At 67.0% G+C, this 115343-nt stretch carries 89 protein-coding genes (2 of these 89 running past the window's edge); 44 read left to right on the top strand and 45 right to left on the bottom strand.

The annotated features are described in order from the left end of the window. The 8 genes from MF607_RS07985 to MF607_RS07950 form a co-directional block, all read right to left on the bottom strand. Positions 1-1764: the 5' portion of a TonB-dependent receptor domain-containing protein gene (locus tag MF607_RS07985; protein WP_242117185.1), read on the bottom strand. Its footprint begins 1149 nt before the window's first position; only the first 1764 of its 2913 coding nucleotides appear in the window; it begins with the start codon at positions 1762-1764; the stop codon falls past the left edge of the window. 418 nt (positions 1765-2182) lie between these two features. After that, on the bottom strand, positions 2183-5182 hold the full coding sequence (locus MF607_RS07980; RefSeq protein WP_242117183.1) for a TonB-dependent receptor domain-containing protein: 3000 nt from the start codon (positions 5180-5182) through the stop codon (positions 2183-2185). Between the two features lie 179 nt (positions 5183-5361). Then, positions 5362-5982 carry a MarC family protein gene (locus tag MF607_RS07975; protein WP_242117181.1) on the bottom strand — a complete coding sequence of 207 codons (621 nt, stop codon included), beginning with the start codon at positions 5980-5982 and terminating at the stop codon, positions 5362-5364. Continuing rightward, positions 5979-6854, bottom strand: coding sequence for a bifunctional methylenetetrahydrofolate dehydrogenase/methenyltetrahydrofolate cyclohydrolase FolD (folD, locus tag MF607_RS07970; protein WP_242117178.1), 876 nt, complete (start codon positions 6852-6854; stop codon positions 5979-5981). The genes MF607_RS07975 and folD overlap by 4 nt, the downstream gene beginning before the upstream one ends. A gap of 319 nt (positions 6855-7173) precedes the next feature. After that, positions 7174-8550, bottom strand: a complete 1377-nt coding sequence (locus tag MF607_RS07965) for an alpha,alpha-trehalose-phosphate synthase (UDP-forming) (protein ID WP_242117175.1) — start codon at positions 8548-8550, stop codon at positions 7174-7176. Then, positions 8547-10343 (bottom strand): glycoside hydrolase family 15 protein, encoded by a 1797-nt coding sequence (locus tag MF607_RS07960; protein ID WP_242117173.1) that lies wholly within the window; start codon positions 10341-10343, stop codon positions 8547-8549. Before MF607_RS07960 ends, MF607_RS07965 begins: the two co-directional genes overlap by 4 nt. Beyond that, positions 10340-11167 carry a trehalose-phosphatase gene (gene otsB / locus MF607_RS07955; RefSeq protein WP_242117172.1) on the bottom strand — a complete coding sequence of 276 codons (828 nt, stop codon included), beginning with the start codon at positions 11165-11167 and terminating at the stop codon, positions 10340-10342. Before otsB ends, MF607_RS07960 begins: the two co-directional genes overlap by 4 nt. 129 nt (positions 11168-11296) lie before the next feature. Beyond that, positions 11297-12817, bottom strand: a complete 1521-nt coding sequence (locus MF607_RS07950; RefSeq protein WP_242117268.1) for a fumarate hydratase — start codon at positions 12815-12817, stop codon at positions 11297-11299. Positions 12818-12934: 117 nt separating this feature from the next. On the opposite strand from MF607_RS07950, the gene MF607_RS07945 reads away from it, so the two are divergent. From MF607_RS07945 to trhO, 6 genes are all read left to right on the top strand, one after another. Next, positions 12935-14983 carry an EAL domain-containing protein gene (locus MF607_RS07945; protein ID WP_242117171.1) on the top strand — a complete coding sequence of 683 codons (2049 nt, stop codon included), beginning with the start codon at positions 12935-12937 and terminating at the stop codon, positions 14981-14983. 52 nt (positions 14984-15035) lie between these two features. Continuing rightward, positions 15036-17174: an NAD-dependent DNA ligase LigA gene (gene ligA / locus MF607_RS07940; RefSeq protein WP_242117170.1), complete on the top strand. Its 2139-nt coding sequence runs from the start codon at positions 15036-15038 to the stop codon at positions 17172-17174. 152 nt (positions 17175-17326) lie between these two features. Next, entirely contained in the window at positions 17327-19888 is a 2562-nt protein-coding gene (locus MF607_RS07935; RefSeq protein WP_242117168.1) for a TonB-dependent receptor, read from the top strand. A 148-nt stretch (positions 19889-20036) separates the two neighbouring features. After that, positions 20037-21137, top strand: a complete 1101-nt coding sequence (locus MF607_RS07930; protein WP_242117166.1) for a sensor histidine kinase — start codon at positions 20037-20039, stop codon at positions 21135-21137. Next, positions 21134-21946: a LytR/AlgR family response regulator transcription factor gene (locus tag MF607_RS07925; RefSeq protein WP_056506582.1), complete on the top strand. Its 813-nt coding sequence runs from the start codon at positions 21134-21136 to the stop codon at positions 21944-21946. Before MF607_RS07930 ends, MF607_RS07925 begins: the two co-directional genes overlap by 4 nt. After that, on the top strand, positions 21946-22881 hold the full coding sequence (gene trhO / locus MF607_RS07920) for an oxygen-dependent tRNA uridine(34) hydroxylase TrhO (RefSeq protein ID WP_242117164.1): 936 nt from the start codon (positions 21946-21948) through the stop codon (positions 22879-22881). Before MF607_RS07925 ends, trhO begins: the two co-directional genes overlap by 1 nt. Positions 22882-22974: 93 nt before the next feature. Here trhO and MF607_RS07915 read toward each other — a convergent pair whose 3' ends face one another. Continuing rightward, positions 22975-23262, bottom strand: a complete 288-nt coding sequence (locus tag MF607_RS07915) for a DUF3297 family protein (protein WP_242117161.1) — start codon at positions 23260-23262, stop codon at positions 22975-22977. Positions 23263-23432: 170 nt separating this feature from the next. Next, a complete protein-coding gene (locus MF607_RS07910) occupies positions 23433-23864 on the bottom strand; it encodes a hypothetical protein (protein WP_242117159.1) in 432 nt (143 codons plus the stop codon). 143 nt (positions 23865-24007) lie between these two features. Here MF607_RS07910 and MF607_RS07905 point away from each other — a divergent pair, with 143 nt between their 5' ends. After that, a complete protein-coding gene (locus tag MF607_RS07905; RefSeq protein ID WP_242117157.1) occupies positions 24008-24406 on the top strand; it encodes an EVE domain-containing protein in 399 nt (132 codons plus the stop codon). 52 nt (positions 24407-24458) lie between these two features. On the opposite strand, the gene MF607_RS07900 is transcribed toward MF607_RS07905, so the two are convergent. After that, entirely contained in the window at positions 24459-25739 is a 1281-nt protein-coding gene (locus MF607_RS07900; protein WP_242117155.1) for an MFS transporter, read from the bottom strand. A gap of 393 nt (positions 25740-26132) precedes the next feature. Continuing rightward, the gene (locus MF607_RS07895; RefSeq protein WP_242117154.1) at positions 26133-26918 is read right to left on the bottom strand and encodes a 2-keto-4-pentenoate hydratase; all 786 of its coding nucleotides are present in this window, start codon (positions 26916-26918) and stop codon (positions 26133-26135) included. Positions 26919-27036: 118 nt separating this feature from the next. On the opposite strand from MF607_RS07895, the gene MF607_RS07890 reads away from it, so the two are divergent. Both MF607_RS07890 and MF607_RS07885 read left to right on the top strand, forming a co-directional pair. After that, on the top strand, positions 27037-28065 hold the full coding sequence (locus MF607_RS07890) for a LacI family DNA-binding transcriptional regulator (protein WP_242117153.1): 1029 nt from the start codon (positions 27037-27039) through the stop codon (positions 28063-28065). A gap of 149 nt (positions 28066-28214) precedes the next feature. Next, positions 28215-29759 carry a carboxylesterase/lipase family protein gene (locus MF607_RS07885; protein ID WP_242117152.1) on the top strand — a complete coding sequence of 515 codons (1545 nt, stop codon included), beginning with the start codon at positions 28215-28217 and terminating at the stop codon, positions 29757-29759. On the opposite strand, the gene MF607_RS22905 is transcribed toward MF607_RS07885, so the two are convergent. Together MF607_RS22905 and MF607_RS07870 are read right to left on the bottom strand one after the other, a co-directional pair. Continuing rightward, positions 29756-30844, bottom strand: coding sequence for a ThuA domain-containing protein (locus tag MF607_RS22905; protein WP_347340868.1), 1089 nt, complete (start codon positions 30842-30844; stop codon positions 29756-29758). The genes MF607_RS07885 and MF607_RS22905 overlap by 4 nt on opposite strands. Beyond that, on the bottom strand, positions 30841-32220 hold the full coding sequence (locus tag MF607_RS07870) for a pectate lyase family protein (RefSeq protein WP_242117151.1): 1380 nt from the start codon (positions 32218-32220) through the stop codon (positions 30841-30843). Before MF607_RS07870 ends, MF607_RS22905 begins: the two co-directional genes overlap by 4 nt. Positions 32221-32451: 231 nt before the next feature. Here MF607_RS07870 and MF607_RS07865 point away from each other — a divergent pair, with 231 nt between their 5' ends. The 9 genes from MF607_RS07865 (at position 32452) to cobA (ending at position 46677) form a co-directional block, all read left to right on the top strand. Further along, positions 32452-35295 (top strand): TonB-dependent receptor, encoded by a 2844-nt coding sequence (locus MF607_RS07865; protein WP_242117150.1) that lies wholly within the window; start codon positions 32452-32454, stop codon positions 35293-35295. Positions 35296-35318: 23 nt separating this feature from the next. Next, on the top strand, positions 35319-36878 hold the full coding sequence (locus tag MF607_RS07860) for a family 43 glycosylhydrolase (RefSeq protein WP_242117263.1): 1560 nt from the start codon (positions 35319-35321) through the stop codon (positions 36876-36878). Positions 36879-36939: 61 nt separating this feature from the next. Continuing rightward, positions 36940-37518, top strand: a complete 579-nt coding sequence (locus MF607_RS07855; protein ID WP_242117148.1) for an ANTAR domain-containing response regulator — start codon at positions 36940-36942, stop codon at positions 37516-37518. Next, positions 37518-38729, top strand: coding sequence for a CmpA/NrtA family ABC transporter substrate-binding protein (locus tag MF607_RS07850; RefSeq protein ID WP_242117146.1), 1212 nt, complete (start codon positions 37518-37520; stop codon positions 38727-38729). The genes MF607_RS07855 and MF607_RS07850 overlap by 1 nt, the downstream gene beginning before the upstream one ends. 341 nt (positions 38730-39070) lie before the next feature. Next, complete coding sequence (locus MF607_RS07845) at positions 39071-40312, top strand: nitrate/nitrite transporter (RefSeq protein ID WP_242117143.1); 1242 nt, start codon at positions 39071-39073, stop codon at positions 40310-40312. A gap of 28 nt (positions 40313-40340) precedes the next feature. After that, on the top strand, positions 40341-42821 hold the full coding sequence (gene nirB / locus MF607_RS07840; RefSeq protein ID WP_242117141.1) for a nitrite reductase large subunit NirB: 2481 nt from the start codon (positions 40341-40343) through the stop codon (positions 42819-42821). Further along, positions 42818-43156, top strand: a complete 339-nt coding sequence (gene nirD, locus MF607_RS07835) for a nitrite reductase small subunit NirD (RefSeq protein ID WP_242117139.1) — start codon at positions 42818-42820, stop codon at positions 43154-43156. The genes nirB and nirD overlap by 4 nt, the downstream gene beginning before the upstream one ends. A 148-nt stretch (positions 43157-43304) precedes the next feature. Beyond that, positions 43305-45893: a nitrate reductase gene (locus MF607_RS07830; protein WP_242117138.1), complete on the top strand. Its 2589-nt coding sequence runs from the start codon at positions 43305-43307 to the stop codon at positions 45891-45893. Continuing rightward, complete coding sequence (cobA, locus tag MF607_RS07825; RefSeq protein WP_242117137.1) at positions 45883-46677, top strand: uroporphyrinogen-III C-methyltransferase; 795 nt, start codon at positions 45883-45885, stop codon at positions 46675-46677. Before MF607_RS07830 ends, cobA begins: the two co-directional genes overlap by 11 nt. 10 nt (positions 46678-46687) lie before the next feature. Here the strand turns inward: cobA and MF607_RS07820 are convergent, their stop codons facing one another. The 4 genes from MF607_RS07820 to MF607_RS07805 form a co-directional block, all read right to left on the bottom strand. After that, positions 46688-46870 carry a hypothetical protein gene (locus MF607_RS07820; protein ID WP_242117136.1) on the bottom strand — a complete coding sequence of 61 codons (183 nt, stop codon included), beginning with the start codon at positions 46868-46870 and terminating at the stop codon, positions 46688-46690. A 105-nt stretch (positions 46871-46975) separates the two neighbouring features. Beyond that, positions 46976-47740 (bottom strand): DUF1842 domain-containing protein, encoded by a 765-nt coding sequence (locus MF607_RS07815; protein WP_242117135.1) that lies wholly within the window; start codon positions 47738-47740, stop codon positions 46976-46978. A gap of 39 nt (positions 47741-47779) precedes the next feature. After that, positions 47780-49585: a DUF885 domain-containing protein gene (locus tag MF607_RS07810; RefSeq protein ID WP_242117133.1), complete on the bottom strand. Its 1806-nt coding sequence runs from the start codon at positions 49583-49585 to the stop codon at positions 47780-47782. A gap of 159 nt (positions 49586-49744) precedes the next feature. After that, on the bottom strand, positions 49745-50743 hold the full coding sequence (locus tag MF607_RS07805; RefSeq protein ID WP_242117131.1) for an MBL fold metallo-hydrolase: 999 nt from the start codon (positions 50741-50743) through the stop codon (positions 49745-49747). A gap of 128 nt (positions 50744-50871) precedes the next feature. Here MF607_RS07805 and MF607_RS07800 point away from each other — a divergent pair, with 128 nt between their 5' ends. Both MF607_RS07800 and MF607_RS07795 read left to right on the top strand, forming a co-directional pair. After that, entirely contained in the window at positions 50872-51183 is a 312-nt protein-coding gene (locus MF607_RS07800) for a 3-hydroxyacyl-CoA dehydrogenase family protein (protein WP_242117129.1), read from the top strand. Positions 51184-51551: 368 nt separating this feature from the next. After that, positions 51552-52823 carry an Hsp70 family protein gene (locus tag MF607_RS07795; protein WP_242117126.1) on the top strand — a complete coding sequence of 424 codons (1272 nt, stop codon included), beginning with the start codon at positions 51552-51554 and terminating at the stop codon, positions 52821-52823. Between the two features lie 232 nt (positions 52824-53055). Here the strand turns inward: MF607_RS07795 and treF are convergent, their stop codons facing one another. Then, positions 53056-54618 (bottom strand): alpha,alpha-trehalase TreF, encoded by a 1563-nt coding sequence (gene treF / locus MF607_RS07790; protein ID WP_242117124.1) that lies wholly within the window; start codon positions 54616-54618, stop codon positions 53056-53058. A gap of 1 nt (position 54619) precedes the next feature. Further along, a complete protein-coding gene (locus MF607_RS07785; RefSeq protein ID WP_242117121.1) occupies positions 54620-55621 on the bottom strand; it encodes a fumarylacetoacetate hydrolase family protein in 1002 nt (333 codons plus the stop codon). A 137-nt stretch (positions 55622-55758) separates the two neighbouring features. On the opposite strand from MF607_RS07785, the gene MF607_RS07780 reads away from it, so the two are divergent. After that, the gene (locus MF607_RS07780) at positions 55759-56205 is read left to right on the top strand and encodes a hemerythrin domain-containing protein (RefSeq protein ID WP_242117119.1); all 447 of its coding nucleotides are present in this window, start codon (positions 55759-55761) and stop codon (positions 56203-56205) included. A gap of 38 nt (positions 56206-56243) precedes the next feature. After that, the gene (locus tag MF607_RS07775) at positions 56244-57533 is read left to right on the top strand and encodes an adenylosuccinate synthase (RefSeq protein ID WP_242117117.1); all 1290 of its coding nucleotides are present in this window, start codon (positions 56244-56246) and stop codon (positions 57531-57533) included. Between the two features lie 236 nt (positions 57534-57769). Here MF607_RS07775 and MF607_RS07770 read toward each other — a convergent pair whose 3' ends face one another. From MF607_RS07770 to MF607_RS07745, 6 genes are all read right to left on the bottom strand, one after another. After that, positions 57770-58081 carry a hypothetical protein gene (locus MF607_RS07770; RefSeq protein ID WP_242117116.1) on the bottom strand — a complete coding sequence of 104 codons (312 nt, stop codon included), beginning with the start codon at positions 58079-58081 and terminating at the stop codon, positions 57770-57772. A 128-nt stretch (positions 58082-58209) separates the two neighbouring features. Further along, the gene (gene aroC / locus MF607_RS07765; protein ID WP_242117114.1) at positions 58210-59277 is read right to left on the bottom strand and encodes a chorismate synthase; all 1068 of its coding nucleotides are present in this window, start codon (positions 59275-59277) and stop codon (positions 58210-58212) included. Further along, positions 59274-59789 (bottom strand): GNAT family N-acetyltransferase, encoded by a 516-nt coding sequence (locus MF607_RS07760; protein ID WP_242117110.1) that lies wholly within the window; start codon positions 59787-59789, stop codon positions 59274-59276. The genes aroC and MF607_RS07760 overlap by 4 nt, the downstream gene beginning before the upstream one ends. Positions 59790-59792: 3 nt before the next feature. Then, complete coding sequence (fabI, locus tag MF607_RS07755) at positions 59793-60596, bottom strand: enoyl-ACP reductase FabI (protein ID WP_347340867.1); 804 nt, start codon at positions 60594-60596, stop codon at positions 59793-59795. Next, positions 60593-61534 carry a YihY/virulence factor BrkB family protein gene (locus MF607_RS07750; RefSeq protein ID WP_242117108.1) on the bottom strand — a complete coding sequence of 314 codons (942 nt, stop codon included), beginning with the start codon at positions 61532-61534 and terminating at the stop codon, positions 60593-60595. Before MF607_RS07750 ends, fabI begins: the two co-directional genes overlap by 4 nt. Positions 61535-61564: 30 nt before the next feature. Next, the gene (locus tag MF607_RS07745) at positions 61565-62518 is read right to left on the bottom strand and encodes a DnaJ C-terminal domain-containing protein (protein WP_242117106.1); all 954 of its coding nucleotides are present in this window, start codon (positions 62516-62518) and stop codon (positions 61565-61567) included. Positions 62519-62675: 157 nt separating this feature from the next. Between MF607_RS07745 and MF607_RS07740 the strand changes: the two genes are divergently transcribed. The 3 genes from MF607_RS07740 (at position 62676) to MF607_RS07730 (ending at position 65395) form a co-directional block, all read left to right on the top strand. Continuing rightward, positions 62676-63356: a DUF4197 domain-containing protein gene (locus tag MF607_RS07740; RefSeq protein ID WP_242117105.1), complete on the top strand. Its 681-nt coding sequence runs from the start codon at positions 62676-62678 to the stop codon at positions 63354-63356. 38 nt (positions 63357-63394) lie between these two features. After that, positions 63395-64894, top strand: a complete 1500-nt coding sequence (locus MF607_RS07735) for a flavin-containing monooxygenase (RefSeq protein ID WP_242117104.1) — start codon at positions 63395-63397, stop codon at positions 64892-64894. Between the two features lie 72 nt (positions 64895-64966). After that, positions 64967-65395, top strand: a complete 429-nt coding sequence (locus MF607_RS07730; protein WP_242117103.1) for a hypothetical protein — start codon at positions 64967-64969, stop codon at positions 65393-65395. On the opposite strand, the gene MF607_RS07725 is transcribed toward MF607_RS07730, so the two are convergent. Continuing rightward, positions 65392-68370: a ligand-binding sensor domain-containing protein gene (locus tag MF607_RS07725; protein WP_242117102.1), complete on the bottom strand. Its 2979-nt coding sequence runs from the start codon at positions 68368-68370 to the stop codon at positions 65392-65394. The two genes, MF607_RS07730 and MF607_RS07725, sit on opposite strands and share 4 nt — an antisense overlap. Positions 68371-68844: 474 nt before the next feature. After that, a complete protein-coding gene (locus MF607_RS07720; RefSeq protein ID WP_242117100.1) occupies positions 68845-71880 on the bottom strand; it encodes a TonB-dependent receptor plug domain-containing protein in 3036 nt (1011 codons plus the stop codon). 378 nt (positions 71881-72258) lie between these two features. Between MF607_RS07720 and MF607_RS07715 the strand changes: the two genes are divergently transcribed. From MF607_RS07715 to MF607_RS07690, 6 genes are all read left to right on the top strand, one after another. Next, complete coding sequence (locus tag MF607_RS07715; RefSeq protein WP_242117098.1) at positions 72259-74568, top strand: penicillin acylase family protein; 2310 nt, start codon at positions 72259-72261, stop codon at positions 74566-74568. Then, positions 74565-76151, top strand: coding sequence for an N-acyl-D-amino-acid deacylase family protein (locus MF607_RS07710; protein WP_242117096.1), 1587 nt, complete (start codon positions 74565-74567; stop codon positions 76149-76151). The genes MF607_RS07715 and MF607_RS07710 overlap by 4 nt, the downstream gene beginning before the upstream one ends. A gap of 306 nt (positions 76152-76457) precedes the next feature. After that, positions 76458-77495: an N-acetyltransferase DgcN gene (gene dgcN / locus MF607_RS07705; RefSeq protein ID WP_242117093.1), complete on the top strand. Its 1038-nt coding sequence runs from the start codon at positions 76458-76460 to the stop codon at positions 77493-77495. Next, the gene (gene dgcA / locus MF607_RS07700; RefSeq protein ID WP_242117091.1) at positions 77453-78439 is read left to right on the top strand and encodes an N-acetyl-D-Glu racemase DgcA; all 987 of its coding nucleotides are present in this window, start codon (positions 77453-77455) and stop codon (positions 78437-78439) included. Before dgcN ends, dgcA begins: the two co-directional genes overlap by 43 nt. Beyond that, a complete protein-coding gene (locus MF607_RS07695; RefSeq protein WP_242117088.1) occupies positions 78439-79677 on the top strand; it encodes a dicarboxylate/amino acid:cation symporter in 1239 nt (412 codons plus the stop codon). Before dgcA ends, MF607_RS07695 begins: the two co-directional genes overlap by 1 nt. Next, complete coding sequence (locus MF607_RS07690; RefSeq protein WP_242117087.1) at positions 79674-80558, top strand: LysR family transcriptional regulator; 885 nt, start codon at positions 79674-79676, stop codon at positions 80556-80558. The genes MF607_RS07695 and MF607_RS07690 overlap by 4 nt, the downstream gene beginning before the upstream one ends. Positions 80559-80963: 405 nt before the next feature. Here the strand turns inward: MF607_RS07690 and MF607_RS07685 are convergent, their stop codons facing one another. The 7 genes from MF607_RS07685 to MF607_RS07655 all read right to left on the bottom strand — a co-directional run bounded on the left by MF607_RS07685 (position 80964) and on the right by MF607_RS07655 (position 88514). Further along, positions 80964-81977 (bottom strand): serine hydrolase domain-containing protein, encoded by a 1014-nt coding sequence (locus tag MF607_RS07685; RefSeq protein ID WP_242117086.1) that lies wholly within the window; start codon positions 81975-81977, stop codon positions 80964-80966. Continuing rightward, a complete protein-coding gene (locus MF607_RS07680; protein ID WP_242117085.1) occupies positions 81974-83473 on the bottom strand; it encodes an MFS transporter in 1500 nt (499 codons plus the stop codon). The genes MF607_RS07685 and MF607_RS07680 overlap by 4 nt, the downstream gene beginning before the upstream one ends. 140 nt (positions 83474-83613) lie before the next feature. Beyond that, complete coding sequence (locus MF607_RS07675; RefSeq protein ID WP_242117084.1) at positions 83614-83829, bottom strand: hypothetical protein; 216 nt, start codon at positions 83827-83829, stop codon at positions 83614-83616. A gap of 110 nt (positions 83830-83939) precedes the next feature. Further along, on the bottom strand, positions 83940-84947 hold the full coding sequence (locus MF607_RS07670; protein ID WP_242117083.1) for a zinc-dependent alcohol dehydrogenase family protein: 1008 nt from the start codon (positions 84945-84947) through the stop codon (positions 83940-83942). Next, a complete protein-coding gene (gene gloA / locus MF607_RS07665; RefSeq protein WP_242117081.1) occupies positions 84944-85468 on the bottom strand; it encodes a lactoylglutathione lyase in 525 nt (174 codons plus the stop codon). The genes MF607_RS07670 and gloA overlap by 4 nt, the downstream gene beginning before the upstream one ends. A gap of 11 nt (positions 85469-85479) precedes the next feature. Then, entirely contained in the window at positions 85480-87579 is a 2100-nt protein-coding gene (locus tag MF607_RS07660) for a response regulator (RefSeq protein WP_242117079.1), read from the bottom strand. Then, positions 87576-88514 carry a glycoside hydrolase family 43 protein gene (locus MF607_RS07655; RefSeq protein WP_242117077.1) on the bottom strand — a complete coding sequence of 313 codons (939 nt, stop codon included), beginning with the start codon at positions 88512-88514 and terminating at the stop codon, positions 87576-87578. The genes MF607_RS07660 and MF607_RS07655 overlap by 4 nt, the downstream gene beginning before the upstream one ends. Positions 88515-88709: 195 nt before the next feature. Here MF607_RS07655 and MF607_RS07650 point away from each other — a divergent pair, with 195 nt between their 5' ends. Together MF607_RS07650 and MF607_RS07645 are read left to right on the top strand one after the other, a co-directional pair. Then, positions 88710-91100 (top strand): M1 family metallopeptidase, encoded by a 2391-nt coding sequence (locus MF607_RS07650; protein WP_242117076.1) that lies wholly within the window; start codon positions 88710-88712, stop codon positions 91098-91100. Beyond that, positions 91097-91573: a DUF6702 family protein gene (locus tag MF607_RS07645; protein ID WP_242117075.1), complete on the top strand. Its 477-nt coding sequence runs from the start codon at positions 91097-91099 to the stop codon at positions 91571-91573. Before MF607_RS07650 ends, MF607_RS07645 begins: the two co-directional genes overlap by 4 nt. Before the next feature lie 118 nt (positions 91574-91691). On the opposite strand, the gene MF607_RS07640 is transcribed toward MF607_RS07645, so the two are convergent. Further along, the gene (locus tag MF607_RS07640; protein WP_242117074.1) at positions 91692-92111 is read right to left on the bottom strand and encodes a thioredoxin domain-containing protein; all 420 of its coding nucleotides are present in this window, start codon (positions 92109-92111) and stop codon (positions 91692-91694) included. Positions 92112-92180: 69 nt separating this feature from the next. Here MF607_RS07640 and MF607_RS07635 point away from each other — a divergent pair, with 69 nt between their 5' ends. Beyond that, positions 92181-94127: an energy transducer TonB gene (locus tag MF607_RS07635; RefSeq protein WP_242117073.1), complete on the top strand. Its 1947-nt coding sequence runs from the start codon at positions 92181-92183 to the stop codon at positions 94125-94127. Here the strand turns inward: MF607_RS07635 and MF607_RS07630 are convergent. Further along, on the bottom strand, positions 94096-95442 hold the full coding sequence (locus MF607_RS07630) for a sensor histidine kinase (RefSeq protein WP_242117071.1): 1347 nt from the start codon (positions 95440-95442) through the stop codon (positions 94096-94098). The genes MF607_RS07635 and MF607_RS07630 overlap by 32 nt on opposite strands. Then, positions 95439-96104 carry a response regulator transcription factor gene (locus MF607_RS07625; RefSeq protein WP_242117069.1) on the bottom strand — a complete coding sequence of 222 codons (666 nt, stop codon included), beginning with the start codon at positions 96102-96104 and terminating at the stop codon, positions 95439-95441. Before MF607_RS07625 ends, MF607_RS07630 begins: the two co-directional genes overlap by 4 nt. Before the next feature lie 111 nt (positions 96105-96215). Here MF607_RS07625 and MF607_RS07620 point away from each other — a divergent pair, with 111 nt between their 5' ends. Continuing rightward, the gene (locus MF607_RS07620) at positions 96216-96830 is read left to right on the top strand and encodes a hypothetical protein (protein ID WP_242117067.1); all 615 of its coding nucleotides are present in this window, start codon (positions 96216-96218) and stop codon (positions 96828-96830) included. Positions 96831-96969: 139 nt separating this feature from the next. Here MF607_RS07620 and MF607_RS07615 read toward each other — a convergent pair whose 3' ends face one another. The 4 genes from MF607_RS07615 to MF607_RS07600 are packed head-to-tail and all read right to left on the bottom strand — an operon-like array spanning position 96970 to position 99677. Then, on the bottom strand, positions 96970-97593 hold the full coding sequence (locus tag MF607_RS07615) for a DUF1190 domain-containing protein (protein ID WP_242117066.1): 624 nt from the start codon (positions 97591-97593) through the stop codon (positions 96970-96972). A 13-nt stretch (positions 97594-97606) separates the two neighbouring features. Beyond that, entirely contained in the window at positions 97607-98020 is a 414-nt protein-coding gene (locus MF607_RS07610; protein ID WP_242117065.1) for a DUF350 domain-containing protein, read from the bottom strand. Positions 98021-98037: 17 nt separating this feature from the next. Beyond that, positions 98038-98676: a DUF2491 family protein gene (locus tag MF607_RS07605; protein ID WP_242117064.1), complete on the bottom strand. Its 639-nt coding sequence runs from the start codon at positions 98674-98676 to the stop codon at positions 98038-98040. Beyond that, entirely contained in the window at positions 98673-99677 is a 1005-nt protein-coding gene (locus tag MF607_RS07600) for an ion channel (protein ID WP_242117063.1), read from the bottom strand. Before MF607_RS07600 ends, MF607_RS07605 begins: the two co-directional genes overlap by 4 nt. 98 nt (positions 99678-99775) lie before the next feature. Here MF607_RS07600 and MF607_RS07595 point away from each other — a divergent pair, with 98 nt between their 5' ends. Genes MF607_RS07595 through MF607_RS07585 form a run of 3 tightly spaced genes read left to right on the top strand, consistent with a single transcriptional unit; the run spans position 99776 to position 102124 of the window. Continuing rightward, positions 99776-100207: a YjfI family protein gene (locus MF607_RS07595; RefSeq protein WP_242117062.1), complete on the top strand. Its 432-nt coding sequence runs from the start codon at positions 99776-99778 to the stop codon at positions 100205-100207. Positions 100208-100220: 13 nt separating this feature from the next. Further along, entirely contained in the window at positions 100221-100961 is a 741-nt protein-coding gene (locus MF607_RS07590) for a PspA/IM30 family protein (protein WP_242117060.1), read from the top strand. Continuing rightward, positions 100961-102124, top strand: coding sequence for a glutathionylspermidine synthase family protein (locus tag MF607_RS07585; RefSeq protein ID WP_242117057.1), 1164 nt, complete (start codon positions 100961-100963; stop codon positions 102122-102124). The genes MF607_RS07590 and MF607_RS07585 overlap by 1 nt, the downstream gene beginning before the upstream one ends. Positions 102125-102282: 158 nt before the next feature. On the opposite strand, the gene MF607_RS07580 is transcribed toward MF607_RS07585, so the two are convergent. Then, positions 102283-102594, bottom strand: coding sequence for a DUF167 domain-containing protein (locus tag MF607_RS07580; protein ID WP_242117056.1), 312 nt, complete (start codon positions 102592-102594; stop codon positions 102283-102285). A gap of 77 nt (positions 102595-102671) precedes the next feature. Between MF607_RS07580 and MF607_RS07575 the strand changes: the two genes are divergently transcribed. Next, positions 102672-104342, top strand: a complete 1671-nt coding sequence (locus MF607_RS07575) for an MFS transporter (protein ID WP_242117055.1) — start codon at positions 102672-102674, stop codon at positions 104340-104342. Between the two features lie 103 nt (positions 104343-104445). Further along, positions 104446-107841, top strand: a complete 3396-nt coding sequence (locus MF607_RS07570; protein WP_242117054.1) for an acyl-[ACP]--phospholipid O-acyltransferase — start codon at positions 104446-104448, stop codon at positions 107839-107841. A gap of 154 nt (positions 107842-107995) precedes the next feature. Here the strand turns inward: MF607_RS07570 and MF607_RS07565 are convergent, their stop codons facing one another. Then, positions 107996-108460 carry a low molecular weight protein-tyrosine-phosphatase gene (locus tag MF607_RS07565; RefSeq protein WP_242117053.1) on the bottom strand — a complete coding sequence of 155 codons (465 nt, stop codon included), beginning with the start codon at positions 108458-108460 and terminating at the stop codon, positions 107996-107998. A 286-nt stretch (positions 108461-108746) separates the two neighbouring features. Between MF607_RS07565 and MF607_RS07560 the strand changes: the two genes are divergently transcribed. Both MF607_RS07560 and MF607_RS07555 read left to right on the top strand, forming a co-directional pair. Continuing rightward, positions 108747-110837, top strand: coding sequence for a carbon starvation CstA family protein (locus tag MF607_RS07560; protein ID WP_242117037.1), 2091 nt, complete (start codon positions 108747-108749; stop codon positions 110835-110837). Beyond that, positions 110821-111009, top strand: coding sequence for a YbdD/YjiX family protein (locus MF607_RS07555; protein WP_242117036.1), 189 nt, complete (start codon positions 110821-110823; stop codon positions 111007-111009). The genes MF607_RS07560 and MF607_RS07555 overlap by 17 nt, the downstream gene beginning before the upstream one ends. 195 nt (positions 111010-111204) lie before the next feature. On the opposite strand, the gene MF607_RS07550 is transcribed toward MF607_RS07555, so the two are convergent. Continuing rightward, positions 111205-112866, bottom strand: coding sequence for an MFS transporter (locus tag MF607_RS07550; protein ID WP_242117035.1), 1662 nt, complete (start codon positions 112864-112866; stop codon positions 111205-111207). Between the two features lie 162 nt (positions 112867-113028). On the opposite strand from MF607_RS07550, the gene acs reads away from it, so the two are divergent. Beyond that, positions 113029-114963: an acetate--CoA ligase gene (gene acs / locus MF607_RS07545; RefSeq protein ID WP_242117034.1), complete on the top strand. Its 1935-nt coding sequence runs from the start codon at positions 113029-113031 to the stop codon at positions 114961-114963. A gap of 291 nt (positions 114964-115254) precedes the next feature. Continuing rightward, positions 115255-115343 carry the start of a response regulator gene (locus MF607_RS07540; protein ID WP_242117033.1) on the top strand. 529 nt of this gene lie beyond the right edge of the window, so 89 of the gene's 618 nt are visible here — the first part of the coding sequence; its start codon is at positions 115255-115257; the stop codon falls past the right edge of the window.

The following is a 115343-nucleotide window of genomic DNA, read 5'->3' as shown; positions in this document are numbered from 1 at the left end:
ACCACCCGCTTCCACCGTCAGGCTGTGAAAGAACGGACGCTCCGCGACAAGCGGGACGATCAGTTCCGCGAAGCCTTCCTTCACGTTATACTGGCCTGCCACATCAGGCGATGCCGCGCCGTTGCCGAGCACTTCGTTCGGGCGCTGCGTCAGTTCATCCGATACCACTGCCGCCGTGTACTTGCGATACTCGGCGCCGATCGCGAACGAGATCGCGTCCGTTGCGAACGGGCTGTTGAAGCCCAGATCGCCGCTTAGGACGCCGCGGGCCTGCGCCAAGGAGGTCTTGGTCGTCGTGCCGTTCGTGACGCCGAGCAGGAAGCCGAGCTGGTCAGGGGTGATCGTACCGGCCGCACCAAACAAATTGATCGGGACGCAACCGTTGCTGTTGTCGATGCAGGTCGCGGTGTTCGTTGCCAATGCCGCCTGACGCAACCGCGTGCGCGTACCGTTTCCGCTCTGGCGTTGTGCGTTCTCACTTTCGCCATATCCGCCCGAAATATCGAACTGGACGTTGCTGGTAATGTCGCCGCGCACGCCAAAGCGGTAATCGAACAGCGTGGTCGTGTAGGTCGACAGGCGCGGACCCGCTTCAATGAAGCGACGCGAGACGTTGCTCGTAAAGGTGCGGTAGTTCGGATCGGTCGTCGAGGTCGCGAGGGCGGCCGCATCACACTGCGCTGCGGTTAGACCGTTAGCAGCGCAAATCTGACCACGCGCCGCCGCTGGCAGATAGGGGTTCGAATACGGGATCGTCAGCGAGTTGCCGAACGTACCCGAAGAGGCAATAACGGTCTGCACCGTGTTCTTCGAGAACAATCCGCGACCATATACTTCGATATTGTCGGTAACTTCGTAATGTGCCGCGCCGAACATGTTGTAACGCTCGAACGGCGTCTGGAAGATGTTCTGCGGGTTGAAGTTAAAGAGCGCGTACGTCGGAACGAGACGACCGGTTTGCGGATCAATCTGTTGGTTGGTGCCGAGGCCAAGACCGGTAAAACGGCCCGGGACCGTCGTTCCGGAACCGCCCTGCGCACCGGTGTAGGAATCGATGTTGAATTCGGAAAAGTCGCGATCGCCCTGATAAACCGGGTCCGCCTTCTGATACCCCATGCTGAACACGGCGTTGCCGCGTCCGTCATCGAAGTTCGCGCCCAGGGTCAGATCGCCGCGGAACACGTTGCCGTCGCCACGTTCGGTTATCTGCTCGCTGACGGTCGCTTCCATCCCCGAGAAATCACGCCGGGTGATGAAGTTGATAACGCCGGACACCGCGTCTGCACCATAAGTGGTCGATGCGCCGCCGGTGAGGATGTCGGTCCGCTGCAGCAGTGCAAGCGGAATGTTGTTCAGGTCGGTGATACCGCCAAGACCAGCAGGTGCGATGCGCGATCCATCGAGCAGTACGAGGTTGCGATTGGCACCTAGACCACGCAAGTCGACGAACGAGGCGCCGCCATTGCCGTTGTTCACGGCCGAACCAATGCTGGGAACCACGCCCGGCAATTCGCGCAGGAACTGTTCGGCGACATTTGTCTGCCGGAGTTCGAGTTCCTCCGAACTAACCGAATTGACCGGCGACGATTGGACCAGATTGGGATTGCGGATGAGCGATCCGGTGACGACGATGTCCTCGGCAGGTGCTTCCTGTGGCGCAGGTTCAGAACCCACTCCAGTCGTGGCGTCCTGTGCTATGGCCGAGGTCGAGAAACCGACCATCAGCGTCGAGGCGAGCAACGCAGTCCGTACATTAAGCTTCATATTTGCCCCTATCCTATTGGCGCTCGTAAACGTTGCGCAACAATTGGAGCGTAATGGGTGCACGAGTTTCGACGCAATCAGGCGAAAGTTCGGCCAACGTTAAATCGTTCGAGCGTGGTTTTTCGGTAACAGTCGCAACAAAGCTTGCCACATCCACTGCATATCGACCTAAACATCTACAATAGGGTGTTTTTATTATAATACGTTTATACGCATTTAAAATTTTGCAAACCTAATTGCTGTTTTTCGATATATTCAGAACTGGAACTTTTAGTGGTTTGCTGTTGCACTCCAGTAAATCAGCTTCACTATTTAGCGTCGCTAGGTTGAACCAGAATCGACGTTTCAATGCGCTGTGGACAACGAAAAAGGGCGGCTCCTTCCGGAACCGCCCTTTGTTTTTCCGATAGCGAAACGACTAGAAGCCGAACTTCGCACCCGCACGGAAGCTGCGGCCGAAGATGCCGTTGCCGCCCTGCACCGGGTTGTACAGGTGAGCGCCGTAGGTGACCGGATCGATCGGCGGCAAGCGATCGAACAGGTTCAGGGCGTTCACGTAGAAGGTGACGTTGTCGTTGACGTTGAAGCTGACGTTCAGGTCGGCCGTCAGATAGCTCTTCACGCGGCAGTCGACATAGCCCGGGTTGAGCGAGCAGTCGCCGTAATCGCCGCCCTGATCCTCTGCCGACAGGTCATAGCCCGACACGTAGTTGACCGTCCCCGTCACGTCGACCTTGTCGAACGAGAAGGTGTTCGACCAGTTGCCACGCCAACGGAAGGTGCCGTTACCCGCCGTCAGATTGAAGTTGCCGAGCGTGTCGACATAGGTTTCCTTCGTGCCGTCCGGGAAGGTCGTGCTCAATTCGATCAGCCAGCTGACATTGGCAGCGGTCCGCCACTGGAAGCCACCGAAATCGACGCGGCCGGTCAGACCGAAGTCGATACCTTCGGAGAAGATCGTATCCGAATTGATAAGCTGCGATTCGACGAAGCCGATGCGCGGACGGCCGTTCTGCAGGTTGACGTCGGGTGCATCGGGAATGACGTTGAACCCGGCCGGGATCGGCTGACCCGCATAATAGGCCGCGATCGCTGCAGCGTTCGACGGCGAGGTGATCGCGCCGGTCTTCTTAATATTGAAGTAATCAGCGGTGAAGGTGAAGTTCGGCACCGGCGAGAACTGGATACCGGCGGTGTAGCTGCGCGACTTTTCCGGCTGCAGGTTCGGCGAGGCGAGCGTGGTCGAACCGATCGAATAGCTGGTCAGATAGGTCGGGCAGGCCGTTGCCGCCGTCGCGTCGTCGGCGCAGGCCGCGCCATATTGTGCACGGAAGCTGGCCGGCACGTTGGTGATCGACTGGCTGACATAGCCGGTCGTCGGCAGCGCGTTGGCTTCGGCAAAGCTTGGGATGCGGAAACCGCGCGACCAGGTACCGCGCACCGACAGCTGACGGATCGGGGTGAAGCGCGCACCGACCTTCGGCGAGAAGTTGCTCTGCCCGGTCGAATAATGGTCGTAGCGACCCGACACGTTGACATCGAGCTGGTCGAATACCGGCGCCTGTATCTCGGCGAATGCCGAGCTGACGGTGCGATTACCCTCGGTACCGAACGCGTTGATGGTGAAGTAACGCTGCGTCGGGCCGTTGTTGTCGGGGTTGGCGCTGGGCGCATTGACCGCTTCGTAGAAGATCGAGCCGCCGACACCGAGCTGGACCGGACCACCCGGCAGGTTGAACAGTTCCTTCGAGAAGGTGACCTGCGTCTGGTACAGATCCGACGAGGTATCGGTGATGTTCACCGGCGTCAGATAGTCGCGCACCGCCTGCGTGTTCTGGCCGGGGTTGACGAAGTTGTAAGAACCGTCAGCGATGACGTTCAGCAGGTTCTGGATGTAGACATAGCCATCCTGCAGACGACGCAAGTCGGTATGCATCGCGGTCGCGCTGAAATTATAGTCGATATCGTCGAAGATCGTGCCGTTCAGGCCGAACGCCGCACGATATACGCGGCTGCGCGTCTCGTTATAGGTGCGTTCCTGGTTGCGGCCGAGGATCTGCGCGGTCTGGCCCGACGCTGCGAACGGGTTGTTCGGGTTAAGCGTGCCGTTGGCCGCGGTGCAATTTACGCGTGCGGCGCAGACATAGACCGGCAACGTCAGGACCGCCGAACCGGGCGCAAAGGTCGCCGCCCCCGACGAAGTGGAGAATTGCGGGAACAGGATGCCGGTCGGGGCATTTCCGCGGATCACCCCGGTCAGGCCGTAATAGCTCGACCGCGTCTGCTGGAAGTTGACCGATAGATACGCTTCCGACGTATCGCCGACCTTCGCGGTGAAGCGAGCCGAACCGCCGAAGCGTTCGATGTCCGGGGTCACGTTACCGTAATTGTAGGTCAGGTCTTCCTGACAGACGTTCGAAACCGGCAGCGTTCCGTTGACAAGCTGTCCATTCGAGTTGGTCCGCGTCAGATCCGCCTGGGTCGGCGTGACCGAAGGACCGGCATAGCAGCCCGCCGTCGGGTTCAGGATCTGATAGCGGCCGGTCGTGCCCGGGCGCACGTAGAAGGTGCTGCCGACGTTGAAACCATTGATTTCACCGGCGGCATTCTGACCGTTCAAGATGCCGTTCGGGCCGCCGATGCTGCGCTGGTCGTCGGTCGTGAAGATGCCGCGCAGGTCCTTGTTGGCGACGCCTTCGCTGCGGAAATAGAAGCCGCTGATATAGGCGTTGTAACCCTGCTCATCGAGATCGCCGGTGCCGGCGGTCAGCGTCAGGCGCTGGTTGGCGGCAACGCCGTCTTCCGAAATACCGGCTTCGACCCGGCCGCCGATGCCCTTGAAAGAACGCTTGGTGATGATGTTGACCACGCCCGCGATCGCGTCGGCGCCGTAGCTCGACGAGGCGCCATCGCGCAGCACGTCAACGCGCTCAACGATGTCGTCGGGGATGGTGTTCAAATCGACGAAGTTGCGCGAACCGTCATCGGCAAGCGGATAATAGGCGGCACGCAGGCCGTCGAACAGGACCAGCGTCGAGCTGGTCGACAGGCCGCGCAGCGACACCGCCGACGCACCGCCGGCGAACGCGCCGTTGGCGGTAAACGAGTTAGTCAGCGCCGGACCGTTGTTGGACGACAACAACTGAATCGCGTCCTGCACCGTGTTGATGCCGCGCGCGTCGAGATTTTCGGCGGTCAGCGTGGTGACCGGCGAAATGCCGCTATCGGTGCCGCGCAGAATCGAGCCGGTGACGATGATGTCCTGCGACGTATCGTCGGTCGGGTTCGCCGGCGTCGGCACGGTCGTGCCCGCCGGAGCGACTTCCTGCGCGATGGCGGGAACTGCAACTGCGCTGGCGATCAGCGCGGTCAAAGCAGCCCCGTGGCGCAGCGATGCGCGCATTGATAGTGCAATCATGGAAATTTTATTCCCCTTTGGCCCGGTCAGGCATCCCAGTGGTCGCGGAACGTGCATCCCGCATAACCATGGCTAACTATCGGTGAAAGCAGGGATGGTTGCAAATACGTGTATATGTACGCATACACTTTCGTAACGAGTGTCACCAATCCGCAACAGTTTGAAGCGGATTGGAAGCGTTACAGAAAGCTCGCCCGCAACCCGTCGATCACGAATTGCGCCGCCAGCGCCGCCAGCAGGACCCCCAGCAGCCGGGTAATCACCGCCTCGATCCGCGCGCCAAGCAGCTTCATCAGCGGTCCCGCCGCGAGCAACGCGATCAGCGTCAGCAGCAGGATCGACGCCAGCGCGCCCAGGACCACCGCCCGCGCGCTCCAATCGCCGACCTGGCTCATCAGCAGCATCACCGATGCGATCGACCCCGGCCCGGCGATCATCGGCATCGCCATCGGGAAGGTCGACACGTCCTCGACCTCATGCGTCTCGATGATTTTCTGTGCGCGATCCTCGCGGCGCTGGGTGCGTTTCTCGAACACCATCTCCAGCGCGATCAGGAACAGCATGATGCCGCCGGCGATGCGGAAACTGTCGAGACTGATCCCCAGCGCCTTCAGCAGCGCCTGCCCGAACAGGGCGAAGACGAGGAGGATGGCGGTGGCGATGGTAACCGCGCGGATCGCCATCGCCCGGCGCTGCACGTCCGACGCCCCGGTGGTCAGCCCGGCATAGATCGGCGCGCAGCCCGGCGGATCGATCACCACGAAGAAGGTGATGAGCGACGAGACGAACAGCTCGATCACAGCGCGCTATCGTCGAACGGCAATCCTTCGCGCCGGTGCGCCGCGACCAGCGCGTTGCGCAGCAGGCAGGCGATGGTCATCGGCCCGACCCCGCCCGGCACCGGGGTGATCGCGCCGGCGACCGACATGGCGGAAGCGAAGTCGACATCGCCGACCAGCCCGTTATCGGTGCGGTTGATGCCGACATCGATCACGGTCGCGCCGGGCTTCAGCCACTCGCCCTTGACGAAGTTCGCTCGCCCGACCGCCGCGACGACGATGTCGGCGCGCGCGACATGGCCGGGCAGGTCGCGGGTCCGCGAATGGGCGATGGTGACGGTGCAGCTCTCGGCGGTCAGCAGCGCCGCCATCGGCTTGCCGACGATGTTCGACCGACCGACGACCACCGCGTCCTTGCCCGACAGGTCGCCGAGTTCGTCGCGCAGCAGCAACAGACAGCCATAGGGGGTACAGGGCACCATGCCCGGCAGGCCGGTCGCCAGCCGCCCGGCATTGACCGGGTGGAAACCGTCGACATCCTTGTCGGGATCGATGGTCAGCAGCACCGCGTCGCTGTCGAGATGCCGGGGCAGCGGCAATTGCACGAGGATGCCATCGACCGCGGGATCGGCGTTCAGCCGTTCGACCAGCGCGATCAGTTCCTCCTGCGACACATCGGCCGAAAGGCGATGTTCGAAGCTGGCCATGCCCGCCTCACGGGTCGCCTTCCCCTTCGACCGGACATAGACGGCCGAGGCTGCGTCCTCGCCCACCAGCACCACGGCGAGGCCGGCGGGACGGCCGGCGGCTTCTGCAAAGGTCGCGGCATGGGTGGCGAGGCGCGCGCGCAGATTCGCGGCGAAGGCTTTTCCGTCGATGATCCGGGCTGTCATGCCGCCGTGCATACTGGGTGGCGGCGGGGTTCGCCACCCCTTGGATCGGCATCTGCGTTCGTCGCGGCAGCGTTCGGCTTCGCGTCTTCGGATGACAGAGCGTCGGACCGGCCGCTACCCTTAGGCGGGATCGACATTCAGATAAGCCCTTCCCCCCTCGCCCCTCGTAGAGGGGAGTGGAGCGCTTGCGCAGGCGAGCGCGCGAGCCTTTGGGTTGCTCGCCCCCTCTCCCAAGCTGCGCTAGCCAGCAAGCTGGCAAGCTCCGCTATCCCTTTCCCCTGTTAGGGGAGAGGGAGGACTCCCTGCTTGTCGATCCGGCCTAATTCGTCTCCGCCGTCAGCGCGTCGATGAACCGCTTGCGCCACCAGATGACGTCCTCGTCGACGACATTGTCGATCATCGCCTGCCACCGCTCGATCCGTTCGGCACGCGGCATCCTGAGCGCCTTGTCGATCGCGTCGGCCATGTCCTCGGCGCTGTACGGGTTCACCATCAGCGCGCCGACCGACAATTGCTGTGCAGCGCCCGCGAAGCGCGACAGCACCAGCACGCCGGGATCGCGTGGGTCCTGTGCCGCGACATATTCCTTCGCGACCAGGTTCATGCCGTCGCGCAAGGGGGTCACCAGCCCGATCCGCGCCGCGCGATAGATGCCGGCCAGCACCTCGCGCGGATAGCCCTTGTTCACATAACGGATCGGCACCCAGTCGGTATCGGCATAGGCACCGTTGATCCGTCCCGATTGCTGTTCGAGCGTGTTGCGGATGTCGCGATAGGTCTGCACCGCGGTGCGCGACGGCGGTGCGATCTGGAGCAGATAAACCAAGGCCCGCCGGTCGGGATGATTCTGGAGGAAGCGTTCATACCCGGCAAAGCGTTCGGGCAGCCCCTTCGAATAATCGAGCCGGTCGACCCCGACGATCAGGCTGCGCCCGACTGCGCTTTCGAGCTGGTTGAGTTGCGCCGCGCGCGCGACCGGCCCGGCCGCGCCGGCGATGAAGTCCTTCGCCTCGATCCCGATCGGGCAGCTGATCGCGGTAATCGTGCGCCCGCCGACAGTGACGCGGTTGCCGTCGATCGTACCATCCATCTCCTCGCGGACATAGTTGAAGAAGCTGTCGAGCCATTCCTCATTCTGGAACCCGACCACGTCATAGGCGAACAGCGCTTCGACCATGCGGCGGTGATCGGGCAGCGCGGTCAGCAGCCGGCGTGGCGGCCACGGGATGTGCAGGAAAAAGCCGATGCGGTTGGTGATCCCCTGTTGCCGCAGCACCCAGCCGAGGGGGATCATGTGATAGTCATGGACCCAGATCAGGTCGTCGGGTTCGATATGCGGGCCGATGCGTTCGCCGAACACGCGATTGACGCGTTCATAGCCGCCCTGAAAGTCGCGTTCGAATTCGGTCAGGTCGAGGCGGTAGTGGAATAGCGGCCACAAGGTGCGGTTGGCGTAACCGTCATAATATTCCTCGACGTCCTGCTCGCTCAAATCCATCACCGCGCTGGTGACGCCGCCATAGGTCTGGAAGCGGAGTTCGCGATTGTCGCTGGCCTCCCCCGACCAGCCGAACCAGATACCGTCCTCTTCCGCCAGCGCGGCGTTGAGCGCAACGGCCAGCCCGCCCTGCGCCCCGCCGCCGGTGCCGGGCTGGGGAGCCTGCACCCGGTTCGAGATGACGATCAATCGACTCATCGTACGACATTCCATGACTTGCTCAGCAGGACGGCGCTGTTGATCATGCCGACCAGCGAGTAGGTTTGGGGATAATTGCCCCAGAGTTCCCCGGTTTCGGGGTCGATATCCTCCGACAACAGCCCGGCGGGCGTGCAGCGCGACAGCATTTCTTCCAGCAACTCGCGCGCATCCTCGTCGCGGCCGGTCGCGTGCAGCGCCTCGATCAGCCAGAAGGTGCAGACGTTGAACGCGGTGTGCGGCAGGCCAAAATCGTCCTCGATCGCATAGCGCAGCATGTGGCTGCCCCGGCGCAGCCCCTTTTCGACCGCCTCCAGCGTACCGATGAAGCGCGGATCGTCGGGGTCGAGAAAGCGCAGGTCGAGCAGCTGGATGATGCTGGCGTCGAGATCGTCGCCGCCGAAGGTCGCCGACATGCGGTTGGTCTCGGGCCGCCACGCCTCGCGTTCGATCTTGGTCCGCATCGCGGTCGCCCGGTCGCGCCAGAAGGTCTCGCGCTCGGTAAGGCCGAGCGTGCCGGCGACATTGGCGAGCCGGTCGCACGCCGCCCAGCACATCGCGGCGCTGTAGGTGTGGACATGGCTCTTGGTGCGCAGCTCCCACAAACCGGCATCGGGCTTGTCATAGGCGGCCCAGGCGCGTTCGCCGATCGGCTCCAGCGCCTCGAAATCGGCCTGCTTGCCGACGCGGAACAGCCGCTGGTCGAAAAAGCCCTGCGCGTTCGACAGGATGATCTGGCCATAGGCGTCGTGCTGGACCTGTTCATAGGCCTGGTTGCCGACGCGGACCGGTCCCATGCCGCGATAGCCGTCCAGCCCCTCCGCCTCGCGCTCGACCAGCGTCGCCTCGCCGCCGACGCCGTAGAGCGGCTGGATCTGCCCGTCGGCGGCATTGTCGACGATGTTGCGCAGATATTCGAGATACCCCTCCAGCACGTCGAGCGCCCCGAGCCGGTTCAGCGCCTGCACCGTATAATAGGCATCGCGGATCCAGCAGTAGCGATAGTCCCAGTTGCGCCCGCTATCCGCATGTTCGGGGATCGAGGTGGTCAGCGCGGCGACGATCGCGCCGGTCTCCTCATGCTGGCACAGCTTCAGCGTGATCGCGCTGCGGATCACCGCCTGCTGCCATTCGACCGGGGTGGCGAGGCCCCGGACCCAGTGGCGCCATTCGTCGATGGTGTTCTTCAGCATCCGCTCGACCGACGCTGGCAGTTCGTCCGAGAAACTCTCGTCCGGCCCGAGGAAGAAATGCAGCGTGCGTTCGACGCGGAACAGCCGCTCGTCCTCGATCCATCCGACCGGTGCGCTGGTCGACAGGCGGATCGTCTCGCCGTCGAGCAGGTAGCGGATATGGTTCGACCCGCGCGTCCGCTCCGCCTGCGCGCTGCCCCAGTCGACCGAGGGGCGCAGGCGCACGCGGATGCGGGGGCTGCCGGCCAGCGGGCGTACGATCCGGCAAAAGGCGACGGGACGGTACATGCGGTCGTGTCGTTTGAAACGGGGGCAGAAATCGACGACCTCGATCGCATTGCCCTGCGCATCGACATGGCGCGTCACCAGCACCGGCGTGTTGCGGATATAGGTCTGCTGCGTATCGACACAGCCGTCGAGATCGATCTCCCAGAAGCCGAACGCCCCGTCCGATCCGCGCCGCCGGTCGTCGAGCAGCGACGAGAACGCCGGATCGCCATCGACCCGCGGCAGGCACCCCCATACGAAGCGTCCGTTGCGGTCGACCAGCGCCGACACCTGACAATTGCCGATCGGCCAAAGGTCCATCGTCGCGGTCATGCGTTCGTCTCCAGCCAGCCCAGAAAGGATGCGACATCGTCGAGGCGATAGGTCGCAGCGGTATCGCGCATCGGTCCGATCAATATACCGGCGCCGCCATGATGCGCCGCAACGAGCATGCCCGGTTCGTCGGTCAGGTCGTCGCCGACGAAGATCGGCGCGTGCCCGGCAAAGGGCGCACTCTCGCACAGCGTGGCGATCGCCGTACCCTTGTCATGACCGTCCATGCGCAATTCGATCATCATCTTGCCGGCCTGCATCGTCAGCCCGTCGCGCTGGGCAAAGGCATCGACGAGTGCGTGCGCCTCCTGTTCGACCTCGGGGGCGCCGCGATAATGGATCGCGACCCCCAATGTCTTGATCTCGATCACGATGCGCGGATCGTCGCCGAACCGGTCCTTGAACGCGCGCTCGGCGGCGGTCAGGCTCGCTGGGCGATCGGGCAAAAGGGTGGTGCCGCCGGCCGGCCGGATTTCGGCGCCGTGGCTCCCGACCACCGCGTAATCGGCGATCGTCTGCCCCAGGAAACCGTCAATCTGCTCGACCGACCGACCGCTGACGATCGCGACCCGTCCGCCCATACGCTGCGCCAGCCGGTGCAGCAGCACGCGCAGATCGTCGCCGACGACCACGCCATCGGGACGGTCGGCCAGTTCGACCAGCGTGCCGTCGAAATCGAGGAACAGGCCGGCATCGTCGAGCAGGCCGGCGGGCGGAGGGGGAAGGTCTTGGTACGCCATCGTGCCGATGAACGCCGCGTGCCCGTGAATCGTTTCGCAGGTGCAGTGTATTTCGACATGGAGGCACATTGTTGGCGCCGCCATGTCCCCCCGGCTCGAGCCGGGGTCGCTCCTATTCTCTGCCGAAGAGTGGCAAGCGCAGTCCCGGATCAGGTCCGGCGCGGCGGGGGTGGGAGCGAATGTAGCGCGCCGCCCCCGCCCCTCCCCTCGCGATCACGCCCCCTCGAGCAACCGTTCCTTCGCGATCTTCTCGCGCCACACAAGCGGCGCGAGGTGGTGGACATTCTGCCCCTCGCTATCCACCGCGACGGTTACGGGGAAGTCCTGCACTTCGAATTCGTAGATCGCTTCCATGCCGAGGTCCTCGAAGCCGACGACCTTCGACCCCTTGATCGCGCGCGCGACGAGATATGCCGCGCCGCCGACCGCCATCAGATAGGCCGACTTGGCCTCGGCGATCGCCTTGGTCGCATCGCCCCCACGCTCCGCCTTGCCGACCATCGCGAGCAGCCCCTGGTCGAGCATCATGCGGGTGAACTTGTCCATGCGGGTGGCGGTGGTGGGACCGGCGGGGCCGACCACTTCCTCGCCGACCGGATCGACCGGCCCGACATAATAGATCACGCGCCCGCGGAAATCGACGGGCAGTTCCTCGCCCCTGGCCAGCATGTCGGCGATCCGCTTGTGCGCGGCGTCGCGGCCGGTCAGCATCTTGCCGTTGAGCAGCAGTCGGTCGCCATGCTTCCACGTCGCGACAACCTCGGGAGTCAGCGTGTCGAGATCGACGCGAATCGCCGCCTTGTCCGGGGTCCAGTTGACGTCGGGCCAGTCGGCGAGGTTCGGCTGCTCCAGATAGGCCGGACCGCTGCCGTCCAGCGTGAAATGCGCGTGGCGGGTCGCGGCGCAATTCGGGATCATCGCCACCGGCTTCGACGCGGCATGGGTCGGCCAGTCAAGAATCTTGACGTCCAATACGGTCGACAGGCCACCCAGCCCCTGCGCACCGATGCCGAGCGCATTGACCTTGTCCATCAGTTCGATGCGCAGCGCCTCGACATCGGTCTGGGGTCCGCGGGCCTTCAACTGGCCCATGTCGATCGGCGCCATCAGCGATTCCTTGGCGAGCAGCATCGCCTTCTCGGCGGTGCCGCCGATGCCGATGCCGATCATGCCCGGCGGGCACCAGCCGGCACCCATTTGCGGGATCATCTCCAGCACCCAGTCGACGATCGAATCGCTGGGGTTCATCATCTTGAACTTCGACTTGTTCTCGCTGCCACCGCCCTTGGCCGCGACATCGACATGGACCTTGTCGCCCGGCACCATTTCGACGTGCAGCACCGAAGGCGTATTATCCTTCGTATTGCGCCGCGTGAATGCGGGGTCGGCGAGGATCGACGCGCGCAGCTTGTTTTCGGGGTGCATATAGGCGCGGCGCACGCCCTCGTCGACGACCTCCTGCAACGACCGCTCGCTGTCCAAACGGCAATTCTGCCCCCATTTGACGAACACGGTGACGATGCCGGTATCCTGACAGATCGGGCGATGCCCCTCCGCACACATGCGGCTGTTCGTCAGAATTTGCGCAATTGCGTCCTTGGCGGCCGGTGACGTTTCGGCAGCATAGGCCTCACCCAGCGCACGGATATAATCCATCGGGTGATAGTAGCTGATGAATTGCAGCGCATCGGCGACACTGTCGATCAGATCGGCTTCGGTGATGGTGACGGTCATCTGCGGGTCCATATCGGTCATTTTCCACACTGCCCTACAGGCAGGAAGCCGCGCCTTGCAAAGAATTCGTTCACGATGCGCCGCTATCCTCGGCACCATACGGAAAGGGACGGGCAGTTGGCGATCGATGGAATGAAGGCGGCGTTGCGATCGTGGGTACAGCGGCCCGACGATTCGACGCGCCTGCCCGACGACCGCGCCGCTCGACTGATTCGCGAGGCGGAGGATCATGGCCCGAACTGGTTCTGGCAGACCGATCGCCACGGCCGCGTCGCCTATCTGAGCGACAAGATCGTGCGCGTGTTCGCCGCCGCCGATATCGATCCGGTCGGGGCCGCGCTGACCGATCTGCTGCGCATCGCTGGCGCCGAATCCGGGCCGGACGATTCGGAACGCACCATCGCCTTTCACCTCTCGGCCCGTACCGCCTTCACCGATTACGCCGTCACCCCCGCCCTTGCCGGCGGGCAGGACCGCAGCTGGAGCGTATCGGGCAGTCCGTTCACCGATCCGTACGGTCGGTTCGAGGGGTTCGTGGGCACCGGCACCGACATGGCGGCAGTGCGGCAATCGGATGCGGAAATCACCCGCCTCGCGCTGTTCGACAGCCTGACTGGCCTCGCCAACCGGCAACGGATGCGCATCTCGCTCGAACAGACGCTGGCGCAGCCCGGCTATGACGGCACCGCACTGTTCCTGCTCGACCTCGACCGGTTCAAGGCGGTCAACGATACGCTCGGTCATCCGGTCGGCGATGCGCTGCTGAAACAGGTCGCGGAACGGCTGCTGCGCGCCGTCGGCGATGCCGGGCTGGTCGGGCGGCTGGGCGGCGACGAATTCCAGGTCGTCCTGCCGCGCATGGGCAACCGGGCGCAGATGGCGACGCTGGCGCAGGCGATCATCGCATCGCTGTCGCAACCCTATTTCATCGGCGGCAATGCGGTGTCGATCGGCTGTTCGGTCGGCATCGCCGTGTCGCCCGACGACGGGGCGACGCCCGACGTGCTGGTCAGCCATGCCGACCTCGCCCTCTATGCCGCCAAGGGTGCCGGACGCGGCGTCCACCGTTTCTTCCACGACGCGCTGCTGGAGGATAGCCGGTCGCGCCAGCAGATGGCCGACGACCTGCGCGTCGCCCTGTCGCGCGACCAGTTGCGCATCGTCTATCAACCGGTCGTCGCGCTCGACGGTGGCCGGATCACCGGGTTCGAGGCGCTGGTCCGCTGGCAACATCCGACGCGCGGTACGCTGGCGGCGCAGGAGTTCCTCGGCGTGGCGGAGGAATGCAAGCTGATCGAGGCGATCGGCGAGTGGGTGTTGCGCACCGCCTGTCACGACGCCGCGTCATGGACGGGCGACACGCGGCTGTCGGTCCAGTTGTCGGGCGCGCAATTCGCCAATCCGTCGTTCCCGGCGATCCTGACCAACGCGGTCGCGCGGTCGGGAATGCCCGCCGAACGGCTGGAACTGAGCATTGCCGAGGCGAGCCTGCTGCGCGACATGCGCCATGCCGTCGCGACCTTCGCGGCGTTGCAGGGGGTCGGCATCCGGCTGGCGCTCGATGATTTCGGGGCGGGACAGGCATCGATGTCGTGCCTGCGCCGCCTGCCGCTCGACCGGATCAAGCTCGACCGTTCGTTCGTGCGGGGGGTCAGCGATCCCGAAGGGCGCAACGCCGCAGTGGTCCGCTCGATCGTGACGCTCGCCGACCTGCTCGGCATCGCCACCACCGCCCGGGGCGTCGAATATCATGACGAGCTGGCGGTGCTGCGCGATCTCGGCTGCACCGAAGTCTCCGGGCCGGTCTATGGCCCGCCCGTCGACGGGGCGACCGCCACCGCCCGGCTGCTGCGCGAAGGCGGCGCGCTGACCCCGCAGGGACCGAAGGCGGAACGTGCGGCGCGGACGCGGATGCTGCGCTCGACCACGATCGAGGTCGATGGCCGCCGCCGCCCGGCGCGCATCCGCGACCTGTCGACCACCGGCGCGCTGATCGATCTCGTCGATTTCGGCGAAGGCGCGATCGGTTCGGTCATCCGCATCGACACCGGCGGCGGCCACTGGTCGGCAGCGACGATCCGCTGGGCCGAGGACGGTCGCGCCGGGCTGCATTTCGACCGCCCGATCGTGGTCGAACGCCGCATGACCATCCGCCGCAAGGAATAGCGCGCCGCCTTCCCCTTGATCGCCCGCCCGGACAGCGGGTAGCGATCGGGGCATGACCACCGCCCCCCTGCCCGCCACCGACGCCGAAGCCGCCGCCGAACTGGCCGAACTGGCCGAACGGATCGCGCAGGCCGATGCCGCCTATCACGGGGCGGACGCGCCGATCCTGACCGATGCCGATTACGACGCGCTGGTGCGCCGCAATCGCGACGTCGAGGCGGCGTTCCCGGCGCTGGTCCGCCCCGATTCCCCCTCGCTGCGCGTCGGCACTGCGCCATCGGGGCATCTGGCCAAGGTCGCGCATGCCCGGCCGATGCTGAGCCTCAACAACGCTTTTGCCGACGAAGACGTCGCCGAATTCGTCGCCGGCGTCCGCCGCTTCCTGCGCCTGTCCGATGACGAAGCGGTGGCGCTGACCGCCGAACCGAAGATCGACGGCCTGTCCTGTTCGCTCCGGTACGAAGGGCGCAAGCTGGTCCGCGCGCTGACCCGTGGCGACGGCGCGGTGGGCGAGGACGTGACCGCCAATGTCGCGACCATCGCCGACATCCCGCAAAGCCTGCCCGCCGCCGCGCCGGACGTGTTCGAGGTGCGCGGCGAGGTCTATATGGCGAAGGACGATTTCGCCGCGCTCAACGCCCGGCTCCTCGCCGATGCGGTCGATCCGGCCAAGGCACGCCAGTTCGCCAACCCGCGCAACGCCGCCGCCGGTTCGCTGCGGCAAAAGGACGCCGCCGTCACCGCGTCGCGCCCGCTAAAATTCCTCGCCCATGGCTGGGGCGAGGTCGCCACCCTTCCCGCCGAGACCCAGGCCGGGGTCGTCGCCGCGCTCAAGGACTGGGGCTTTCCCATCGCCGACGCGTTCCAGCGCTGCGACGGCGCGGCGCAGGCGCTCGCCGTCTATCGCGCGATCGAGGAGAGCCGCGCCGATTTGCCCTTCGATATCGACGGCGTGGTCTACAAGCTCGACCGCCTCGACTGGCAGGAGCGGCTCGGGTTCGTCGGCCGTGCCCCGCGCTGGGCGATTGCGCACAAATTCCCTGCCGAACGCGCGCAGACCACGTTGCGCGACATCGATATCCAGGTCGGCCGCACCGGCGCGCTGACCCCCGTCGCCCGGCTGGAGCCGGTGACCGTCGGCGGCGTCGTCGTCACCAACGCCACGCTGCACAATGCCGACGAGATCGGGCGGCTGGGCGTCCGCCCCGGCGACCGGGTAGTCGTACAGCGCGCGGGCGACGTCATTCCGCAAATCGTCGACAACCTGACCCGCGACGAACCGCGCGCATCATGGACTTTCCCGACCGAATGCCCCGAATGCGGCTCGCTCGCCGAACGCGGCGAGGCCGAAGTCGTAGTGCGCTGCACCGGCGGCCTCGTCTGCCCGGCGCAGCGGGTCGAGCGGCTGATCCATTTCGTCTCGCGCCATGCCTTCGACATTGCCGGGCTGGGGCTGGTCCGGGTCGAGGAATTCTTTCGCGACGGGCTGATCGCGTCGCCCGCCGATATCTTCCGCCTGCACACCCATCGCGAGGCGCTGGTCCAGCGCGAGCGCATGTCCGACCTCGTCGTCGACAAGCTGCTGGCCGCGATCGATGCGCGCCGCACGATCGGCCTCGACCGCTTCCTGTTCGCGCTCGGCATCCGCCATGTCGGCGAGGTGACCGCGCGCGATCTCGCCCGGCGCTGGACGTCGGCGAGGGACTTTGCGGCGATGATCCGCCGCGCCCTCCATGTCCGGCGTACGACCCAGCCGGCGATCGGCGAGAACGAGCGCAAATTCACGCTGCGCCGCGGCCGGGCGCTGGTCGCGGCGGTCGAGACGGCGGGGATCGGCCCCGAAGTCGCCGACGCGCTGCTCGCCTTCTTCGCCGAGAAGCATAATCGCGACGTCGTCGCCGACCTGCTGCGCGAAGTCCGCCCTGACGACATCGTCCATGCCGCGACGCAAAGCGAACTGACCGGCAAGACCGTGGTCTTCACCGGCAAGCTCGAAACGCTCAGCCGCGACGAGGCCAAGGCGCAGGCCGATGCGCTGGGCGCGCGCGTCGCCGGGTCGGTTTCGAAGAAGACCGACCTGGTCGTGGTCGGCGCCGATGCCGGATCGAAACGGGCCAAGGCAGAGGAACTGGGCATCCGCGTCATCGACGAAGCCGCATGGGCCGCGATCGTATCCGCCGCGACGACGTGATGTTTTTGCAACGCATCAAAACAGACTGACGCCCCCGCTTCCGGTTGTCGCAAAATAGAAATATGGGACGTCCATTGGCGCCGGGACGGTGAACGACACCGCCCGAACAGCGTAACGAGTCGCGCCACCCATTTGCGATTCCAAGGGGACCTATGAACACCAAGCTCTATGCCGGCGTGGCCTTTGCCGCGCTCCTGCTCCCGGCCTCGGCCTTTGCGCAGTCGACCGCGTCTTCGGAAATCGATGATGCCGATACCATCGTCGTCACGGGCTCGGCGCAGCGCGATGTGGGCGGCATTGAAGTTCCCAACCAGCCGAAAGCGAAGGTGACGCTCGATTCCGAGATCATCCAGCGCCAACGCGCCGGCCAGACGGTCAACGAAATCATCAACCTCGTTCCCGGCGTCAGCAACCTCTCGAACGATCCGTATGGTTCGGGCGGCGGCGGTTTTCGTATCCGCGGATTCGACTCGTCGCGTATTTCGCAGACGCAGGACGGCATCCCGCTCAACGACACCGGCAACTATGCGATCTACACGAACCAGCAGCAGGATTCGGAAACGCTGGAGTCTGTGACGGTCAATCTGGGCGCGACCGACGTCGACAGCCCGACCGCATCGGCGGTCGGCGGCACCGTCAACATCCGCACCCGTCGCCCCGGCAACGAACTGGGCGCGATGGTTTCGGCGTCGCTCGGCGATTTCGATTACAATCGTGTGTTCGGCATGATCGACACCGGCGACATCACTGGCAAGGGCACGACTGCATTCGTGTCCGGTTCGTGGACGACTTACGACAACCCGTTCAACAACTACGGCAAGATCCGCAAGCAGCAGTATAACGCCCGCCTGTATCAGGAAATTGGCACGGACGGCGACTTCATCTCGGTTGCGGGCAACTACAACGAGAATCGCAACAACTTCTTCGGCTCAGCTCCGCTGCGTGACGATGCGAACCGCACGCCCGGAACTGGCAACAGCAACCGCTTTCCGCGTACGATCGCCGAAGCGACCTACAACATCAACTATCCCTGCACCGGCACGTCAGTCGTTACCCCGGTCGCCGGAACCCCGCAGACGGCAGCGACTTGCGGCACCGAATTCGACCGTCGTTACAACCCGTCGAACACCGGCAACATCCGCGGCAACTCGCGCTTCACGCTGGCCGACGGCCTGGTCCTGACGGTCGATCCGAGCTTCCAGTACGTTAAGGCGAACGGCGGCGGAACGATTACCGGTCGCGAACAGCTCCGCACGATCAGCGGCACGAACTATACCGGCTTTTCTGGCAACAACTATTATTTCGGTACGGACCTGAACGGTGACGGGGACACGCTCGACGCGGTCACGCTGCTCTCGCCGAGCCAGACGCAGACCCGTCGCTACATCGTCATCACCAACCTGGTGTATGATATTAACGAAGACCAGACGGTTCGCCTCGCCTATACCTATGATCGCGGCCGTCATCGTCAGACCGGCGAAGTGGGCGGCGTCTATTCGAACGGCGAACCTTTCGATGTCTTCCCCGTCAACAATCCGATCAAGGACGTGAACGGCGACGTCGTCCAGAAGCGTGATCGCAAGTCGTTCGCAACGCTGAATCAGATTTCAGGTCAGTATCGCGGTTCATTCATGGAAGACGCGCTGGTTCTTGACCTCGGCGTCCGTGCACCGTTCTTCAAGCGTGAGCTGGACCAGAACTGCTTCACCACGTCGGCCGGCGGCTTCGTCGACTGCATTCCGTCAGCGCAGCAGGCTGCCTACGCGGCCGCCAACCCGACCTTCGCTCGTCCGCAACAACGCGAATACAACTTCAGCGCAGTGCTGCCGAACGTCGGTTTCACCTACAACCTGACGCCGCAGGCGAGCATCTTCGCAAGCTATGCCAAGGGCCTGTCGGTTCCGGGCACGGACGTTCTGTACAACGCGTTCTTCTACGCTCCGGGCCGTCCAGGCGCAGAGCCGCAGCCGGAGCGCACCGACAGCTTCGACGCCGGCGTCCGCTATCGCTCGTCGCAGGTGCAGGCCCAGATCGGTGCCTTCTACACCACGTTCGAAAATCGTATCGCGACCGCGTTCGACGCCGAATTGGGGGAAAGCGTCTCGCGCAACATTGGTGAAGTGACCCGCTGGGGCGTCGACGGCAGCGTGTCATACAGCCCGATCCGCGAGATCACGGCCTATATCTACGGTTCGTACCTGAACTCGGAGATCAAGGACGACCTGCTGGGCGGCAACTGCAACGCCGCGCTGGTCAGCCAACGCGCCTATGGCTGCTCGACCGTCGGCCAGCAGTATTTCTTCCCGACCGGCGGCAAACAGGAATCGGGCGTATCCGAATATATGTTCGGCGGCCGTCTCCAGGCGAACCTCGGCCCGGTGGAAGCCGGCGTGCAGTACAAGCGCACCGGTCCGCGCTACATCAACGACAGCAACCTGCCGCTGGTGACGCGGTCGGTGTCGAGCGCCGGCGTCGTGACCACGACCGAACTCTATCCGGCCAAGACGCCGGCATTCGACATCCTCGATGCCGATGCTCGCTTCTCGCTGGCGCAGTTCGGCCTGAACAAGACCTTCTTCCAGGTCAACGTGACCAACATCCTGAACAGCTTCTATATCGGCTATGTCAGCGGTCAGACCAACGACACCTCGGTGCCGTTCGTCCAGATCGGCGTGCCGCGCACGGTCAGCGGCTCGCTGGTGTTCAGCTTCTAAGCCTATCCGTCCAGCGCGACGAACGAACCGCCGTCCCGGCAACGGGGCGGCGGTTTTCGTTTCGGCACCGCTTCCGCTAAAGCCCGGTTCCCAACCCGCCCCCGCCGCGATATGACGGCAACCGGGGGCCACACTTGCGACGGAGCGCATGACGCTTAAGCCCGCCATTTTCTCGCGCCCCTTCTTCGAACAGAAGAACCGCGCCTTCTGGCTGCTGCAGGCCGCCGGCTGGACCGGCTATCTGATCCTGCGCTCGGTCTCGACGCTGTCGAACGCCGCGTCGCTCAAAAGCGTGCTGGCCAATATCGTCGAGGTCATCGTCGGCTATTGCCTGACGCTGCTGATGAGCGTGCTCTATGGCTATTATCGCTCGCTGCCGCGCGTGCCGGCGATCTTTCTGACGCTGTGCACCCTGTCGGCGGCGACCTTCGCCTATTCGCTGATCGACGCGTTCGTCTTCACCTTCATCCGCAACGTGTCGCCCGATGTCAGCTTCTCGCTGGTGCTCGGCACGCTGTTCATCAACTTCACCGTGCTGGCGGGCTGGTCGGCGGCCTATTTCGGCATCAACTTCTATCTGGTCGTCGAACAGCAGGTCGACGAGATGCGGATGCTGGAGATGCAGGCCTCGACCGCGCAGCTCGCCATGCTGCGCTATCAGCTCAACCCCCATTTCCTGTTCAACACGCTCAATTCGATCTCGACGCTGGTGCTGCTGAAACAGACCGAGAAGGCGAATGTGATGCTCAGCCGCCTTGCCTCGTTCCTGCGCTACACGCTCGCCAACGAACCGACCGCGCACGTCACGCTCGAGCAGGAGGTTGAAACGCTGAAACTGTATCTCGATATCGAAAAGATGCGGTTCGAACATCGCCTGCGTACCGAATTCGACATCGACGCCCGCGTCATGCACGCGCGGCTGCCGTCGCTGCTGCTGCAGCCGCTGGTCGAAAACGCGATCAAATATGCGGTGACGCCGCAGGAGGATGGCGCCGATATCGCCATCACCGCTCGACTGGCCGGGGATCGGGTGCAGATCGCCGTGTCCGATACCGGCCCCGGCTTGATCGACGGGCCGAAGCGGCCGACGCTTTCCACCGGTGTCGGCATTCAGAATATCCGGGACCGGCTGGCGCAGGCATATGGTCCCGACCATCGGTTCGACACCCGTTCGGGCAACGGGGGCGGGTTCGTGGTCGAGATCGAACTGCCGTTCCAGACGCAAGACGTTACCAAAGAGGCTGCATGACCATCCGTACCATCCTTGTCGACGACGAATCGTTGGCGATTCAGGGCCTCGAACTGCGATTGCAGGCGCATGAGGATGTCGAGATCATCGACAAATGCCAGAACGGGCGCGAAGCGATCCGTTCGATCAAGACCCACAAGCCGGACCTCGTCTTCCTCGACATCCAGATGCCCGGGTTCGACGGCTTCTCGGTGGTGCAGGGGCTGATGGAGGTCGAACCGCCTTTGGTTGTGTTCGTCACCGCGTACAGCGATCACGCGATTCGCGCGTTCGAGGCGCAGGCGGTCGATTATCTGATGAAGCCGGTCGAGGAATCGCGCCTCGCCGACACGCTCGACCGCGTGCGCCAGCGCCTGTCGGAAAAACGGGGGCAGGCGGAGGTCGAGAAGCTCAAGGAAGTGCTCGCCGAGGTCGCCCCCGACACCGCAGCGGAAATGGAGGCGGCCGATGGCGGCGGCGACGATGCGCATGGCGCCAACCGCTTCGAAAAGCTCATCAACATCAAGGATCGTGGGCAGATCTTCCGCGTCGATGTCGACACGATCGAAATGATCGAAGCGGCGGGCGATTACATGGTCATCAACACCGGCGACAATTCGCTGGTGCTGCGGGAAACGATGAAGGACCTCGAAAAGCGGCTCGATCCCCGCCGGTTCCAGCGCGTGCATCGCTCGACCATCGTCAATCTCGACCTCGTCAAGCAGGTCAAGCCGCACACCAATGGCGAGTGTTTCCTGATCCTCGAATCGGGTGCGCAGGTAAAGGTCAGCCGCTCGTATCGCGACGTGGTGGCGCGCTTCGTCCACTGATGGCGGCAATCCAAGTCGCGGCGCTGTACCGCTTCGTTACAATCGCCGATCCGCAGGCCGTCCGCGACGCGATGGAGGCGGTGCTCGACCATGCCGGCATTCGCGGCACGCTGCTGATCGCGTCCGAAGGCATTAACGGCACCATCGCCGGCAGCGTCGACGGCATCGCCGCCGCGCTCGCCGCGATCCGTGCCCTGCCCGGCTGCGAGGACCTTGCACCGAAGTTCAGCACCGCTGACACCATGCCCTTCCACCGGCTGAAGGTGCGGGTAAAGCGCGAGATCGTGACGATGGGCGTGCCCGGCACCGATCCGAACAGAATCGTCGGCACCTATGTCGCGCCCGCCGACTGGAACGCGCTGATCGCCGACCCGTCGACCGTCGTCATCGACACCCGCAATGCCTATGAGGTGAAGGTCGGCACCTTCGCCGGCGCGGTCGATCCACGGACCGACAGCTTCCGCGACTTTCCCGACTGGTTCCGCGCCAACCGCGACACCCTGCTCGCGGGCAAGAAACAGGTCGCGATGTTCTGCACCGGCGGCATACGCTGCGAAAAATCGACCGCCTTCCTGAAGAGTGAGGGCATCGACGCGGTCTACCACCTCGACGGCGGCATCCTGAAATATCTGGAGCAAGTGCCCGCCGACCAAAGCGCATGGCAGGGCGAATGCTTCGTGTTCGACGAACGCGTCGCCGTCGGCCACGGCCTGGCGCAAGGCACCCACGATCTGTGTCGCGGCTGCCGCATGCCGATCAATGCCGACGACCGCGCGTCGCCGTTGTTCGAAGAGGGCGTCCAATGCCCCGCCTGTGCCGGCACCCGCGACGCAGCAACGCGCGCGGCAAAGGCGGAACGCCACCGGCAGGTGAAGCTCGCCGCCAAACGCGGCGAACAGCATGTCGGCAGGCGGATGGAGCGCGAAGAAAAATGACGTCACCCCAGCGCAGGCTGGGGTCTTCCCGGAATCAAGCGCGCTGCTCGCCGCAGGAGGCCCCAGCCTTCGCTGGGGCGACGTCCGAACGCGTCAGGCGTCGTCGCCCTTGGCTGCTTCGTCAGCAGCTTCCGCACCCTCGGCCGGCGTCTGGAAATAGGCCTCGACCGGCCCGGTCAGCTTGATGGTCAGCGGCTGGCCCTTGCGATCGACCTTTTTGCCGAGCGCGACGCGGATCCAGCCTTCGGAGATCGAATATTCCTCGACATCGTTGCGCTCGACACCCTTGAAGCGGATGCCGATGCCGCGCTCCAGCACGGGCTGGTCGAAATGCGGGCTGCGCGGATTGATCGAGAGGCGATCGGGGGGCGTATCAGTCATGGGCGCGGCCCATGCCGCAAAACGGCCCGCCCGCCAAGTGCAAAGGGCGGAGGATCGCTCCCCCGCCCGCTCTGCCGTTCGGTGCCGGCCCGCTCCCCCTCCCCGCCACCCATAGCATATCCTGACTGGGTGGCGGGGAGGGGGAGCGGGCCGGCACCGTCTGTCAACGATCAGTTACACACCCGGACGCGAACCGTCTGGTCGTAATAGGGATCGTAGCGCCGCTCGACCCAGCAACGCTGATAATCATTGTAGCGATAGGCGTAATAGCCATCGTTCGGATAGAATCCGCGCTGACGATAGAAACGATCGTCATAATCATAGGCATAGCCGCGATCGCGATAATAGCGGTCGCGATAGCGCCGGTCGTTCGCGCTCGATGCCAGCGCCGCGCCGATCGCCAGCCCGGCGATCCCGGCGACGACGGCCGCCCCGCCATTGCCGCGATTGCGGTTCCAGCCCCGGTCCCACCCACGATCATAGCCGCGGTCCCAGCCACGATCGTAACCGCGACGCCATTGCGCCTCGGCCGGGGCGGCAGCGGTCAGCGCGGTCGCCGCCAGCGATAGCCCCAGGCCCGCCTTGGTCAGCAAGGTCTTCATGCCAATCTCCTCAACATGCGTGGGGGCTGTGCTGCCCCGTGTCGCGTCGACGCACCTGCGCCGATCGTCGGGTGATGGCAGAAAGCGACTGAACGCATGCGGAATGCTATATTCACCGCCGGTTTATCGTGGAGGGCAAGGCGATGGCATATTGGCTGCTGAAATCCGAACCCGACAGCTATGGCTGGGACGATCTGGTCCGGGACGGCGGCACCGAATGGGATGGCGTACGCAACCACGCCGCCGCCAAACATCTGCGCGCGATGGCGATCGGCGACCGCGCGCTCTTCTATCATTCGGGTAAGGACAAGGCGGCGGTGGGCATTGCCCGTATCACCCGCGCCGCCCGGGCCGATGGCGACGAAGGCTGGGTATCGGTCCACGTCGAACCCGACCGCCCCCTGCCCCGCCCGGTGACGCTCAAGGCGATGAAGGCCGCGGAGGGGTTGCAGGACATGACGATGCTCCGCCAGTCGCGGCTGTCGGTATCGCCGGTGACGGAAGCGGAATGGGGCGTGGTGATGGGGCTGGCAGAGGACTGACCGCGCCATTTTCCAACCCATTCCCCAGACAACGGAATGATACTGGACGCCCTTACGCCCCCTCCACCCGCGCCAACCGCGGCGACAGCAGATGGACCAACGCCAGCGCCACGAAATAGGCCGACCCGGCAACGAAGAACAGCGGCGCATAGCTGCCGATGCCATCCAGCACATAGCCGGCATATTTCGCCATCAACATGCCGCCCACCGCACCGACCGTCCCGCCGATCCCGACGACCGATCCCACCGCCGCGCGCGGAAACAGGTCGGAGGGCAGCGTGTACAGGTTCGCCGAAAACGCCTGATGCGCCGCCGTCGCGATGCCGATCACCAGCACCGCCACCCACAGATTGTCGATCGACTGCGCGAACAACACCGGCAGCACCGCGAACGCGCAGACCAGCATCGTCACCTTGCGCGCATAATTGACGCTCCGCCCGCGCGCGATCAGCCGCGACGACAGCCATCCCCCGGCGACGCTGCCCAGATCGGACAGGAGATAGATCGCGACCAGCGGCGGCCCGAAACTCAGCAGGTCGAGATCGTAGCGGTCGCCCAGATAACCCGGCAGCCAGAACAGGAAGAACCACCAGATCGGATCAATACAGAATTTGCCGAGCGCATAGGCCCAGGTCTCGCGCTTCGCGATCAGCCGCCGCCATGGCAGCGGCTGAACCGGATCGGCCGGGTCCTGTTCGATCCATGCCAGCTCGCCCGACGACACCTTCCGATGCTCGCGTGGGCTACGATAGAAGATCAGCCACGCGACCAGCCAGACGAGGCTGACGACCCCGGTCACCACGAACGCCATCCGCCAGCCATAGGCGACGGTCAGCAGCGGCACCGCCAGGGGCGTGATGATCGCACCGACATTGGCCCCGGCATTGAACACGCCGATCGCGAATGCCCGCTCCTTGGCCGGAAACCATTCGGTCACCGCCTTGATGCCCGCGGGGAAATTGCCCGCCTCGCCGACGCCGAGGCCGAAGCGCGCCATCGCGAACTGCGTCACGCTATACGCGCCGCCATGGGCGATATGCGCGACCTGCCAGATGACGAAGGCGACCGCATAGCCCATGCGCGCGCCGATCACGTCGACGATCCGCCCGAACCCGATATAGCCGATCGCATAGGCGAGCTGGAAAAAGAAGATGACGTTGGCGAAGTCGGTCTCGGTCCAATGGAGATCACTCGACAGCGTGGGCTTGAGCACGCCGATCATCTGTCGGTCGACATAGTTGATGACCGTCGCCATGAACAGCAGTGCGACGATCCCCCAGCGATACCGCCCCGCCCGCCCTGCCGCGCGCTCGATGCCGTCAGCCTCAGCCATTATCCGCCTCCTCTTGCCTGTTGCGATCGGTCTCCCGACCGATGTTCACGCGCCCCCTTGTTCGGGGATCTTTCTTGGATACGCTCCGCCTACCATGGGGCGGTCCGTGCCGCCCAATATCCGACCATCGGCCGCGTGCCGGCCAAGCAACCTACGGACGGATCACCGCCCTCCCCCACCGTCACTCCGGGCGCACGGCGGGACCTCTACGAACCTATTTTCTCGTACCCCGGCGAAGGCCGGGGTCCAGTTGGGAAGGCTTTTGCGCACCTTACCGACGTCACCGCAACTGGACCCCGGCCTTCGCCGGGGTATGACGAGTTTCAAGGTGATCGAGGGACTTTCGCAGAGGTCTCGCGCAAGGTCGAGGTGGCGAAGAGCGGGACTCGTCCATCAGCCACCGACCCGCGCAGCCACAATCCCGCACGCCACCCGCATGTCACCGAAATCGGCCGCGAACCGCTGCCCCGGCGCGATCTGATGCACCCCCGTGACCGCGCCCGACGACACCCATTGCCCCGGCTCCAGCGTCCGCCCGCGCGCGGCCAGACAATCGACCAGAAACGCCACCGCGCCGATCGGCCCGTCGAGCATCGTCCGCGCGCTCGCTCGGCCCGCGACCGCATCGTCGATCCGCGACTCCACCGGCCAGTCGAGGAACGACAGGTCGCGCCATCCCGGCACTTCCTCACCGATCAACAGCCCGAAATTATTGCCGTAATCGCTGATCGTCACCACCGGTCCATCGGCGTTGATCCCCGGATAGGGCGAACTGGCGATCTCGACCCCGACATGCACCGCGTCGACCAGGTCCAGCGCCTGATCGAGCGTCAGGCCCGACAGCCCGGCCGACGACCGAGCGATCCGCACGCAATATTCGGCCTCGGCCGCCGCGAACCCGTCGGCGATCACCGGCAGGGCTTCGGTCTCGGTTCCGACCACCTGATCGACGAAGATCGGGCCCGCCAGCCGGTTGCTGCCCAGCGTCGTGTCGAGCGGCGCGTTGATCCGCCCGACCTTCCACCCGACGACCTGCCGGCCATCGATCGCGATCGCGCGGTCCTGGATCGCATAGGCTTCCGCCAGCGTCGTCGGCCGCTCGCCCGGATAGATCGGCAGCCCGCGTGCCTGCTGCCGCGCGCCGACGAAAGTGTGCGCGATCCGATCGCGATTATCCATGCCCCTAGCCTCTCTCGTTACTTCATAACGGGTAACGGAAACCGGTGTCAGTCACAAGGGTACAAAATCGACCGTGCGGGACATTGGCGGACGCCACGACCCAAGCTATCGCTGCCCCATGAAGAAAAGCGGCCAACCGACGATCAACGACGTCGCCCGACTTGCCGGCGTCTCGAAAAAGACGGTCAGCCGCGTCATCAACCAGTCGCCGTTGCTGAACAGCGACACCCGCGAAAAGGTACAGGCGGTCATCGCCGACCTCGGCTATATCCCCAATCCGCAGGCACGCGCGCTGGCGCTGCGCCGCAACTTCCTGATCGCGCTGATCCACGACAATCCCAATGCGCAGATGGTGTTGCGCGTGCAGCAGGGCTTGCTGGAGGTGCTGCGCGATACCGAATTCGAATTGCTGGTCCATCCGGTCGATCGCGGCGCGCCCGACATGCGCGACGAAATCCGCCGCTTTCTCGAACGCCAGCGCCCCTATGGCGTCATGCTGTTGCCGCCCATTTCCGAAAACGATCTGCTCGCCGATCTCTGCACGCAGATCGGCTGTCGCTATGTCCGCATGGGCTCGGCGACGTTCGACGATCCCGCGCATATGGTGTCGTCGAACGATCGCGAGGCGGTACGCGGCGCGATCGACCATCTGCTCGCCGCGGGGCATCGCCGTATCTGCATGATCGCCGGCCCGCACGGCTTCCGCTCGGCCTTCGAACGTCAACAGGGCTATGAGGAGGCGATGGAGGCCGCCGGTCTCGGCGTACAGCGGACATGGATCGCGCAGGGCAATTACCAGTTCGAATCGGGGATGCGCGCCGCCGAACGGCTGCTCGACCTGTCGCCGCGCCCGACCGCGATCTTTTCCTCCAACGATGAAATGGCGGCGGGTGCGCTGCACATCGCTCGGCAGCGCGGGCTGGACGTACCCGAGCATCTGTCGATCGTCGGCTTCGACGACACCTCCATCGCCTCGCACCTCTGGCCGCCACTCACCACCGTCCGCTGGCCGATCGCCACCATGGCCCGTGCCGCCGCGCTGAAACTCATCGGCGAGGATGAAGAGGACGACGCCGAACCGTCCGAACCGACGATGTTCGTCTCGACCCTGATCCGCCGGGCCTCGGTCGCCAAACCACAGGCATGACTTGCAGGCGCCGATGACACCGATTACCATTAACTTGTATCGGTAGCCGTAGTCCGTCGCCCCAGCGCAGGCTGGGGCCTTTCTCCGCAGGAGCGCGGCCCGACGCCACCACCGGCAAAGACCGGCTTCGGACGCAAGGGAGAGGCCCCATGACCCCATCCACCACCCGGCGCGACATGATCGCCGGTGCCGCCGCCCTCGCGCTGGCCCGCCCCGTGCGCGCCGCACCCGCCGACCCCGTCGTCACCGCCCCCGCCGGCCGCTGGCGCGGCAGCACCGAAGCTGGCATCCACGTCTTTCGCGGCATCCGCTACGGCACCGACCCCAGCCGCCAGCGTTTTCAACCGGTTGCCGCACCCGCCCCATCGCGCGAGACACAGGCCGCGACCGAATTCGGCCCCTCCTGCCCGCAACGTGCCAACATCGGCGATCAGGACGAGGACTGCCTGTTCCTCAACGTCTGGACGCCGGAGGCACGCGCGGGCGCGAACCGCCCGGTCATGGTCTATCTCCATGGCGGCGCCTATTCGAACGGCACGGTCGTCGAACCCCAGGTGTTCGGCCATCATCTGGCCGCGTCGGGCGACGTCGTGGTGGTGACCGTCAACCACCGGCTGAACGCGCTTGGCTATCTCTATCTCGCCCGGCTCGACCCGCGTTTTCCCGACAGCGGTAATGTCGGACAACGCGATCAATTGCTCGCACTGGCATGGATACGTGGCAACATCGTCAACTTCGGCGGCGACCCGAACCGCATCATGCTGTTCGGCCAATCGGGCGGCGGCGCGAAGATCGCGACCCTCATGGCCATGCCCGCCGCCCGCGGGCTGTTCCACGCCGCCGCGACGATGAGCGGCCAACAGGTCACCGCCTCCGGCCCCCTAAACGCCACCCGCCGCGCAGAGGCCTTCCTGACCCGCCTGAAAGCGACTCCGGCCGAAGCCGCCACCCTCCCCGTCGCCCGGCTGATCGACGCGCTCGACGCCGAAGACCCGATCCTCGGCGGCGGCGTCTATATGGGTCCGGTCCTCGACATGCGGTCGCTCGATCGCCATCCCTTCTGGCCCGACGCCCACCCGCAAGGCCGCGATATCCCGCTGATTCTGGGCAATACCCGCGACGAAACCCGCGCCTTCGTCCCGCTCGACGGACCGGTGCTGCGCGGGCTGAACTGGGACAATCTGGCCGCGCGCATGGCCCCGCAACTGCGGATCGACGCTCATCCCGAATGGGTCGTCGCCCAGTATCGCCAGCGCTTCCCGACCCTATCCCCGACCGACCTGTTCTACGCCGCCACCACTGCCGCCCGCAGCTGGCGTGGCCAGTTGATCGAGGCGGAACAACGCGCCGCCGCCGACGTTCCGGCCTGGGTCTATCAGCTCGACTATAGTTCGCCGCTCCGCCCCGGCGGCGGCGCCGCGCATACCGACGACATTCCGCTGGTCTTCGGCACGCTCGACGCCCCCGGCGCGGTCTGCGGCACCGGCCCCACCGCCCGCGCCGTGTCGCAGCGGATGCAGGCCGCCTTCGTCTCGCTGGCAAGGCACGGCAATCCCGGCGGAAACTGGCCGCGCTACACCCTGCCCCGCCGCCAGACGATGCTGTTCGACACCGTCAACCGCGTGGTCGACAACCCGCGCGGCTGGGAACGCGACCTGTTCGCCCGCTTCCCCTATATCCAGCCCGGGACCTAACGCACCGGTGCGGTCAGCGGATAGGCGACGACCAGCGCCAACGGCTTCGCCCCCCGCTGCGCGATCCCGACGGTCGCGCCGCTGTACAGATACACCGTCGTCCCCGCGCCGACGCGCCGAGTGACGCCATCGCTGGTCACCTCGCCCTCGCCGGCCACGACCTGATAGACCTCGTCATGGCCGATCCGGTGCAGACCGATCGCCGCGCCCTTGTCGAGCGTCCGGCGGCGGAATTCCATCGTCCGGCCCGGCACCCGGTCGGTGATGCGCCACGCCGTGCCCGAACCGATCTTCCCATGCGGTGGCGCTTCCGCCACTCGCGTCGACGCTTCGTCGATCACGACCATCGCCGGCGCCTTGGCCCGTCCCGCCGCCCAGTCGAGCGCTCCGCCGACATGCGCCAACAGGCGGGGATCGGCCCAATTCTCCTTGCGATGGCCAAGCCCGGTATAGAAGACGCGCCCCTGCCCGACACGGTGTGCCCATGCCAGCGGCTTGGGGTTCACGTCGCTCGCCCCGATCGACTGCGGATCGAAGGTCAGCAGCGAATCGAGATCGGTCGACAGGTCGCGAAAGCCGTACCATTCGTCAGGGATACGAAACTTGTCAGGCAGCGTGTCGATCGCCGGATGCCGCTCGGCCGACCGCGTCACCTCCGCCTCCGGCACGCCCGGCGGATGCTGGGCGAAGCGGCCGCCGATCATCTTCGCATACCATGGCCAGTTATAGTGCGAGTCCGCCGCGGCATGGATCGCGACCACCCCGCCGCCGCCCTCGACATAGCGTTGCAGGGCATCGCGCCTGGGCCCGACGAACCATTCGGTCTCGGCCCGCTTGGGATCGGTGGTCGTCGACACCAGCACGATCGCGGCATAGTCCATCGGCTGGTCGAACACCGCCGGATCGTCGCTCGCCACCGGCTCCAGCCCGCGTTCGCGCGCCAGCCGGTCGATCGCGGCGACGGCGGTCGGGATCGAATCATGCACGAACCCGGTCGCGCGGTGGAAGAGCAGCACGCGCGGCGCTGCGACCGCCGGCACCGCACACAGCAGCGCCACTACGGCGACGACGACCCGGCGGATCATTGCCGCATCGCCCGGTCGCGCGCCGACAGCGATTCCTGGATCGGCCCCTTTTGTCCCGGATAGCGTCCCGATTTCGGCTCCATCGTGGTAAGATCCCATTCTGCTTCGACAAAAGGCGCCGTGGTCGGCACCGGATGCGGATATTCACTTACTTCGCGTTCGTCGTCGATGACCTTTCCGCGCCCCTCGGCCACGAAAAACAGCACGCGGATATCGTCGGCATCGCGGTCCCATGGCCGCGCCCCGGCATTGGCCAGCACATGCGTCTCGACATCCTGCGTCGGCAATACCGGCAGGCCGGTCGGCCAGACCGGCGGCGTCTTCGCCTCGATTAGCCTGGCGCGGGTCACCCCATAGCGCCCGAACATCGGCAGCGGATTGCCATGCTGGTCGACCGCGACATTGTCCCGCCCGTGATAGCGCAGGTCGCCATCGCCGCCGAGCATCAGGAACGGCAGCCCGGCATCGGTCGACGGCCCGCCGCGCATGACGTTGCCGACCGCCGACAGCTTGCCCTCCTGATATTCATGCCCCGCCCATTCGAGCGCCATGAGGTTGTAATGCACCGCGCGCTTGGCCGGGTCGTAGATCAGGTTGTTGACGACCGCCGCCTGCACCCCGCCCTTCAGCAACGGGCTGCGCTCGACATTATGCGCATAGACGTTCCGCCAGATCAGGATTCCCGTCGCATTGTCGTGGATCAGCGACCCCTTGCTATGTTCGCCCTTGGGATGGCTGGCATCGGCCAGCCCCTCAGCCAGCAGATTGTAGCTGAAGGTGATGTCGTGGCTGGTGCCGCGTCGCCAGTCGTCAGGCGTCGCGCCATCGAAGCGCGGACCCGAGGCGGACAGGTTTTCGTCGAGCGCCCAGGTCATCGTGCAGTGATCGACGATGACATTGTGCGCCGACACGGTGTTCATCGCATCGACCTCCCACCCCGATCGCTTGGGCTGTCCGTCCAGCCCCGGCCGCACGCGCAGGTGCCGGACGATCACGTCATGTGCGCGGATATCGATGCCGCCGCGGATCAGCGTGATGCCGGGCGACGGCGCGGTCTGCCCGGCGATGGTCAGAAACGGTTCGGTGATGGTCAGCGTCGAACGACCGAGATCGATCACTCCGCCGACCTCGAACACGACGATGCGCGGCCCCTTTGCCTCCAGTGCGGCCTTGAGCGATCCGGGCCCGTCGGCCGCCAGCGTCGTCACGCGCAGGATACGCCCGCCGCGCCCGCCGGGCGTCACCGCGGCCCAGCCCTGTGCGCCGGGAAAGGCGGTCGCGGTGGTCGATGCCGGGGCGGTCTGCGCCGATGCCGGCAGCACGACGCCCGCGATCGACAGCAGGCCGCCCAGGGCCAGGCAGGTCAGTCGGTTCATGAATTTTCCTCTCCGCGCGCTTCTTGACAGCTTCGTCGTGACGGCACAATGTCGCGTTGACACCGGTTTCTCAAGCCGAAAACGGCAAAACCGGAATCTTGGGGCTCAAAAGGTGCCGCAGGGTAGGTTCGACGGCGGTGCGGAGCCAATTCTCCGCCTCGCCGACCAGATGATGAGATCAGGCACAAGCAGATTGCGCCCGGTGTCATCACGACAGGGAGAGGGTTTGCAATGCAGTTTCATCACCGCCGTCACATCGTCCGCGCGCTGCTGGCCGCAACGTCGCTGGTCACGCTGACCGGCACCGCGCATGCGCAGGATGCCGCCCCTACGGGCACCGATCCGGCACCGACCGCTGCCGAGGATGCCGAAGCCGAGATCGTCGTCACCGGGTTTCGCGCGTCGCTCAACGCCGCGCTGAACGTGAAGCGCCAGTCGGTCGGCGCGGTCGACGCGATCGTTGCCGAGGATATCGCCAAATTCCCCGACCAGAACCTTGCGGAATCGCTGCAACGCATTCCCGGCATCGCTATCCAGCGGGATGGCGGCGAAGGCCGCGCGATCACCGTCCGCGGTCTTGGCGCGCAATTCACCCGCGTCCGCGTCAACGGGCTGGAAACGGTGACGACGTCGAGCGACGGTGCCTCGGCCAATCGCGACCGGTCGTTCGATTTCAACGTGTTCGCATCCGAACTGTTCAGCTCGATCGTCGTGCACAAGACCGCGTCGGCCGATCTGGACGAAGGGTCGCTGGGCGCGGTCGTCGACCTGAACACGGGCAATCCATTGGCGGGCAAGACCGGTCTGACCGTCGCTGCATCGGCGGTCGCCAACTATAACGACCTGTCGAAAACGGTCGGTCCGCGCTTCGCCGGGCTGATCGGGTGGAAATCGCCCGACGGCACGCTCGGCGCGTCGATCTCCGCCGCCTATCAGGACACACGTACCAAGGAGATCGGCAACAACACCGTCCGTTGGGCGCAAGCGCGCTTCGATTCGGTCGACGGCACCGCCTGCTGGACCGCACCGAACCGGGGCGGCACCTATATCGCCAGCGCCGCCTGCGACCGCGCCGCCCTGTCCTTCCACCCGCGCATCCCGCGCTATGGTGAGGTCGAGCATAGCCGCGAACGGCTGGGCCTGACCGGCAGCGTGCAATGGTCGCCGACCGATGCGACCAAGGTGTCGATCGACGGTCTCTACTCGCGCTTCCGTGCCGACCGCCGCGAAAAATGGGGCGAAGTGCTGCTGCGCTCGAACGAGCGGCAGATCGACGTACTCAACCCGACCTATGACGACAATAACAACATGGTGTCGGCGACGCTGAACGATGCGTGGGTCCGCACCGAACATTATTTCCGCCAGTCGCAGACCGAATTCTACCAGATCGGCGGTACCTGGGATCAGGACGTCAGCGACAAGTTCCGCTTCACCCTCCTCGGCGGTGTTTCCAAATCGGATGCCAGCGTGCCTGTCGAAACGACGTTGGTGTTCGACGATCGCGATGCGCAGGGCTATCGCTACGATTACAGCAACAAGAATTTGCCGCTGCTGGCATTCGGTACCAGCGTCACCGATCCCGCCAATTTTCAGCTCGCCGAAATCCGTGACCGGCCATCGGACGTGGTGAACCAGTTCAAGACCGCACAGCTACGCACCGAATGGGACGTGGCCGAGGGGTTCCAGGTCCGTGCCGGCGGCATGTGGCGGCGCTACGACTATGACATCACCGCCTTCACCCGCGACACGGCGGTGTGCGGCAATGGCGGGCGCGATCTGGTGCTTGGCACCATCACCTGTTCGGCTAGCACCGCCTTCGGCCCGACTGCCGTCTATGGGTTCCAGGCGACCAGCGCGCTGTCGGAACTGTTCACGCTGAAGGGATCGAACGCGCCGTCGGGCACCTCGCTGCAATGGCTGATCCCCAATTTCGATGCGGTGACCGACTTTACCGGCCTGTACGACCGCCCGCTCGCGCTCGACGTCGGCAATAATCGTGGCGTGGTCGAGGAGACCAAGGGCGGTTACCTGCAATTCGATGCCAAAGGCACCGTGTTCGGCCTCGAATACGCGGCTAACGCCGGCATCCGCTACGTCCGCACCGATCAGTCGTCCTATGGCATCAACAGCGGCGTCAACGTGACGGTGCAGCGCGATTACGAGGATTGGCTCCCCTCGATGAACGTCGCGCTGTATCCGACCAGCGACATCATCGTGCGCGGTGCGATCGCGAAGGTCATCACCCGCCCGTCGCTCGGCAATCTCACGCCGGGCGGATCGGCCGACGGTTTCAACTTCCGGGTCACGACCGGCAATCCGTTCCTCGACCCGTTCCGCGCGACCAATTACGATCTGGCCGCCGAATGGTATTTCGCCCCACAATCGGCCTTCTCGGTCGCGCTGTTCCGCAAGGACGTGGCGAGTTTCCCGGTCGCGGTCGCGCGCAGCGGCACCTTCACCGAAACCGGACTGTCGCCGTCGGTGCTGGTGTCGTCGTCTCCCGCCGCGCTCAACCCCGCGCTCCAGTCGCAGGATATCTGGACGATCTCGACCACCGGCAACGGGCAGGGCGCATCGCTCGACGGGATCGAAATCGCGTTGCAGGCGCCGTTCCGCTTCCTGCCCGGCGTGCTGCGCAACTTCGGCGGGATCGTGAACGCGACCTTCGTCCGGTCCGAAGCCGATTATACGCAACAGGGTCCGGCGACGACGCCCGGCGGCGCACTGCCGACCGTTACCCGCACCGAGACACTGTACAATGTGTCGAAGCGCCAGTTCAATGCGACGCTTTATTATGAAGACGACCGGTTCAGTGCCCGCACCTCGGTCGCCTATCGCGGTCCCTATGTCGATGGCGGATCGGGGACCGGCAATATCTTCGAAGGCTATGATTCGATCGCCAATGTCGATGCGTCGATCCGCTACAAGCTGACCGATTTCCTCGAACTGTCGCTGGAGGGGACGAACCTGACCGATGCCTATCGCCGCCGCATCGTCGACGTCGATGCGCGCCGCAATTACGAGAACAACCATTTCGGGCGCACGCTGCTGGTCGGCGCGCGGGTGAAGATGTGAGCGGCCTTTCGCGGCGGGGGGTGATGGCGGGCGCGGCGCTGGGCGGCGCGATCGCCGCGCTGCCCGCCGCGAGCGGGGCGGCGCCCGCCCCGGCCCCGCCCTATCGGCGCGGCCATGACAATCAGCGTATCGCCGATCTGGGCGATGGGCGCTTTCTCAACCCGTTGATGGCGGGCGAGCATCCCGATCCGACGATCCTGAAGGATGGTCGCGATTATTACATGACCTTCTCGACCTTCGATTCCTATCCGGGGCTGGTCATCTGGCATTCGCGCGACCTGGTGAACTGGACACCGCGCACCGCCGCGCTCACGACGAATATCGGCGCGGTGTGGGCGCCCGAACTGACCAAGCACAAGGGCCGTTATTACCTGTATGTGCCGACCAAGAACCCGACGACCAGCTGGGTGATCTGGGCCGATCATATCGACGGGCCTTGGTCCGACCCGATCGACTTGAAGCTGCCCGATCATATCGATCCGGGCCATGCGGTTGGCGAGGATGGCTCACGCTGGCTGTTCCTGTCGGGCGGCGACCGCATCCGCCTGTCCGACGACGGGCTTCGCACCGTCGGCACAGTCGAGCATGTCTATGACCCGTGGCGCTATCCTGACGACTGGGATGTCGAGGGGTTCAGCCCGGAAGGGCCGAAGGTCATGCGCCACGGCGACTATTTTTATCTGGTCACCGCTGTCGGCGGCACGGCGGGGCCGCCGACCGGGCATATGGTGATCGCCGCCCGATCGAGGTCGATCCATGGACCGTGGGAGCATCATCCCGGCAACCCGATCGTCCGCACCACTTCGTTGAACGAAAAATGGTGGTCGCGCGGCCATGCGACGCTGGTCGAGGGACCGGACGGCAGTTGGTGGTCGGTCTATCACGGCTATGAGAATGGTTTCTGGACGCTCGGGCGACAGACGCTGCTCGACCCGATCGAATGGACGCCCGATGGCTGGTTCCGCATGACCGGTGGCGATCTTTCGCAGCCCACGCCCAAGCCGAAGGGTGGACAGGCGCTGCGCCACGGCCAGAAGCTGTCGGACGATTTCTCGACGCTGGCGCTCGGCACGAAGTGGAATTTTTTCCGCCCCGCCCCCGATGATCGTGATCGGGTCCGCGTGCGTAACGGCGCGCTGCTGCTCGATGCCAAGGGCAACGCGCCGTCGGACGGTGCGCCGCTGCTGCTGATCGCGGGCGATACCGGCTATCGCTTCGAATGCGATATCGAGATTGCGCCGGGCGGGACGGCGGGGCTGATCCTGTTCTATGACGACAAGCTCTATTGCGGCCTCGGCTTCGACGAACGGCGCTTCGTTACCCATCAATATGGCATCGAACGCGGGCGTCCCGCCAACCGTCATGGGCGACGGATGCGGATGCGGGTCACCAACGACCGGCACATCGTTTCCTATCACACCAGCGGGGATGACGGGCGGACGTGGCAGCGCTTCGATCGCGGCATGGAGGTGTCGGGCTATCACCACAATGTCCGCGGCGGGTTCCTGATGCTGCGCCCCGGCCTCTACTCGGCGGGACAGGGCACCGCGCGCTTCCGCGACTTCCGCTACACCGCGCTATAGCTTGACGCGCCCGCCGCCTGCGAGGCACAGCCCGCGCGTCAGCTTCGGGGGTAGCGGGATCATGCGCATCGCGATCATCGACACCAGCACCACGCGCGCCGCAATCATTTCGGAGGGGCTGCGCGAAGCGGGGCTGGACGATATCGTCGTCATCGACGGCACGCGCCGGCTGGTCGCCGATGTCGAGGCGGCCGCGCCCGAAGTCCTTCTCATCAATCTGGAAAATCCCAGCCGCGACGAGCTGGAGGAGTTCTTCGCCGTGTCGCGCGCGCTGGCCCGCCCGATCGCGATGTTCGTCGACCAGAGCGACGCCGAATCGACCGCCGCCGCCGTCGATGCCGGCGTATCCGCCTATATCGTCGACGGCCTCGCCAAGCAGCGGATCAAACCGGTCCTCGACCTCGCCATCCGCCGGTTTCAGGCGTTCGCGCGGCTGCAGGCCGAACTGGTCGAGGCGAAGAGCGCGCTGGCCGACCGCACGACGATCGACAAGGCGAAGGCGATCCTGATGAAACGGCGCGGGATCGACGAACCCGCCGCCTATGCGCTGCTGCGCGCGCAGGCGATGCGGTCGAACCGGCGGATCGCCGAGATCGCCGATGCGATCCTGACCAGCGACGCATTGATGGGAGGCATGTAATGGCACTCGACAAGGTCCGCATCGGTTTCGTGCCGCTGGTCGATGCCGCCCTGCCCATCCTCGCCCGCGAACAGGGTTTTGCCGAGGCCGAGGGGCTGGAGATCGAACTGGTCCGCGACATGACGTGGGCGACGGTGCGCGATCGCCTGCTCTACGGCCATACCGATGCCGCGCACATGGTTGCCCCCCTCGCCATCGCGACGACGCTGGGTTGGGGGCGACCGGCGGTGCCGCTGTCGGTGCCGTTCGTGCTGGGGCTGAACGGCAATGCGATCACGCTGGCGCTGCCGCTGGCGCGGCAGGTGCTCGACGACGATGGCCTCGGCGATCCGGTGACGCTGGGCGCACGATTGAAGGCGGTGGCCGATGCGCGGGCGGCCACCGGACGGCGGCTGCGCTTCGGCGTTGTACATCGTTATTCCAGCCACAATTATAAACTCCGGTACTGGCTCGCCGCCGTCGGCATCCGGCCGGACCATGATGTCGAGATCGTGACGACCAGCCCGACCTTCGCCGCCGACGCGCTGGCGGCGGGCGAGGTCGACGGCATCTGCGTCGGCGAACCGTGGAACAGCGTCGCGGTGGATCGCGGCGTCGGGCGGATCGCGCTCGTCACCGCGCAGATCTGGCGTCGCGGGGTCGAGAAAGTGCTGGCACTGCGCGAAGAGATGCTCGGCGACCGGCGCGAGGTGGTCGAACGCCTGATCCGGGCACTTCACGCCGCCGCCGCGCATTTCGTCGATCCGGCGACGCGCGACGCCAGCGCGGCGATCCTCGCCCGTCCCGAATATCTCGACGCGCCGATCGATCCGATCGCGCGCGCGATCGGCGACCGGGTGCGCGTGGTGCCGGACACCGAACCGCTGCACGTCCCCGATTTCATGTTCCAGTATCGCGAGGCTGCCAACTTCCCGTGGCGCAGCCAGGCGGCATGGCTGTATTCGCAAATGGTACGGTGGGACGGCACGCCCTTTTCGCCGCAGGAAGCGCAGACGGCGCAGGGCGTATTCCGCCCCGACATCTACCGCGCGGCATTGGCCGGATCGGGCGCGCCGCTGCCTGGCGCCAGTTCGAAGCTGGAGGGTGCGATCGGCGGAACGGTGGCGGCAGGGTCGACGCAAGGTCGCCTGATGTTGGGCAGCGATCCGTTCTTCGATGGGCGATCGTTCGATCCCGACGATATCGCGGGATATTTGCGTGCCCTGCCCTGACGCTCCGGATCGTCGGCGCTGCGGCGGGCGGAAGTTGGCGAAGGTTACACGTAAGGGGTTTTACCCAATCGATTGAAGTGCGACGAACCGAGTAAAAACTCCATTCGTCGCAAATCGTGCTGCACTGCGAAACCATCTTGCGCAGTCGTCGCGAATCAGTCATCTTGCGCTGGTCCGGCAATGGCGTCGGGCACGAGATAAGCGCGATGCGGTTCCAACGGCGGGACCGATAGCGTCGGGCGATCGATGATCGCCACACGGCAACGAAGCCGCTCCGATGCGCCCGAACAGGGCCGCGTCGGGGCGGCTTTTTCTTTGTCCATCGCATTCGGGGAACTGCCATGGCTACCGCCTATTGGAAAGACGATACCGCCGCCGCCAAACCGGACAGCTTCTGGTCGAGCGGCCATACGCCGACGCTGATCGCGGCATTCCTGTATTTCGACCTCGCCTTCATGGTGTGGGTGCTGCTCGGGCCGCTTGCGCCCGATATCGCCAAGACGCTGATGCTCACCCCGGCGCAAAAGGGGCTGATGGTCGCGGTGCCGACGCTGGCCGGCGCGCTGCTGCGCGTGGTCAACGGCCTGCTGGTCGACCGCATCGGACCGAAGCGGGCCGGCGCGATCAGTCAGATCATCGTCATCGCCGGGCTGTTCTGCGCATGGGCGCTGGGGGTGAACAGCTTTGCCGGCACGCTGGCGCTGGGCGTCATTCTGGGGTTCGCCGGAGCCAGCTTCGCGATCGCATTGCCGCTTGCCAGCCGCTGGTATCCGCCCGAGCATCAGGGCAAGGCGATGGGCCTTGCCGGCATGGGCAATTCCGGCACGGTGCTGGCCGCGCTGTTCGCGCCGACGCTCGCCAAGCTGTTCGGCTGGAACGCGGTGCTGGGCCTCGCCTGCATCCCGCTGACGCTGGTGTTCTTCGCCTATATGGTGATGGCGAAGGACGCGCCGAACGCCCCGCCCGCCCGCAAGCTGACCGAATATTTCCTGCCGCTCAAGCAGGGCGACGCGTGGTGGCTGATGGGCTTCTATGCCGTCACCTTCGGCGGGTTCGTCGGGTTGGCCGCGTCGCTACCGATCTACTTCACCGACCGGTTCGGGCTGACGACCATCACCGCCGGTTACTGCACCGCCGCCTGCGTGTTCGCCGGATCGCTGGTGCGGCCGATGGGCGGCGCGCTGGCCGACAAGATCGGTGGCGTGAAGGCGCTGTCGGCAGTGTTCGTCGTCGCCGCCGCCGCGCTGGCCGGGGTCGGACAGGCGAACAGCGTCGAACTGGCCCTTGCGCTGTTCGTCCTCGCCATGCTGGCGCTGGGCACCGGGAACGGCGCGGTGTTCCAGTTGGTGCCGCAGCGTTTCGCGGCGGAAATCGGGGTCATGACCGGGCTGGTCGGCATGGCCGGCGGCATTGGCGGCTTCTACCTCGCCTCCTCGCTCGGCATCGCCAAACAACTGACCGGCAGCTTCCAGAGCGGGTTCCTGATCTTCGCCACGCTCGCGCTGATCGCCTTCACCGCGCTGACCATCGTCAAGGGCCGGTGGCGCCGCGAATGGACCGCCGCCGACGGCGTCCGGATCTGACCCCCTCTTCCTACGACGGAACTCAGTCATGAAACACGAACCTCTCACCCCCGGCGTCGACACCCGCGACCATCTGGTCGTGATCGGCAACGGCATGGCCGGGTGCCGCGCGGTCGAGGAATTGCTGGCGCGCGATCCGCACCGGTACCGGGTCACCATCTTCGGCGCCGAACCGCATGTGAACTACAACCGGATCATGCTGTCGCCGGTGCTTGCCGGGGAGAAGACGTTCGAGCAGATCGTCATCAACGACGCCGACTGGTACGCGCAGAACGCGATCGAACTGGTGTCCGGCGATCCGGTCGTCGCCATCGACCGCGCGGCCAGGACCGTCACCGCGCGGTCGGGCCGGGTCACCGGCTATGACCGGCTGCTGATCGCAACCGGGTCCGATCCGTTCATCATCCCGGTGCCGGGCAAGGACCTGCCGGGCGTGATCGGCTTCCGCGACATGAAGGATGTCGACCATATGCTGGCTGCCGCCGAACGCGGTGGCGATGCGGTGGTGATCGGTGGCGGCCTGCTCGGGCTGGAGGCGGCGCACGGCCTGTCGCTGCGCGGGATGAAGGTCACCGTGCTGCACATCATGCCGACGCTGATGGAACGGCAGTTGGACGAAGCGGCGGGCTGGCTGCTCAAATCCGCGCTGGAGGCACGTGGCCAGACGATCCTGATTGGCGCCGATACCGCCGAGATCGTCGGCAGCGACGCGGTCGAGGGCGTGCGGCTGAAGGACGGCACGCTGATCCCCGCGTCGCTGGTGGTGATGGCGGTCGGCATCCGCCCGTCGGTGGCATTGGCGCGTGAAGCCGGCCTTGCGGTCGGACGGGGCATCCAGGTCGACGACCATATGGTCACGTCCGACCCCGCCATCCTCGCCGTCGGCGAATGCGTCGAGCATGACGGCAACGTCTATGGTCTCGTCGCGCCGCTGTGGGACATGTGCCGCGCGCTGGCCGATGGCCTGACCGACGCGCATAGCGGCTATCGCGGGTCGGTCACCTCGACCAAGCTTAAGGTCGCCGGGCTGGACGTGTTCTCCGCCGGTGATTTCTCGGGCGGCGACGGCGCGGAGGACATCGTTCTGCGCGACGCCAGCCGCGGCATCTACAAGCGCGTCGTGGTCAAGGACGACCGCATCGTCGGCGCGGTGCTGTACGGCGATACCGCCGACGGCAACTGGTATTTCGACCTGCTCAAGAAGGGCGAGAACGTCGCCGACATTCGCGACCTGCTGATCTTCGGACAGGCCTTCGCCTCGGGAGGGGCGCAGGCGGACCCTAAGTCGGCCGTTGCGGCGCTCTCCGACGATGCGGAGATTTGCGGCTGCAACGGCGTGACCAAGGGCAAGGTATTCGCGTGCATCGACGGCGGGGCGCACAGCCTCGACGCCGTCCGGTCGGGCTGCAAGGCGTCGGCGAGCTGCGGATCGTGCACCGGCATCGTCGAGACGCTGCTGGCGCTGCGGCTGGGTGACGAGGTCGAGGCGGGGCCGAAGACGATGTGCAAATGCACCAGCTTCGGCCATGACGATGTCCGGCGCGAGATCGTCGCGCAGGACATGCGGTCGATCCCCGAGGTGATGCAGAAGCTGCACTGGTCGACGCCCGATGGCTGTTCGTCGTGCCGCCCCGCGCTCAACTATTATCTGCTCTGCGCGCTGCCCGGCATCTACAAGGACGATCAGCAGAGCCGCTTCGTCAACGAACGCCTCCACGCCAACATCCAGAAGGACGGCACCTATTCGGTCGTGCCACGCATGTGGGGCGGCCTGACCAACCCCCGCGAGTTGCGCGCGATCGCCGATGTCGTCGAGAAGTACGACGCGCCGATGGTCAAGGTCACCGGCGGCCAGCGGCTCGACATCTTCGGCATCAAGCGCGAGGACCTGCCCGCCGTCTGGGCCGATCTGAACGCCGCCGGCATGGTCAGCGGCCACGCCTATGGCAAGTCGCTCCGCACGGTGAAGACCTGTGTCGGTTCCGAATGGTGCCGCTTCGGCACGCAGGATTCGACCGGGCTGGGCGTCAAGGTCGAACGCATGACGTGGGGGTCATGGATGCCGCACAAGTTCAAGATCGCGGTATCGGGCTGCCCGCGCAATTGTGCCGAGGCGACGATCAAGGACTTCGGCGTCGTCTGTGTCGACAGCGGATACGAACTGTCGGTCGGCGGCAATGGCGGGATCAAGGTCCGCGCAACCGATTTCCTCTGCAAGGTCGCGACCGAGGAAGAGGCGATGCACTACTGCGCCGCCTTCATCCAGTTGTACCGCGAGGAAGCGCGCTATCTCGAGCGGACCGCACCGTGGATCGAACGCGTCGGCGTCGACTATGTCCGCGCGCGGATCGTCGACGATGCGGCAGGTCGCGATGCGCTGGCCGAACGCTTCCTGTTCTCGCAGCGCTTCATGCAGGACGATCCGTGGGCGGCACGGGTCGCGGGGGCCGACCGTGAACAGCACGCGCCGATGGCGACTTTCACCCCGAAGCAGGAGGTGCTGGCATGACCGGCGAATGGCTCGACATCGGCTGGGTCGATGAAATCCCGTTGCGTGGCAGCCGTACCGTGCAGGTCACCGGCGGCGACGACATCGCCGTATTCCGCACCGGCGAGGGCGCGGTGTTCGCGCTGGCCGATCGCTGCCCGCACAAGGGCGGGCGGCTGAGCCAGGGTATCGTCCATGGCGGCGCGGTCGCCTGTCCCTTGCACAACTGGCGGATCGCGCTCGCGACCGGCGAAGCGCTGGGTGAGGACAAGGGTTGCACGCCGACGGTGCCGGTGAAGATCGATGCCGGGCGGGTCCTGATCTGTCGCGCCACCGCGCTGAAGGTGGCGGCGTGAACCGGGAAATCCTCCCCGCTCCGCGGGGAGGGGGACCATGCGCAGCATGGTGGAGGGGGGTGTCCTGCTCCACAACGGTTGCGTTCGCTGACACCCCCCTCCACCACCGCTTCGCGGTGGTCCCCCTCCCCGTACCGGGGAGGATTTGATGGCAGTCAAAACCACCTGCGCCTATTGCGGGGTCGGCTGCGGTATCGTCGCCACCCCGACCGGCCCGCGCACCGCGACCATCGCCGGCGACCCCGACCACCCCGCCAATGGCGGCCGGCTTTGTTCCAAGGGCACGCATCTCGGCGAGACGATCGGCCTCGACGGCCGCCTGCTCCACCCCATGATCGGCCGCAAGCAGGCGACGTGGGTCAAGGCGCTCGACCTCGTCGCCAAACGCTTCCGCGACACCATCGCCCAGCACGGTCCCGACAGCGTCGCCTTCTACGTCTCCGGCCAGTTGCTGACCGAGGACTATTATGTCGCCAACAAGCTGATGAAGGGGTTCATCGGATCGGCGAACATCGACACCAATTCGCGCCTGTGCATGTCGAGCGCGGTCGCGGGGCATCTGCGCGCGTTCGGCGAGGATGTCGTGCCCGCCAATTACAGCGACCTCGACGCCGCCGACCTGATCGTGCTGGTCGGGTCGAACACCGCATGGTGCCATCCGATCGTCTATCAGCGCATCCGCGCCCGCTGCGACGCCGGGGCGAAGCTGGTCGTGATCGACCCGCGCCGCACCGAGACCGCCGACGAAGCCGACCTGCATCTGCCCGTAAAGCCCGGTACCGACGTCGCGCTGATGAACGGGCTGCTGGCATGGTGCCGCGACGCCGGTGCGCTGGACGAAGCGTATATCGACGCGCATGTCGCGGTGCCCGATGGCTTCTGGGACCATCTCGCCGACGGCTATGACCTGTGGTCGGTCGCGAAGACCTGCGACCTGCCCGCCGCCGATCTGCGCCGCTTCTACGAGCTGTTCGCCGCCACGCCGCGCACCGTCACGATGTTCAGCCAAGGCATCAACCAGTCGCTGACCGGCACCGATCAGGTCAATGCGATCGTCAACGTCCACCTCGCCACCGGCCGCATCGGCAAGCCTGGCGCCGCGCCCTTTTCGATCACTGGCCAGCCCAATGCGATGGGCGGGCGCGAGGTCGGCGGCCTTGCCACCACGCTCGCCGCGCATATGGGGTTCGCGCCCGACGACGTGGCACGGGTCGGCCGTTTCTGGGCCGCACCGACCATGGCGTCCGCACCGGGGCTGAAGGCGGTCGACCTGTTCCGCGCCGTCGGCGAAGGCCGGGTCAAGGCGGTATGGATCATGGCGACCAACCCCGCCGTGTCGATGCCCGATGCCGACCGCGTCCGCGCCGCGCTCGCCGAATGTCCGTTCGTCGTCGTGTCCGACGTCATCGCCGACACCGACACCTCGGCTTACGCGCATGTTCGCCTGCCCGCCGCCGCATGGGGGGAAAAGGACGGCACGGTCACCAATTCGGAACGCGTCGTCAGCCGCCAGCGCGCCTTCCTGCCCCTGCCCGGCGAGGCGAAGCCCGACTGGTGGATCATATCGCAGGTCGCGCAGCGCATGGGCTGGCGCAGCGCCTTCGCCTATGACCGGCCGGCCGATATCTGGCGCGAGCATTGCCGGCTGTCGACCTATCAGAATGACGGGGCGCGCCGCTTCGCGCTGCCCGGCCATACCGCGCGCGGCAATGCCGAGTATGACGCGATGCAGCCGTTCCGCTGGGACGAGACGCCGTTCGCCGATGGCCGTTTCTCGACCGCCGATGGCCGCGCCCGCATGGTCGCGGTCGCGCAGAAGCCGGTGGCCGGTACGCTCGACGCATGGCCGATGACGCTCAACACCGGGCGCTATCGCGATCAGTGGCACACGATGACCCGCACGGGTCTCAGCCCCAAGCTGGCCCGCCACCGCGAGGAACCGCTGGTCGAGGTCCATCCGGGCGACGCGACCCGGCTCGGGCTCGCCGATGGCGGCCTCGCCCGTGTCGCGACGCCGCAGGGCGACAGCCTGTACCGGGTGCAGGTCACGCCGACCCAGCGGCCGGGCGAATTGTTCGTGCCGATCCACTGGACCGACCGCAATGCGACCGGCGGCCGTTCGGGCCGCCTGCCCCGCCCGTTGACCGATCCGGTGTCGGGGCAGCCGGGGTTCAAGGCGACGCCGGCGCGGATCGCGGCGGTGGCGAGCGACTGGCGCGGCTTCCTGATCGTCCGCGACGAAACCCCGCGGCCCGACTGTCTGTGGGCGACGCGGGTGGCGGTCCCGTGCGGCACCGTCTGGGATCTGGCCGGGAACGGGGATGCCGCGAGGCTCGACGCGCTGCTGCCGCGTGGCGAGCGGATCGAGGCGATCGATGCCGCACGCGGGACGCGCCGCATCGCGATCCTGCGCGACGGTCGGCTCGCCGCCGCGCTGTTCGTCACGCGCGACGGGTCGCTGCCGCCGCGCGACTGGCTGGTCGCGCAACTGGCCGAAGCGAGCGCCGCCCCGACCCTGCTCGCCGGTCGCGCGCCGGGGGTGCAGGTCGATCGCGGACCGATCGTCTGCGCCTGTTTCGACATCGGCCTCAACACCATCCTGACCACGATCGCCGACCAACGGCTGACCGACGTCGCCGCGATCGGGAAAGCGATCGGCGCCGGCACGAACTGCGGATCGTGCCGCCCGGCGCTTGCCAAACTCCTCGCCACAAAAGGAACGACCCATGCCGCATGACTTCACGCCCGGCATGGTCTGGCTGGTCGGGGCCGGTCCCGGCGATCCCGACCTGCTGACCCGCAAGGCCGAACGCCTGATCGCCGCCGCCGATATCGTCTTCTACGACGCGCTTGTCGGCCCCGGCGTACTCGACCTGATCGGGCCCCAAGCCGAACGGGTACCGGTCGGCAAGCGATCGGGCCGTCATTCGAAAGAGCAACGGTCGATCAACGACCTGCTCGCCGATGCGGCGCTGGCCGGCAAGCGCGTGGTGCGGCTGAAGGGCGGCGACGCGTCGATCTTCGGCCGGTCGACCGAAGAGATCGAGCATCTGGCGGCGCACGGCGTCGCCACCCGCATCTGTCCCGGCATCACCGCCGCCAGCGCGGCGGCGGCATCGGGCGGGGTGTCGCTGACGCTGCGCGGGCTGGCGCGCAAGTTGACCTTCGTCACCGCACATGCCCGGGCGGGCGAAGCGCTCAACCTCGATTGGCGGACGCTCGCCGCGGCCGACGCGACGCTGGCCGTCTATATGGGCCGCGCCGCCGCGCATGAGGTCGCGCGCGAACTGATCGCCGCCGGCCGCGCCGCCGACACGCCGGTGATGGTCGCGGTCAACGTGTCGCTGCCGACCGAACGCATCATTCGCGGGCGGCTGTCCGCTCTCGCCTTTCTGGTCGAGGCGATCAGCGACAGCGATCCCGCGCTGCTGCTGATCGGCGAGGCGGTGGCGGCTCCAATGCCAGTCGCCCGGTTCGTCGGCGCTGGCGTGGCGGGTCAGGTACCGGCGCAACCCGCCTGACGGCCGATCGTCACCATGCGCGCGGCAGGCCCCCTACCCGCCGCGCGACCGCCGCCTCGATCTCGTTCATTTCGACCTGCGACAGGGTGCCGGCCGTCAGCATCTTGCGCATCAATTCGTCGACCAGCGCCGCGAGGAAATGTACCTCGGCACGCAGAGCGGCGGTGTCTTCCCCATGGGCGTTCACGTCCATTCGCTTCGACTCCGATCGCTTTCGTTGCGGGGCACCATCCACGTCGCGACTCCCGGGCGCAAGGGCTTTGCGCGCGCGACCGACCGATCGAACCGGCCGCTGCGGTCAGGGCGACAGGCCGTCACCACCATATTTCAGTTCCAGATAGCGGCTCTGCACCGCGATCGCGTCCAGCGCCCCATCGCCGGCCGCGCCGCGCAGGCGCGTCAGTTCGGCATCGATCAGGTGCAGCCCGTTAACCAGATGATCGTCGGGAGTCCGTCCGTCGGGCAGCATCGTCCGGCGCGATGCGGACGGCACGTCGCGCCAGCCGTCGATCAGGTCGGGCAGTTCGACCGCGATCAGCTTGTGGATCGCCCCCGCCGCCGGACTGCGCGGATCGAGCCGCCCGACCAGCGGACGGAGCCCGTCGAGGCGCTGGCGGATGTCGGTCGCCAGTTGCCGCGCGGGCGGCGGCAGGCCGCGCTGATACCCCGCCAGCCAGATATCGGCTTCCTCGACCAGATCGGGCAGTGCCGCCTGGACCAGCGCCTCGCGTCCCGGTGCGCGGGGATCGGCGCGCACGACGATCAGCGTCGCCGCGACGATCAGTGCCGCCATCGCCACCGCCAGCGCCACGCCCGGCGCGCCGATGGCGGCGAGGACTGCCCAGACCAGCAGCGCACCGGCGCTGGCCATCGCCAGACGCAATGCCAGCCGGCGTTGCCGACGCGCCCGTGCCGCCCGGTCGCGGCGCGCCTGTTCGCGCCCTTCCGGCGACATGCGGCGCAACAGTTCCTCGGCGCCGCTCAGCCCTACCTCGGCAAAGCCGCTCACGACCTTGCGCGCCCGCGGCAGGATCGGCCCCTGCTGATCGATATCGTCGTCCATACCCGGCAAGATGGGGGACGTTGGCGGATGATCCAGCGTCTATCGTTCGCGCGAACGCTGTTGTTGCGGCACGAACTCGGTCATTACCGCCTTTTCGAGCAGGTCGGGGGGCAGCAGCCCTTGCGCCAGCAGGAAGTCGTTGAACGCCATCCGGTCGAACTTCGGACCCAATGCCAGTTCCGCCTCGATCCGGATGCGCAGCAGGCGGGTATAGCCGTAGAAATAACTGCCCGCCTGCCCCGGCGCGCGCGAAGTGTAGCGCTCGATCTCCTGCTTCGCCATCGCTGGCGACACCGCGACCTGCTCGATCAGGATGCGGCGCGCATCCTCGACCGGCAGCAGGCCGAGGTTCAGCATCGGGTCGAGAAACGCCCGCGCCGCGCGCAGCAGTCGCGCCTGATAGGCCATCAACTGCCCCTCGATCGGGTGATAGGGCAGCGCCTCCGCCTCGGCATATAGCGCCCATCCTTCGACGTTCACGCTGTTGAAGGCATAGAGGATGCGCGCCTGCGACACGCCGCCTTCGAGCATCGCCGAGAATTGCAGTTCATGCCCCGGGCGCCCCTCATGCGCGCTGACCGACCATTGCGCGGCGGGGAAGTTGAAATCGTCGTAGCGCAGTTCGGGTCCGGTGCCCGGAACGCCGACCGGCAGCACGAACGTGCCATATTCGCCCTTGTTGTTCAGCAGCGGCGGCGGTTCCATGTGCGGGGCGGGCGACGCCGCCGATTCCGCCACGCTCGCCAGCCGCATCTTCATCGGCCGCTCGGGCAGGGTCACGATGCGTTCGCGACGGATGGCGGCCTCGATCCGGCGGTTGACCTCGGCATAGCTCGCCTCGATCCGGTCGTCGGCGATGGGGTCGCGCTTCAACTGGCGGATGACGTCGACATAGCTGCCCGGCGTCAGCCCCTTTTCGGCGGCGACGCGCGGCACAAGCGCGGCCATCGTCGCGCGGGTCTCGGCGAATTCGACCTGCGCCTGCGCGATCAGCTGGCGGGAATCGATGTCGATGCCGAACTGGCGGAGCCGGAAGGCGTACATTTCCGGCGGCAGCCGATGGTCGGTGCGGGCCAGCGGCAAGATGACGGTCCTGGTCCAGTCGGTATAGGCGGCGATCTGCGCATCGAGCTTCTCGAGCGCGGGACCGGCACCGGCGACCTTGTATTTCGCGAACAGCTTGCGGATGCCGTTGGCATAGGTGGCGGCATTGGCGATGGCGTTGTCGACCGACACCTTGTTGGGTCCGAGTAGCCCCGGTTTGCGCAGTTCCTCGAACCGGGCACGGGCGAGGTCGGTCAGCGGCGTGGTGCCGGGCCAGTCGCCGACATAGCGCCGCAACAGCTCGACCGCCCGCGCCCGCCTTTGCGGTGCCACCTGATCGTCGAGCAGCACCTTCAACCCGCCGAACATCGCCTGCGGCGCGTCGATCCAGTTCAGCATGTATTTCTGGCGGAGCCGCATGCTTTCGATATCATCGGCAACCGACTGGATCAGGATGTCGAGATCCTGCCGGATCCGCGGGTCGCGCTCGCTCTCGCGGCGTCGCTTCAGTTCGGCGATCACCGCGTTCAGCGCCTCGGTACGCCGCTCGTCGCGCCGGGGCGCCAGATCGGTCGCCTGTCCGTCATAGGCCGACAGACCGTTGCCCGACGCATCCTCGGGATCAAATTTCGCCTGTGCCGCAAGGACCAAAGCGGTATTGCGGTTGCTGGCCGCCACCCAATCCGCCTGCTGCGCAGCGGGCGCGGCCGGCGCCTGCGCGGCATGGCCCACCGTGCTTCCCGCCACTGCCCAGCCGGACGCCATCGCCCCGACCACCACCAACCGCATCAACCCGACCATCGCTTCCCCCTGCCCGTCCGCGCACCTCAGGCGACACCGGCGATGCGTACCACGATCGAAGGCATCCGCAAGTTTGGGGTACCGGCGCTTCCGTCTGGATCGTGCCGCGCGTGCTGATCGGGTGCGGTGCGGTTCAGTCGCTCCGTCCGATGCCGCAATTCATGGTTCGTTGCCTTGTGTGGCGGTTTGACGGGCTTGGGCGCATTCGCTGGCGACCGTAAAGAAGTTTCCGGTAGCCTGACGGCCGACCACATAGGGGTTGGCGTCCGCCGGCTTTCCGTCGCGCAGGATCGCCAGATTGGCCACAGTGTTGTCGTAGGTCGGATGATTGGACAGGATTACGTCCGCCCCGGCCTGCTCGGCGATCCGGCCGAAGCGCTTGGCGGAGGCGGCATAGGTCGCGAAATTCGCGGCTGTCGGCGCGAAGTTGAACGCCGTTCCGCCCCAAAACGCCGCCACATGCCGTTTCGCGCCCTGATTCACGCCGAAGATCAGCGATAGCGTCCCGGGGGTATGGCCGGGCGTCACGTAGAAGGTGATCGCCGTACGCCCGACGCGCAGCGTCTGCCCGTCGGTGACCGTCATGTCCCTTGCCGGCGGCGGGCTCCATGCCGGATTGTTCATCCTCGCAGGCGACGCCATCAGCTTCCAGTCCACGTCGCTGGCGATCACCCGGGCGCCGAAGCGGGTGGCGAGGGTCGCCGCGCCGCCATAATGGTCGCCATGGCCGTGCGAAACGATGATGTAGCGCAGCTTCGCCGGGTCCAGCCCGAGCCGCTGCATGCCGGTGACGATCACCTCGTTCGCTTCACCGGCATTGTTCAGCGCGTCGATCAGGACCAGCCCGTCCCCGGTATCGATGACCCAGGCCGACAGGTTCGCGAGGCCGACATAGTAGAGCTGATCGAAGACCCGCTGCGGCGCGATCAGCTGACGCTCCCGACCGAACGCCGGCGGACGGCGCTCGCCACCGGTCGGCAGCGCGCACAGACCGATCAGGCGCGCGGCGACCCCGGTCGCGGCCGCTTTTGCGACGGCGACGTGCCGGTCGTATTCGGATATTGCCGGCCGCTGGGCTGGCGGCGCAGCGCCGGCAAGGGCGGCGGCGGCCGTGCTCCAGCCGATCGCGGCCGGCAGAAAGGCGTATCTCCTCTTCATCGCGCCCTTTCCTCGCATGGTGGTGACAGGTTCGGCATCGTCAGAACGACATCCGTGCGCCGACCCGGTAGACGCGACCGATGAGGTCATAGGGATTGCCGCCGGAGTTGACGAGGAACCTGCGCGGTATGGGCTTCACCGTGGAGGAGATCGCGGATTCACCCGGCTTCGTGCTGCAACGCATTCTCGCCATGGTCGCTAATCTCGGCTGCGAACTGGCGCAGATCGGAATCGCGACACCGCAGGACATCGACCTCGCGATGCGCCTTGCCCAGAATTATCCGCGGGGGCCGATCGAGTGGGCGGAATGGCTGGGCTTGCCGAAAACGCTGGCCATCATGGAGCAGCTGCAGCGGATCACCGGCTCGGACCGGTATCGACCCAGCCTGTGGTTGCGACGCCGGGCGCAGCTCGGCCTGTCGGCCTATACGCCGGCCTAGGGCCGATCGACCTTCAGCGACGATCGTCGTCTTTCGTCATTCCCGCGCAGCCGGGAATCCATAACCGCTGACGTTTCGGCTAGATTCGCGACGCTGGCGCATATGGACCCCCGCCTGCGCGGGAGTGACGATAGCAGATAGAGCAGTCGTCCCGCGTACAGGAACCGAACGTCGATCGGCCCAAGCTGTTTGATGACAAAGGACAGGACCATTCCTGCCGGGGAAAGCGTCCCCCGCGCAGGCAAGCGAGGGGTCGGGGATGTACAGGCCGGTGGTCGAAGCCGCCATTCCCTCGCGACCGCCCCCGACACCCAAGACAAACCGCCACAAGCCGTGTAGGGCAACCCGCCGCCGCCCGGAGCCCCGCAATGTCCCTCGGCCTAGATTTCGGCACGACCAATTCCGTCCTCGCCCGCGCGACGGGCGACGCCGCGCAACTGGTAGCCCTTGATGGCCCCGACGGTGCCGACCCCGTCTTCCGCTCGGCGCTATGCTTTTGGCAGGACGAGGTCCCCGGCGGCATCGCGGTCGAGGCCGGGCCATGGGCGATCGACGAATATCTCCAATATCCGGAGGGTTGCCGCTTCCTGCAATCTTTCAAATCGGTCGCGGCCAGCCCCAGTTTCGATACCGCCCCGATCTTCACCAAACGCTACCGGTTCGAGGATCTCGGCCGCGCCTTTCTCGATCGGCTGGCCGCCCGCGCCCATGGTGCGTTGAAGGGCGCACAGCGCATCGTCGTCGGCCGCCCGATCACCTATGCCGGCCACCGTCCTGACGAAGCGCTGGCGCGCCAACGCTATGACGCGATGTTCGCCGCGCTGGGTGCCGAAATCCTCTACGTCTACGAACCGCTGGGCGCGGCGTTCAGCCATGCTGCGACCTTGACCGAAGCCGCCACCATCCTCGTCGCCGATTTCGGCGGCGGTACCAGCGACTTCTCGGTCGTCCGCCTCGAAGCCCCCGGCGCCGACCGCCGCGCCCGTCCGCTCGGCCATGCCGGTATCGGCATCGCCGGCGACCAGTTCGACCGCCGCATCCTCGACAAGCTGGTCCTGCCGCTACTGGGCAAGGGCGGCACCTATCGCTCGTTCGACAAGGTGCTGGAAATCCCGGCGGGCCATTTCACCGACTTCACCGACTGGTCGCGCCTCGCGCTGATGCGCAACCGCAAGACCATGGCCGAGCTCGACAAACTCCGCCGCGCCGCCACCGATCCGCACGCCATCGAACGCATGATCGCGATCATCGAGGGCGAACAGGGCTATCCGCTCTACGACGCGGTCGGACAGGTGAAGCGTGCCCTGTCGCAAGGCGACAGCGCGACCTTCGCGTTCGAAGGCGGCGGTATCGCGATCCGTGCCGAAGTCACCCGCGACCAGTTCGAGGAATGGATCGCCGACGATCTCGCCCGCATCATGGCGACCGTCGAGAGCGCGCTCGACGCGGCCGGCCTCGCGGCAGGCGCGATCGACCGCGTGTTCCTGACCGGCGGCACCTCGCTCACCCCCGCCATCCGCCGCGCCTTCGCGACACGCTTCGGGCAGGACCGGCTGGCCTCGGGCAACGAACTGACCTCGGTCGCCCATGGCCTCGCCCTGATCGGGCAGCAGGACGATGTCGCGGCGTGGACGGCTTGAGCCTGTCCTACACGCCCAAGCGCTGGCATCCTTGCCGACGCTCTTTGAATCGTCCGCCAGTTATCGTCGCCCCAGCGAAGGCTGGGGCCTCGACCGACTCCTGTCACGCCCTGCAACCGGGAGATCCCAGCCTTCGCTGGGATGACGCGTGGTTCGAGCAGCCCGACCGGACAGCCGCTTCCGATGTACAAAACGTGCACAAGTGTGAACTTCGTGAACTTTGGCCCCGAAACTACTGCCCGGTCCGCACCATCAGCGCCCGCGTCACCCCGTTCGTCCACCCGAACCCGTCCTGCAGTGGATATTCCCCGCCCCCGCCCGGCCGGACCTCCTCGACATCGTACTTCTCGACCAGCTTGCCCGACGCGGCATATTCGCGCCCGACGCTGGCCAGAAACCGCTGCGAAATCTTGTCCGCCAAGGACTTATGCCCGGTCCGGTCCAGCCCGTGGACCGCGATCCATTGCAGCGGTGCCCAGCCATTGGGCTTGTCCCATTGCTGTCCGGTATCGACCAACGTCGATCGCAGCCCGCCCGGCGCCAGCAACTGCCGCTCGATCGTCGCCGCCACCCGGTCGGCCCGCGCCCCCGTCGTCAGCCCGACGAACAGTGGATAGGCGGTTGCCGCGGTCACGCCGCCCCGAAGTTGCCGCCGCTTGACGTCGTAATCGCCATAGCGCCCCTCGCCCTCGCTCCACAGCCAGCGCTCGATCGCCGCCCCGCGCTTCGCCGCCCGGTCGGTGAAGTCGCGCGCGGTCGCCGCGTCGCCGGTCTTCGTCGCGCCATCGGCGATCGCGCGCTCCATGCCCCACAGCAAGCTGTTGAGATCGGCCGGCAGGACGTTGGTCGTGTCGATCGTCTTGAGGGTCCGTCCGTCGGCCAGCCAGCGCGACGAGAAGTCCCAGCCGCTCTCCGCCCCGGCGCGCAGCTCGCGATACACCTCCGCCACCGGCCGGCCGCTGGCCTTCGCCGTCTCGACATCCTCGCGCCACGACTCGTCACGCGGCGTCGTGCGTGCGTCCCAATAATGCTGCAGCACCGCCCCGTCGGGCAGCGTCGCCGACCGCTCCGGGGTGGTGAAGAAGGCATGTTCGCGCTTCAACGCCGCCAACCGCCGCGCCAGCACCGCCGGGTCGGTCTCCTTCGACAGCCCCATCATCAGGTACAGGAACGGCGGCTGCGACCGGCTGAGATAATAGCTGCGCGTTCCATTGGGCACATGACCATAACGCTCGACCAGATCGGTGAACGCCGCGACCATCGATTCGATCAAGTCCTGCCGGTTGTCCGCCGCCAGACCCAGCATGGTGAAATAGCTGTCCCAGTAATACATTTCCCGGAACCGCCCGCCGGGCACCACGAACCGGTCGGCCACCGCCAGCGCGCTCGACCCCGGCGGCGGCGCCACCGGATCGCGGGTCAGATGCGGCCATAGCCCGGCAATATGCCGCTCGATCGGCAGGCGCGGACCATGGTCGGACTCGGGCACCGGCAACAGCCCCGGCACGTCGAAATTGGCCAGCACGAACGCCTTCAGCGCCGCATCGTCCCGGAAGTCCCCGGCCCGGAAATCGGCGAGGATCGCCGCGTCCGCCCGCTTGGGCGTCGCATCGACGAAGGTCTTGCCGTCGGGAAAGATGCGCCGCATCTGCACCGCTTCGAACAGCGGCCCGAACCGGTCGGCCGGGGTCGGCACCCCTGCCGCCGGGGCCGTGACGGCCATCGGTGGCGCGTGGCCGGACGCAGCGCATCCGGCCAGCAGCAACGGCAGCAACAGTCGATAGCGGTGCAGCACGTCAGGCCACCGTCTGCTCGATCACGCCGAAGATCGGATGATGTCGATCATCCTCGGCCCAGATGCGGACGGTATCGCCCGCCTTCAGGAACGGCGTCTCCGCCTTGCCGCCGCGGATCGTCTCGACGGTACGGATTTCCGCAAGACAGGAATAACCGACCCCGCCCTCGGCGACCGGCTTGCCCGGTCCGCCATCGGCGTCGCGGTTCGACACCGTGCCCGATCCGATGATCGTCCCCGCGCCCAATGCCCGCGTCTTCGCGGCATGGGCGATCAGCGTGCCGAAATCGAAGGTCATGTCCTCGCCCGCGTCCGCCCGGCCGAACGGCTTCCCGTTCAGGTCGACGTTGAGCTTGCGGTGCAGCTTGCCGTCGCGCCACCAGTCGCCCAGCGCATCGGGGGTCACGAACACCGGCGAAAAGGCGGACGCCGGCTTCGACTGGAAGAAGCCGAACCCCTTGGCTAGTTCGCCCGGGATCAGCCCGCGCAGCGACACGTCGTTGGTCAGCCCGACCAGCCGCACCGCCGCCAATGCCTCTTCGCGCGACGCGCCCATCGCGACGTCGCCGGTGACGACCACCACCTCGCCCTCGAAATCGAGGCCCCAGCCATCGTCGCCCGCCGGGATCAGGTCGCGGGGGCCGAGAAATCCGTCCGACCCGCCCTGATACATCAGCGGATCGTGCCAGAAACTGTCGGGCATCTCCGCCCCGCGCGCCTGCCGCACCAGCGCGACATGGTTCACATAGGCCGATCCGTCCGCCCATTGATACGCCCGCGGCAGCGGCGATGCGGCGTCGCGCTCGTGGAACCGGTCCTTGGGGATCACGTCATGGTCGAGATCGGTGGCAAGGTTGCGCAGATCGCCCTCGACCCGGTCCCAATCGTCCAGCGCCGCCTGCAACGTCGGCACGATCGCGGCCGCATCGGCATACCAGGCAAGGTCGCTCGACACGACGACCAGCCGACCGTCCCGGCCGTGCTTGAGGCTGGCGAGTTTCATGGATGCGCTCTCCTGATCGTTATGCTTGGCCCCCGGTTCTGCGCGCCCCGACCGGCGATGTCGAGGGGCCGGACAGCACCGTTTCTTAACCCGTTCCGATGCATGGGAAATCAATCGCCTCCCACAGGTCCGCCGCCATGCTCAGCGCCGAACGATTGATCCTCGAACATCTGCAGCTGGCGTCCGTAGCGGCCGATCTCCTGCGGCACGCCGAGGCGCGGCCGATCGATCCGGCGCCGATCGCGACGGCACGCTGGTCGCTCGGCCGGCAGTTGCTCGCCCATCTCGCGACCGAGGATCGCCTGCTCTACCCGATGCTCCGGCGCAGTCCGGATCGGACGACGGCGGAACTGGCCGAACGGTTCGCCACCGAACTCGGCGGGCTCGCCGATACGTTCAAGGGCTATATGCTCGGCTGGACCCCCGAACGGATGCAGCGCGACCCCGATGGCTTCGAACGCGATACGCACGCGCTGACCGAACAACTGAGCGAACGCATCCGTCGCGAGGAAGCCGAACTCTATCGTCACATTCCTGACACGGGGACCGTCGCCAAGGTGGACGTAGCCGCGCGACGGGCCTAGTGCAGCGCCGATACCGGCATGCATGAGGGTAACAGGACGTGGCGAACGTAGCGGTGATCGGCGCCCAATGGGGCGACGAGGGCAAGGGAAAGATCGTCGACTGGCTGGCGGAGCGCGCCGACATGGTCGTGCGGTTCCAGGGCGGCCATAATGCCGGCCACACGCTGGTCGTCGGCGGCACCACCTACAAGCTGTCGCTGCTCCCTTCGGGCATCGTGCGCGGCACCCCGTCGATCGTCGGCAACGGCGTCGTCCTCGATCCATGGGCGCTGAAGGCCGAGGTCGAGCGGCTGCGCGAACAGGGCGTTTCGGTCACCCCCGACACGCTGATGATCGCCGAAACCTGCGCGCTGATCCTGCCCTTCCACCGCGACCTCGACGGGCTGCGCGAGGACGCCAGCGGTGCGGGCAAGATCGGCACCACCCGCCGCGGCATCGGCCCGGCCTATGAGGACAAGGTTGGTCGCCGCGCGATCCGCGTGTGCGACCTCGCCCATCTCGATCAGCTTGAACCGCAACTCGACCGCCTGACCGCGCATCACGACGCGCTGCGCGCCGGCTTCAACGAACCGGTGATCGACCGCGCCGCGCTGATCGCCGAACTGCGCGAGATCGCCGATTTCGTGCTGCCCTATGCCCAGCCGGTCTGGCGCGTGCTGGCGCAGGCCAAGGCGAAGGGTCAGCGCATCCTGTTCGAGGGCGCACAGGGCGTGCTGCTCGACATCGACCATGGCACCTATCCGTTCGTCACTTCGTCCAACACCATCGCCGGCACGGCGGCGGGCGGATCGGGCATGGGTCCGGGTGCGGTCGGCTTCGTGCTTGGCATCGCCAAGGCCTATACCACCCGCGTCGGCTCCGGCCCCTTCCCGACCGAGCTCGAGAATGAGACCGGCGAGCGGCTCGGCGTGCGCGGCCATGAATTCGGCACCGTCACCGGCCGCAAGCGTCGCTGCGGCTGGTTCGACAGCGTGCTGGTGCGGCAGGCGGCAGCGGTCGGCGGCATCACCGGCATCGCGCTGACCAAGATCGACGTGCTCGACGGGTTCGAGGAAGTGGCGATCTGCACCGGCTATCGCCTCGGCGATCAGGTACTCGACTATTACCCGGCCCATGCCGCCGATCAGGCGAAGGTCGAACCGATCTACGAAACCATGCCCGGCTGGTCCGAATCGACCGCTGGCGCGCGGAGTTGGGCCGAACTGCCGGCACAGGCGATCAAATATATCCGCCGGATCGAGGAACTGATTCAGTGCCCGGTGACGCTGGTCTCGACCAGCCCCGAACGCGACGACACGATCCTCGTGCGCGATCCGTTCGCGGACTGAACGCTTCCCGCGTCTTAATCCGCAACCAATTTCCGTTCGTTTCGAGCAGCTTCGAGCGAAGTCGAGAAGCGGCCGTCGAGAACGCTCCGTATGGAGCACTCCGTTCTCGAGTTCCGTTCTCGAGTTCAGTTCTCGACAAGCTCGAACCTCCGCTCGAACCGAACGGGGTGGCGGGACATCAGACAGCAAAAGGCCCGCCCGGATCGCTCCGGGCGGGCCTTTTTTTGTAGCTGCCGTTACCGCGGCGTGCCGGTCGTTCCACCCGGCGGCTTGGCCTCGGGCGCGTCGCCCGTGGTGTTGGGCGGGGTCGTGTCGTCGGGCGTGGTCGTCATGTCGTCCGTCGTCGACTGACCGGGACGGGTCGGATCCGTCGGGACCGGGTTGGTCGGACCGGTCGTCTGCGGCAACGGCTGGGTCGGCCGCGCCGGGTCGACCGTGCCGGGCACGCCGTTCGGGGAGGTCGGTTGGGTCGGGGTGGTCGGCACCTGCGCGACGGCGGCGGTCGCCCCGCCCAGGATCAGCAGGCTCGCGAAAATGGTCTTGCGCATCGAATGTCTCCTTGCATCAAGCAGGGGACTCAAGTCGCGAGCCGGCATAAGGGTCCGGGTGAATCGCTCAACCCATCGTAAAATCTGGTTATTTTCAGGGCAAGGCGTTTCGGCACGACGACCGGCGTTCAGCCGACCTGCCCACGGTGCCGCAATTTCTGATCGGCCAGCACCAGTGCGACCATCGCCTCGACCACCGGCACGCCGCGAATGCCGACGCACGGATCATGCCGCCCCTTGGTCGCGATCGTCGTCGCCTGTCCGTCGGGTCCGATCGTTTCCACCGGGATCAGGATCGAACTGGTCGGCTTGAAGGCGACGCGCAGCGTCACCGGCTGGCCGGTCGAAATACCGCCGGCAATACCCCCGGCATGGTTGGCGAGAAATTCAGGCGCGCCGGCGCCCGGCCGCATCGGGTCGGCATTCTGTTCACCCGACAGCGCCGCCGCCGCGAAGCCGTCCCCAATCTCGACACCCTTCACTGCGTTGATCGACATGGCCGCGCTCGCCAGTTCGGCGTCGAGCTTGGCATAGAGCGGCGCGCCCCATCCGGCCGGCACCCCTTCGGCGCGACAGGCGACGACCGCGCCCAGCGACGATCCGGCCTTGCGCGCGCCATCGACCAAAGCCTCCCACCGCGCCGCTGCCGCCGCATCGGGGCAGAAGAATGGGTTGCGGCCGATCTCCGCCGCATCGAACGCCGCCGGATCGATCGCATCGCCGCCGATCGATTCGGCCCATGCGGTGATCGTCACCTCCGGAATCACCAGCCGCGCCACCGCGCCCGCCGCGACCCGCGCCGCCGTCTCGCGCGCCGAGGACCGCCCGCCGCCGCGATAGTCGCGAAAACCGTATTTCGCGTCATAGGCATAGTCGGCATGACCGGGCCGATACGCCTTGGCGACCTCGGAATAGTCCTTCGACCGCTGGTCGACATTCTCGATCACCAGGCTGATCGGCGTGCCGGTCGTCCTGCCCTCGAACACCCCCGACAGGATGCGCACCGCATCCGGCTCGCGCCGCTGCGTGGTGAAGCGGCTCGTCCCCGGCCGGCGCGCGTCGAGAAACGGCTGAATGTCCGCCTCGCTGAGCGTCAGTCCCGGCGGACACCCGTCGACCACCGCGCCCAGCGCCGGGCCATGGCTTTCGCCCCAGGTCGTGAAGCGGAACAGGTGGCCGAAACTATTGTGGCTCATGCATCTTCCCCCAGCGCCGCAAAGGCGCGCGCATGGGTCGCCACGCCGGGGGTGTGCACACACGGCCCGTCGTTCAGGCGGATGCCCATGAAATTCTCCCCGGCATAGGGGCTGTCGAACCCCCGCGCCGTCGCAGCCTCGAACCCGAAGCGTTCATAATAGGCCGGATCGCCCAGCACGAACGCGAGTTCGACCCCGGCGCTGCGCAAATGGCTGATGGCGGCGGCGACCAGCGCCTCGCCGACGCCCTGCCCGCGTGCCGCCTTCGCCACCGCCAGCGGCGCGATCGCGACGCCTGCGACCTCGCGCGTATCGGCGGTCACCTGCATCCGGCTCGCGGCAATCATGCCGGTGACCATGCCGTCATCCTCGGCGACCAGCACCAGCACCAGATCGCCGTCGATCGCCAGTTGCTGGACCAGCCGCGCCTCTTCGTCGCGCGGGAAACAGGCGCGCAACAGGCTATCGACCGCCGGCGCGTCCGCACCGGTCGCCGCGCGGATGACGCTCATCGCTTAGGACAGCGCGATGTCGGGCGCGTCCTCGGCCTTCATGCCGATGACATTGTACCCGGCGTCGACATGGTGGATCTCGCCGGTCACGCCGCTCGCCAGATCGCTCAGCAGATACAGCCCCGCCCCGCCGACATCGTCGATCGTGACGTTACGGCGCAGCGGCGAGTTCAGCTCGTTCCACTTCAGAATGTAGCGGAAATCGCCGATGCCGCTGGCGGCCAGCGTCTTGATCGGCCCGGCCGAGATCGCATTCACCCGGATATTTTCCGGACCCATGTCCATCGCCAGATATTTGACCGACATGTCGAGCGCGGCCTTGGCAACGCCCATGACGTTGTAATGCGGCACGACCTTCTCCGACCCGTAATAGGTCAGCGTCAGCAGCGAACCGCCATTCGGCATCAGCGCCCGCGCGCGCTTGGCGACCGCGGTGAACGAATAGACGCTGATGTTCATCGTCATCAGGAAATTGTCGAGGCTGGTATCGTAATAATGCCCGCGCAGTTCGTTCTTGTCCGAAAAGCCGATGGCATGGACGACGAAATCGATCGTCGGCCACCGCGCGGCGATCGTGTCGAATGCCGTGTCGAGCGCACCCATGTCGGCGACGTCGCATTCGATCAGGAAGTCCGATCCGAGTTCGCCCGCCAGCGGACGGACGCGCCGTTCCAGCGCTTCTCCCTGATAGGTGAAGGCCAGTTCCGCACCCTGCGCCGCGAGCTGCTTGGCGATGCCCCAGGCCAGCGACCGATCATTGGCGAGGCCCATGATGACCCCGCGCTTGCCCTGCATCAAACCGTTCACGCGACTTTCCCTTTTTCGTCTGTTGGCACCCCCTCTAGACCGGGATCGGGCGTTTCCGCCAGCGCCGCGTTCAATTCGCCGCCGATCACCACGCCGAGGCCGACGATATAGAAGAAAAACAACGCGATCATCACCCCGGCAAGGCTGCCATAGGTTCGGTCATATCCGCCCAGCGCATCGATCGCCAGCGGCAGCAACTGCGTCGTGCCGATCCATACCGTCGCCGTCGCCACCGCGCCCGGCCATTTCGGACATTTCGACAGCCGATATTTCTTGGGCGCCAGCGAATAGAACAGGGTGTAGAGCGCGATGAACAGCGCCAGCGCCGGAAACAGCTTCGCGATCGACAGATAGGCGGCATAGGGCTGCAGGAACGGCAATACGCGGTAGATCAGCTGTTCGACACCGACCAGCACGACCTGAAGGCTGAACGCGATCATCAGCATCACCACCGACCCGACGATCAGCCCGATCGACCCGAGCCGATATTCCCAGAAGGGCCGCGAGAACGGAATGCCATAGGCCTGTCGCAGGATCGAGCGCACCGTTTCGATGAAACCGGTCGTCGTCCACAGCCCGACCAGCGCGCCCAGCCACAACAGCGACCCCGACCGCGCCTGCAACACGTCGAGGATCGGCTGTTCCAGCACCACCGCCACGTCGCGCGGCACGGTTTCGAGGAACGCGGTGACCGCGTGGATGCTGTCGCCGCTGCGCCCCACCGCGCGCGCGATCGCGGCGGCGACGATGAAGAAGGGGAACAGCGTCAGCAGCGAGAGATAGGCGAGGTTGCCGGCATGGGTGAAACCGTCGTTGAACGTCCCGATGGCGACGCGCTTGATGACCTCGATCGCCCGTGCCGACGGCCGCAGCCGCGACAGTGCGGGCCGGCCCCGGTGGCCGCGTACCTCGGGGCTTTCCGGGGACGGCTGGTTCATGAAACGGTCTCCGGTCGGGTCAGAACCGCGTCAAACGCCGAAGCGTGCCCGCGGGTCCGCCGTCCGCCCCGGCCAGTCCGCGACGAACGCCGCCAGCGCCGCATCGTCGGCGGGCAGATCGACCATCAGCGTGACCAGCTGATCGCCGCGCGTCCCGTCCTTGCGATGAAAGCCGCGCCCTTTCAGCCGCAGCGTCTTGCCCGATGTCGCGCCCCTCGGCACGCTCAGCATCACCGCGCCCTCGACGGTCGGCACGCGTACCTTGGCACCCAGTACCGCCTCGGCCAGATTGACCGGCAGGTCGATGCGGATATCGTCGCCATCACGGTTATAGAAACGGTGCGGCTCGACCTCGATCGTGACGATCGCGTCTCCCGGCCCGCCCGGCCCCGGATCGCCCTTCCCGCCCAGCCGCATCTGCGTGCCGGTATCGACGCCGACGGGCAGTTTCAGGTCGATCGTCTTGCCGTCGGCGAGGGTAATCCGCTGCGGGCTGAGCGTCGCCGCATCCTCGAACGGGACCTTCAGCTTATAGGCGACATTGCCGCCCTTTGGCTGTGGACGCCGGCCGAAACCGCTGGCGAAGCCGCCGCCGCCGGCATTGCTGCGCCCGCCGAACAGCCCCTCGAAGATATCCGAAAAGTCGCCGCCCTGCGCATCGCCACCCATGTCGAAACCGCCGCGACCGCCCGGTCCGGCCCGGAAACCACCGCCGAAGCCGCCGGCACCGCCGCTCCCGCCATAGCCGAACGGCGCGGCCGGATTGCCATCGCCATCGATCTCGCCCCGGTCGAAGCGCGCGCGCTTGTCCTTGTCGGTCAGCAGGTCATAGGCCTGCGTGACCTTGGAAAACCGGTCCGACGCGGCCTTGTCGTCCTTGTTACGGTCCGGGTGCAGCTCCTTGGCGAGCTTGCGATACGCTTTCTTGATGTCTGCCTCGGTGGCGCTGCGCGCCACACCCAGGGTTGCATAGGGATCAGCCATGGTCCGGTAGCTAGGGCCGGACGCGGCGCTCGGCAATGGGACAAACCCGCGAAACGGAAGCAAAACGATCCCCGGTTCAACGTCGGTTCACGCGTATCGCGGCACCGGAGGCGCCTGGCTGCGTTGGCAGCGCGATCTTCCCCAGGAGAACCGGTCCATGATCCATGCCCCGATGTCCCGTCGCCGCATCCTCGGCGCGACCGCCGCAATGCTTCCGATAGCGATTCTCGGCGGCTGCGCGACCCCGCTCGGCAGCTATGGCGTCGAGGAAGGCGTACGGCGGCTGCTGACCCTGTCGAGCCAGCGCGCGTTCGAGCGGCTGATCCGTCCCGGCGGCTTCTACGACGATCAGTTGACGCGGCTGACGCTGCCTGACACCGCCGGGCAGAACAATGTGCTGGCGGCGGTGCTGCGGACCAATGCGGTGCGTTCGCGCATCGCACTGGCGCTAAACGATATTGCGGTCGACGCCGCCGACCGGGCCACGCCGGTGGTGCTCGATTCGATCCGCGGGCTGACGCTGGCCGATGCGGTGGCGGTGCTGCGCGGCGGGCCGACCGCCGCCACCGACCTGCTGGCGCAATCGGCGCGCGGCGCGGTGATCGACGCGCTGTTCCCGACCTTCTCGAACGGGCTGCGCTCCGATACCGCCGAGATCCTGTCGGCGATCGTCGCGGCACAGACCGGCATCGATTACGGCGCGCTGGCCCGCAGTGCCGCCGATCAGGCGGGCAGCGCCATCTTCCGCGCGATCGGGCGCGAGGAAGCGGCGATCCGTGCCGATCCGCGCCGCACCGGCGATCCGGTGCTGACCGCGCTGCTGCTCGGCACGCGCTGACGCTTGGCAAGGGCGGCGGGCGGGCGGATAAGCGCGCGATGACCGCGCCTGCCTCCGCCCCGCCCGCACCCGATCTCGACGTCGTGATCGTCGGCGCCGGGCTGTCGGGCATCGACGCCGCCTATCATCTGCAGACGCGCTGCCCGGATCATAGCTACGCGATCTTCGAGGCGCGGGGTGCGATTGGCGGGACATGGGACCTGTTCCGCTATCCCGGCATCCGGTCGGATTCGGACATGCACACGCTGGGCTTTCCGTTCCGGCCGTGGCGCGAGCGCAAGACCATCGCCGCGGGCGGCGATATACGCGACTATATTGCGGAAACGGCGCGGATGTTCGGCATCGACCGGCAGATCCGCTTCCACCAGCGCATCGTCGCGGCGGACTGGTCGTCGGCGGACGCGCGCTGGACGCTGCGCTGCCGGAGCGAGGACGGCGAGTACATCGTCACCTGCCGCTTCCTGTTCATGGGATCGGGCTATTACGACTATGCCCGGGGCCATGCCCCGCACTTCGACGGGCAGGAGACGTTCGCCGGCCGCATCGTCCACCCGCAGCACTGGCCCGAGGACCTGAACGTCGCCGGCAAGCGGGTCGCGGTGATCGGCAGCGGGGCGACGGCGGTAACGCTGGTCCCCGCGCTCGCCGAACAGGGCGCGCAGGTGACGATGGTCCAGCGATCGCCCAGCTATATCGTCGCCCATCCGTCCGAGGACGCGCTGGCCGACCGGCTGTATCGCTGGCTGCCCGTCGCGGCGGCGGGGCGGCTGGCGCGGTGGAAGAATGTCGCGCTGGGGCTGGCGGCGTTCCAGTTCGCGCGGCGCTGGCCACGGCAGATGCGGGCGTTCATCCTGAAGGGTACGCGCGCCGCCCTTCCCGCTATGACGGACGTCGACCGGCATTTCACCCCGAGCTACGACCCGTGGGACCAGCGGCTGTGCCTGGTGCCCGATGCCGACCTGTTCCGGGTGCTGGACGACGGGTCGGCGACGATCGTCACCGATAGGATCCGGCGCTTCACCGAGGACGGCATTGAATTGGGATCGGGCGATCGGGTGGCGGCGGACGTGATCGTCACCGCCACGGGACTGAAACTGCACCTGATGGGCGGGGTCGCGATCACGGTCGACGGCGTCCCGTTCGCAGCGGCCAGGCATCTGGTCTATCGCGGCATGATGGTGTCGGGCGTGCCCAATCTGGTATTCGCCATGGGCTATACCAACGCGTCATGGACGCTGAAGATCGATCTGGTGTCGCGGCGGATGTGCCGGATGCTTGTTCATATGCGGCGGCAGGGCTACGACTATTGCGTTCCCGCCGCACCCGGGGCGGGGATCGAGCGGCGGCCGCTGCTCGACTTCAGTTCGGGCTATGTCCAGCGGGCCGAGGCGGGACTGCCGAGCCAGGGATCGCGCGCGCCGTGGCGGCTGCGGCAGAATTATTTCCTCGATTACATGGCGTTCCGGTTCGGGCGGCTGGCGGACGGGGTGTTGCGGTTTCGGAAGGTGACGAAGGTGCCACATAGCGCACCGTCCTGACCCTGTTATTTACTATTGCGAGTCATTTGCATTTCAGGCAGGATCAGTCAGTCGATGGATCGGAGACGGATCATGCACCCTGCCCCACTCCCTGCCGATAGCGGCGTTGCGCCCGGCCAGTCCGACCGCTCGCCGGTACGCTCCACGCTCATCACCACCGTCGCGCGATGCTGGCGGGTGGCGCGAGACGAAGGGGAGAATGCGCAGAAGTGCCTGTATGCATTGCTGCGTCCGGTCGGGCTCGGCGTATTGGCGCCGGTGTTCGACAGCCTGTTCAGCCTGTGCGAGAGCGCGCTGGGCCGACCGATCGCGACCGGGCTGCGCGGACCGGCTTCGGCGGACGAGCAACTGGTGCTGGGCATGCTCGACGGCAGCCGGCCGCGCCGCGACTGCCTGACCTGCGACGCGGGAAAGGCGTCCGCACTCGACTGTGCGATCTGTTCGACGCGGATCATGTTGACGCTGGCCGTCGACGACCAGCGGCGAATGGCGATCGGTTAGGCCCCGACCGGCACGTCCAGCCCGGCCACGTCGTGGTCGCCGGCCAGTTCGATCCGGTTCCGCCCTGCGCGTTTCGCCCGGTACATGGCGAGGTCGGCGCGATGCAGCACGGCGGCGGGCGGTTCGTCGCCGGTGGCGGCGGCGACCCCGGCGCTGAGCGTCACGCCGATTTCGGTGCCGTCAACTTCGATCACCGCGCGCGCCACCGCCTGCCGCAGCCGTTCGGTGATCGCACCCGCTTCGGCCGCGCCGCTGTCGGCGAACAGGATCGCCAGTTCCTCACCGCCATAGCGCGCGACGCAATCGACCGCGCGGACGCCGTCGGCGATGCGCGCGGCGACCGCCTGTATCACCTGGTCACCGGTATGATGGCCATAGCTGTCGTTGATGCGTTTGAAATGATCGATGTCGAGCATCGCCACGGCATAGCCGCGCCCGCTGCGCAGCGCCGTCGCACGCGCCGCCTCCAGCCGGGCCAGCAGCGTGCGACGGTTGGCGAGGCCGGTCAGCGGGTCGGTGCTGGCGAGTTGCGACAGCGTGACGTTGGCCGCGCGCAGTTCGCCGGTGCGCTGTTCGATCGTCCGTTCGAGCGCGCGGGTCCGCCGGCGCAGCACCATGGTGCGCAGCTGCACGATGCCGAACACCGCCGCCAGCACGACCAGCGCCATTGCGAGGCGCACATACCAGCGTTCATGCCATGCCCGCGCCACGACCATGTCGATCGCGGTCGTCACGACGCGCGGATGCACGCCGGGGATATGCGCCTGTAGCTCCAGTACATAATCGCCGCCGGGCAGGTTGGTGTAGATCGCGGTCGCCGGTACCGATTCGGGCAGGTCGACCCAGCCGGTATCGAACCCGGCGAGGCGGTAGCGATAGCGTATCTCCTGCGGCGCGGCGTAATCGGTCAGCGCGAAGGCGACGCGCAGCGCATGGCCATCGACGCGGATCACCCGCTGCCCCGCGAACAGGCTGAACGGCAGGGTGCGGCCATCCTGTTCGATATCGGTCGGAGCGAGCGTCAGCGATCCGGTCTGGCGGGCGGCGAGCATCCGGTCGGGGCGCAGCACCAGCAACCCGCCGGTCCCGCCGAACAGCAGGTCGCCATCGCGCGTCATCGCCGCAACGCGCTGATTATAGGCGTCGAACGGAAGGCCGTCGCGCTGGCTGACCACGCGTACCCCCCGCCCCTGCGGATCGAGGACCGAGATGCCGCTGGCCCCGGTCGTCCACACCTGTCCGCGTCGATCGGCGAGGACCGCCGCGACATTGTCGTTGGCCAGCCCCTCCGCCTCGGTGATCGCGCGAAAGTGCAGGCCATGCGCCGACGCGGTGCCGCGCGCGACGCCGCCATAGGTGCCGACCCACAGCGCGCCTGCCGACCGTACGATCGACCCGGTATAGTTTTGCGGCAGGCTGGTCGGGTCCGCCGGATCGTTGCGATAGACGGCAAAGCGCCCCGTCGCCGGATCGAACCGGCTGAGCCCGCCGGGCGTCGCAATCCATGGCCGTCCGTCGCCGAAATCGACGATGTTGATCACTTCGTTGTTGGCAATGGTCGTCGCGTCGCCATCGGCATGGCGATAATGGCGCAGCCGCCGGGTCCGCGCCTCCCAGGTGAACAGCCCCTTGTACGTGCCGATCAGCAGCAGGTCGCCCGACCGCGCCAGCGCGATCACCGGCAGGTCGTCGGGCAAGGGCACCGCGACGTTGCGTTCGGCGAACGTCACCGGATCGATCGCGACGATGCCGCGCGCGCCGACCAGCACCGTGCCGTCGGGCAGTTCGACGAACGCCTTAACATCCTGTCCGGCATGGCGACCGCTGAGCCGGAGATGCCGCATCGTGCCGGCCGCCCGGTCGATCCGGTCGATCATGCCGTTGCTGAGCCCGACCCAGATGCGGTCGCGGCTGTCGACCATCAGCCCGCGCACGTTGCGATCGCCCAGCGAGCGACGCGGATCGGGCATGGCGTTGGTGATGGTAAAGATCGAATCGAGCGTCGGATCGGTCTGCGACGCGCCGACATCGGTCGCCGCCCATAGCCGGCCGGTGCGGTCGATCGTCACGTCGCGCACCGTATCGCCGCCCAGCGAGGCATGGTTGGCGGGGATGTTCCGCATCGCATAGACCGCAAGGCCAGGGTCGGTGCGAATGCGCAGCACCCCCATGCCGTCGGTCGCGGCCCAGATCGTGCCGTCACCCTCCAGCGCGAAGGCGCGGATGGTACGGTGTCCGACCAGCGGCGCATCGCCCGCCAGCGCCTGCGGCTGGACGAAACGCCCGTCGCGAAGCTGGACGAATATGCCGTGCGACCCGGTGCCGATCCACAACCGACCCTGTCCACCACGCTGGATCGCCCAGACGTCGCCGATCGGCGGCGTGGCCACGCGCGAAAAAGCGCGGTCGTGCGGGCGGCGGACGAACAGCCCCTTGTCCCCGCCGGCATAGATGGTGCCGTCGGGGTCGCGATGGACGGTGAACGCCCCTTCGGCGAGATCGCTGCCCGGCGCGACCAGCGAAACGACGCGGTTGCGCCGGGCGTCGTAGCGGAACACGCCATGGTCCGATGCGATCAGCGCGCCATCCTGTCCATCGGAGGCGATGGCGAGGATGCGGGTGCCCATGCCGACTCCCGCCGCCCCCTGCAATGCGACGAACGCGTTCGATACCGGATCGAAGCGCACCGCACCGCCGACATTGGTACCGACCAGCATGCCGCCCTGCGGCAACGCGTGGAGCGCGCGGATATAATTGTCGGGCAGGCTGGTGTGGTCGCGCGATACCTGTCGGAACACCTTCAGCCGCTGGCCGTCATAGCGGGCGAGGCCGCCGCGCGTGCCGATCCACATCAGCGCGTCGCTGCCCTGCACGATCGCGGTCGTGGTGGCATGCGGCAGCCCGGACGTCGCGTCGAGCGTCAGGAACCGGGTCGTACGCCAGCCGTCCCAGCCATCCGTCCGACCGGCAGCCATCGCCGGCCGGGCGACCGATAGGACTGCAAGAAGCAGAAGACAGAGGAAAAATTGCCGCATCTGATTGCCTGCACGGCACTGTATGCGACGTTGCTTGCGACGTAATTAACGCCGCACGACCTTTTTTCGAAATTGCGATCGGTCGCGGGAACCAGTTCGCGTCGACCGCACCGCGCGCCCTGCGCCGTGCCCGACCCATACCGGCCCGATCGACGCTCGACGATCGCGCCTCGCTGACGAGGATAGCGCTGCGAACGTTCCGCTTCGTACCCCGGCGAAGGCCGGGGCCCAGTTGGGGGACGCCGGTAAGCTACAGAAAAGCCTTCCCAACTGGACCCCGGCCTTCGCCGGGGTACGGAAGTTTTTCAGGGAATCGGGCGTCTTCCGCAGAAGGATAGTGCAAGAGAGAAACAGACGAAACGTCGCGCAAGGTCGACCGGCCCCGATAGTTCGCGGCCGATGACGCCAGCTGCCTCAGCGCGTCTGCATGCGGATACCGATGCGGAAACGGCGGCCGAGCAGGTCCGAATAGGTCGGGTTCGCCGCCAGCCCCGTTTCCGGCAGCAGCAGCGGCCAGCGGTCGAACAGGTTCGTCACGTTGACGAAGAATTGCGCCTCCGCCCCCTCGAAGCGGACCTTCTGCGTCAGGTTGAGATCGGCATAGAAGGTGCCCGACACGCGGTTATTGTCATAGGTGAAGAAGTTGGCGTCGTTGGCCGGGCAGGCGGTCGAGCATTCGATGCCGTTGGCGGCATAGCGCCCCGCGCTGACGCCGCGACCGACCGCGGTGATCGAGAAGTCGGGCGTGTCATAGGCGGCACTGACGCGGTAGATCCATTTGGGCGTGCTGGACTGGCCGCCATTCACCCCGACCGAGTTCAGCACCACCGTGCCCGGCACGCCATTGTCGAGCAGATTGTCGATATAGCGCGTGGCGATGCCGCGGACGGTGATGTTGCCCGGCGCATTGGCGAACAGTTCGTCGAGACCGAGCCGGTAGGAGGCGTCGATATCGACCCCCTTCACCAGTTGGTTCGCGGCGTTGAACGGCTGGCTGCGGATCAGCAGATAGGGCTGAGCCGGGTTCTGGGTACGGACCGGATCGACCGAGATCGCATCGCAGAAGGATTGCTGGTCCTGCAGATAGCACAGGTCGGCGATCTGCTGCGCGCTGAAGGTCGTGATCGCCTGCTTCACGTCGATGCGGAAATAGTCGACCGACAGGTTGAAGCCGGGCAGGAAGCGTGGGGACACGACGACGCCGGCATTCCATGAATCGGCCTTTTCGGGGCCGAGCGCGCGGTTGCCGGTGACGAAGCCCGAATAGCTGAAGCTCGCCGGACCATTGGCGCCATCGGCGGTGTAGATCGGGTTGCGGATCGCGTCGCTATTGGCCGATCCGCCCTGGAACAGGTCGTTCAGATTGGGCGCGCGAATGTCGCGCGAGCGGGTGGCGCGGAAACGGATGTCGTCGATCGGCTGCCATGTCGCGCCCGCCTTCCACGTCGTGACATAGCCGGCGGTCGAATAGCGCGTGGCGCGGGCGGCACCGTTGAATTCGAGGCCGAAGCCGAGCGGGACCACCGTCTCGACATAGGCTTCCTTCACGTCATATTCGCCGTTGGTCGGCAGGTAGTTGCCGACCGACCAGAGGTTCGACGTGATCGGGCGGCCATTGGCGTCGGTCGAAGAAACCGGCTGGAACTCGGTCGGGACGAAGCCGCGGATCTTCTCCTTGCGATATTCCGCGCCCAGCGCGACGCTGACATCGCCCGCCCAGGTCGCGAACGGCGTGACCGAGACGTTGAAGGCGGCGTTATACTGCTCGATCAGTTCGTCGCGATACGGATTGCCGAGCACATAGGCAAAGGCGGCCGGGTTCGCGACGCCGACGCCCAGTCGGTTCAAGGGCACGCAGGCCGGGTCGTTGTTGTTCGGATTGCTGTCGACGTTGATGAGGCACTGGATCGATCCCGCGGCATAGCCGGCGGCATTGCCCGCGGGGGCGAAGACGGCGGCGGTCGCATTGTTCATCGCCGCGTTGTTCATGATGTTGCGCAGGTGCGAATGCTGGTCGGTGCGGCCATACTGGCCATAGATGTTCCACGTCGCACGCTTGCCGAACAACTCGGTCGAACCTTCCGCGCCGACCGCGTAGCGCTGCACCTCGCGCTCGTTGTCGACCGCGCGGAACGGCAGGTCGGCGGCGGTCGTCGCCAGCGTGACGCCGGTGATGCCGGTCAACGCCGCGCGGCCGAGCGTATTGTACAGGAACGCGTTGCAGGTCAGCGGTGCTGCCGCCGCCGTTGCCGCCGTGCCGCAACCGGTGGCGTTGAGCGCGACACCGGTCGACAGGTTGGGGCCGGCGTTGAAGAAGATCTTCTGCCGGTTATACGCTCCTTCGGCGAACAGCTCGACGCCGTCGGCGACCTCGTAGCTCAGCCGCCCGAACACGCCGTGGCGATCGTCGCGCGGGTCGAGGCCGATGCGGCGGCCCGAATCATTGACCTGCCACGATCCCCCTTGCGTCAGCGTCGGCGGCGCGCTGCCGGTCGGCGACGGGAAGGTCAGCGCGCCATACTGATATTGCAGCACCTGCCCGCCATTGCCGAAATAGGTGCCACGCAGCCGGTTGGCGGTGCCGCCCGCCGACGCGGTGATGAGGCCGCCCGGCGTCGAGTTGGCCGCCCCCACCTGCCGCCGGATCAGGTAGCGCGGCGTCGTGCTGCTGGTGGTCCAGTTCGGGTCCTGGATGCGGACATAGCCGGTCGCGTTCCAGTCGCGATCAACCTGGAAGATGCCGTCGCGGTGCGCGACCTCGCCGCTGAGCAGCAAATGCCCGCGCCCGCCGGCGAAGGACAGCCCGCCCGCGACGCTCATCGAATAATTGCCGCCGTCGCCCTTGTCGGTCACGCCGCTGTCGATCGCGACCTTCAGCCCGGTATATTGCTTGTCGAGGACATAGTTGACGACGCCCGCGACCGCGTCCGACCCATAGGCCGACGATGCGCCGCCGGTTACCACCTCGACGCTCTTCACCAGCGCCTGCGGAATGGTGTTGACGTCGACAAGGCCGGTGACGGTCGAGGCGACCGAGCGGCGCCCGTCGAGCAGGACCAGCGTGCGTTCCGACCCCAGGTTGCGCAGGTTCATCGTGTTGATGCCCGCCTGCCCGCTCGACAGGTTCAGCCGCGAATTGGCCGGGGTGAAGCCGCCGGCGAGCGCGGGCAGCTGGTTCACGAAATCGGCGATGTTGTTCGACGGCGACGAATTCTGGATATCCTCGGTCGTCAGCACGGTCAGCGGCGTCGGCGACTGGAACCCGTCGCGGACGATGCGGCTGCCGGTGACGAGGATCTCGCCCGTATCGGCGGTCGGCTCGCTCTGGGCCGTCGGCGCTACGGGCGTGGGCTCCTGCGCGAAGACGGGGGTGGCGACGCAGAGGGCGGCAAGGCTGGTGGCGCGGGCCAGTGCGGGCAGATACCGCCGGAAATGCAAGGATGTCGTCATGTTAGCCCCCTTAAGCCCCCGTTCGGGCCGATCGATTGACGTTGCGCTTTCCTGCGGCGGCCGTCGATCCGGTCGTTCAGACGCCGGTCGTATCGGATAGGGGAAGCTGCCGGTCGTCGGGGATGCACGTCAAGCGACACGTGATGCTATCGCTTCGGCAAGGCATAGACGGATGTTATGGTTTCGTGACGGTGCAGGGGGGAGCGGACGCACCAGACACCTTTCCCTGCGAGAAGAGGGGCGTATGCCGACAGGGGCGCGCCCATAAACTTGCCCTATGGACCGGACAGTGGTTGTCATACCCCCTGCCCGCGGCGCTACCATAGGATCGGGCCGTCGCCGTCGGACGAGGACGGCACCACGCAAAGGACGCCGCCGATGATGCACCGCCGAGCCTTTCTGACCGGATCGGCCGCCGCGCTGGCGCTGACGCCGTTCGCGCTGGAGGCACGTGCCTTTGCCCCGCGCGGCGAAACGCTCATCGCGCCGGTCGAGATCATCGACGACGTGCACGGCGTGCCGCATGTCCGCGCAGCGTCGATCCCCGACGCCTTCTACGGACAGGGATATGTCGTCGCGCGCGACCGGTTGTTCCAGATCGACCTCGCCCATCGCCGCGAGCTGGGCCGGCTGGCCGAGGCCTATGGCGAGGAATTCGCGAAGCACGACGCGACGGCGCGGCTGTTCCATTATCGCGGCGACCTGAACGCCGAACTGCGCCGCGTGCCCGCCGACGTGCTCGCCTGCGCCCGCGCCTATATCGCCGGGATCAACGCGCGCATCGACGAAGTGCTGGCCGATCCAGCCTTGTTGCCGCAGGAATATGCGATCCTCGGCGTCCAGCCGATCAAATGGGCGATCGAGGACATGGTGCTGGCTCGCGGCAGTTCGATCGGCAATGCCGATGACGAGATCCGCCGCGCGCAACTGGCCGCGATCGGAATGCTGGAACTGGACGAGATCGTCGCCCCGCTGCGTCCGAAGTGGCAGATGACGGTGCCCGTCGGGCTGGATGTGAACGCGGTATCGCCCGCCGATCTGGGCGTGTTGCGGCAGGGCGGCCTGCCCTTCGGCCCCGATACGCCGGTCCGTGATCCCGCCGAAGGGCCGGCCGAGCGCGCCAATGCCGGCAGCAATGCATGGACCGTCGCGGGCGACCGCACCACGACCGGGCGACCGATCCTTGCCAACGACCCGCATCTAGGCATCGGTGGCTTCGGACCGCGCCATGTCGTGCATCTGAGCGCGCCGGGGCTGGACGTGATCGGCGGCGGCGCGCCGGGGTTGCCGGGCATCATGCAGGGCCATACCGATCGCTTCGCGTTCGGGCGGACCAATTTCCATATCGACCAGCAGGACCTGTTCATCCTCGAACTCGATCCCGCCGATCCCGAACGCTACCGCCATGACGGAGGGTGGAAGCGGTTCAAGCGGGTCGAGGTGGCGATCCCGGTCAAAGGCAGCGCGCCCTATGTCGCGACGCTACGCTATGCGGTGCAGGGGCCGGTGGTGATGCACGATCCGACCAAGCGGCGCGCGAGCGTGCTGGCGTCGATCGCGATGCAGCCGGGCGGTGGCGGATCGTTCGCGATGATCGCGATCAACCTCGCACGCGACTGGGCATCGCTGCGCAAGGCGTTCCGCCTGCACCCCTCGCCCACCAATTTCCATTATGCCGATATCGACGGCAATACCGGGTGGCAGGTGATCGGCTTCGCGCCGGTGCGCAAACAGGGCGACGGGTTGCTGCCGGTGCCGGGCGACGGGCGGTTCGACTGGACCGGCATGCGCGATTTCACCGCGCTGCCCAATGAATACAACTCGAAAAAGGGCTGGTTCGCCTCTGCCAATCAGAACAACCTGCCCGCCGACTGGCCGCGCGACCGCATCCCGGCCTTCTCGTTCCGGGCGCCCTATCGCTACGAACGGATCGCCGACGTGCTGGCGTCGCAGCCGAAGCACGGCATCGCCGACAGCGTGGCGTTGCAGTTCGACACGGTCTCGACCCCGGCGCGGCAGTTGCAGGCGCTGCTGCCTGCCGCCCCCTCGCCCGCCGCCGACATGCTGCGCCGCTGGGACGGGCAGCTCGCGGCCGATAGCGGCCCGGCGGCGCTGTTCGAAATCCTGTGGCGCGACCTGTCGCAGCGGATGCTGGCGGCGATCGTGCCGGCAAAGGCCAAGGCGCTGGTGACCGAGATCGATCCCTCGGTCCTGCTGGGGCGGCTGCCGCAACACCCCGTCATCCTGCGCGATGCCCTATCCTCCTCATGGGAAACGGCCCAGACCCTGCTCGGACGCGATCCGACGACATGGCGCTGGGGGCGGCTGCATCAGGTGCGGATCGCGCATCCGCTCTCCCGCATCCCCGCCATCGCCGCCGCCTTTCCCCCGATCGAGGGTGGTGGGTCGGGCGGCGACAGCTTCACCGTCATGGCGCGCTGGCTGGGCGACGGTCCCGGCTGGCGCGTCGGCGGCGGGGCGAGCTATATGCAGGTCATCGATGTCGGCGCGTGGGACAATTCGCTGTTTCTGAACCTGCCCGGCCAGTCGAACGATCCGCGATCGCCCTATTATCGCGACCAATATGCGCCATGGATCGAGGGGCGGATGCTGCCGATGCTGTTCAGTCGCGCGGCGATCGATGGCAAGGTCGCGCGCCGGACGATGTTGAAGGGGAAGCGCCGATGACCCGCCTACCACTGATCGCCCTGTGCGCGCTGCTGATCGGGGCGGCGCCCGCTGCCGATATCGTGATCCGTGGCGGTACCATCTACGACGGCAGGGGCGGCAAGCCGATCACCGGCGATGTCGAGATCAAGGGCGACCGCATCGTCTATGTCGGGCGGTCGCGGGGCACGCGGGCGGCGCAGATCGTCGATGCGCGGGGGCAGGTCGTGGCACCCGGCTTCATCGACGCGCATACCCATCCCGACAGCTATATCCGATCGCCCGACGCGACCGCGCGGCTCAACCTGCCATGGCTGGCGCAGGGGGTGTCGACGATCGTCATCGGCGTCGACGGATATGGCACGCCCGACGTCGCCGAGGACGCCGTCGCGCTGACCAAGGCGGGGATCGGCACCAATGTCGCGCCGTTCATCGGCTTCGGCGCGGTGCGCGGGCGGGTGCTGGGACAGGACGACCGCGCCCCCTCGCCCGCCGAACTCGCCAAGGAGAAAGCCTTGGTGGCCAAGGGCATGTGCGCGGGTGCCTATGGCCTGTCGACAGGGCTGTTCTACGCGCCGCAGAGTTTCGCCAGGACCGACGAGGTGGTCGCGGTCGCGCGCGAGGCGGCGGTGCGCGGCGGCATGTACGACACCCACCAGCGCGACGAATCCAACTATACGATCGGCCTGCTGAACTCCACGAAAGAGGCGATCGAGATCGGGCGACAGGCGGGGATGCCGGTCCATTTCGCGCATCTGAAGGCGCTGGGCGTCGACGTGCAGGGCAAGGCGCCCGAGCTGATCGCGGTGATCGAAGCGGCGCGGAAAGCCGGGCAGAACGTCACCGCCGACCAATATCCGTGGCTGGCATCGGGATCGAGCGTCGATGCCTCTTTGGTCCCCCGCTGGGCCAATGACGGCGGCTACCCAAGGCTGATCGCGCGGTTCGACGACCCGGCGACGCTGGCTAGGATCAAGGTCGAGATGGCGGAGAACCTCCGCCGCCGCGGCGGCAAGGAATCGCTGCTGCTGACCAGCGCGAACATGCCCTGGACCGGCAAGACATTGGGGCAGATGGCGGATCAATGGGGAGTCAATCCGATCGACGCCGCGATCCGCATCCTGCGCGTGGCCGATGCGACGGGCAAGGAACCGGCGGGCGTCGCGGTCGCCAGCTTCAACATGATCGACGCCGATGTCGACCGGATCATGCTCCAGCCCTGGGTCGTGACCAGTTCGGACGGATCCAACGGCCATCCGCGCCAGTACGCGACCTTCCCCCGCAAATATCAGGTCTATGTGCGCGAGCGGAAGGTGCTGACGATCGGCCAGTTCATTCGCCAGTCGACCGGCGCGACCGCCGACATGTACCGTATGGCGGAGCGCGGCTATCTGAAGCCCGGTCGCTATGCCGATGTCGTGGTGTTCGATCCCGTCGGCTATGCGCCGAAAGCCGATTATGTGAACCCGCGGGTGCCGAGCGTCGGAGTCAAGGCGCTGTTCGTGAACGGGAAACTGGCGTTGCGCGACGGTGCGACCACCGGCGCCGCGCCGGGGCGGGTGTTGTTGCGGCCGGTGCCGAAACAATGTCCGGCGACCAGCTAAGATTCCTCGTCAACCCGGACGGGAGCGAGACCTGCGCGAGTCGATAAATCGCTTCAAAACGCCCGTACCCCGGCGGAGGCCGGGGTCCAGTTGGAAAGGCTTTTCCGTACCTTACCGACGTCCCCCAACTGGGCCCCGGCCTTCGCCGGGGTACGGCAGGAACGTTCGCAACGGTCTCGATCAAGCGCCTGGCGACGACCTCCCTACCACAGCATAACCCCCATCTATAGGTCGGCGTTTTCGCACGATACGGCGACCCGCCCGCCCCCGCCTTATCCCATCGTCCCGACAGCCAGCAGGTGCGCGATGATCCCCGGTCCCTTCCTCCTCTATCTCGGCCATTCCGACGACGCGGTCGGTATCAAGACGTCGCGCGGCGTCGCGGCGTTCCGGCCGGACGATTGCGTCGGCGAATGGCGGCATGACGATTGTCCGCTGACGCTGGGCCTGCCGCGCATGGATGCGGGTGAGGGGCGCGCGGCGGGGGCGAATACGCTGATCCTCGGCATCGCCAATGCCGGCGGGCGGATGGGCGACGCGCTGGTGCAGGATGCGCTGGCGGCAATCGCCACCGGCATGCACGTCGCCTCGGGTCTGCACCAGCGGTTGCGCGACGTGCCAGAGATCGTCGACGCCGCGCGACAGGCCGGCGTGCAGTTGTTCGACGTGCGCGATCCACCCGCCAACCTGCCGGTCGGCAATGGCAAGCGCCGCGCGGGCAACCGGCTGCTGACCGTCGGCACCGATTGTTCGGTCGGCAAGATGTACACGACGCTGGCGCTCCAGCGCACCATGGCCGCGCGCGGGATCAAGGCCGATTTCCGCGCGACCGGACAGACAGGCATATTGATCGCCGGGTCGGGCGTACCGGTCGATGCGGTGGTCGCCGACTTCATTTCGGGCGCGATCGAGACGATCACCCCCGCGCGCGACGATGATGGCTGGGACCTGATCGAGGGGCAGGGTTCGCTGTTCCACCCCTCCTTCGCCGGGGTGTCGACCGGGCTGCTCCACGGCGCCCAGCCCCGCGCGATCGTGCTGTGCCACGACCCGGCGCGCGAACATATGCGCGGCCTGCCGCATTATGCGGTGCCGGGCATCGCCGAATGCCTTGCCGCCAACCTGTCGGTCGCGCGGCTGACCAGCCCCGACGTACAGGCGGTCGGCATCGCGCTCAACACGGTCAAGCTTGGCGAGGAGGAGGCTCGCCGCCTGTGCGCCGACACCGGTGACGCGCATGGCCTGCCCTGCACCGACCCCTATCGCTTCGGCGCGGACCCGATCATCGACTGGATGCAGACATGCTTCGACATCTCGACGTCGCCCATGACCGTTTCGGCCTGAGCACCCCGTTCCGCATCTCGCGGGGGGTCAAGACGGCGGCCGATGTCGTCACGGTGACGATCGCGCAGGGGGCGGTGACCGGGCGGGGCGAGGCGGTGCCCTATCCCCGCTATGGCGAGACGATCGAGGAGACGATCGCGGCGATCCGCGCGATCGCGCCGGCGATCGCCGCCGGATTGACCCGCGCCGAGCTTGCCGGCCTGCTCCCCGCCGGCGCGGCGCGCAACGCGGTCGACTGCGCGCTGTGGGATCTGGAGGCGCGGCTTGCCGGAACCAGCGTCGCTGCGCTGGCGGGTCTCCCCGAACCGGTCGCGCTGCCCTCCGCGATCACCATCGGCCTCGACACGCCCGACGCCATGGCCGGCGCCGCGGCAAGGCATGCGCAGGTGCCGCTGCTCAAGATCAAGGTCGACCGCAGCGATCCCGCCGCGCAGATCGCCGCCGTCCGCGCCGCCGCGCCCGCCCCCCGGCTGATCGTCGATCCCAATGAAAGCTGGACGATCGACACGCTCGAAGTGCTGAAGCCGCATCTGGCCGAATGGCGCATCGACCTGCTCGAACAACCGCTGCCGGCGGGCGAGGACGAGGCGCTGGCGGGGTTCGACAGCCCGGTGCCGGTGTGCGCCGACGAAGCGCTCCACACCGCCGCCGATCTCGACGCGCTCGCCGGTCGATACGCGGTGGTCAACATCAAGCTCGACAAGACCGGCGGCTTGACCGAAGCCCTGACCCTCGCGAACACGGCGCGGGCAAAGGGGTTTGGGTTGATGGTCGGGTGCATGGTGTGTTCGTCGCTGGGGATCGCGCCGGCGATGCTGCTGGGGGGACAGGCCGCGTTCGTCGATCTCGACGGACCGTTGTGGCTCGGCGAAGACCGCCCCGGAGGCGTGACCGACCGGGACGGCATGTTGTCGCCGCCCGCCCCCGGCTTCTGGGGCAGCTGATGCGCGGCTGGTTCGCGATCCCGCTGTGGCAGCGCGTCGTCGGCGCCCTCCTGCTCGGCATCGCGATCGGGCTGTTGTGGCCGGCGGGCGCGGCGGCGATCAAGATTATCGGCGACCTGTTCGTGCGGCTCATCAAGATGCTGGTGGTGCCGGTGGTGCTCATCACCATCGCCGCGGGCATCGCGTCGCTCGGTGATTCGCGCCGGCTGGGCGGCATCGGCGGGCGGACCGTGGCGCTGTTCGCCTTCACGACGTTGATCGCCGTGTCGATCGGCATGGGCTTCGGCCTGTTGCTGCAACCGGGCAGCGGCATCGTGCTGGCGGGGGTCGCGCCGCATGTGCTGGGACCGGCGGTGACGCCTGCCGACCAGTTGCTCGGCATCGTGCCGGTCAACATTATCGATGCGCTGGCCAAGGGCGACATGCTCGCCATCATCTTCGTCGCGGTGCTGCTCGGCATCGCCAGCGTCGTATCGGGCGACGCGGGCAAACCGGTCGTAGCGCTGTTGCAGGGGCTGGCGGCCGTCCTGCTCCACCTCGTCCGCATCGTGATGGAGGTCACGCCGTTTGGGGTGCTCGCGCTGATCGCCAATGCGGTGGCGGGCAGCGGCATGGCGGTGTTCGTCCATGTCGGCTGGCTGGCGCTGTGCGTGATCCTCGCCTCGCTTACGCAGATGGCGTTTCATGCCGGGCTGCTGCGCTTCGTCGCGCGGCTGCCGGTGGCGCGCTTCTTCCGCGGGATCGTCGATGCGCTGATCGTCGCCTTCTCGACCGCCTCCTCCTCCGCCACCCTGCCGGTCGCGCTGCGCGTGGCGCAGGACAATTTGGGCATCGCCCGTCCGATCGCCTCGACCGTGCTGCCGCTGGGTGCCAGCATCGGCAAGGACGGGACGGCGATGTATGTCGGGCTGCTCGGCCAGTTCGCGTTGCAGGCGCTGGGCATCGTCCCCGACGCATGGATGCTCTGCGTCATGTTGCTAACCGGTGCGTTCGCCGCGTTCGGCACCGCGCCGGTCCCCTCCGCCTCGTTGTTCATGCTGGCGGCGATGCTCGGCGCGGTCGGGGTCGGTGCCGAACAGACGGCGCTGGTCGTCGGGCTGGTGCTGCCGTTCGACCGGCTGCTCGACATGACGCGCACCGTCCCCTCGGCCAGCGCCAACCTGACCGTCGCGACGCTGGTCGCGCGGGCCGAACATGGGCTGGACGAGGCGCGCTATCGCGGCCACACACGCTCATGAATTTGCGCCATATTGAAATCTTCCACGCGGTCTATGTCAACGGATCGGTCAGTGCCGCCGCCCGCGCGCTCAACATCTCGCAGCCTTCGGTCTCAAAGACGCTGCGCCATGCCGAGACGCTGCTCGGCTTCGAACTGTTCCAGCGCACCAACAGCCGCCTCGTCCCCACCGAGGACGCCCATGCCCTGTTCGGCGACGTGGCCGATATTCAGGAACGGGTGCGGGCGCTGCGCGAGGCGGGCCGCAACCTGCGCACCGGCGGCGGCGCGACGCTGCGCATCTCGGCACTGCCGAGCCTCGCGCTCGGCGCGCTGCCGACCGCCGCCGCGCGCTTCATGGCGCGCCGGCCGGAGGTGCGCTTCGATCTCCAGACCGTCCATCACGACGACCTGCTGCGTAAGTTATACGAACGCGAGACGGACATCGCCATCGCCGCCGAAGTCCCACGCGGCGCACCGCTCGGCAAGGTCTGGCTCGGCGAGGGCGAACTGGTCGTGCTCTACCGCGAAACCGACCTGCCCGACGCCCCGCCGCGCATCGAACTGCCGATGCTGGTCGGGCGACCGTTCATCACGCTCGCCGCCAGCGGCCCGATCGGCCAGTTGTTCGCGCAGGAGCTCGACCGGCTGGGGCTCGAACTCAACGACATCGCCTCGGCCCGCACCTTCTACATCGCCGCCGCGCTGGTCCGCACGGGCATGGGGTTCAGCGTCGTCGACAATTTCACCGCCGAAGCCTCGCTCGCCGAGGGGCTGGCGATGCGCCCGCTCAAACCCTCGCTGACCTTCGACGTCCACGCCATGCACCTGCTCGACCGCCCGCCCAGCGCCCTCGCCAGCGAGTTTCTCGGCGTGTTGCGCGAAGTGATCGAGGGGCCGTGACGGGCAACTATCATTCATTTTCGGACGGTTTGCGATTTCCCTCAAACCGTTCGTGCTGAGTAGGGGCTGAGCGAAGTCGAGGAGGATCAGGTGAACCATGCCCCGCATGGTTCAGGATCGTCCGGGGGACGATCCGGGCTGATCCTTATCGAAGCACTCGCCACCGTCCTTCGATACGCCGCTTCGACAAGCTCAGCGGCTACTCAGGACGAACGGTCGTGCTGTCGGGGATAAACAGAAAATGTCCGGCCCGACCGGTCTGTTTTCCTACATCGCATCGCTTCACTATGCTGCCGGCGTTCTGTCTCAACGCCAAAACCCGCACGCCTGCAGCACCCAACCACAACGCGCACACCAAAGCGTGGCAAGTGTGAACTTAGTGAACTTTGACGCAGGCCATAACGTCTAACCATTTGTTATCGCATCAAACTCTGCCACCACCGCATCCCCTACCACCGGCCGCAGCGCGAAGATCCCGCTGTCGACATGCCGCGTCGGATGCACCCGGTTGGTCAGCAGCGTCCATGCCAGCCCCCGCTCGAAATCGACCCACAGCCCGGTCCCGGTAAAGCCGGTATGGCCGATCGTCCCCGCCGAACATGCCTGCCCGCCCGACCAGCCGGGAAAGCGGATTTCCCAGCCCGCCGTCCGATGGCCCTGCACCGGCGTCCGGATCGCGTCGAGCATCGCCGCCGACGCCCCCGTCCCGTCGAGCAGGCCCGCCGCGAAGTCGAGCACACCATCGACGGTCCCGAACAGTCCCGCATGGCCGGTCCGCCCGCCCATGGCGAAGCAATTTTCGTCATGCACTTCGCCTTTGAGCACGCGCCCGCGCCACGAACACCGCTCGGTCGCGACCGCCGGTCCCGGCGGCGGCCCCCAGCTCAGTCCCGGACCCAAGGGCAGCGCGTCCAGCCCCGCACCGATGATCCGCTCGACCGCAATCCCGAGCAGGATGAAATTGATGTCCGAATAGACCGGCGGTCCGTGCCGCCATTCCCGCTGCAACACGAACGCCCGCAGCCGCGCGGGATCGTCGCCATAGGTATAGATCGGCTCGACGGCGGGCAGGAAGGTGCGATGGACCAGACAGTCGCGAAAGGTCAGCCGCCGCTCCGCCGCCCCCGCGACATCATACTGCCGCAGGTCGGGAATCGCATCGGTCAGCGGCCGGTCGAGGTCGATCCGGCCATCCTCCACCAGTTGCAGCACGAAGCGGGTGGTGGCGATCACCTTGCTGACCGATGCGAGGTCGAACCAATGGTCGCGGGTCAGCGGCTCTTCGCTCGGCACCCGCTGCGCCAGCCCGGCGACGCGCACGTCCCGCGTGCCGTCGGCGGTGACGATGCCGAGCGTCGCGCCGGGTATCCGCCCTTCCCCGACATACCGCTCCGCTATGGCAAAGGCCCGGTCGATCATGCGTCATCCTCCCGCGCGCGGATCTTCGTCAGCAGCGGCAGGAACGGGATGGCGGCAAGGCTGACCGCCCCAGACAACAGGAAGAACCCGTCATAGCCGATGACATTCACCATCGATCCCCCGGCGCCTGCCAGCATTCGCGGCAACAGGAACGCGAAGCCGGTCAGGAACGCATATTGCGCGCCGGGATAGCGCGGGTTCACCAGCAGCGAGAGATAGACGACGAACACCGCGCCCGCGAACCCGTTGCCGAACTGGTCCAGTGCCGTCGCGACATACAGCATCGCCTCGCTCACGCCCTGGTGCGCCAGCCAGACGAAGCCGAAATTGCCGATCGCCGCGACCACCGCACCCACCGCCAACGCCCAGCCCATCGGCCGCCGCGTCACCATCCAGCCACCCAGACCGACCCCGACCATGCTCGCCACCAGCGCGACCACGCCGTCCGCCCGCCCGATCTGGCTGAGCGAATAGCCCAGCCCCTTTATCATCGGCTTGGACAGGTTCAGCGCCAGCACGTCGCCCATCCGGTACAGCGACACGAACGCCATCAGCAGGATCGCGGCGTACTGGTATCGCCAGAAGAAATCGACATAGGGGCCGATCGCGGTCGAGGTGCGGATCGGCGCGGTCGGCGGTGCCTTTCGGATCCATGGCAGCGCCGCCGCCATGGCGAGGAACGGCACCATGCACAGCCCCAGCACCCATGGCGTGACGTTGCTCTGCGCATCGATCCCGATCGCCGCCGCCGCCTGCAACAGGACATAGCCGACCGTCCCCGTTACCGCCGCGACGACGCCGAGGATCGCCGCCCCGCCGCCGATGCCGGTCAACAGCGCGACCATCCGCCCGCCGCCGCGCGCTTCCGCCGGCCGCATCGCGACGAGGATCGGAAACGGCAGGAACGCCGCCACCGCGATCGCCAGATAGGCAAGCGCCCAGCCGCCGCTGTCGGCCAGCAACAGCGCCCCGCTGCCCGCCGCGACCATCGCGCTGCGATACCCCCACAGGTTCGCGGCGACGATCGGCCCCTGCTGGTCCTGTGTGGGGAACAACTCGATCCGCCACGCGTCGGCCGCCACCTCCAGCGTCGTCGTCCAGAAGGCGAGCAGCACCGCGAACAGCGCGGTCAGCGGCAGCGACGCATCGTCCGATGTCCATGCCATCGCCGCCATCGCGCTGACGATGCCCAGCTGCGCCAGCATGATCCACCCGCGCCTTTTGCCCCAGAAGCGCGCGAACCCCGGCACGTCATAGCGATCGAGCAGCGGCGCCCACATGAATTTCAGCGTCGGCAGCAGCTGCACCCATGCGAAAAAGCCCAGCACGGTCAGCGCCACGCCATGCGCCTGCAACCGCAGCACCAGCACCGTCGAAAACATGTAGAAAGGCAGCCCGGCGGCAAAGCCGAGCAACCCATAGACCAGCATCGCCCTGCCCCCCGGATGCGGGGCGGCGTCGGCAGGCGGGACCGCAACAGCGGCGGATGCGGTCATGGCGGCTCCGGTCGTGACAAAGGGCGAACCTCCGCCGATCGCACGGACACGTCAACCGGACCATGGCCGACGGTTATGGCTTAAGTCTGATCCGCTTGCTTCGAAGCGGCACCGGCCCGCTCTGTTCCGGCTTTGCCGGATCAGCGGCTAACGCTGCCGCAAACCCCATTGATCGTGGTACAGCGGCAGCCGTCCGAGCCGGAAACGGTCGTCGCCGACAGCAGCAGCGCCTGTCGGCCGACCGCGACATTCTGGGTCAGCAACCGGTTGAGCAGCCCGGTCTTATAGGCATCCGGCGCATGGTCCGGATCGACGACGAGCAGGCTGCGCGCCCGCACCAATGCGCAGAACAGCACTGCCGCACCGGCAGCGTGGCGAGCGGCGCCTGATCGATCGTCCCCATCAGCCTATCAGGACGAACGGAGGTCAGGTCCAAACGACCGAGCGAGACCTGAGCGCCCGCCCCCTACCATTCCACCCCAATCTTGCCAAAATGCTCGCCGCCCTCCTGAAAACGGAATGCCTCGGCCAATTCGCCTAGCCCAAATCGCCGATCTACGACCGGCCGAATGCCCGTAGCATCCAGCGCGCGGACGAAGTCCTGCTGTTCGCGCCGGCTGCCGACGATTAGCCCTTGCAGCCGCGCCTGCTTCGCCATCAGCGCTGCGGTCGGGACCTCGCCGCCACGTCCGGTCAGCACCCCGATCAGCGAGATATGCCCGCCGACGCGCACCGCGGCGATCGACTGCGCCAGCGTCGCCGGTCCGCCGACCTCGACGACGTGATCGACGCCGCGTCCGTCCGCCCATTGCGCGACCGTCGTGCCCCAATCGGCATCGCTGCGATAGTTGACGGTGAAGTCCGCGCCCATCGCCGCCGCGCGCGCCAGCTTGTCGTCGCTCGACGAGGTGATTGCGACCTTCGCGCCCATTACCGCGGCGATTTGCAATGCCCAGATCGACACGCCGCCGGTGCCGAGCAGCAGCACCCGGTCGCCCGCCTTCAACCCGCCATCGACGACCAGCGCCCGCCATGCGGTCAGCCCGGCCGTGGTGATCGTCGCCGCCTCGACCGCGTCCCAGCCCTTGGGCGCGAGGGTGAAGGCGGTGGCGGGCAACACGACCACCTCCTGCGCGAATCCATCGATGCCGTCGCCCGGCGTCCGCGCGAAATCGCCGATGGTCGCCGCGCCGTCCTGCCAATCGGGGAAGAAGCACGACACGACCAGATCGCCGACCGCGAAGCCGGTCACGCCCTCGCCCACCGCTTCGACGATCCCGGCGCCATCGGCCATCGGCACCCGCCCGTCTTCGGCCGGCGACTTGCCGCTGGCGACGATATAGTCGTGGAAGTTGAGCGAGCTGCCATGCAGTTTCACCCGTATCTCACCCGCCCCCGGCTGTCCCGGATCGGCGCGGTCGACTAGTTCGAGCCGGTCGAGCCCGCCGGGTGCGCGCAATTGGACCGCCTTCATGCGTCATCCCCCGCTGCATCGACCACCGCCTGAGTCATACCGTTCGGCGACAGGATCTCGATCCAATAGCCATCGGGATCGGTGATGAAGGCGATGTCCTTCATCCGCCCCTCATCGGGCCGCTTGCGGAAGGTGACGCCCAGTTCCTCAAACCGGGCGCAGGCGGCGGCGACGTCGGGCACGCTGATGCCCAGATGCCCGAAGCCGCGCGGATCGTCGTTGCCGCTGTGATATCCCGCGAAATCGGGATCGTCCTCCGTCCCCCAATTATGCGTCAGCTCCAGCGTCGTCTCCCGGCTGAACACGAACCGCGCGCGCTCCTTGGGATCGCTGGGCACCGTCTCACCGTCGCGCAGAAAGCCGAGAAAATAGAGCGAGAATGCCGCATCGTCGAAATCCAGCTTTTGCAGCAGGGTCATGCCCAGCACGTCCTGATAGAAAGCGATACTGGCGCTGGGATCGCGGACGCGCAACATGGTCTGGTTGAGGGTAAATCCCTCGGTCCCTTGGGGTCGGGTCATCGCAACTTCCTTCAACGATCGGTGGGAGTGCCCGCCAGTCCGGCGATCGCACGGGCCAGTTCGGCCTCGCGGAACGGTTTGGTCAGGCGCGGCAGGTCGGGTGCCAGACCGTCGATATCGGCGTAACCCGATACGATCAGCACCGGCAGCCCGGGGTGCCGGTCGTGAATCGAGCGCGCCAGCCACACGCCGGTCCGTCCGGGCATCAGATGATCGGTCACCACCAGGTCGAAGCGCCGCTGCGCCAGCATTTGTTCCGCCTCGGTCGCACCATCGGCCTCGACCACCTCATATCCCAGGCTCTGGAGCATGTCGGCGGTCGTCATCCGCACCAAAGCCTCGTCATCGACCACCAGTGCTCGCCCGCGGAACCCGGCTTCGCCGGCCGCCTCCTCGTCGCCCGCCTCCACCTGCCGCACGCGTTCGCCGCTGACCGGCAGCCACAGGTCGATGCGCGTGCCCAGACCGGGGGCACTGACGATCGCCATCGTGCCCCCCAGTTGCAGCGCCAGCCCATGGACCATCGACAGGCCAAGGCCGGTACCGCGCCCGATGCCCTTGGTCGAAAAGAACGGCTCGATCGCGCGCGCGGCCGTCTCGGCATCCATGCCGGTCCCGGTATCGATCACCGACAGTCGGACATATAGACCGGGTGCCACGGCTGCCGCCGCCGTCGCCTGCGCATCGGGGCAATCGGCGGCGATCGTCAGCGTACCGCCATCAGGCATCGCGTCGCGCGCATTCACGCACAGGTTCAGGATCGCCATTTCAAGCTGGTTGGCATCGGCCAGCGCCGGCGGCAGGTCGGCGGCGATCATCGTCCGCACCGCGACCGGCGACCCGGCGGTGCTTGCGATCAGCTCGTTCATCCCGCCGACCAGCGTCACCAGATCGACCGGGCCCGACTGCAACGGTTGCCGCCGCGCGAACGCCAGCAGCCGGTGGACCAGGGTCCGCGCCCGTTCCGCCGATTGCAGCGCGCCATCGACCAGCCGCGCCTCGCGCGCCGACAGGGTGCCGCGCCGCTGCAACAGGTCGAGGCTGCCGAGGATCGGGGTCAGCAGGTTGTTAAAATCATGTGCCACGCCGCCGGTCAGCTGGCCCATCGCCTCCATCTTCTGCGCCTGTCGCAGCGCGTCCTGCGCTTCGAGCAGCGCCGCTTCGGCCTTGCGCCGCTCGGTCACGTCGGTGACGAACTGGAACGCGCCGACCTGTCGCCCCCGCCCGTCGCGGACGGCGTTGAACTTCATCTCATAGGCGCGGCGTACATTGCCGCGTGACGGATCGCCGAACTCGCCGGTCGCGGTATATTCCCTGCCCGCCAATGCGGGGTCCCATGCCGATCGGACCGCCGCCTGCTGCTCGGGCTGATCGGCGATCAGGTGGAGGATATTGTCGCCGACCTTCGGCCGGACCCCGAACACCGCCTCGAACGCGTCGATCCCCGCCCGGTTGATCGCCATCCAGTTGTAATCGAGGTCGATGACGTTGACGACCGAGTCGGTCGTCTCGACGATCGAGGCGAGCAGGTTGCGCTCGGTCGTCCGCTGGTCGACGCGCAACTCCAGCGTGCGGTTCAACTGGCGCAGATCGTCGAGCGCGGTGGTCAGTTCGGCCTGGCTGCGTTTCAGTGCCGCATCGGACAGCACCCGCGCCGTCGTCTCGTTGGTGAAGATAAACAGCCCGGCGATATCACCGCGCCGGTCAAGGATGCGCGAATAGGAGAAACTCCACCACGTATCCGCCGCCCCGCGATCGGTATCCAGCTTCCATGGCACGTCGACATAGCGGGGGCTGTTGCCGGCATAGGCCGCCTCGATGATCGGCATCGCCTGTTCGAGGCCATCGGCCCAGACCCGGTCGAACCGCTCCCCCATTGCCCAGTCGAGCCGTGGGCCCAGCAGCGGAAAATAGGCTTCGTTGAAGAAGAACCAGAGTTCCGGTCCCCAGCACAAGATCATCGATTCGGGCGAATTGACGATCAGGCTTAGCGCGCTGCACAGCCCCTCGGGCCACTGATCGGGCGGCCCCAGCGGATGGTCCGACCAGTCGCGCGCACGGATCATCTCCGCCGCGCGACCGCCACCGTTCAGAAAGGGGGCGATCGTCATGCCGGTCCCTGCGCCAGCGCGTCGGCCGTCGCGCGTGGAATGCGCACCAGCGACCCATGCCGCGCGCCGGGCGGCATCGACAGTTTCGCGCCGACATCGCGCCATTCCACGAAGTCCCGCGTCGCCGCCGCGCCCCATTTGCCGTCGCGATAGACGTCCCAGTAACACACCGTCTCGCCGCCGATCGCGGTCGTCATCGGCCCTTCGACCCAGGGCGGCGTGAACGGCTTACTGAGTTTCCCGAACGGCCCGGTCGGCGACCCGGCCGACGCCACCTGCAACCATTTGCGCGGCGGGGTCAGCGTCTCGTCCTTGACGATCAGATGCAGCCCGCGCACCCCATGCGCAAACGTCCCGTCGATCACGCTGAACCCCGGATCGTACAGCACCGCCGCCTCGCTGAACGTCACGAAATCGCGCGTCGTCACATACCATAGCCGATGGTTGTAGCCGGATTCGGACGTCCCCGCCGTCTCCTCGAACCGCCCGGCGACCGTGCTCGACCAGAAGACCACGAACGCCTTCGCCGTCGCGTCCCAGATCGCCTCGGGCGCCCAGCAATTGCGCGTGCCCTTCACGCCCGCCATCACCGGCAGCGCGCGTTGCGGCGACCAATGGCGCAGGTCGCGGCTGGTGGCGTGACCGATCGTCACCCCCTCCCACGCCGTCGTCCACACCATATGCCATGGTGCGTCGCGCCCGACGCCGCGAAAGACGAACGGATCGCGCATCAGCTTCGCCTCGCCGACCATCGGCGGCAGATAGCTTCGCCCACCGCCAAGTTCGCGAAACGCAAAGCCGTCGTCGCTGATCGCCAGCTTCAGCCCGGCCGCCTCGCCCTTGCCGGTCCCGAAATAGACGAAGAGCAACGGATCATCGGTCCGCGCTGCCATGGCCTGCGACGCGATCGGCAGGGAAGCAAGCGCGCCGATCATCGTCCGCCGGTCCAACAGCATAACTCGCGCACTGCCCTTTCTCGATTTCGGCGGAACGATTGCCGCACTCCGGGGTCGACCGCAACCATCGGTCCGGTCGTGTCACAATATACCGATATTGCCGTCGCCAAATGGTTGACGCGCATCGTATCACCGGCAACGATTACCTGTCCGTCCGTTCGAAAGGTCAAACCCTTGCCCGCCGTATCCCGCATCGCGCTGGTCGCCCTGCTGCTCGCCTCGACGCCCGCGCTCGCCGACCCGATCCGCCAGACCAAGGGCGACTGGCAGGACAAGTTCCGCCAGCTGGAGGGGGAGGATTGGCCGACGCCGACCGATTATCGCAACGCATCGGGGGCGCCGGGCTATCGCTACTGGCAGCAAAAGGTCGATTACGACGTCAAGGTATCGCTGAACGAAGCGACCAAGGTCGTCACGGGCACCGAGACCATCCGCTATCGCAACAACTCGCCCGACGCGCTGCCCTATCTATGGCTGCTGCTCGACCAGAACCAGTATAAGCGCAGTTCGATCGCGCAACTGTCGCAGACCGTGCCCGATGCGACGACGATCAGCATCGGCGATATCCGCCGCGCCGAAGCGATGAAGAACTGGGAGGGCGGCTTCGCCATCGCGGCGGTACGCGGCCCCGACGGACAACCGCTCTCCTACCGCGTCACCGACACGCTGCTGCGCATCGAACTGCCACAGCCGGTCGCCGGCAACGGCGGCGAAGTGACGCTGTCGATCGACTGGTCGTTCCCGATGGCCGAGCAGAAGGTCGTCGATGGCCGTTCCGGGTACGAATGCTTCACCGGGACCGGCGAAGACGGCAACTGCATCTTCGAAGGAGCGCAGTGGTTCCCGCGCCTCGCCGTCTATTCAGACTATGAGGGCTGGCATAACAAGGCGTTTCTCGACGCGGGCGAATTCACCCTCGAATTCGGCGACTACAAGGTCGCACTGACCGTGCCGTCCGACCATGTCGTATCGGCGACCGGCGTCCTCCAGAACCCCGATCAGGTCCTGACCGCGACGCAGCGCCAGCGGCTGGAAGCGGCGAAGTCGGCGACCTCGCCGATGTACATCGTCACCCCCGACGAAGCCGTCGCCGCCGAACGCGGCCGGGCTTCGGGCACCAAGACCTGGACCTTCAGCGCACAGAATGTCCGCGACTTCGGCTGGGCATCCTCCCGCAAATTCGCGTGGGACGCGATGAACGTGCGGCAGGACTATGCCGCCAACCCGAACGTGATGGCGATGTCCTTCTACCCGAAGGAAGCGCGTCCGCTGTGGGACGCCTTCTCGACCAAGGCGATCGCCCACACCATCGACGTCTATGGCAAATTCGCCTTTCCCTATCCCTATCCGGTCGCGCAGTCGGTCAACGGTCCGGTCGGCGGCATGGAATATCCGATGATCACCTTCAACGGGCCGCGCCCGGTGAAGGACCCCAAGACCGGCCTGCTGACCTATACCGAACGCGCCAAGACCGGGCTGATCGGCGTGGTGATCCACGAGGTCGGGCATGACTGGTTCCCGATGATCGTCAACAGCGACGAACGCCAATGGACGTGGATGGACGAAGGGCTGAACACCTTCCTTCAGTTCCAGGCGGAAAAGCTGTGGGACAAGGACTTCCCGTCACGGCGTGGCGAGCCGAAGGACATCGCCGAATATATGCTGTCCGACAATCAGGTTCCCCTGATGACACAGTCGGATTCGGTGCTGCAATTTGGTGCCAACGGCTATGGCAAGCCTGCCACGGCGCTGACCATCCTGCGCGAGACGGTGCTGGGCCGTGACCTGTTCGACCGCGCCTTCCGCGAATATGCGACGCGCTGGCGCTTCAAGCGGCCGACCCCCTACGACTTCTTCCGCACGATGGAGGAAAGTTCGGGGGTCGATCTCGACTGGTTCTGGCGCGGCTGGTTCTATTCGACCGACCATGTCGACATCGCGCTCGACAAGGTGGTCGAGGGCCGCATCGCCGGCCGCGATCTGGAAGCCAATGCCCGCGAACGCCGCGCGATCCGCGATGGCGAGAACACGTCGCTGACGGTCCGCAACAATGCCGGACAGCGCACCGTCACCGAACGCGATCCCGCGACGCGCGACTTCTACGACCAGCAGGATCGCTTCGCCGTCAGCCCGCAGGACCGCCGCGACCTCGCCGAAAAGCTCGACAAGCTGACGCCCGAGGAACGCGCCGCCTTCGACGTGAAGGACAAATTCTACCGCTTCTCGCTGCGCAACATCGGCGGGCTGGTCATGCCGGTTCCGCTGAAACTCACCTTCAGCGACGGCAGCAACGAGATCGTCCGCATCCCCGCCGAAGTCTGGCGCTACGATCCGAAGGCGGTGACGTGGCAATATGTGATCAACAAGACGATCACCGGTGCCGAGGTCGATCCGCTGCTCGAAATCGCCGACGCCGATCGATCGAACAATGTCTATCGCGGCGCCATCCGTCCGGTCGTGCTGGAGATCGAGGATGTCGAGGATCTGGAAAACCGCATGAAGGACTTCGACGTGCAGGTGAAGCCTGGCTCGCTGCGCACCTATCCCGCGCCGGTGTCGAAATGAGGGGCGCGCTCGCCCTCCTTGCGGCGCTCGCGGTAATCGCTCCGGCACAGGCGCATCGTGGCCATGACTCGTTGGCGGTTGTCACGCTCGCCGATGGCAGGGTCACCGTGTCGCACCGTTTCGAGGCGCACGATATCGAACCGGCACTGGCGAAGATCGCACCGCAGGCGCAGACCAGCCTAGACGATCCCGCCGCGATGGCGGCGCTGCGCAGCTATCTGCAGCGCCGCTTCGTCCTGCAGATCGACGGCAAACCGGTCCCGCTGACCTATGCGACCACCGACCTGTCACACGCCGAGGTCCGCATCGACTATACCGGCCGCGGCCCTCGTAAACCGAAGTCGGTCGCGATCCGCTCGACCGTGTTGACCGACGTCTATCGCGGACAGGTCAATCAAGTGAATGTCCGCCAGGGCAATGTCGTGAAGTCGCTGACCCTGCGCGGTGCGGGCACGGGCAGCGTCACGCTGTAATCTCCGACCCGTCTTGTCGTGCCCCCGCGCATGCGGGGGCCCAGAGCCAAGCAGACCAACGGCTTGCGTCTGGAACCCTCGACCCCCGCATGCAAGGCGATACGGCAGCGATAGCTTACTACCCCCGACACGCCTCGACCATCCCCCGCGCACTTGCCGCCGTCATGCCGCCGCGATGCAGCGCGCAGGGCCGCCCATCCCCGCCAATCGCCACGCTGAACGGCAGGCCGGCCGTCTTCGCCAGCAACTCGGCGCGCACCTCCGCCATCCGCGCCGCATCGGGGCGCCAGACCTGATCGATCGGCACCCCGCGCAACATGGCCTCGGTCGCCCGCCCGCGATCGACCGGCACCACCAGTACCCGGTACGCCCCCGCCCCGCCCGCAATCGCCGGCAGCTGCCGCAATTCGCCATGGCACGGCGCACACCATGACGCGACGAACAGCAGGATCGATCGCGTCGGATAGCGCGCCGGCTCAGCCGGTGCGGCACCGGTCAGCAGCAGCGCGCCCGCGATCAAGGTCCAAATTCGCCGCATTCCCCCGCCCTGCCCATCGACGCTGTCATCTTGGCGTGCTTTGTTGCCGGACAATAGAGGGGATGACGAATGATCGACGCGATTCTGCACGGACTGCTCGCGGTGGCGCAGGCGGCGACGCCCGCCCCGGCGGCGACGACGCTGCAAGCCCAGTTCGATGCCGCCAACATTGCCTATGAAACCCGCAAATGTGCTGACGCGATCAGGCTGTACGACGCGCTGGAGGCACGCACCGTCGGCACGAAGAACGCACTGCTGCTCGGCGCGGTGAAGGTGCGCAAAGGCATCTGCGTCGCGCGCAACGGCGACCATGTCGCCGGCGCCGCGCTGATCCGGCAGGGCATGCCCGCGCTGACCGGACAGGCCGCCGAATTCGCCGCCGACCTGCGCGACGCGCATATGGTGCTCGGCACCGCCGCGTTCGATGCGTTCGACTATGATGCGGCGGCTTCGTCCTATCGCAACGCGCTGGCGCTGGCCAAGGGGCTCGACCGCATCGCCCCGCTGCTCGCCCTGTCGCGCACGCTGGCCTTCGATGGCGATGGCAAGGCGCTGGCCTATGCGCAGGAAGCCCGCGACCTCGCCGCCAAGGAACCAGCGATCGGCAAGGACGTGCTGGCGCTGATCCAGACCCGCTATGCCCGGGTGCTGCTGAACAACGGCAAGAAGGAGGAGGCGTACGACGTCCTCAAGGATTCACTGCGCAAGCAGGGCGGCCTCGACCAGCGCGTCAGCAGTTCCGAGGTCGCCACCCGTGCCGACCTTGCGCTCGCCGCGCTGCTCAACGGCGACCGGCAACAGGCGCAGACCTATATGGCCTATACCGGCGCGGGCCGGATGAAGGACGATGCCTTCGCCGCCGCGATCAACATGAAATCGGCGGCCTGCGGCTCGGCGACCGGCCTGAAACCCGACGATTTCGCGGTCGTCGAATTCTCGGTCGCCGACAACGGCACGGTCAACGCGGTGACCCCGATCTACACCACCGGCGGGCGTGACGTGGCACTGGCCTTTGCCCGCGCCGTGTCCGACTGGTCGTGGTCGCCGACCGAGTCGGTCAAGATTCCCGCCTTCTTCCGCAACGCCACCCGGATCGAGCTGAAATGCTCGACCGCCGCCGACCGTCCGTCGCTCGGACAGCCGCTCGGCGACGCGTTCGACGCCTGGGTCCGTACGAAGGGCCACCAACAGGACTGGTCGGACCTGAACCCGGCCCGCGCCTATCCGCTGGTCCGCGCCGAAGCGAACCGCGCGCGTGCCGCAGGGGACCAGGGCGCACTGCTCGCCGCCGATGCGTGGATCGCCTATTCCTCGCTCCCGACCGAGGCCGAGCGCATCGCCGCCGCCGCCGAAGCGGTCGCGCTCGCCCGGACGATGCAGGCCCCCGCCCCCGTCACCACCTATCTCGCGCTGGCGGAGATCGATGCCGATCGCAGCCATTACGATCAGGACGTCCGCAAACGGACCGCGCTGCTGGCCCGGCCGGAGATCAACGGCGACCCGCTGTCCGCCGCGACGGTCCGCATGATGCTGGCCAACCGTTCCTACCCCGCCGCGCCCAAGGCCGAGGCGGAGCAGTTGATCGCCGCCGTCGTCGCCGCGCCGCTGCCCGAAAACCATCCGCTCAAGGTCGCGGCCCTGCTGCGGCAGGCCGACCTGCTGGCGCAGCGCGGCGAGGTGGCACAGGCGCGCGCCGCCTTCGACCGCACCGGGCTGACCAGCGACCAGTGCGCGCTGATCGCGCCCAGCCCGGTCGTGCAGCGCAGCGGCGCGACCAGCAGCCTTTACCCGACCGAGGCGGTGCAGATGGGATTCCAGGGCTGGGCGCAGGTCGAATTCGACATCGCCGCCGATGGCCGCACCATGACGCAGCGGACCATCGCCGCCTATCCGCCCTTCGTCTTCGGCGAAGCGGCGCAGAAGATGGTCGGCGCGACCCGCTATCGCAGCAGCTTCCGCCCCGAAGGAAACACCGCCTGCTCGGCTAATATCCAGCGGTTCCGCTTCCAGCTGTGACCGGCAGCGTGACGGTGGCGACCAACCCGCCCCCGTCCGCCTCGCCCAGTTCCAGCCGCCCGCCATAGAGCGCCGCCAGATCGCGGACGATGGCGAGGCCGAAGCCATGCCCGTCGCCGCGTTCGTCCAGTCGTACCCCGGGATCGGTCGCCCGCGCGCGGTCGGCGGCGGCAATGCCGGGGCCGTCGTCGATGACGCGGAGCACCGCGAACCCGCCCTTGCGCACCGCAGTGACGTTGACCGCCGACCGGGCATGACGCGCGGCATTGTCGATGAGATTGCCGACCAGTTCGTCCAGATCGGCCGCATCGACCGCCACCGACAGGTCGGGTACGTCCGCCCGCACATTCAGTCCCCGGTCGCGATGCAGCGCCGCCACCACCGCCACCAGTCCCTCGACCGCCGGTTGCAGCGACGTCGCCGCGCGCCGGTCGACCGAGCCACCCCGGGCGCGCGCCAGATGATGCCGGATCGTCGCATCGATCCGCGCGACTTGCACAGCGCGGGGATCGTCGCCCAGTTCGATCGCCAGTGTCGCTACCGGCGTCTTGAGCGCATGGGCAAGGTTCGCCGCCGATCCGCGCGCCGTCGCCAGCGCCGCCGCATTGTCGCGGACCAATGCGTTCAACTCGACCGCCAGCGGCCGCAATTCGTCGGGCTGATCCTCGGGCACATCCGTCGCCGCGCCCTCCCGCACCGCCGCCACGCGGTCGCGCAGGACCCTGAGTGGTCGCAACCCCAGCCGCAACTGCACCAATGTCGCGACCGCCAGCACCAGCGCCACGATCGCGAGCGTCAGCAGCAGCGGCAGCATCGCTCCACGCAACGGCTGCTCGATCTCGCGCCGCGGCACCGCCACCGCCACGCGCCCGCGCCCCTCGGGCAGGTCGAGCACCAGTCCATGCACGCGCGTCGCATCGGGCAGCGTCAGGTCGAACGGCGCACCGAACCCCGGCCCCCGCCCCGCCGGCGGTCCGCGTTCCGGTCCCACCGGCGGCCCTGGCGCGCGCAGCGTCGCGAGCGGCGGCATGCCTGCACCGACCGTCCCGCCCGGCGTATCGATCCGCCACACCGCATCCGTCCCGATCGCCGTCGCCAGTTCCGATCGGTCGAGCAACTCGCGGTCGATCGTCCCGTCCGGCCGCACCACCGCGCGCAGCAACCGCAACCGGTCGCCCAATCGCGCGTCGATGTTGCGCGTCACGAAATGGTCGAGCACGCCCCCGATCGCGAACCCCGCCACCGGCAGCGCCACCAGCGTCGTCGCCACCGACAACGCCAGCATCCGGCCATGGATCGACCGCGGCAACCTCATACCGACCCAGCCGTCAGCCGATATCCGCGACCCCGCACCGTCTCGATCAGCGACGCGCCGATCTTCTTGCGCAGCCGCCCGATAATGACCTCCAGGCTGTTGGAATCGACATCGGCGTCGCCCTCATAGACCCGCTCCATCAGGTCGAGCCGCTCGATCACCGCTTCCTTTGCCAGCATCAGCGCCGCCAGCACCCGATATTCGAGCGCGGTCAGCTTGATCGGCAACCCGTCCAGTTCGAACACCCCGGTCTGCGTCTCGTACGCCAGCGGCCCGCAGGTCAATCGCGTTGCGCCATGCCCCGCCGCGCGGCGTACCAGCGCGCGCAGCCGCATCATTAATTCCTCGACGCGAAACGGCTTGGTCAGGAAATCATCTGCCCCCGCCTTGAACCCGGCGACCTTGTCCGACCATCCGTCGCGCGCGGTGAGGATCAGCACCGGCAGGTCGCGCCCGCCCTCGCGCCACCCCTTCAGCACCGCCGTCCCCTCGCGATCGGGCAGGCCCAGATCGAGCACCGCCACGTCATAGCGCTCGGTATCGCCCAGATGCTGCGCATCGATCCCACTCGGCACCAGATCGACCGCGCAATGTTCCGCGCGCAACGCCCGCGCGATGGCGGGGCCCAGATCGGGATCGTCCTCGACAAGCAATATCCGCATGGCACCTTCCGCTATCGCTGCCGCTTAAACCGAAACTGAACCGCGGGGTTCAGCGTGGCGAGGGGACGAATCGCTAGAACGGCTCCATCGAACAACGAAGGAGTATGACACATGGCGAAATTCTCTTTGAACGGTCCGGGCAAGCTCGGCCTCGGCGTCGCGATCGGCCTTGCCCTCGGTGCGGCGGGCGGGGCGAGTGCGGTGTCGATGACCCGCCCGTCGGTCGAAATGGCCCCGACCGTCGCCACCCCCGTCGCGAAGCTCGCCAGCGACAATGGCGTCGTCACGGTCAAGGGCCGCGTCGCCGAAGTCTTTGGCGACCGCTTCGTGGTGCAGGACGCGACCGGCCGGGCGATGGTCGATGCCGGGCGTGACGCATCGGTCAGCAAGGGCGCGGCGGTGCAGGTGCAGGGCCGCTACGACAATGGCCAGCTCAAGGCGAGCTATCTGGTCGACGCCAATGGCAAGGTGACCCCGGTCGGCCCGCCCCCGCCCCGTCCCGGCCACGGCCCCAAGCCCGGCCCCGACGGCGCACGCGGTCCCGGCGGACCCGGCGGACCCGGCGGCCCGGGTTGCGCTCCGGGCGCAGTCCCGCCACCGCCGCCCGCCGACGGCAGCGCTCCGCCGCCGCCGCCTACCAGCGGCCAAGTCCCCCCGCCCCCGCCGGCCGGCGCGGCACCGCTCGCCAAGGCACCGACCACGGCACCGGTGACGTCGACGCGCTAAGTCCGCTTGCGTGGAGGCTGGACCGCCTCGACCCGGCTGTGCCGGAACCCTTCCGTACCCCCGCGCAGGCGGGGGTACGGTACAGCGGACATTCGCACAGGGCTCGCACCCGCGAGGATCGACCCGCCGCTGGCGCCCTCTACCCCCCGAACGACCGCCCGCCGCCCCAGCCGCCACTTGACCGCGCGCTCACCCGGCCACCGAAGCCGCCGCGCGAGACGACCGAGCTGCGCGTCTGGATGCGCTGGGTCGTGACCGGGGTGGTGATCGCGTCGCGGCCGACCGAATAGCGATAGCCGTTGCCGCGGCCCAGATACGCGCCCGACCCGGTATACCAGCCGCCATCGCGGTCGCGCCGGTCGCGGTAGAGGCCGCCATAGGTATAGCGCGACGAATTGTTGTTCAGCAGTTGCCCGATGAGGAAACCGGTCAGCAGCGGGGTGAAGAAGCTCTGTCCGCCCTCGCTGCGCTGAAAGCACTGCGCCGATCCGAACTGTTCCTCGCACAGCGCCTGGCTGTCGAAACGGGGCGCAGCCTTCGCATCCTCGTTGAACGCCTTTTGCTGGGCGGCGACGCAGGTGTCGCGGTCATATTGGCCGCTGTCGACGCATTGCTGGATCGTCTGGAAGGCGGCGACCTCGGTCGGCGGGCCGAAGCGCGCCTGTTCGTTATTGTCGTCGCAGCCGGACAGCATCGCGACCGCGCCGACGGCGGTCAGGCCGGCAGCGACCGAGCGTTTGCGGCGGGGGGGCTGGGTGGTCATCGGCAGGAGCCTCTCAATAGGTCATCGACGCGGCGTTGAGCAGGCCGAGTCCGATCGAGGTCGCCGCGCTGTAGATCGCGCTGGCGATGTTCCCCTCTTCGATCCGGGTGACCATGTCGCGCACGATCAGACGGCGGACGATGAAGGCGGCGACGATCTGGATTACGCCCGCCAGCAGCGCCCAAGCGGTGAATTCGACGACGCTGACCGTGACGCTCAACGCCGAGGCGAGCGGCAGGGCGAAACCGATGATCGCGCCGCCCAGCGCGATTCCCGCCGCCGGATTGTTCGCAGCGATCAGCGCGCGCTCGTCATAGGGCGTCGATATCTGGTACAGCCATTTGAAGACGGTCAGGAACAGGCAGGCGAGGCCAAAGGCGATGACGAAGTGCAGCGCCCCGTCCAGAAAATATGCGACATCGAACATCCCGGTCCCCCTAAAGCTCAGGCGTTGAATTCGGCGGGCAGCAGCGGCAGCCCGACCATGATCTCGTGCGTCAGGTCGCCGCCCTCGGGCTGCATGGCGATGGCGAGCAGCAGTTCCTGCCCCTCGGGCGCGATGTCACGGGCATAGAGCATGCAGGCCTGCTTGATCTGACGGACCGGGCGGCCGGTGCGCTCGTAATAGACCGCCTCCCACAGTTCGACCGGCGGCTGGCTGCGATCGTCGTCGGCGTACCAGAAACGCTGGAAACGGGCGAGGCCGGGTTCGTCCCACACCGGCTGCGACAGGCGCTGGCGGAACGCGCCGGTATCGGCCCAGTCGGTCGGGTAGGTCGACGACCATGGCCGGAACAGGGTGAAATCGTCGGCGTCGGACCCGTCCGCCGACTGGCTCACCGCCTGCAACATCAGTTCGTCGTCGGTGTAGAAGCGGTGGACATGGCTGCCATCGTCGAGCCGGATCACCCCCTGCGCGGTGATTTCGAGCGTGTCGCGGTCGAGGGTGAAGGCGGCACCGGTCAGCCGCCGCCATGCCAGCGCATCGAGCCGGACCTGTCGCCCGATGGTGATGTTGCGAACCACGGCGACGGCCGGGAGTTCGTCCTTGGGAGCGCCGCCGAACAGGCTGCCGAAAATCATGCCGCGATCCTTGTCCGGGCGATGTAGAACAGCCGGTCGCCGACCGCGATCCGACCGTCGGGGTCGAATACCGGCGAATGCTGTCCGGCGCCACAGCTGGCGACCAATATTCCGCCGCGGGCGCGCAGATCGCGGGCGGCATCGTCGAAACTGCCGGTAGTGCGCGCGGTCGTGGCGTAGAGCGTGCCGCCTTCGTCGGTATGGCTGGCGAGCTGCGCGATCAGGCGGCTGGAGCCGGGATCGCTCAGCGCCTTCACCACCAGTTCGACGGTCGGGGTCAGCACCACCTCTACCTGCGGGCAGTGCGCCGCCAGCAGCCCGGCGGTATCGGGATCGCGCAGGAAGCAGACGACATGGCCCGTTTCGTTGAGCGCGGTGACGGCCAGCGTCGCCGCCAGCGTATCGGGATCGGACGGCCCATAGACGATGACCCGCTCGGCGGTCGCCACCCCCGCTCGGCGCAGGTCGGCCGGCGCGGTCAGCGAGGCGACACGGACGAAGCGATGCGTCGCGGCGTCGCCGGTCAGTTCCTGCGTCGCGACCAGCACCAGTTCGTGCCCCTGCCCGTCTGCGACGATCTCCGCGATCATGCGCGGCGTACGATCGGGATCGTAGCCGACAAGGACGATATGGCCGCGCATCGCCCTATAGTCTCCCAACCCCATGCGCCGCCGTCGCCAGCGCGCCGACACCCCCGCGAATGCGCGCGCGATCGACACGGTGAACAACGCGATCGCACCAGGCATGACGAACAAGGCGGTGACGATCCGGCCCATGTCCGATTTGGGCGACAGATCGCCGTAACCGACCGTCGAGGCGGTCGTCGCATACCAGTAGAGATAGGCCGAGGGGCGCAGCAGGTCGCTTTCCCCGGCAAAGGCCAGCAATTCCCATGAGATGGTCATGTGCAGGACCAGCAGCGCGAGCAGCACGCCCCGGTGCAACTCGCTGGCCGCGAGATAGAGCCGCCGCAGATAATTGCCGAGACTGAATGACTTCATCCCCTGCTTATGCCCCCGCATCTTGCTTTTTGGTCGGCCCTTATGCTTGGGGTGTCAAGCGCGGCCAACACACCGGGCCGAGCTTTTCGGAGGGATGGATGGACGAAGCACCCCGTAGCTGGACGATCGCCGGGCTGGCGCAGGCGCTGGGCGGTCCCGATTACGCCGACGAACTGAGCGTCGAGCGGATCGAGCAGGCCGAACCGGTCCTGAAAATCACCATGCACCATGTCGGCGACCTCGCCATCTTCGCCTCGGTCGCGGGCGAGCAGATCGTCGTGTCGAGCCTGTTGTGGCCGGTCGATGAACAGCGCGAGCCGGACGCGTTCAACCGCTTCCTGCTCAAGACGCAGAAGCTGGTGCCGCTGTCCAATTTCGCCATCGCCGATGTCGGCGGGCGCGAATATTATGAACTGGTGGGTGAGCTGTCGGTCGAATCGTCGCTGCGCACCGTGTTGATCGAACTGCGCGTGCTGGCGCAGAACGCGATCGAGGCGGCGTCCGAACTGCGCACCGAATTCGCCGCGTAACGGAGAAGTATCGATGTCGATGTGGAAGAACCTCGTGGCGCTGGTGCGCGGCACCGCGCACGAAACCGGGCAGTCGATCGTCGATGCGAAGGCGTTGACGATTCTCGACCAGCAGATTCGCGATGCCGGCACGCTGCAGTCGAAGGCGCGCGACGATCTGGCGACGCTGACCGCCAAGCGGCGGATGATGGAAAAGGAACTGGAGGCGCTGACTTCGCAGCGCGATAAGTATGAATCGTCGGCACGGGCGGCGATGGCGCGCGGCGACATGGACCTTGCGCGCGAAGTCGCGCAGCGCCTCGCGACGATCGAGCAGGAACAGTCGAGCAAGACTCCGCAGATCGCCGACATGCGCGCTGCCGAGGACAAGATCCGCGGCATCATCAAGACCGGCGACGGCAAGATCGATGCGCTGCGCCGCGAGGTCGATGTCGTCCGCGCGAACGAGAGCGTGCAGAAGGCGCAGGCCTCGGTCGCCAGCAGCTATGGCGGCGCGGCATCGTCGCTGGGCTCGGCCGCCGACAGCCTCGCGCGGCTGAAGGAGCGGCAGGCGATCCGCGAGGAGAAGTTCAAGGCACAGGCCGAGCTGGAGGATATGCGCACCGGCGCCGATCTCGACGCGAAGCTGCAGGCCGCCGGCCTGCTGCCCGGCACGTCGAGCGCCGATGACATCCTCGCTCGCCTGTCGCAGCCCAAGGACGCGCCGCGCCTGTCCGACGGGACGCGCGACGGCGGGACGATCGGGCGCGATTGATGGAACGCCGCGCGGTCGCCCCCCGTCCCGACTGGCGGGCGACCGCCGAACGAATGGGGTTCACCTTCCACCATCAGGACGGCCAGAAATATTGGGAGGAGGAGGCGTGGTACGCCTTCTCGCTCGACGAGGTGGAGCAGGGGATCGAAGCGCCGAGCGCCGAACTCCATGCGATGTGCCGCGATCTGGTCGACGAGGTGGTCGGCAGCGAGGCGCTGATGCACCGCCTCGCCATCCCGCAAGACATGCGCGACGTGATCGCGGCGTCGTGGAAGGCGCATGCGCCGACGCTGTACGGGCGGTTCGATTTCGCGTTCGACGGCATCGGCCCGGCCAAGCTGCTCGAATATAATGCCGATACCCCGACCAGCATCTTCGAGACCGCACTGTTCCAGTGGCAATGGCTGGAGGATCGCATCGCCGACGGCACACTGCCTGCGGGAGCGGACCAGTATAACCGGCTGCACGATGCGCTGGTCGAACGCTTCGGGGCGTTGTTCACGCGAGGCAGCACGGTGCATTTCGCCTCGGTCGACGACCATGTCGAGGATCGCCAGACGGTCCGCTATCTGGAGGATGTCGCGCGCCAGGCGGGGCTGGACCCGGCATTCGTCGCGATCGACCGGATCGGGATCGATGGCGACGGCGCATTCGTCGATGGCGACGACGTGCTGATCGCGGCGCTGTTCAAGCTGTATCCGTGGGAGGATATGCTGCGCGAGCCGTACGCCAAGCAATTGGCGGCGACGAAGACGCTGTTCCTCGAACCGGCGTGGAAGGCGTTGTTGTCGAACAAGGGGATCCTGCCGCTGTTGTGGCAGCGGCATCCCGGGCATCCGAACCTGCTGCCGGCGGCGTTTGCCGATGACGCGGCGGCGCTGGCGGAGATCGGCGAGTCCTATGTGCGCAAGCCGATCTTCTCGCGCGAGGGCTGGGACATCGAACTGCTCGACGGCGGCGCCACTGCACGCGGACCGGACGGCGGCTATGGCGAGGAAGGCCATGTCGTGCAGGCCATCGCCCGGTTGCCGGTGTATGACGGCAATCATGCCGTGGTCGGATCGTGGATCGTCGGCGACGAAGCGGTGGCGCTGTCGGTGCGCGAGGATGACGGGCCGATCACGCGCGACCTGGCGCGGTTCGTGCCGCACGCGATTGTCTAGCCAGTTCTTCCTTCCGGCAAGGCGAGCTTCATTCGAAAGTCCGCCGTACCGTGTCCCCGCGAAGGCGGGGACCCAGGACCCCATGCGCAAGCCTTTGCTCTGCTTGGCTCTGGGCCCCCGCCTTCGCGGGGGTACGGATGGGTTTTGGCGGACGGCGGTCAGGACAGCAGTGCCCGTAACGCTGCCTCCACCGCCGCCGCTTCTCCCTCGATCCGCAGCCGCTTCACCCGGCTCGTCTGCCCCGCGACCAGCGTCACCGCGCCCCGCCCGACGCGCAACTGCTTCGCCACGAACCGCACGACTTCGTCATTCGCCGCGCCGTCGACCGGCGGGGCGGCAACGCGCAGGCCGAGTGCGGTAGCGTCGCCTTCCAGCGCCACCACGCCGGTCACCGCCGTCTTCGACGCTTTGGGCGTCGCACGGATCGTCAGCGTGGCGCCGGTCGCGTCGAGGGTAAAGGGATCGCGCATCGCCAAATCCTTGCCGCCGCAAGTCTCGCCAAGGCAAGCGGCTTGGCACAAAGTCGCACGCGGGGCATTCACCCGCCATGGCATCCTCACCCGTAACGACCGCGACGGCACAGCATAGCTCGCCGCTGTCGATCCCGGTCTTTCGCGCCATCTGGATCGCGTCGATGGCGTCCAATTTCGGCGGGCTGATCCAGTCGGTCGGCGCGTCGTGGATGATGACGTCGCTGGCGGCATCGCCGCAGATGATCGCGCTGGTACAGGCGTCGACGACGCTGCCGATCATGCTCCTGTCGCTCTGGGCCGGCGCGGTCGCCGACAATCTCGACCGGCGCCGGGTGATGCTGGCGGCACAGGCATTCATGCTGGCCGTGTCGGTGGCGCTGGCGGTGTGCGCATGGATGGGCGTGCTCAGCCCGTGGCTGCTGCTGTCCTTCACCTTCCTGATCGGGTGCGGGACGGCGATCAACGGCCCGGCATGGCAGGCGTCGGTCGGCGACATGGTGCCGCGCAGCGTCCTACCCAGCGCGGTGGCGCTCAATTCGATGGGGTTCAACATCGCGCGCAGCGTGGGGCCGGCGATCGGCGGCGCGATCGTCGCGGCAGCGGGGGCGGCGGCGGCGTTCCTGACCAATGCGGTCAGCTATGTCGGGCTGATCGCGGTGCTGGCACGGTGGAAGCCCGATTATGTGCCGCGCACCCTGCCGCGCGAGACGCTGGGCCTCGCGATGGCCGCTGGCGTGCGCTATGTCCGCATGTCGCCGAGTTTGCGGACGGTGCTGATCCGCGCGGCGCTGTTCGGGCTGGCGGCGAGTGCGGTGCCGGCGATGATGCCGCTGGTCGCGCGCGATCTGGTGACCGGCGGGCCGCTTACCTATGGCGCGCTGCTCGGCGCGTTCGGCGCGGGCGCGGTGATCGGCGCGCTGTCGAGCGTGCGGTTGCGCCGGCTGTGGAGCCCCGAACGGCTGGTGCGGGTCGCGGCGACGGCATTGGCGTCCGGCGCGGCGATCGCGGCGGTCAGCCCGGTCCTGCCGCTGACGCTGGCGGCTTTGGTGCTGGCCGGCGCGGGCTGGGTATCGGCGCTCAGCACCTTCAACGTATCGGTGCAGATGGCCGCCCCCCGCTGGGTCGTGGCGCGGGCGGTGGCGCTGTACCAGATGGCGGCGTTCGGCGGCATGGCGGCGGGAAGCTGGCTGTTCGGGTCGGTCGCCGAAGGATCGGGCGTGCGTACCGCCTTGCTGGCGGCGGCGGGCGTGCAGATGCTGAGCGTGGTCGCCGGGCTGCGGCTGCCCCTGCGCGATATCGAGACCGCGAACCTCGCCCCGCGCGGCTGGGAGACGCCCGATACCGAAGTCCCGGTCGAGCCGCGGTCGGGGCCGGTGGTGGTGACGATCGATTATCGCATCGCCCCGCAGGACGTCGTCGCGTTCCTGAACGTCATGAACGAACGTCGCCGCATCCGGCGGCGCGACGGGGCGCATCACTGGGCGTTGCTGCGCGACCTGAACGATCCGGAACTGTGGATCGAACGCTACCACGTGTCGACATGGCTCGATTATATCCGCCACAATCAGCGCCGCACCGAAGCCGATCGCGCGAATAGCGAGGCGTTGCTGGCGCTGCACCGGGGCGACGGCCCGCCGCACGTCCACCGGATGATCGAACGCCAGACCGCGTCGCTACCGGTCATGCGCCTGCCGACCCCGCGCGAAATGGCCGATCCGCTGACCGATCCCACCCGGTCGAACTGATTTATTGAACACTGTTATTTTTCTGCTAGTCTGACCCTCGTCGCCGTGATTCGGGGGCTGGCACCTGCCTGTTCCCATGTCGGCAATCCCGATGGGGGAATGGATGTCCGCGCCCGATTTTTCGCTGCTGACCAAGCGCCGCTATGCACCGTTGTTCGTCGTCCAGTTTCTGGGCGCGATGAACGACAATCTGCTGAAGTTCGCGTTGCTGTTCCTCGCCAATTTCACGCTGTACCGCGCCGATCCGGCGCAGGCGGCGACGCTGGCGACGGTGTCGACCGGCCTGTTCATCCTGCCCTATTTCCTGTTCTCCGGCCTCGCCGGGCAGATGGCGGATGCGTGGAACAAGGCGTGGCTGATCCGCGCGGTCAAGGCGGCCGAGATCGCGATCATGGCGCTGGCGGTGGCGGGGTTCTGGTTCCAGTCGGTGCCGGTGTTGCTGACCTGCCTGTTCCTGATGGGGGTGCATTCGACAATCTTCGGTCCGGTCAAATATTCGATCTTGCCGCAGCATCTGCGCCGCGAGGAATTGATGGGCGGCACCGGGCTAGTCGAGGCCGGCACGTTCGTCGCGATCCTGACGGGTCAGTTGTTGGGCGGGATCATCCCGCCCTGGGAAGCGGGGCTGGTCGCGTTCGGCGTGGCGGTGCTGGGGTTCCTCGCCGCGCTGGCGGTGCCGTCCGCGCCGTCCGCCGCGCCCGACATGCGGATCGACCTGAACCCGTTTCGCAGCACCGCTGCGATCCTGCGCGCGGCGCATGGCGGGCGCGGCGTGTGGCTGGCGATCCTCGGCATCAGCTGGTTCTTTTCGGTCGGCGCGGTCGTGCTGTCGGAATTCGCGCCGCTGGTCGCGGGTACGCTGAACGCCGCGCCCGAGGTGGTGACGCTGTTCCTCGCGGTGTTCAGCCTGTTCGTCGCGGTCGGATCGCTGCTGGTCAACCGGCTGCTCAAGGGCGAGGTCTCGGCGCGCTATGTACCAATCGCGGCGATCGGGCTGGCGGTGTTCCTGATCGATGCATGGATCACGGCGAACCGGTTCGTGGTCGTGACGCCGGGGGCGGATATCGCCGCGTTCATGGCGACGCCGGGAAGCTGGCATCTGCTGATCGACCTTGCCGGCATCGCGCTGTCGGGCGGGGTGTTCGTGGTGCCGCTCTACGCCATTCTCCAGACGTGGAGCGCGCCGGAAAGGCGCTCGCAGATCATCGCAGCGAACAACATCATCAACGCCATCGTGACGGTGGTGATGGTCGCGGTGGTGACGGCGATGCTGGCGGGCGGCAGCAGCGTGCCCGGCATCTTCGGCGCACTGGGCTTCGCGACGCTGTCGATCGCGCTGATCTCCTGCTGGCTGCTGCCCGAGACGGTGTTCAAGTCGGTGGTGCGCGGCGCGCTGCGGCTCGCCTACCGGGTGAAGGTGCATGGTGCCGAGAACATGCCGCTGCCCGGCGAACGCGCGGTGGTGGTGGTTAACCATGTCTCGTTCCTCGACGGGCTGTTGCTGGCGGCATTCCTGCCGGGCCGGCCGACCTTCGCGATCCACAGCCGCTTTGCGCGGGCGTGGTGGATGCAGCCGCTCCTGAAGCTGTTCGACGCGTTCCCGGTCGATCCGACCAATCCGATGTCGGCCAAGGCGATGGTCAAGGCGGTACGCGAAGGACGGACGCTGGTGATCTTTCCCGAAGGGCGGATCACGGTCACCGGCGCGCTGATGAAAGTGTTCGACGGTCCCGGCATGGTCGCCGACCGCGCCGATGCGCCGATCGTGCCGGTGCGGATCGACGGAGCGCAATATACCCGCTTCAGCCGGCTGAAGGGCAAGGCGCGGCTGCACTGGTTCCCCAAGATCGAGCTGACCGTGCTGCCGCCGCGCCGCTTCGACCTGCCCGAGGGGTTGAGTGCGCGCGAGCGGCGGGCGATCGCGGGGCGGCGGCTGTACGATGTAATGAGCGAGATGATCTTCGCCACGTCGGACACCGACCGGACGCTGTACGATGCGCTGATCGATGCGCGGCACCTGCACGGCGCGAACATGGGCGTGGTCGAGGATGTGCAGCGCGTACCCCTGACCTATGACCGGCTGGTGACGGGGACGCAGGCGCTTGCCCGTCCCTTGGCGAAGGGGACGGTACAGGGCGAGGCTGTCGGCGTGCTGCTGCCCAACGTCAATGGCGTGGTCGCGACCTTCTTCGCGTTGCAGGCCACCGGCCGGGTGCCGGCGATGCTGAACTATACCGCGGGCCTCGCCAATATGCGGGCGGCGTGCATGGCAGCCGAGGTGCGGACGATCGTGACCGCGCGCGCGTTCGTCGAGCAGGCGAAGCTGGGCGATGTCGTCGCCGGGCTGGTCGGCGACGGGATCACCATCCGCTACCTCGAGGATATGCGGCAGACCATCGGCGCGGGGGCGAAGCTGGTCGCGCTGGTGCGGTCACGGATGGCGGGGCGGCTGCACCGGCGGCTGCGCATATCGGCGGATGCGCCCGCCGTGATCCTGTTCACCAGCGGGTCGGAAGGCGTGCCGAAGGGGGTGGTGCTGACCCATCGCAACCTGCTCGGCAACTGCCTGCAGCTATCGTCGCGGATCGACTTCAACCGCGCGGATACGGTGCTCAACGCGCTGCCGGTGTTCCACAGCTTCGGCCTGACCGGCGGCACGCTGCTGCCGATCCTGTCGGGGGTGAAGACGGTGCTGTATCCCAGCCCGCTGCATTACCGGATCGTGCCGGCGCTCGCCTATGACGCGAATGCGACGATCCTGTTCGGGACCGATACCTTCCTGTCGGGCTATGCGCGAATGGCGCATGGCTATGACTTTTATGCGCTGCGCTACATCTTTGCCGGTGCGGAGCGGGTGCGCCCGGAAACGCGCAGCGTCTATGCCGAGAAGTTCGGGCTGCGCATCCTCGAAGGCTATGGCGCGACCGAGGCGGCACCGGTGATCGCGGTCAACACGCCGATGCACTTCCGCGCGGGCAGCGTCGGGCGGCTGCTGCCGGGGATCGAGGCGCGGCTGGAGCCGGTACCCGGCATTGCCGACGGCGCGCGGCTGGCGATCCGCGGGCCGAACGTGATGGCAGGCTATCTGAAGGTCGAGGCGCCCGGCGTGGTGCAGCCGCCCGTCGACGGCTGGCACGACACCGGCGATATCGTCACCATCGACGATGCCGGCTTCGTCACCATCCGGGGCCGGGCCAAGCGCTTCGCCAAGATCGGTGGCGAGATGATCTCGCTGCCGGCGGTCGAAGGCTATGCCGCCAAGCTGTGGCCGGGCGCCGAACATGCGGTGGTGACGCGTCCCGATGCTCGGAAGGGCGAGCAGTTGGTGCTGTTCACGACGCAGGCCGGGGCGATGGCGGGGGAATTGTCGGCATGGGGGCGGGCGAACGGGGTCGCCGAACTCGCCCTGCCGCGCGACGTACGCGTGGTCGCGGCGCTGCCGGTGCTTGGCACGGGGAAGCTGGATTATGTGACGATGACCGCGATGGCGGCGGGGTAGCGATAACGGCCACGGGGCGACAGGCGCGCGCCATTATCGGGAGATCCCAGCCCGCGCCGGGATGACGCACGGTTCGATGCAGGTGCGTCCGTCCATAGACCCCGCCTGCCCGGGGATACGGCGAAGCGGACATTCCCAGCGGTCCCGCCTCGATTCAGCGCAACTCCGCCACGATCGCCTCCGCCGCCGCCGACACATCCGCCCACGTCACGGCGAACCCGGCCGCATCGCCATAATAGGGATCGGCCACCGCCTGCCCTCCACGCCCCGGCACCGCGTCCATCAATAACCCGATCCGCGCGGTCGAATCCTTCGGCGCGCGTCGTCGCAGTTCCGCCAGATTGTCGCGATCGAGCGCGAGGATATCGGTGAACCGCCGGTAATCCGCCGCTTCGACCTGCCGCGCGCGATAGCCCGCTATGTCGATGCCGTGCGCCAGCGCCACCGCCTGCGACCGGGGATCGGGCGGGTTGCCGACATGCCATGCCCCGGTCCCGGCCGAATCGACGGCGATGTCCACCCCCGCCTGCGCCGCCGCATCGCGCAGCGCCGCCTCCGCCAGCGGCGAACGGCAGATATTGCCGAGACAGACGAGCAGGAAGGATCGGTTGGGCTTCATCGCTAACTCCGTTGGTCCCTCTTTGCCTCAACCGTTCGGTTCGAGCAGCTTCGAGCGAAGTCGAGAAGAGGGTTCGGTGAACCATGCCCCGCATGGTTCAGGATTGTCCGGGGGACAATTTGACCGAACCCTCGTCGAGAACGGCCTGCTTGGAGCAACCCCTTCTCGACTTCGGTTCTCGACATGCTCGAACCTGCGCTCGAAGCAAACGGGAAGGGAGCGATAACGAAACCCATGGCATCCTCCGCCCCCTTGCGCCAATATTATCCCAAACCGGGAGAGGCGCATGGCGACAGCAGCAACCACACCGATCGCACCGATCGCACCGACCACCGTGCGCGAATGGATCACATGGGCGGTGGTCGCGATCGTCGGCGCGGTGGCGCTTGGCTGGATCGCGCTGATGCGGGGCGAGCCGGTCAACGCGCTGTGGATCGTCGTCGCGGCACTGTGCGTCTACGCCATCGCCTATCGCTTCTACGGCCTGTTCATCGCCAGCCGCGTGCTGCGCGTCGATCCTTCCCGCCCCACCCCGGCGGTGCGGCGCGACGACGGGCTGGATTACGTGCCCACCCATAAGGGCGTGCTGTTCGGCCACCATTTCGCCGCCATCGCCGGCGCCGGGCCGCTGGTCGGGCCGGTGCTCGCGGCGCAGATGGGCTATCTGCCCGGTACGCTATGGCTGCTCGCCGGCGTCGTGTTCGCCGGCGCCGTGCAGGATTTCCTGATCCTCTATTTCTCCACCCGCCGCGACGCCCGGTCGCTGGGCGACATGATCCGCAGCGAAATGGGGCTGATCCCCGGCACGATCGCGCTGGTCGGCGTGCTGATGATCATGATCATCCTGCTCGCGGTCCTCGCGCTGGTGGTGGTCAAGGCGCTGACCGGCAGCCCCTGGGGCACCTTCACCGTCTTCGCGACCATCCCGATCGCGGTGCTGATGGGTCTCTATGGCCGCTTCCTGCGCCCCGGCAAGATCGCCGAAATGTCGGTGATCGGCTTCGTCCTGCTGATGGCCGCGATCGTCGGGGGCGAGCCGGTGGCGCATTCGCCGACCCTCGCCCCGCTGTTCACCTATTCGGGGCCGGCGCTGGCCCTCATCCTGATGGCGTACGGCTTCGTCGCCTCGGTCGCGCCGGTCTGGCTGCTGCTCGCCCCGCGCGACTATCTGTCGACCTTCCTCAAGATCGGGGTGATCGCCGGCTTGGCACTCGGCATCCTCTATGTCCGCCCCGATCTGCAGATGCCCGCCGTCACCCATTTCATCGACGGCACCGGCCCGGCCTTTTCGGGCAAGCTGTTCCCGTTCCTGTTCATCACCATCGCCTGTGGCGCGGTGTCGGGCTTCCATGCGCTGATCGCCAGCGGCACCACCCCCAAGATGGTGGCGAGCGAGGCGGACCTGCGCTTCATCGGCTATGGCGCGATGCTGACCGAAAGCTTCGTCGCGATCATGGCGCTGATCGCCGCCTGCGTGCTCGACCCCGCCGTCTATTTCGCGATGAACGCGCCGCCCGCGCTGATCGGCACGACGGCGCAGTCGGCGGCCAGCGCCATCGCCAATTGGGGCTTCGTCGTCACCCCCGACATGCTCGACCAACTGGCGCGCGACGTCGGCGAATCCTCTATCCTGTCGCGCGCGGGCGGTGCCCCGACGCTGGCGGTCGGCATGGCGCACATCTTGTCAAAGGTGATCGGCGGGCAGGCGATGATGGCCTTCTGGTACCACTTCGCGATTCTGTTCGAGGCGCTGTTCATCCTGACCACGGTCGATGCCGGCACGCGCGTCGCCCGCTTCATGATCCAGGACCTGCTCGGCAGCTTCGTGCCGGCGATGAAGGAAACGCAGAAGCTCGGCCCCAATCTGGTCGGCACCGCGCTGGCGGTCGGGCTATGGGGCTATTTCCTCTACAGCGGCGTCACCGATCCGCTGGGCGGCATCAACACGCTGTGGCCGCTGTTCGGCATTTCGAACCAGATGCTCGCCGCCATCGCGCTGATCCTGTCGACGGTGCTGCTCTTCAAGATGAAGCGCGACCGTTATGCATGGGTGACGATGGTCCCGACCGCATGGCTGCTGATCTGCACCTTGACGGCGGGCTGGCAGAAGCTGTTCGACCCCAATCCGAAGATCGGCTTCCTCGCCCATGCGCAGATGTTCTCGGATGCCCTCGCCCGCGGCGAGATTCTCGCCCCCGCCAAATCGGCGGCGGAGATGCAGCGGATCATCCTCAACGATCGCATCGACGCGGCCTTGTGCGTGCTGTTCATCGTCGTCGTGCTGTCGATCCTGCTCTACGGCATCGGCGCGATCCGCAAGGCGAAGGCTGCTACCCAGCCCACGACGCAGGAGGTCGGCGATGCGCTTCCTGCATAAGCTGGCCGAGGGGGCGCGGCTGATGGTCGGCGTCCCCGATTACGACCGCTACGTCGCGCACCGCGCCGCCCACCATCCCGGCGAGCCGGTCATGACCCTGAAGGAGTTCCACCGCGACCGCGTGGACCGCCGCTACGGCACCGGGCCCGGCGCCCCGCCGCGCTGTTGCTGAAGGGCTGGCCTCAGACGCAAACGCGTCAGACCGTTATCAGAACCTACTGCTAAAGCGGTACCCCGGCGGAGGCCGGGGCCCAGTTGGGGAACGCTCCGAACGGACGGACGAACCTTCCCAACTGGACCCCGGCCTCCGCCGGGGTACGGCATGATCTTGGGCAGGCGGGATCGTTGCCCATCGCCGCTGCAACGATCAATCCCGGATATTCCGCCGGAACGTCTCCGGCAGGAACAGCACGCCCAGCACCAGCGTCACCACCGCCAGCACCACCGGATACCACAGCCCGTAATAGATATCCCCGGTCGCCGCGACCATCGCGAACGCCGTGGTCGGCAGGAACCCGCCGAACCAGCCATTGCCGATATGATAGGGCAGCGACATCGACGTATAGCGAATGCGGCTGGGGAACAGTTCGACGAGCAGCGCCGCGATCGGGCCATAGACCATGGTCACCAATATCACCATGAACCACAGGATCAGCACGACCAGCGGCTTGTTGATTGCCGCCGGATCGGCCTTGGCGGGATAGCCGGCCTCCGCCAGCGCCGCCGCCAGTTCGCCCTGATAGGCGGTGATCGCCGCCGCCCGCGCCGGCCCGGTCACCTGTGCCGGATCGGGCGCCACCAGCATCCGGTTGCCGACTGCCACGCTGGCGATGGTGCCCGCCGGCGCCTCGACATTGGTGTAGCTGATGCCGTTCTTCGCCAGATAGGATTTGGCGATGTCGCAGCTTTTCGCATCGAACTTGTTGCGCCCGATCGGATCGAACTGGACCGAGCAGTCCTCGTCATGCGCGCTCACCCGTACCGGCGATGCCACCTGCGCCGCCGCCAGTGCCGGGTTGGCGGCGTTGGTCAGCGCCCCGAACAGCGGGAAATAGGTGATCGCGGCCAGCGCACAGCCGGCCATGATGATCCATTTCCGCCCGATCTTGTCCGACAGCCAGCCGAAGAACACGAAGAACGGCGTCCCCAGCGCCAGCGAGACCGCCAGCAGCACGTTCACCGTCGCCCCGTCGACCTTCATCATCTTCTCGAGGAAGAACAGGACGTAGAACTGCCCGGTATACCACACCACCGCCTGGCCCATGGCGGCACCGAACAGCGCGATCAGCACGACCTTCAGGTTCGGCCAGCGCAGGAACGCCTCGGTCAGCGGCGCCTTCGACGTCTTGCCCTCTTCCTTCATCTTCAGGAACACCGGGCTTTCCGACAATTGCAGCCGGATCCACATCGACACGCCCAGCAGCAGGATCGACACGAGGAACGGCAACCGCCACCCGAAGCCGCCGAACGTCTCCTCGCCCAGCAACGTGCGGAACCCGATCACGACCAGCAGCGCCGCGAACAGCCCCATGGTCGCCGTCGTCTGGATGAAGCTGGTGTACAGCCCGCGCTTTCCGTCGGGCGCATGTTCGGCGACATAGGTCGCCGCACCGCCATATTCGCCGCCCAGCGCCAGCCCCTGGAGGATGCGCAGCGCGACGAGGATCACCGGCGCCGCGACGCCGATACTGGCATAGGAGGGGAGCAGGCCGACCGCGAAGGTCGACAGGCCCATGATCCCCATCGTCACCAGAAACGTATTCTTGCGCCCGACCAGATCGCCGATCCGCCCGAACACCAGCGCCCCGAACGGCCGCACCGCAAAGCCGGCGGCGAACGCGCCGAGCGCGAGAATGAACCCCGTCGTTTCGTTCACGCCCGAAAAGAACTGCTTGGAAATATAGGTCGCCAGCAGCCCGTACAGGTAGAAATCATACCATTCGAACACGGTGCCCAGCGACGACGCGGCGATCACCAGTTTCTCGTTCTGGCCCTTGGGGCTTGCCCCGGCCATCGTTGCTCCCGCCATGGCGGCATCCTCTCGTAAAGCGGGGCGCGATCGTTCGCCGCACCTCCCTGCCGCGCCAGTGTCATCTGCGCGGGCCATGGCGGGAAGTACGACCTTGGTCGTAGGGGCAAGCGACTTGACGCGCGTACCCCTCAACACAGATCAAGGGCATAGGAGAGATATATGACCCAGACGATTCACGCGGCTCCGCACGATGATGCCGCGCGGGTGGACCAGGCCGAATATGACGCGCGCTACGCCGCTTCGGTCGCCGACCCGGAAGCCTATTGGCGCGAGGGCGGACGCTGCATCGACTGGTCGCGCCCCTATACGCAGGTCAAGGACACCTCGTTCGACGAAGCCGATTTCCGCATCCGCTGGTTCGCCGATGGCCAGACCAACGTCTCGGTCAACTGCCTCGACCGCCATCTCGCCGAACGCGGCGATCAGGTCGCGATCATCTGGGAAGGCGACGAACCGGGCGAGACCCGCCGCGTCACCTATCGCGAACTCCACCAGCAGGTGTGCTGCTTCGCCAACGTCCTGAAGGCGAAGGGCGTGAAGAAGGGCGATCGCGTCACCCTCTATCTGCCGATGATGGCGGAGGCGGCGGCGGCGATGCTGGCCTGCACCCGCATCGGCGCGATCCATTCGATCGTGTTCGGCGGCTTTTCGCCCGACAGCCTCGCCAACCGCATCGTCGATTGCGACAGCCGTCTGGTCATCACCGCCGACGAAGGCTGTCGCGGCGGCAAGCGTATCCCGCTCAAGGCCAATGTCGACAAGGCGCTGGCCCATGCCCCCGGCGTCGACACCGTCATCGTCATCCGCCGCAGCGGCGCCGACGTCCCAATGACGGAGGGCCGCGATTTCTGGCTCCACGACCTGTTGGCCGACGCCTCGCCCGACTGTCCGGCCGAGCCGATGGACGCCGAAGACCCGCTGTTCATCCTCTATACCAGCGGCTCGACCGGCAAGCCCAAGGGCGTGCTCCACACGACCGGCGGCTATCTGGTCTGGGCGCACACCACCTTCCGCGACGTGTTCGATTACCGCGACGGCGAGATCTTCTGGTGCACCGCCGATATCGGCTGGGTCACCGGGCACAGCTATGTCGTCTACGGTCCGCTCAGCAACGGCGCGACCACGGTCATGTTCGACGGCGTGCCCAACTATCCCGACCATGGCCGTTTCTGGGAAACGATCGACCGGCTGGGCGTCAACATCTTCTACACCGCCCCCACCGCGATCCGCGCGCTGATGCGCGAAGGCGACCAGTGGGTGACGAAATCCAGCCGCCAGTCGCTGCGCATCCTCGGCTCAGTCGGTGAACCGATCAATCCGGAGGCGTGGGACTGGTATCACCGCGTCGTCGGCGACCGCCGCTGCCCGATCGTCGATACCTGGTGGCAGACCGAGACCGGCGGCATCCTCATCTCGCCCCTCCCCTATGCCACCGACCTGAAGCCCGGCAGCGCGACCAGGCCCCTGCCCGGCGTGCAGCCGCTGATCGTCGATGCCGAGGGCAAGGAACTGTCCGGCGCGACCGAGGGCAATCTCTGCATCGCCGATAGCTGGCCGGGGCAGATGCGGACAGTGTGGGGCGATCACGACCGTTTCTTCCAGACCTATTTCACCACCTATCCCGGCAGATATTTCACCGGCGACGGCGTGCGCCGCGACGGCGACGGCTATTACTGGATCACCGGCCGCGTCGACGACGTCATCAACGTCAGCGGCCACCGCATGGGCACCGCCGAGGTCGAAAGCGCGCTCGTAGCGCATCAGAAGGTCGCCGAAGCCGCCGTCGTCGGCATGCCCCACGACATCAAGGGGCAAGGCATCTACGCCTATGTGACGCTCAACGCCGGCGAGGAACCGTCCGATGACCTCCGCGCCGAACTGCGGAACTGGGTCCGGCAGGAGATCGGCCCGGTCGCCACCCCCGACGCGCTCCAATTCGCGCCGGGCCTGCCCAAAACCCGCTCGGGCAAGATCATGCGCCGCATCCTGCGCAAGATCGCCGAGAACGACACCTCGAACCTCGGCGACACCTCGACGCTGGCCGATCCGGGCGTCGTCGACACGCTGGTCGCCGAGCGTATCCGACCGGCGTGAGGGAAGACCAAAACCCTCCCGTCACCCCGGGCTAGACCCGGGGTCCCGCTTCTTGCTCGACCGTCGCAAAGGAAGCGGACCCCCGGATCAAGTCGAGACCTTCGGGCAAGTGCTTTCTTGTACCCCGGCGAAGGCCGGGGCCTAGTTGGGGGACGTCGGCAGGGTGCGGAAAAGCCTTTCCAACTGGACCCCGGTCTCCGCCGGGGTACGGGAGTTTTCAGGCAAACAAGCGGACTTTCGCAAAGGTCTCGATCAAGTCCGGGATGACGCAGGAAAGACGGGAACAGGCCGATGACCACCATCCTCATCGCCGATGACCACCCCCTGTTCCGACAGGCGCTGACCCTCGCGGTGACGCAGGTCCGTCCGCAAGCCCATAT

It is taken from the genome of Sphingomonas lacusdianchii, from assembly GCF_022664395.1.
In the GTDB taxonomy this organism is placed as follows: domain Bacteria; phylum Pseudomonadota; class Alphaproteobacteria; order Sphingomonadales; family Sphingomonadaceae; genus Sphingomonas; species Sphingomonas lacusdianchii.
Note: the sequence above shows the minus strand (reverse complement) of the source record. Positions and strands in the feature narration are given on the sequence as shown.

Bases quoted from the DNA above. Each gene is read 5' to 3' on its own strand.
- MF607_RS07895 (WP_242117154.1), bottom strand. From the start codon at position 26,918: ATGGATAATCGCGATCGGATCGCGCACACTTTCGTCGGCGCGCGGCAG.
- MF607_RS07780 (WP_242117119.1), top strand. From the start codon at position 55,759: ATGCTCAGCGCCGAACGATTGATCCTCGAACATCTGCAGCTGGCGTCC.
- aroC (WP_242117114.1), bottom strand. From the start codon at position 59,277: ATGAGCCACAATAGTTTCGGCCACCTGTTCCGCTTCACGACCTGGGGC.
- MF607_RS07595 (WP_242117062.1), top strand. From the start codon at position 99,776: ATGGACGAAGCACCCCGTAGCTGGACGATCGCCGGGCTGGCGCAGGCG.
- MF607_RS07855 (WP_242117148.1), top strand. From the start codon at position 36,940: ATGCGCATCGCGATCATCGACACCAGCACCACGCGCGCCGCAATCATT.
- acs (WP_242117034.1), top strand. From the start codon at position 113,029: ATGACCCAGACGATTCACGCGGCTCCGCACGATGATGCCGCGCGGGTG.
- MF607_RS07905 (WP_242117157.1), top strand. From the start codon at position 24,008: ATGGCATATTGGCTGCTGAAATCCGAACCCGACAGCTATGGCTGGGAC.
- MF607_RS07570 (WP_242117054.1), top strand. From the start codon at position 104,446: ATGTCCGCGCCCGATTTTTCGCTGCTGACCAAGCGCCGCTATGCACCG.
- MF607_RS07830 (WP_242117138.1), top strand. From the start codon at position 43,305: ATGGCAGTCAAAACCACCTGCGCCTATTGCGGGGTCGGCTGCGGTATC.
- MF607_RS07960 (WP_242117173.1), bottom strand. From the start codon at position 10,343: ATGACCGCGACGATGGACCTTTGGCCGATCGGCAATTGTCAGGTGTCG.
- MF607_RS07575 (WP_242117055.1), top strand. From the start codon at position 102,672: ATGGCATCCTCACCCGTAACGACCGCGACGGCACAGCATAGCTCGCCG.
- MF607_RS07910 (WP_242117159.1), bottom strand. From the start codon at position 23,864: ATGAAGACCTTGCTGACCAAGGCGGGCCTGGGGCTATCGCTGGCGGCG.
- MF607_RS07725 (WP_242117102.1), bottom strand. From the start codon at position 68,370: ATGGCTGCCGGTCGGACGGATGGCTGGGACGGCTGGCGTACGACCCGG.
- MF607_RS07655 (WP_242117077.1), bottom strand. From the start codon at position 88,514: ATGATCGGCGCGCTTGCTTCCCTGCCGATCGCGTCGCAGGCCATGGCA.
- MF607_RS07965 (WP_242117175.1), bottom strand. From the start codon at position 8,550: ATGAGTCGATTGATCGTCATCTCGAACCGGGTGCAGGCTCCCCAGCCC.
- MF607_RS07925 (WP_056506582.1), top strand. From the start codon at position 21,134: ATGACCATCCGTACCATCCTTGTCGACGACGAATCGTTGGCGATTCAG.
- MF607_RS07690 (WP_242117087.1), top strand. From the start codon at position 79,674: ATGAATTTGCGCCATATTGAAATCTTCCACGCGGTCTATGTCAACGGA.
- MF607_RS07730 (WP_242117103.1), top strand. From the start codon at position 64,967: ATGCACCCTGCCCCACTCCCTGCCGATAGCGGCGTTGCGCCCGGCCAG.
- MF607_RS07685 (WP_242117086.1), bottom strand. From the start codon at position 81,977: ATGATCGACCGGGCCTTTGCCATAGCGGAGCGGTATGTCGGGGAAGGG.
- MF607_RS07695 (WP_242117088.1), top strand. From the start codon at position 78,439: ATGCGCGGCTGGTTCGCGATCCCGCTGTGGCAGCGCGTCGTCGGCGCC.
- MF607_RS07600 (WP_242117063.1), bottom strand. From the start codon at position 99,677: ATGAAGTCATTCAGTCTCGGCAATTATCTGCGGCGGCTCTATCTCGCG.
- MF607_RS07710 (WP_242117096.1), top strand. From the start codon at position 74,565: ATGACCCGCCTACCACTGATCGCCCTGTGCGCGCTGCTGATCGGGGCG.
- MF607_RS07800 (WP_242117129.1), top strand. From the start codon at position 50,872: ATGGGCTTCACCGTGGAGGAGATCGCGGATTCACCCGGCTTCGTGCTG.
- gloA (WP_242117081.1), bottom strand. From the start codon at position 85,468: ATGACCCGACCCCAAGGGACCGAGGGATTTACCCTCAACCAGACCATG.
- MF607_RS07645 (WP_242117075.1), top strand. From the start codon at position 91,097: ATGAGGGGCGCGCTCGCCCTCCTTGCGGCGCTCGCGGTAATCGCTCCG.
- MF607_RS07900 (WP_242117155.1), bottom strand. From the start codon at position 25,739: ATGGCTGAGGCTGACGGCATCGAGCGCGCGGCAGGGCGGGCGGGGCGG.
- MF607_RS07610 (WP_242117065.1), bottom strand. From the start codon at position 98,020: ATGTTCGATGTCGCATATTTTCTGGACGGGGCGCTGCACTTCGTCATC.
- MF607_RS07785 (WP_242117121.1), bottom strand. From the start codon at position 55,621: ATGAAACTCGCCAGCCTCAAGCACGGCCGGGACGGTCGGCTGGTCGTC.
- MF607_RS07550 (WP_242117035.1), bottom strand. From the start codon at position 112,866: ATGGCGGGAGCAACGATGGCCGGGGCAAGCCCCAAGGGCCAGAACGAG.
- MF607_RS07885 (WP_242117152.1), top strand. From the start codon at position 28,215: ATGACCCCATCCACCACCCGGCGCGACATGATCGCCGGTGCCGCCGCC.
- MF607_RS07745 (WP_242117106.1), bottom strand. From the start codon at position 62,518: ATGGCTGATCCCTATGCAACCCTGGGTGTGGCGCGCAGCGCCACCGAG.
- MF607_RS07850 (WP_242117146.1), top strand. From the start codon at position 37,518: ATGGCACTCGACAAGGTCCGCATCGGTTTCGTGCCGCTGGTCGATGCC.
- nirB (WP_242117141.1), top strand. From the start codon at position 40,341: ATGAAACACGAACCTCTCACCCCCGGCGTCGACACCCGCGACCATCTG.
- MF607_RS07660 (WP_242117079.1), bottom strand. From the start codon at position 87,579: ATGACGATCGCCCCCTTTCTGAACGGTGGCGGTCGCGCGGCGGAGATG.
- MF607_RS07620 (WP_242117067.1), top strand. From the start codon at position 96,216: ATGGCGAAATTCTCTTTGAACGGTCCGGGCAAGCTCGGCCTCGGCGTC.
- MF607_RS07770 (WP_242117116.1), bottom strand. From the start codon at position 58,081: ATGCGCAAGACCATTTTCGCGAGCCTGCTGATCCTGGGCGGGGCGACC.
- MF607_RS07805 (WP_242117131.1), bottom strand. From the start codon at position 50,743: ATGAAGAGGAGATACGCCTTTCTGCCGGCCGCGATCGGCTGGAGCACG.
- MF607_RS07680 (WP_242117085.1), bottom strand. From the start codon at position 83,473: ATGACCGCATCCGCCGCTGTTGCGGTCCCGCCTGCCGACGCCGCCCCG.
- MF607_RS07950 (WP_242117268.1), bottom strand. From the start codon at position 12,817: ATGACCGTCACCATCACCGAAGCCGATCTGATCGACAGTGTCGCCGAT.
- MF607_RS07720 (WP_242117100.1), bottom strand. From the start codon at position 71,880: ATGACGACATCCTTGCATTTCCGGCGGTATCTGCCCGCACTGGCCCGC.
- MF607_RS07635 (WP_242117073.1), top strand. From the start codon at position 92,181: ATGATCGACGCGATTCTGCACGGACTGCTCGCGGTGGCGCAGGCGGCG.
- MF607_RS07845 (WP_242117143.1), top strand. From the start codon at position 39,071: ATGGCTACCGCCTATTGGAAAGACGATACCGCCGCCGCCAAACCGGAC.
- MF607_RS07590 (WP_242117060.1), top strand. From the start codon at position 100,221: ATGTCGATGTGGAAGAACCTCGTGGCGCTGGTGCGCGGCACCGCGCAC.
- MF607_RS07615 (WP_242117066.1), bottom strand. From the start codon at position 97,593: ATGACCACCCAGCCCCCCCGCCGCAAACGCTCGGTCGCTGCCGGCCTG.
- MF607_RS07630 (WP_242117071.1), bottom strand. From the start codon at position 95,442: ATGAGGTTGCCGCGGTCGATCCATGGCCGGATGCTGGCGTTGTCGGTG.
- MF607_RS07930 (WP_242117166.1), top strand. From the start codon at position 20,037: ATGACGCTTAAGCCCGCCATTTTCTCGCGCCCCTTCTTCGAACAGAAG.
- MF607_RS07935 (WP_242117168.1), top strand. From the start codon at position 17,327: ATGAACACCAAGCTCTATGCCGGCGTGGCCTTTGCCGCGCTCCTGCTC.
- MF607_RS07860 (WP_242117263.1), top strand. From the start codon at position 35,319: ATGGCGGGCGCGGCGCTGGGCGGCGCGATCGCCGCGCTGCCCGCCGCG.
- MF607_RS07815 (WP_242117135.1), bottom strand. From the start codon at position 47,740: ATGGACGACGATATCGATCAGCAGGGGCCGATCCTGCCGCGGGCGCGC.
- MF607_RS07560 (WP_242117037.1), top strand. From the start codon at position 108,747: ATGGCGACAGCAGCAACCACACCGATCGCACCGATCGCACCGACCACC.
- MF607_RS07625 (WP_242117069.1), bottom strand. From the start codon at position 96,104: ATGCGGATATTGCTTGTCGAGGACGATCCCGATCTGGGCCCCGCCATC.
- nirD (WP_242117139.1), top strand. From the start codon at position 42,818: ATGACCGGCGAATGGCTCGACATCGGCTGGGTCGATGAAATCCCGTTG.
- MF607_RS07890 (WP_242117153.1), top strand. From the start codon at position 27,037: ATGAAGAAAAGCGGCCAACCGACGATCAACGACGTCGCCCGACTTGCC.
- MF607_RS07605 (WP_242117064.1), bottom strand. From the start codon at position 98,676: ATGATTTTCGGCAGCCTGTTCGGCGGCGCTCCCAAGGACGAACTCCCG.
- MF607_RS07750 (WP_242117108.1), bottom strand. From the start codon at position 61,534: ATGAACCAGCCGTCCCCGGAAAGCCCCGAGGTACGCGGCCACCGGGGC.
- MF607_RS07565 (WP_242117053.1), bottom strand. From the start codon at position 108,460: ATGAAGCCCAACCGATCCTTCCTGCTCGTCTGTCTCGGCAATATCTGC.
- MF607_RS07715 (WP_242117098.1), top strand. From the start codon at position 72,259: ATGATGCACCGCCGAGCCTTTCTGACCGGATCGGCCGCCGCGCTGGCG.
- dgcA (WP_242117091.1), top strand. From the start codon at position 77,453: ATGCTTCGACATCTCGACGTCGCCCATGACCGTTTCGGCCTGAGCACC.
- MF607_RS07555 (WP_242117036.1), top strand. From the start codon at position 110,821: ATGCGCTTCCTGCATAAGCTGGCCGAGGGGGCGCGGCTGATGGTCGGC.
- MF607_RS07740 (WP_242117105.1), top strand. From the start codon at position 62,676: ATGATCCATGCCCCGATGTCCCGTCGCCGCATCCTCGGCGCGACCGCC.
- otsB (WP_242117172.1), bottom strand. From the start codon at position 11,167: ATGGCGGCGCCAACAATGTGCCTCCATGTCGAAATACACTGCACCTGC.
- MF607_RS07760 (WP_242117110.1), bottom strand. From the start codon at position 59,789: ATGAGCGTCATCCGCGCGGCGACCGGTGCGGACGCGCCGGCGGTCGAT.
- MF607_RS07580 (WP_242117056.1), bottom strand. From the start codon at position 102,594: ATGCGCGATCCCTTTACCCTCGACGCGACCGGCGCCACGCTGACGATC.
- MF607_RS07795 (WP_242117126.1), top strand. From the start codon at position 51,552: ATGTCCCTCGGCCTAGATTTCGGCACGACCAATTCCGTCCTCGCCCGC.
- MF607_RS07865 (WP_242117150.1), top strand. From the start codon at position 32,452: ATGCAGTTTCATCACCGCCGTCACATCGTCCGCGCGCTGCTGGCCGCA.
- MF607_RS07735 (WP_242117104.1), top strand. From the start codon at position 63,395: ATGACCGCGCCTGCCTCCGCCCCGCCCGCACCCGATCTCGACGTCGTG.
- MF607_RS07870 (WP_242117151.1), bottom strand. From the start codon at position 32,220: ATGAACCGACTGACCTGCCTGGCCCTGGGCGGCCTGCTGTCGATCGCG.
- MF607_RS07585 (WP_242117057.1), top strand. From the start codon at position 100,961: ATGGAACGCCGCGCGGTCGCCCCCCGTCCCGACTGGCGGGCGACCGCC.
- MF607_RS07820 (WP_242117136.1), bottom strand. From the start codon at position 46,870: ATGGACGTGAACGCCCATGGGGAAGACACCGCCGCTCTGCGTGCCGAG.
- dgcN (WP_242117093.1), top strand. From the start codon at position 76,458: ATGATCCCCGGTCCCTTCCTCCTCTATCTCGGCCATTCCGACGACGCG.
- MF607_RS07640 (WP_242117074.1), bottom strand. From the start codon at position 92,111: ATGCGGCGAATTTGGACCTTGATCGCGGGCGCGCTGCTGCTGACCGGT.
- cobA (WP_242117137.1), top strand. From the start codon at position 45,883: ATGCCGCATGACTTCACGCCCGGCATGGTCTGGCTGGTCGGGGCCGGT.
- folD (WP_242117178.1), bottom strand. From the start codon at position 6,854: ATGACAGCCCGGATCATCGACGGAAAAGCCTTCGCCGCGAATCTGCGC.
- ligA (WP_242117170.1), top strand. From the start codon at position 15,036: ATGACCACCGCCCCCCTGCCCGCCACCGACGCCGAAGCCGCCGCCGAA.
- MF607_RS07810 (WP_242117133.1), bottom strand. From the start codon at position 49,585: ATGGTCGGGTTGATGCGGTTGGTGGTGGTCGGGGCGATGGCGTCCGGC.
- MF607_RS07980 (WP_242117183.1), bottom strand. From the start codon at position 5,182: ATGATTGCACTATCAATGCGCGCATCGCTGCGCCACGGGGCTGCTTTG.
- trhO (WP_242117164.1), top strand. From the start codon at position 21,946: ATGGCGGCAATCCAAGTCGCGGCGCTGTACCGCTTCGTTACAATCGCC.
- MF607_RS07915 (WP_242117161.1), bottom strand. From the start codon at position 23,262: ATGACTGATACGCCCCCCGATCGCCTCTCGATCAATCCGCGCAGCCCG.
- MF607_RS07670 (WP_242117083.1), bottom strand. From the start codon at position 84,947: ATGAAGGCGGTCCAATTGCGCGCACCCGGCGGGCTCGACCGGCTCGAA.
- MF607_RS22905 (WP_347340868.1), bottom strand. From the start codon at position 30,844: ATGATCCGCCGGGTCGTCGTCGCCGTAGTGGCGCTGCTGTGTGCGGTG.